Source organism: Nitrosomonas sp. Nm84, assembly GCF_003201565.1.
In the GTDB taxonomy this organism is placed as follows: domain Bacteria; phylum Pseudomonadota; class Gammaproteobacteria; order Burkholderiales; family Nitrosomonadaceae; genus Nitrosomonas.
Genome location: NZ_QJJP01000009.1, coordinates 1 through 111,482, shown reverse-complemented (window position 1 = coordinate 111,482; position 111,482 = coordinate 1). Strand labels below are relative to the sequence as shown.

The following is a 111,482-nucleotide window of genomic DNA, read 5'->3' as shown; positions in this document are numbered from 1 at the left end:
AAATGGGATAGTGTGACCTGTCGTGACTGTCATCAGGACCCGAATCCACCTGGAGCGGATGCTCAGGAAGCGCATAAGAAGTTGAAGACGGAGGGGGCGACCTGTATAGACTGTCATCAGAATCTGGTACATGAAGAGGTAGCGAAGACAGACCTGAATGCGAGTCTGGCGGCGGGCAAGATGGTGCTGCTGAAGGAAGAAGATAGCGATGGTGGAGATGATGAAGAGGAAGACGAAGAAGACGAGGATGAAGGTGGTGAGAGTGGAGCGGTAGAAAACGAAGCTCAAAGCGAAGATGACGATGAAGAAGAGGATGAAGAGTAATCGTTGAAAGCAGATCGTCGCTTGAATTCGCCTCTGAAGTAGTGAAACTAGTCAATCAACATTAATAGGTGAATTCTGGAGATGCAAGTTATTTCCAGAATTCACCATGTAGCAAGAGCATCATAAAAGAGAAAAATCTTTTTCGATAGAATCTGTTTTAAACGTACAACGTTAGCTAGTTCTGATAATGTAAGTGTTTAATGAATTTTTTCTAAAGTAAATCAAAGCTAATTTCAATCTCGTATAATTTGAGACTGGTTTTTTATCCGTAATTAGCAGCTCTCTTACTATAATGCTCCAATTTGTAGAAGGGCTTTCATAGTGGCAGAAGAGTCACACAATAAAATAGCTCATGCTGGGAAACTCGGCTATAGTTTTCGTCGTAATCTGCATGAAAGATTTATAGAAGCACTTTTATTCTTATCAGCAGCACTTTCGGTTGCTATTATGCTGGCGATTATCGTGATGCTGGTGAAGGAATCGATTGTGTTTTTTCAACATGTGTCCATTTGGGAGTTTCTAACGGACACACAATGGACACCACTATTTGATGATGCGCACTATGGGATTTTGCCACTCATAGCGGGTACGATAGTAAGTTCATTCATCGCCTTATTGGTTGCGCTTCCTCTGGGAACTATCATTGCAATCTATCTTTCTGAGTTTGCGCCATTTACAGTGCGAGAAATAGCAAAACCATTCCTTGAACTACTGGGAGGTATTCCAACTGTAGTATATGGTTATTTTGCTTTGTTATTTGTAACTCCTCTACTGCAAATGATTTTTCCTGAACTACCAGGATTTAGTTTGCTATCTGCCGGTCTGGTCATGGGAATCATGATCATACCGTACGTAAGCTCAATGACTGAGGACGCGATGCGGGCAGTTCCGATGAATTTGCGTGAAGGTTCTTATGCGATGGGAGCGACGCGCTTCCAGACAGCAATTCGTGTGGTCATGCCGGCAGCATTTTCTGGAATAGCTGCAGCGTATATTCTGGGTATATCGCGTGCTGTAGGTGAAACAATGGTGGTAGCGATTGCAGCAGGGATGCAGCCGAATTTGACGTGGAATCCAATGGAACCGGCAGCTACAATAACAGCTTATATTGTGCAAGTCAGCTTAGGTGATTTACCTCATGGCAGTATCGGTTATCAAACAATATTTGCTGCTGGCTTAACCTTATTGATACTAACGCTTGTGTTTAATATCATTGGGCATGTATTACGTAAGCGATATCGTGAGATTTACTAAATGGTTTCGGTTTATAAGCTTTGAGAATTTCTAGTCCGCTATCAAATGACCTCTTACGATGAAAAGTGTAAATAATCTAGAAGAAATTAGAAAAATTATTGGCCGGCATAAAAGATGGGATTTGATCTTTATGATTGCCGGTATTTTTGCATTAATGATTGCTGTATTGACTTTCATGGCGTTATTTGCGCACATGCTGATTGACGGTATGCCTCGCTTATCTTGGGATTTCTTCACCTCCTTTCCATCTCGCCGACCAGAATCCGCTGGGATTTTATCAGCCTGGGTGGGAACTACCCTGGTCATGCTGGTGACTGCAGTATCTGCAGTGCCATTAGGTATTGGATCAGGCATTTATCTCGAAGAATATGCACCTAAAAATTTAATAACAGAGATCATTGAAATTAATGTGACTAATTTAGCGGGTGTTCCTTCAATTATTTATGGCTTACTCGCGTTAGGTTTATTTGTATATCAATTAGGTTTTGGGCAAAGCGTTTTGGCGGCTGGTTTAGCTTTGGCATTGTTAATTCTTCCGGTGGTAATTGTTGCGACACGAGAAGCGATACGATCTATTCCTGTCACTATACGCGAAGGTGCTTATGCGCTCGGTGCAACTAAATGGCAAACAGTATCCGATCATTTATTGCCTTACTCATCGGCTGGGATTCTAACTGGCATTATTATTGGTCTCGCGCGAGCAATTGGTGAAACCGCACCAATTATCACGATTGGTGCATTGACATTTATAGCTTTTTTACCGCCATCACCCGTCAAAAATGAGTTCCCCTATGTATCATTTGAGTGGCTAACAGCACCTTTTACGGTAATGCCAATACAAATGTTCAATTGGGTTTCCCGGCCAGAGGAGGCATTTCAATTAAATGCTGCCGCAGCTGGATTGGTGCTGGTTGTTATGACGCTTGCTATGAATGGACTGGCAATTTATTTACGTTATCGCATGCGGAAAAATATTAAGTGGTAAGGAAATAATGCAGATTAATCAAGAGAAAGTTGCAGAGCCAACTCAATATAAATCTGAAGTTAGGAATCTTAATTTTTATTATGGCGAGTTTAATGCACTAAAAAATATCGACATGGTGTTGCATGAAAAGAAGATTACTGCGTTGATAGGGCCATCAGGGTGTGGTAAATCGACATTCTTGCGATGTTTTAATCGTATGCATGATCTTTATCCAGGGAATCGATATGAAGGTGAAATAATTCTTCATCCTGACGATGTGAACATTTTAGCATCCAATGTTGATCCGATTGAGGTGCGGATGCGAATCAGTATGGTGTTTCAAAAACCCAATCCTTTTCCCAAGTCAATTTATGAGAATGTGGCATATGGATTACGTGTGAGAGGAATTAGACAGAGAGCCATTTTAGATGAACGTGTTGAAGTGGCGTTGCGTAATTCGGCTTTATGGGATGAAGTTAAAGATCGTCAACACGACTTGGCTTTTAATCTTTCTGGTGGGCAACAACAAAGGCTTTGCATTGCACGGGCATTGGCAACTGATCCGGAGATATTGTTGTTCGATGAGCCAACTTCCGCGCTTGATCCAATTGCAACAGCTAGTATTGAAGAACTAATAACTGATTTAAAAAGTAAGGTTACTATATTAATAGTAACGCATAATATGCAGCAGGCTGCCAGGGTTTCTGACTATACGGCCTATATGTATTTAGGTGAGCTGATAGAGTTTAATGTAACAGATACAATTTTCATTAAACCAAAGAATAAACAGACAGAAGATTACATTACAGGGCGATTCGGTTAATCTGAGATGGTATTGAGGGATGCAGTTTTCGAAGTTGCGGACCCGGATGCATTGCTGAGAAATATATACGATTGACTAGATAAGTAATCAAGGGTAGCATCGCCCCTTTTAGGAAGCATAGGTTGGAAGTAAAATGCGCGAGAAGCTGGTTGCAGGTAACTGGAAGATGCATGGTAATTTAGCTGAGAATAAACAGTTACTCAGCGCGATTAGTGCAGGTCTCAATGGTTTGAATGGTGCAAAGTTTGCAGTTTGCGTGCCTTATCCCTATCTGTCGTCAGTGCAGAATATGCTACAGGATACAGATATATCTTGGGGAGCCCAGAATGTCAGCCAATACGAAAAGGGTGCATATACCGGAGAGGTATCGGTTTCCATGTTGGATGATTTTGAATGTACTTATGTAATCATAGGACACTCAGAACGAAGAACGTTATTTGGTGAAGATAGTTATGCCGTCGCAGAGAAATATGTGACAGCTCAGAGAGCAGGTCTGACGCCAATTTTGTGCGTGGGAGAAACGCTTGAACACCGTGAAGCAGGAATTACTGAGCAAATTATTCAGGAACAGTTAACGGCAGTTGTTAATGTGGCAGGGATAGAATCATTTAGCAAAGCAGTGATCGCTTATGAGCCAATCTGGGCGATTGGTACAGGCAAAACAGCCTCACCGCAGCAAGCTCAAGATGTGCATGCATTTATAAGAAATGGTATTGCGACACAGGACATCAATATAGCGAAAGAATTAACCATACTTTATGGTGGAAGTGTCAAGGCCAATAACGCAGCCGAGTTATTTGCAATGCCAGATATTGATGGTGGTTTGATAGGTGGCGCATCACTAGTTGCAAATGAATTTATTGCGATTTGCCGTGCATTGAGTAATTAAATTTTTTGGAGTAATACGTTGGAAATTTTAGTTTGGGCAGCGCATGTGTTATTGGCGGTTGTGTTAATAGTTCTAGTATTATTGCAACATGGGAAGGGCGCTGATATGGGAGCTGCGTTTGGTAGCGGTTCGGCGGGTAGCTTGTTTGGAGCGAGTGGTTCAGCTAATTTCTTGAGTCGTGCGACAAGTATAACCGCGGCAATGTTTTTTGCGACAAGTATGGGTTTAACTTATCTTTCGGCAAACCAGACAAAAGATGTCAGTGTGATGAGCATTATGGATCAGATTGAAGAAACTGAAAAAGTATCAACAGATCTGAAAAAGAAACCTACTACACAAGAGGATGCGGATAGTCCTGAAATCCAAGGTAATTCAAAAGCTGGTCAAATACCGGAATAGTTAATAACTTATTGATTGTGAACGCGAATTGCATGGTTTTATCGCCGACGTGGTGGAATTGGTAGACACGCCGTCTTGAGGGGGCGGTGGCGAAAGCTGTGCGAGTTCGAGTCTCGCCGTCGGCACCACTGATGAATTTATAATTATGTTTAATTTGTAACTAAGAAACTCTTTGGAAGTATTTCTGTATATCTACTAATTAAAATGCTCGAAAATTATTTTCCAATTTTATTATTCCTGATAGTTGGCTTTTTAGTTGGCGCAGGAGCAATGCTCGGTGGCTGGCTACTTGCTCCAAATCGTCCGGATAGTGAGAAACTATCACCCTATGAGTGTGGCTTTGAAGCTTTTGAAGATGCACGCATGAAGTTTGATGTGCGCTATTATTTGGTTGCAATTTTGTTCATCTTATTTGACTTGGAAATTGCATTTCTGTTTCCCTGGGCAATTGTACTGGATGAAATTGGGTTGTTTGGATTTATCGCTATGATGGTATTCCTGAGTATCCTGGTGGTAGGTTTTATCTACGAATGGATGAAAGGAGCATTGGAATGGGATTAATGCTATGAGTATCGAGGGAACTCTCGAAAAAGGCTTTATTACTACGAGCTTGGATGCAGTTATTAACTGGGGGCGCACCGGGTCAATGTGGCCAATGACGTTTGGATTGGCTTGTTGTGCTGTTGAAATGATGGAGACAGGTGCATCGCGCTATGATCTTGATCGTTTTGGTATTGTTTTTAGACCAAGCCCACGACAGTCAGATGTGATGATTGTGGCAGGAACACTTTGTAATAAGATGGCACCTGCGTTACGTAAGGTTTATGATCAAATGGCCGAGCCGCGGTGGGTAATATCAATGGGATCGTGTGCTAATGGCGGTGGCTATTATCATTATGCTTATTCAGTAGTGCGTGGGTGTGATCGTATTGTGCCGGTTGATATTTACGTACCAGGCTGCCCGCCTACGGCTGAGGCCCTGTTATATGGCATTATTCAATTACAAAATAAGATTAACCGCACCAACACTATCGCACGTTAAATTTAATAGTATGTCGACTAGTTTTCAACAAGAAAATCTTGCAAAAGCATTATACAGTGTATTGGCCGACAAGCTTAGCAGTTTGCAGGCTCAGAACGGCGAATTAACTATTGTTGTACACGCTGATGATATTTGCACTGTCAGTGAAACGTTACGTGATAATCCCGTACTTGGCTTTGATACGCTGATTGATTTATGTGGAATCGACTATTCGACTTATGGTGACACTTTGTCAGCAAAAAATAGTTTGCGCGGAAAACGTTTTGCAGCAATTTACCATTTGCTTTCAGTGAATTTAAATCACAGGTTACGTGTTCGGGTGCTGGCCGAGAATAATGACATTCCGGTAATTGACTCAGTGACTGAAATATGGCCTGCTGCTAATTGGTTTGAACGTGAAGCATTTGATCTTTATGGTATTGTCTTTAGTGGCCATCCAGATTTGCGCCGCATATTGACTGATTATGGTTTTATAGGTAATCCATTCCGAAAAGATTTTCCACTAACAGGCTATGTTGAAATGCGGTACGATGCGGAGCAGAAGCGTGTTATTTATCAGCCGGTCAGTATTGAGCCGCGGGAAATAACACCGCATGTAATACGGGAAGAGCATTATGGGGATAGTGAGTCGTAATGCTTGCACAATACAAATACATTCTATTTTATTAGATAAGAATTCTTTGAAGTAACTTATGGCTGAAATACGTAATTACACTATGAATTTTGGGCCACAACACCCCGCAGCACACGGTGTACTGCGATTAGTGTTGGAGCTGGATGGGGAGGTTGTGAGACGAGCTGATCCGCATATTGGATTATTGCATCGTGCAACTGAGAAATTGGCGGAAAATAAAACCTATATTCAGTCAGTTCCGTACATGGATCGGCTGGACTATGTTTCGATGATGGTCAACGAACATGCCTATGTAATGGCCATTGAGAAGTTGTTGGAAATTGAGGTACCACTGAGAGCGCAATATATACGTGTGATGTTTGATGAGATTACTCGTATACTGAATCACTTGTTATGGATCGGCGCACATGCACTTGATGTGGGGGCGATGACAATGTTTCTGTATGCTTTCCGTGAAAGAGAAGATTTGATGGATTGCTATGAGGCAGTATCAGGAGCCAGAATGCACGCTGCCTATTACAGACCCGGTGGCGTATATCGTGATTTACCCGATACCATGCCGCAATATCAATCTTCAAAAATTCATAATGAAAAACAAACCCGTATACGGAATGCTAATAGGGAAGGTTCATTATTGGATTTTATTGAGGATTTTACAAATCGCTTTCCAACGTATGTCGATGAATACGAGACGTTGCTGACTGACAATAGAATCTGGAAGCAGCGATTGGTTGACATTGGTATTGTTTCTCCAGAACGCGCTATGGCATTAGGTTTTACAGGTCCAATGCTGCGTGGCTCAGGAGTAGAATGGGATCTAAGGAAAAAACAGCCTTACGAGGTTTATGATCAAATGGATTTTGATATACCGGTGGGTGTTAATGGCGATTGCTATGACCGATATCTGGTGCGTATGGAAGAGTTTCGTCAATCGAATCGTATTATTAAACAATGTGTTGATTGGTTGCGGAAAAATCCTGGGCCAGTCATAACAAACAATCATAAAGTTGCGCCGCCTGCACGAGTGGATATGAAACAAAATATGGAAGAAATGATTCATCATTTCAAGTTATTTACAGAAGGTTTTCATGTGCCTCCAGGCGAAACTTACGCTGCTGTTGAACATCCCAAAGGCGAATTTGGTATTTATTTGGTATCGAATGGGGCCAATAAGCCTTATCGACTGAAGATACGTGCGCCGGGATTTGCGCATTTGGCCGCAATGGATGAAATGTCACGAGGGCATATGATTGCTGACGTGGTTACGATCATAGGCACACAGGATATAGTATTTGGTGAGATAGATAGATAACAATGTTAAGCACTGAATCCCTTAAAAAAATAGATCAAGAGATCGCTAAGTATCCGCTTGAGAAGAAGCAGTCAGCTGTGATGTCAGCACTTGCGATTGCGCAGGATGAGAAAGGTTGGTTGGCTAATGAGACAATCAATTTTGTTGCTGAGTACCTGGATATGCCTCCCATTGCGGTGTACGAAGTAGCTACATTTTATAATATGTATAATTTGGAGCCGCTGGGTAAATACAAAATCACCGTTTGTACCAACTTGCCTTGTGCTCTGTCAGGTAGCAATGAAAGCGCTGTCTATTTAAAGAAGAAACTAGGAATAGAATTCAATCAAACAACGCCCGATGGTAAATTTACACTCAAAGAAGGCGAGTGTTTTGGAGCGTGCGGAGATGCGCCTGTATTGTTAATCAACAATAAGCGAATGTGTAGCTTTATGTCCAATGAGATGATCGATAAATTGTTGGAGGAACTGAATAAATGAATCAGTATCCGCAGACACTAATGAATGGAGTGAATCCGTCTGATTCTGAGAATTGGCGGCTTGGAAGCTATGAAAAGCGAGAAGGCTATGCAGCACTAAGGAAAATACTTGCGAAAAAGATTAAACCAGAAGAAATTATTGAAGAAGTTAAAAAATCAGCGCTGCGTGGGCGAGGTGGTGCCGGTTTCCCTACTGGGCTGAAGTGGAGTTTTATGCCCAAAGGTTATGAAGGGGATAAATATATTGTTTGTAATTCGGATGAAGGGGAACCGGGTACATTTAAAGATCGCGACATTATGCGATTTAATCCGCACCTTCTAATCGAAGGAATGATCATTGCGGCATACGCAATGGGTGTTAAAGCAGGATACAATTATATTCATGGTGAGATATGGGAAACCTATGAGCGCATGGAAGAAGCTGTTGAAGAGGCCCGATCTGCCGGTTACTTAGGGAATAATATTCTAGGGTCGTCATTCAGCTTTCAGCTATATAATCATCATGGATATGGTGCTTATATTTGCGGTGAAGAAACTGCACTGTTGGAGTCTATCGAAGGAAAAAAAGGCCAGCCGCGGTTTAAACCGCCTTTCCCAGCTAATTTTGGTTTGTATGGGAAACCGACAACAATTAATAATACTGAAACTTTTGCTTCGGTTCCATGGATTATTCGCAATGGTGGCGATAAATATCTTCAACTTGGTAAACCCAATAATGGCGGAACAAAAATATTTTCAGTATCGGGTCATGTTAACAAGCCGGGTAATTATGAAATACCACTTGGAACTCCATTTGCCGAATTATTGGAATTGGCGGGTGGGATGCGAGGCGGTCGCAAATTAAAAGGTTGTATTCCAGGCGGGTCGTCAATGCCTGTATTGCCTGGTGATATTATGATGCAAGCTGATATGGACTATGATTCCATAGCCAAAGCTGGATCTATGCTAGGTTCAGGTGCCGTGATCATCATGGATGAAACTACATGTATGGTAAGGGCACTAGAGCGCTTATCCTATTTTTATTTTGAAGAATCTTGTGGCCAATGTACACCGTGCCGCGAAGGAACAGGATGGCTTTATCGTATTGTCAATCGTATTGAGCACGGTAAGGGAAAACCAGAGGACCTTGATTTGTTGGATAACATAGCAGATAACATACAAGGACGAACGATTTGTGCTCTGGGTGATGCGGCCGCCATGCCTGTTCGTGCGATGATTCAGCATTTTCGGGACGAGTTTGTTTACCATATAGAGCATAAGAAATGTATGGTTTAGCTGCTTACATGAGCAGAGCGCGTCAATTTTATAGTTCGTGATTAACCCAAGAATTTTTAGCCGATGGTCAATATAGAAATCGACGGTAAACAGATATCTGTACCGAAAGGCAGCACCATTATGGATGGTGCTAAACAGATTGGTGTCTACATACCACATTTTTGTTATCACAAAAAATTATCTATTGCGGCAAACTGCCGCATGTGTTTAGTGCAAGTGGAAAAAGCGCCCAAACCACTGCCAGCTTGTGCGACACCTGTTATGGATGGAATGAAAGTATATACACATTCGCAGCAGGCAGTGACAGCACAAAAAGGCGTTATGGAATTTTTGCTGATTAATCACCCACTCGATTGTCCTATCTGTGATCAAGGCGGTGAATGTCAGTTGCAAGATCTTGCCGTTGGTTATGGTGCGAGTGGATCACGTTATACTGAAGCAAAACGCGCTGTGGCTAATAAGAATTTGGGGCCACTGATATCAACGGACATGACACGATGTATTCATTGCACGCGTTGTGTGCGCTTTGGTCAGGAAATTGCCGGAATCATGGAATTAGGGATGGTTGGGCGCGGTGAACATTCGGAAATCCTTTCATTCGTTGGCAAAACAGTGGATTCTGAGTTGTCTGGGAATGTCATTGATCTTTGCCCCGTCGGCGCATTGGTCAGTAAACCATTTCGCTATTCGGCACGCACTTGGGAGTTATCACGTAGAAAATCAGTTAGCCCTCACTGTGGTTTAGGTTCAAACTTGGTCGTACAAGTTAAGCAAAATCGCGTAATGCGTGTTTTGCCCAGAGATAATGAGGCCATTAATGAGTGCTGGCTGTCTGACAAGGATCGTTTTTCTTATGAGGGATTGAATTCCGAAGATCGATTGACGCGCCCGATGATTAAACGCGACGACCAATGGTTCGAGTGCGAGTGGCATGAGGCGCTGGAATTTACAGCTAATGCATTACAAGCAATCAAACATAAGTATGGTGCCCAAGGTATTGGTGCGTTAGGGTCGGCGCATAGTACATCTGAGGAGCTTTATTTATTGCAGAAATTGTTGCGAGCGATGGGCAGCGGCAACATTGATCATCGTCTGCGTCAATCAGATTTTCGCGCTGATAAACATCTGCAAGGAATTCCATGGTTGGGTAGCAGCATTGCGGATATGTCGCAATTGAAATCGGTTTTGATTATCGGTAGTACATTGCGTAAAGATCATCCGCTCATTGCACAGCGCTTGCGCCAAGCTGTCAAACATGGCATGCAATTGAATATTGTTAATCCTATCGATGACGATTTGCTGATCAAGGTTACGAATAAAGAAATTGTTACGCCGAATGTGATGGTCAGAGTCCTGGCGGAAATACTAAAAGCAGCAATTGAAATAAAAGGAATAAAACAAGCTGATGAATTACAGAAATTAATTAATTCAATTAATGTTTCGAGTACCGCTAATGCTTTTGCTATTGCTTCCAGTTTGATCGAAAATGTACCGGCAGCGGTTTATCTTGGTAACTTATCTCAGCACCACCCGGATTATTCGAAGATCAATTTGTTGGCTGGTTGGATTGCAAAAGTTACAGGCGCGAGCTTTGGTGTACTGGGTGAGGCTGCAAATAGCGTGGGTGCTTATCTGGTAGGTGCAATACCTGAGATTAGCACATTGTCAATTTCTGCCAAATCGGAACACTCAGGGATCAGCGGATTAAATGCTGCGCAAATGTTAGGATTCAACACTAATACTGATTTAACTGATGAAAAATGCCAAGCATTTATATTGATGAATGTAGAACCGGAGTTCGATACCTATAATTCTCAACAAGCACTGAAAACAATAAAATCGAGCGAATTTGTAGTATCAATGAGCGCTTACAAGGGGAATGCAGGGGAGTATGCCGATGTGTTGCTGCCGATCGCACCATTTACTGAAACCTCAGGTACTTATGTGAATACTGAGGGTCGAGTGCAGAGCTTCAATGGTGTCGTATCTCCATTAGGAGAGGCTCGACCTGCATGGAAGGTATTGCGCGTGCTGGCTAATCTAATGGCGCTTGAAAAATTTGACTATGAAACCCCAGAACAAATTCGTGCAGAAATATTCCCTGATAAACTGGAAACTAGGCAATATTTGAATAATGTTTTGCAAGATTTTTATTTTGAGATTAGTGGGGTAGAAAAACATGATCTGCAGCGTATTGGGGAAGTTCCCATTTATCAGGCTGATCCGGTTGTGCGGCGTGCGGAGTCTCTGCAATCTACACATGATGCATTGTCACCTAAAGTATGGATGGCAGAAGCAACACTCAAAAGCTTGGATATTGTCGCAGGAGTCCAGGTAAAGATTAAGCAGGGAGATGGATCTGTGCAGCTTGAAGCGGCCTGTGATGAAAGATTGCCTGTCGGTTGCGTGCGTATTGCATGTGCTCATCCAAAGACTGCCGCACTAGGCAACTTGTTTGGTGAAATATTGGTGGAAAAACTGTAATGGTAAAGGCTGGAGTGTATTAATGGAGTATATTCAACAGCAGTTTATACAGATGTTTGGGGCAGAGTGGGGAGCTATGCTGTTTTCATTAGCGACAAACATGACATTTATCTTTGCTATTGTCGTTCCATTGTTACTGGGAGTTGCATATCTAACCTTTGCTGAGCGTAAAATAATCGCCTATATGCAGATTCGTGTTGGACCCAATAGAGTAACTTTCTTTGGTATTCCATGGCTACGGGGATGGGGGCAACCGATTGCGGATGCGGTTAAGGCAATTATGAAAGAAATTGTCATTCCGACCGGTGCAAATAAATTTCTATTTATCTTGGCACCAATACTGACAATTATGCCAGCATTAGCGGCATGGGCTGTGATACCGTTTTCACCCGAACTTGTTTTGGCTAATATCAATGCTGGTTTATTGTATATTCTGGCAATGACATCAATGGGTATATACGGCATTATCATTGCTGGGTGGGCATCGAATTCCAAGTATGCATTCTTGGGGGCCATGCGTTCTGCAGCCCAGGTAGTTTCTTATGAATTGGCAATGGGGTTTGCTTTAGTATGTGTATTGATGATGTCGCAAAGTTTAAATCTCGGTGATATAGTAAACGGCCAGCAAGGCGACAGTTTTTTGAATTGGTATTTGATTCCACTGTTTCCCATGTTTTTGGTTTATCTGATTTCAGGTGTTGCTGAAACGAATCGTGCACCTTTTGATGTGGCTGAAGGCGAGTCAGAAATTGTGGCAGGTTTTCATGTTGATTATTCAGGCATGGCCTTTACAGTGTTTTTCTTAGCTGAATACGCCAATATGATTTTGGTAGCAGCTTTAACATCAATAATGTTTTTGGGAGGATGGTTACCGCCCGTTGATATTGCACCATTTACATTGATACCAGGTTTTATCTGGCTGCTGTTAAAAATTGCATTTATCCTGTTCTTTTTTCTTTGGTTTCGCGCAACCTTTCCGCGATACCGCTATGATCAGATCATGAGATTGGGTTGGAAAGTATTTATTCCAATTACACTAATATGGATTGTTTTATTAGGATTAATAATGCAACTACCTGAATCAGTAAGAGAGTTTCCTCCGTTAAATATCTGGTTTTAGGATTGAAAAATACAATGAATCGCATAAAGAAATTTTTTAGTACCTTTTTGTTATTCGAATTGCTAAAAGGTATGGCAGTGACTGGAAAGTATCTGTTTAAACCAAAAATAACGGTACACTATCCAGAAGAGAAGACACCTCAGTCGCCACGTTTTCGCGGTTTGCATGCATTACGTCGCTATCCAAATGGAGAAGAACGTTGTATTGCCTGCAAACTATGTGAAGCGGTTTGCCCCGCGCTGGCTATTACCATAGAATCTGAGCAACGCGCCGATGGTACGCGGCGTACTACACGTTATGATATTGATTTGAGTAAATGTATTTTTTGCGGTTTTTGTGAGGAATCCTGTCCGGTTGATTCAATTGTTGAGACACGCATACTGGAATATCACGGTGAGAAAAGAGGCGATTTAATATACACCAAAGAAATGTTATTGGCTGTTGGAGATCGTTACGAAGAACAGATTGCCAAGGACAGAGAAGCTGATGCGCGTTATCGCTGAGCCTTGCTGGTAAACACACATGAATTTTCAGGACATCATATTTTATATTTTCTCGGCTATCTTGATTGTGTCGGCGCTTGGTGTGATTACAGTTCGTAATCCAGTTTATTCAGCGTTATTGTTGGTGCTGGCATTCGTTACTTGTGCTGGCTTGTGGTTGCTGTTAGAAGCAGAGTTTCTTGCGATCACTCTGGTGCTGGTATATGTCGGCGCTGTGATGGTGTTGTTTTTGTTTGTGGTAATGATGCTGGATATTAATTTAGATCAATTGCGTGAAGGTTTTTGGAAGTGGTTTCCCTTTGGTGCGGTAGTTGCACTGATAATGGTTGGTGAGATGACGATGGTGCTAATGGGTAAATATTTTGGGCTTGAAGAAATGCCGACTCCCAGCGCACAAGATGCTGATTATAGTAATACTAGAGCATTGGGTCGTCTGATTTATACCGAATACGCTTATGCCTTTGAGTTAGCAGCAGTACTTTTGCTGGTTGCAATGGTCGCAGCAATTGCACTGACGCTACGCCATCGCGAGGATAAGCGATCAACCAATTCGTCCAAGCAAGTTCAAGTAAAAAAAGAAGATCGATTACGTATAGTGGCTATGCCATCAGAAAAAAAAGAATAAGTCAGTCATTCAAAAGTTGCTTGGCAATGTATAAAAATACAAAAAGAGGTAATTAGTTTGGTGTCTCTATCCCATTATCTAGTACTTGGTGCAATTTTATTTGCTATCGGTATTGTCGGTATTTTTCTCAATAGAAAAAATGTCATTATTATATTGATGTCTATTGAATTGATGTTATTGGCTGTAAACATGAATTTTGTGGCGTTCTCACACTATTTGCAGGATATATCAGGACAGATTTTTGTATTTTTTATTTTGACTGTTGCCGCCGCGGAATCAGCCATAGGTTTGGCAATACTTGTCGTGTTATTTCGTAATCAACAAACAATTAATGTTGATGATTTGGATAAACTCAAAGGTTAGTACAAAAAAGCAACAAAGCTTAAACACATATAACTAATATAAGAATTATTGACTGAGATGCAAAAACTTTATTTATTGGTGCCACTTGCACCGCTAGTGGGCGCACTCATAGCTGGTTTATTTGGACGTTTTATCGGGCCTTTGTGGAGTCATCGCACAACGATATCGCTTGTGTTTGTTTCCTTGTTAGCATCCGTTGTTATTTTTCTGGATGTGTTGGAAGGTAACAGCTATAACGGCAGCGTATACACATGGTTGGTGACAGGAGATACTCGGTTCGAGATCGGTTTTTTAATCGATCAATTGTCAGCAACCATGATGGTTGTTGTCAGTTTAGTCTCGCTGATGGTGCATATTTATACCATTGGCTATATGCATGGTGATCCAGGTTATCAGCGCTTCTTCAGCTATATTTCGCTATTTACCTTCTCAATGATGATGTTGGTAATGTCGAATAATTTTTTACAGCTATTTTTCGGCTGGGAAGCCGTCGGTCTTGTATCTTATTTGTTGATCGGATTCTGGTATACCCGCCCAACTGCCATCTATGCCAATATGAAGGCATTTTTAGTTAACCGTGTTGGTGATTTTGGTTTTCTCTTGGGCATCGCCATGATATTGATGCATTTTGGCACATTGGATTATGTCTCTGTCTTTGCGCAAGTACCCGAAATAGCCAATGAAAAGATTGAATTAATACCTGGCATATCCTGGTTGGTAATTACATTGATTTGTATCTTATTGTTTATTGGCGCAATGGGCAAATCAGCACAGTTTCCATTACATGTATGGTTACCGGATTCGATGGAAGGCCCTACACCAATTTCTGCATTAATTCATGCGGCCACTATGGTAACGGCAGGTATTTTCATGGTAGCACGAATGTCGCCGCTATTTGAATTATCAGACACGGCATTATCGGTCGTATTGATAATTGGTGGAATTACAACTTTGTTTATGGCTCTTGTTGCAGTAGTTCAAAACGATATCAAACGCGTAGTTGCTTATTCCACACTGTCTCAATTAGGGTATATGACTGTCGCGTTAGGTGCATCTGCCTATTCTGCTGCAATTTTCCATTTGATGACACATGCTTTCTTTAAAGCTGTTTTATTTTTAGGAGCTGGTTCTGTCATTATTGCTATGCACCATGAACAAAACATGCAGAAAATGGGAGGGCTTAAAAATTATATGCCAATAACCTATTGGACGATGTTTATCGCCGCACTAGCGAGCGCTGGTGTACCTGGTTTCTCAGGGTTTTTTTCTAAAGATGCAATTATTGAAGCTGTTCATTTTGCCAATATTCCTGGTGTCGGTTTTGCTTATTTTTGCGTATTGGCGACTGTATTTGTCACAGCACTTTACACGTTCCGCTTGATATTCATGACATTCCACGGGGAACCTCGAATGGATGCACATACTAAAGAGCATCTACATGAATCGCCTTGGGTCGTGACGCTGCCGCTGGTGATTCTGGCTATTCCAACGATTGCTGCCGGGTGGTTTATAGGTCCTGTTGTCTTTGGTGACTATTTTAACAATGTGATTCATGTATTACCGCAACATGATGCTATCGAAAAATTGGGTGCGGAATTTACGGGTATTGGAGGAATGATGGTGCATGCTCTGTCTACCATACCATTCTGGTTATCAATCGCAGGAATTTTTACCGCTTGGTATTTGTATAGTGCCAGAACGGATATACCAGGGAAAATAAAATCCCGTTGTGGCTTTTTATATAACTTGCTGGATCGTAAGTACTATATTGATGAATTTTATTCATGGTTTTTCGCTGGTGGCACGCGAGCTTTAGGTACTGCATTGTGGAAGTATGGTGATATAAAAGTGATTGATGGATTCTTTGTAAATGGCACAGCTCGTGTTGTAGCAATGGCAGCTGCGCTAGTACGACGCTACCAAACTGGTTATATCTATCACTATGCATTTACTATGATTGTCGGCATATTTGTTATCTTGACGTTATGGCTTTATTAGGCTTAATAAAAAACTGTAAAGACAAACGCTTGATATCGATATTGATGAATCAAATACATAAAGATAATAAGTACTAACAAATAAATCGGAATAAGCATGTCGTTTGAATTCCCACTATTAAGTTTAATTATTTGGCTGCCAATTGTTTTTGGTGTTGCCGTATTCGCAACCGGCAGTGACCATAATGCGCAGATTGCCCGCTGGATAGCTCTCGCAGGATCAGCCCTTGGATTGTTGGTAGCAATTCCTCTTTATACTGGCTTTGATTCTGCAACCAGTGCGATGCAGTTTGTCGAGAACTACGTTTGGTTTGAGCGATTTAACGTCAATTATCATGTGGGTGTAGATGGTATATCAATGCCATTGATACTGTTGAATTGTTTCATTACTCCTTTGGTTGTTGTGGCAGGATGGGAAGTTATTAAACAACGGGTATCCCAATATATGGGTGCTTTTTTAGTCATGTCGGGCATTGTCAATGGTGTGTTTTCTTCATTGGATGCAATGCTGTTTTATGTGTTCTGGGAAGCATCATTGATCCCAATGTTCCTGATTATTGGGATATGGGGCGGCCCTAACCGTGTTTATGCGGCTATCAAGTTTTTTCTTTATACATTGCTTGGTTCCTTATTGATGCTGATCGCTTTTATTTATTTATATCAAACATCGGGAGGCAGTTTCTCGATACAAGATTATCATCAATTAGAAATTCCGCTAACACCGCAGATTTTGATTTTTATTGCATTTTTACTGGCGTTTGCAGTGAAAGTACCGATGTGGCCAGTGCATACATGGTTGCCCGATGCGCACGTAGAGGCACCAACGGGCGGTTCGGTTGTTCTAGCAGCTATTTTACTTAAGTTAGGCGGATACGGATTTCTGCGGTTTTCACTGCCCATTGTTCCGGATGCTAGTAACTATCTGGCTGGTATGATGATTGCACTCTCACTGATAGCAGTGGTTTATATTGGACTGATTGCACTCATGCAAGCTGATATGAAAAAACTGATTGCATATTCATCGGTAGCACATATGGGATTTGTTACATTAGGTTTTTTCCTGTTTAACGCCTACGGTGTTGAGGGAGCGATGGTTCAGATGATTTCGCACGGATTTATTTCCGGTGCCATGTTCCTGTGCGTAGGCGTGCTATACGACAGATTACATTCACGTCAAATTGCGGATTATGGTGGGGTGGTAAATAAGATGCCCGTATTTGCTGCTTTCTTTATGTTGTTTGCAATGGCGAATGCTGGGTTGCCGGGTACGAGTGGTTTTGTAGGTGAATTTATGGTCATTATGGGTAGCATGAAAATTAATTTCTGGTATGCATTTTTAGCTGCGACTACGTTAATTTTTGGTGCCGCTTATACACTATGGATGTATAAACGAGTCATATTCGGTGCTGTAGCTAGTCCAGCTGTTGAAGGGCTGGAAGATATATCAAAGCGTGAGTTTGTATTGTTGGCAATTTTGGCGATCGCAGTTTTATGGCTTGGTGTTTATCCATATCCATTAACTGAAGTAATGCATACGACCATAGATCACTTGCTGATACATGTAAGTAGTAGCAAGTTGTAATAGAGTGATTCTGGAATAGTAATATTTCTCGACATGAGGATGAAGGATTAATGAATTTTATACCACCTGATTTTGCGCCGGCTTCTTCCGAGATTTTTATGCTCATTATGGTATGCGTGGTAATGCTGGCTGATCTCACAGCAGGCGAAAACAGACGCTATGTTGCCTACTTGTTAACGCAAGTTACATTGTTGGGGTGTGCACTACTGACTTTCTTATCATTTTCGACAGAAACCAGTCAAACATTTTCCGGTATGTTTGTCGATGATGCGATGGCAGATATCCTTAAGTTGATGGTGTATGGTACGGTATCAGCAGTGTTGATATATTCTCACGCTTATATTAGTGACCGAGGCATGTTGAGAGGTGAGTTTTTTAGCTTAGTATTGTTTGCTACATTAGGAATGATGGTGATGATTTCTGCCAGTCATTTTCTGACGCTTTATATTGGTCTTGAATTACTTTCATTGTCACTTTACGCATTGGTAGCATTACGCCGAGATTCAGTTGTTGCAACCGAAGCAGCCATGAAATTTTTTGTGCTCGGTGCACTGGCGTCAGGATTTTTGCTATACGGCATGTCAATGGTTTATGGCGCAACAGGAACATTACATGTTTCTCAACTTGCTCAAATCATTCAAAGTGAAGCGAGTAGTAGAGAAGTATTGGTTGTAGGGTTAGTATTTATTGTAGCGGGAATCGGCTTCAAGCTAAGTGCAGTGCCTTTTCATATGTGGGCACCAGATGTCTATCAAGGAGCGCCCACTGCAGTTACATTATTTATTGGTTCTGCGCCAAAATTGGCAGCCTTTGGTTTTGTAATGCGCTTGCTGGTTGAAGGGATGGGAGAAATGGTCGCTGATTGGCAAGGTATGCTGGTGATTCTGGCCGTTATGTCGATGGCAGTAGGCAATCTTGCAGCTATTGCGCAAACAAATATCAAGCGTATGTTGGCTTATTCAACCATTTCTCATATGGGATTCCTGTTGCTTGGCTTTATCAGCGCGGATTCAAACGGCTATAGTTCCGCTTTGTTTTATGTCATTGCTTATGTTTTAATGACGTTAGGCACTTTTGCAGTAATCATGTTACTGTGTCGTAATGGATTTGAGGCGGAAAATATCAATGATTTCAAAGGATTGAGTAAAAGAAACTCTTGGTACGCATTTATTACCTTGTTACTGATGTTCTCACTGGCAGGTATCCCACCGATGATCGGTTTTTATGCAAAACTGGCCGTGTTACAGGCAGTTGTCAATGCAGGCTATATTTGGTTAGCGGTTGCAGCGGTACTGTTCTCATTAATTGGCGCTTTTTATTATTTGCGTATCATTAAACTAATGTACTTTGATGAACCAGAAACTGATGAACCGATTCTTCCCAATAGTGATGTAAGGATTCTATTGAGTGCGAATGGTTTTGCAGTACTGGCGCTGGGCATATTTCCTCAAGCGTTAATGGGATTAAGTCTCTACGCGATTCAAAATTCAATGTAGTTATTAAAAGGTTTATCGACAAGGATATTTAAGCAATATCTTTGTCATGATTGTAACGACCAGATATTTGAAACAAGTTATTTACTCAGTGCTTCAATTGCTATTTTTCTAACCCAGATTTTCATTTGAAGTTTCTTTCTGGATTAATAATTATCCATTCTCTAAATTACAGAGGAGCTTAGCTCATCTGTATCTGCGTTTCACGGGCGAATTTTTACGGATTCCGTTAATGATACCAAGGTGCGATGTCATATTCAGCAACTAACCTGTGTTTGCTAATTCTAGTGTCATCAAAATCAGCTTGCTCGCGCGCGTTGATCCGATAAACCCCGGATGCGACATGGATCTTGATATGCCCGTCTGCAACAGCAATATTGCTACTGCCGTCTTTGTGCATTCGGATACTGAAGCGCGTGCCGGTATCCTTTATGAGGACATTGCCTACCTTAACCTCAAGTGTGTTGGTAGCATTTTTCCTAATATCAAAATAAACATTTCCCTTGAGTAATTCGACTTGCAGGGGTTGGCTGTCTTTCACCGCGACAGAACTGTAAGTATCCAATGCCATATCGATATCGGGCGCTATCGCGGTGGTAAGCTGTTCTTCAGACTTGGTTTCATAAAACCGTATGCTATGCGGCTTGGCAAAATACCAAGTCATCAGACCCAATAGCACACAAAAGCCCATGATTGCACAGTGCAGCGAGAAACGCCGCCAACTGAAAACAAAGGTAAAGGGTTGTATAACGGGCGGTTCAGGTTCTTGCATTTGAGCTCAGAAAAATAAAGGATGAAAGTTGAAATTATATACGGATAGTAATAATTTTTTTAGTCTGGAATTTATGGTGGATTTTAATCGATGGCTACTCTATCAATTTTCTATTTTACTCTTCAACCAATTCTCCCGAATGCTCCGTGCCTGAGAAAAAGCTTTTTCCAGCGCCTCACCCTCATTATTTTTCAGCATCTCCTGCAAAGTACTCAATTCATTCTGATACCCCACAATCTGCTCCAACAATGCTTCACGATTCGACAAACAGATATCTCGCCACATTTCCGGAGAACTACTGGCAATGCGGGTGAAGTCGCGCAGGCCGCTGCCGGCGAAACGCAGCATATTCACAAGATCACTGGTGTTGTGATTAATGTGGTTCATCATGGTGAATGCCAGAAGATGCGGCAGGTGGCTGGTAGCGGCGAGAATCTGGTCATGCTCGTCGGCGGACATGATGGAGACTTGCGCGCCACAGGCTTGCCATAATTGGTTGACTTGTTCGACGGCCTCGGTGCTGGTTTCAGGCAGAGGGGTCAGGATGACGTGTTTGTTAGCATACAAATCTGCTTGCGCAGCTTGGGCACCACTTTGTTCAGTGCCGGCGATGGGATGGCCGGGGACAAAATGATGGCGGTTTTGCATGGAGAGATGATGGCGTGCTGCGGCAATGACATCCTGCTTGGTGCTGCCGGCATCGGTGATAATGGTGTTGGCTTGCAGGTGTGGGGCGATCTGCGTCATGATGTAGGTGGTTTGGCCGACTGGCATTGCCAGCAGTACCAAATCGGCGTTGTGCAGAGCGGAAGTCATGTCAGTGGCTATTTCATCAATAACGCCACGTTCTAAGGCGCATTGCATGTTTTGCCGGCTGCGGCCAACGCCCACGATATGCTTAGCTAGCCCAGCGTTACGCAGCGCTAGCGCGAATGATCCACCGATCAAGCCGACGCCGATGATGACCAGTTTATTGAGTGCCGTGATATTCCCCATAAATTGGTTATTACGTGTTACAGGCTGCGTCCAATTACTTCTGCGATGCCTTTTAATGAGCCCATTAAATCTTTGAATTCCTGTGGACTCAGTGCCTGATCGGCATCACACCAGGCTTCGCACGGATTCGGGTGCATTTCCACTAGCAAGCCGTCAGCGCCTGCCGCAATGGCCGCACGCGCTAACGCTGGCACCATCCAGGCTTTACCGCCGGCATGCGAAGGATCGATGATAACCGGCAAGTGGGTTTCGCGTTTGAGTACCGGCACGCAGGTGACATCCATGACGTTGCGGTATGCGGTTTCAAAGGTGCGAATGCCACGCTCACAAAAAATAATGTTGTGATTGCCGCCCGCTGCGATGTATTCAGCTGCCATGAGCCACTCCGAAATGGTGGCGGACAGGCCGCGCTTGAGAATCACCGGTTTGTTGATACGGCCGACTTCTTTCAGTAGATCAAAATTCTGCATGTTGCGCGTGCCGATTTGGATGATATCGACATCATGTTCAAGAAAGGTATCCAGCATGCGTACATCCATCAGCTCGGTGACAATCGGCAAGTTATATTTGTCCGCCGCTTTGCGGAATATGCTCAAGCCATCAACACCCTTGCCCTGAAAAGTGTACGGACTGGTGCGCGGTTTGAAAGCGCCGCCACGCATCAAGCGACAACCGGCTGCTGCGACTTGTTGCGCTGCCAGATCCATTTGTTCCTGTGTTTCGACTGAGCAAGGGCCGCCGATTACTTGTACTTGTTTGCCACCGATGGGAATGCCCCGCACATCGATGATCGAGTCCTGTTTGTGTGATTCGCGCGAAACAATTTTGTATTGTTTGACGATGTGCATCGAGTATTCCACGCCCGGCATGGAATCAAATAATTCCGGGTCGAGTTTGCTCTCATCGCCGATGGCGCCAATGACAGTACGTTTGGTGCCGCGTGAAATATTGACTTCATGGCCAAGATCTTGAATTTTCTTTACGACCGCACCGATTTGCTCTTCGGTGACGTCTTTGTTCATGATGATGATCAAGCTAATTCTCCCATTGCGTATTCAAGTGATTCCAGGAATCGTTTATTTTCGGATTCCAGTCCGATGGTAACTCGAAGGTGGTGCGGCATTTCGTAAATGCCCAGAGGACGTACGATGATGCCTTGTTGCAGAAGGTTTTGATAAACTTTCGAGGTATTGGTCGCATCGCCTTTGACACGGAAACTGATGAAATTGCCATACGAAGGGATGTATTCAATACCTAGCTTGCGGAAGCCATCGGTGAGTTGCAGCATACCTACGCGGTTCAGTGCATACGATTTTTGTACGAACTCGGCATCCTGCAGTGCAGCTAGTGCGCCCACCAGACCAATGCTGCTGACATTGAACGGCTGACGCACACGGTTCATCAGATTCGCCACATCTGGGTGCGCCAATCCAAATCCGATACGCACGCCGGCTAAGCCGTAAATCTTGGAGAAAGTGCGAGTGATCAGCAAATTAGGAAATTGCTTCAGCCATTTAATACTGTCCGGTTTGTTAGCTTCCGGCAAGTATTCATAATACGCTTCATCCATGACGACCAGCACGTCACGCGATACGCGTTCCATAAATTGAAATAACTCATCTTCACTGGATAATGTGCCGGTGGGGTTGTTTGGGCTGGCGATAAATACAATGCGTGTTTCCGGTGTGATGGCATCCAGCATTGCATGTAAATCATGTCCAAAATCCAGCGCAGGAACCGCTATGCCATTGGCGCCGACCATTTGCACTACCAACGGATAAACCGCAAATGCGTGTTGTGAATACACAGCAGCCGCACCCGGCTTCAAAAACACCCGCGCAGCAAGATCCAGCACATCATTGGAGCCATTGCCTAAGATGATTTGCTCTGGTGCTACGGCATAGCGTCTGGATAATGCGGCTTTCAATTCATATCCACTGCCATCCGGATACAGCGCGATATCGTGCAGCGCATGGATCATGGCGTCCAGTGCGAGCGGGCTGGTTCCCAGCGGATTCTCGTTGGAAGCCAGCTTGATGACGGATGCTTCATCCAAACCCATTTCCCGTGCCAGTTCAGAAATGGGTTTGCCGGGTTGATAAGACTGGATGGAGCGGATGTATTCCGGAACAAAGTCACAAAGATTCATAAGATTAGATTTGTTAATGATAGAAAGAATACTGAGGGTTCAAAGAGTTTGATAGGGCGACTATTGAGTGATGGCGGAAAGTTATGTGGCGGGATAAGACCCGAGTATTTTTGAGAAAGATGCTTTTTCACGTAATTCTGTCAGTGCAGCGGCGACATTGGCGTCCTCCTGGTGCCCTTCAATATCCACAAAAAATACATATTGCCACAGCCCGGTACGGGATGGGCGCGACTCCAGGCGGCTCATACTGACGCCGTGGTGCGCCAGCGGTTCTAGTAATTTATAAATTGCTCCGGAACGGTTATTGGTCGACAAGATCAGCGATGTTTTGTCCTTTCCTGAGACACTTACCACTTGCTTGCCAATAACCAGAAACCGCGTGGTATTTTTCGGATCATCCTCAATGTTTTCAGCGCAGATGGAGAGTCCGAACAACTCGGCTGCTCTTTTGCCCGCCACAGCCGCTGCGTGTTTGTCGACTGCTGCCTGCCGGGCTGCATCGGCATTACTGGCGGTATTAATCAGTGCGGCACTGGGGAGGTGCGGTAAATTGGTTTTTAGCCAATGCTGGCACTGTGCCAACGATTGCGGGTGCGAGTAAATCTTGTTGATATGTGCTAATTCTGATTGCTGTGCCATCAGGAATTGATGTACGGGTAACTGAATTTCGCCGCAGATGATGAGCGGTGTTTGTAACAGCAAATCCATGGTCCTGCCGACAGCGCCTTCGGTAGAGTTTTCCACCGGCACCACGCCATAATTTGCCGTTTCGGCTTCCACGGCATGAAACACGTCGTCAATCGAATTACACGCGACTGATGTGATGGCACTGCCAAAACGTTTCAATGCCGCCTCTTCAGAAAAAGTACCGCTTGGGCCTAAATAAGCCACACGCATGGGTTTTTCCAGGGCGCGGCATAGCGACATGATTTCCGTGAATAGCTGCCCGATATGCGCGCTGCTGATGGGACCCGGATTGTGTTCCTGCATACGCATCAATATTTGTGCTTCGCGTTCAGGACGATAGACGATGCCACTTTTCTTGATCTTGCCGATTTGTTGTGCCAGCCCGGCGCGTTTGCTCACGAGTTGAAGCAATTCGTCGTCAATGGCGTCGATCTGATCGCGTAATTGTTTGAGTTCTTCTGACATGGGCGGTAGAAATTCTGGCTTAACGAGTGTTCATCAGGGTTTATCTGGGAAGTGGCAGATAGCGCGCCATCAGTACACCGGCGATTGCGGCAATTTCATCCACGACATGTTGCGGCACTGGGCTGTCGACGTCTACCAACGTGAAGGCCATTTCTCCGCGCGATTTATTGATCATGTTGTGGATGTTCAATCCGGCATTGGCCATGCTGGTGGAAATTTGCCCCAGGATGTTGGGTACGTTGGCATTGGCAACCGCTACCCGATAAGGCGATTCACGCTCCATCTGGATGTCAGGGAAATTGACTGTGTGGGTGATATTGCCGTTTTGCAGATAATCCATGAGTTGATCCACCACCATGACGGCACAATTCTCTTCCGCTTCTTGTGTCGATGCACCAAGGTGTGGCAACGTGATCACGCCCTTTTGATGTTGCAGCTTCTGGCTCGGGAAGTCACTCACATAGGCTTTTATTTTATTGGCGGCGATGCCGGCAAGCACTGCCTCTTCATCAACGATGGCACTACGTGAGAAATTCAATAGCATCACATTGTGTTTCATTAGCCTGATGGTTTTATCATTAATCAGGTGGTGAGTGGAATCCAACAGAGGGACATGTACGCTGATAAACTCACTGTGACGCAGCAAGTCTTCCATGCTGTGCGCTTTTCTGACTTCTGCCGACAGGCTCCAAGCGGATTCAACGGTGATTTTTGGGTCATAGCCAACGACCTTCATGCCCAGTCTGATGGCGGTATTTGCTACTAGCCGGCCGATTTCACCCAACCCGATGATGCCCAGTGTGCGCCCCGGTAATTCGATACCGGAAAAATGCTTCTTGCCATCCTCAGCCTGCTTGTTCAGTGCCGCATCATCACCTTGCAGGGATTCGACAAACTGCAACGCGGGAACCAGATTACGTGCGGCCAAAAACAGGCTGGCGATAACCAGTTCTTTAACCGCATTGGCATTGGCACCGGGTGTGTTAAACACGGGGATGCCCCGGCTACTCATTGCTTGCACCGGAATGTTATTGGTGCCTGCACCGGCGCGTCCGATTGCTTTGACGCTAGCGGGAATTTCTTGGTTCAGCATATTGTGCGAGCGTACCAGGATGGCATCCGGTTCCGTCATATCGTTGCTTACCTGATAGCAATCTATAGGAAAGCGACTCAGGCCGTGCGAAGAGATATGGTTAAGTGTGTGAATCTTGAAGATTCCCTGTTGATTTTCAGGCATGCTGACTGGCGAACTCCTTCATAAATGCTGCCAATTTTGCCACACCCTCAAGCGGCATGGCATTATATATGGAGGCACGCATGCCACCCACTGAGCGATGACCTTTCAGTTGGATCAAACCGTTGCTTGTGGCCTGCTTCAGAAACTCGCCATCCAGCCCAGGATTTTTCAGTGTAAAAGGCACATTCATGCGTGAGCGATCGGGTTTTGCCACCGGACAATGATAAAAATCGGTACTGTCCAGTAAGTCGTACAACACATTGGCTTTGGCAATATTGGTTTTTTCCATCGCAGACAATCCGCCTTTTTGTTTCAGCCAATCAAATACCAGTCCGGTGATGTACATGGCATAAGTGGGCGGGGTGTTGTACATTGAATCATTTTGCGCATGAATCTGATAGTCATACAGCGTTGGCGTGCCTGCCAGCGGCATGCCCAGTAAATCTTCGCGGATAATGACCAGTGTCAGTCCGGCAGGCCCGAGGTTTTTTTGCGCGCCGGCATAGATCAGCCCGAAACGGGTGACATCCAAAGGTCGCGACAAGATATCGGATGACATATCGACGACTAATGGCACATGACTGTTCGGATCGATGTGCGGAATCCAATGAAACTCGACACCGCCAATGGTTTCGTTGCTAGTGTAATGAATATAGGCCGATTCGGGATTCAGATGCCATTTGTCTTGTATGGGCGCATAGGTAAAATTAGCATCCGCGGAGGAAGCGGCGACATTGACGGTGCAATATCGACTGGCTTCTTCGATGGCTTTTGTAGACCATTGACCGGTATTGATATAATCCGCTTTCTTTCTGCCGCGCAGCAAATTCATCGGTACCATGGAAAATTGGCTGGAAGCGCCGCCTTGCAGAAATAACACCTTATAGTTTTGCGGGATGCCTACCAATTCGCGCAAATCATTTTCGGTTTTTTCCGCAATCGACATGAATTCCTTGCCGCGATGACTCATTTCCATCACCGACATGCCGCTGCCGTGCCAATCGAGCATTTCGTCGCGCGCTTGTTGAAGCACTTCTTTGGGTAGAACCGCAGGTCCTGCACTGAAGTTATAGATTTGATCCATGGTATCTTTCTCGCTTAGCTGATCTCAGTTAACTGTCACTCTCGACATCGCCATCTTCGCTTTCCACTACCCGTTCTAGGCCGGCGAGTTTTTCACCCGCATCCAGGTTGATTAAGGTAACACCTTGCGTGGCACGGCTCATCTCGCGTACTTCGTTGACGCGGGTGCGGATCAGTACGCCGCCGGAAGTAATCAGCATGATTTCATCATCCGGTTTCACCAGTTTTGCGGTGACAACCTTGCCGTTACGTGCACTGGTGATGATCGCAATCATACCTTGTGTGCCGCGGTTATGGCGCGTGTATTCACTGATTGGAGTACGTTTGCCATAGCCGTTCTCTGTGGCCGTTAATACCGCCAACTCTTCATTTTCAGCTACCAGCATCGAGATGACTTTGTGTCCGGAACCGAGCTTCATACCTCGAACACCACGGGCGGTACGCCCCATCGGACGTACGTCATTTTCACTGAAACGCATGGCTTTGCCGTTGTCTGAGAATAGCATGACGTCATGCTTGCCTTCGGTCAGCTCGACGCCAATCAAGTAATCACCTGCATCCAATCCGATGGCGATAATGCCATTGTTACGCGGACGGGAAAATTCGGATAACGGTGTTTTCTTAACCGTGCCCAATGTCGTTGCCATAAATACAAAGCGGTTTTCATCGAAAGTTTTGACCGGTAGAATGGCGTTGATTTTCTCGCCTTCTTCCAGTTGCACCCAATTTATAATGGGCTTGCCGCGGGATTGTCGGCCACCTTGCGGTACTTCATAGACCTTGATCCAGTACACACGTCCCAGACTTGAGAAGCACAAAATATAATCATGCGTATTGGCAATGAATAATTTGTCAATGAAATCATCTTCCTTGGTGCTGGTTGCCAACTTGCCGCGTCCACCACGTTTTTGCGCGCGATAGTCATCAAGCAATTGCGATTTGATATAACCGCTGTGCGATAGCGTGACGACGACATCTGCCGGCGTGATCAAATCTTCCATACTCAAATCCTGCGTATCGACAATGATCTCACTGCGGCGTTTGTCACCAAATTGCTGTTTAATGGCATCCAACTCTTCGGTAATGATGAGGGTGATGCGCTCCGGATTCGCCAGAATGTCGAGATAATCAATGATTTTATCGATGACATCCTTGTATTCTTCGACGATTTTTTCCTGTTCCAGGCCGGTCAGGCGTTGCAAACGTAATTCCAGAATCGCCTGCGCTTGAGCGTCGGACAAATAATAACCTTGCGCTTGCAAGCCGAATGTTTGATCCAAGCCATCCGGACGCAATGCGTTGGCATCCGCCATGGCACGAGACAGCATTTCCTCAACCAACTGGGAATGCCAGGTTCTTGCCATGAGCCCTTCCTTGGCATCCGCTGGCGTCGGCGCAGCTTTTATCAACGCGATAATTTCGTCGACATTGGACAGCGCAACCGCTAAACCTTCCAGTAAATGACCGCGTTCACGGGCTTTTTTCAGTTCAAAAACGATGCGGCGCGTGACGACTTCACGGCGATGACGCAGGAATGCATCCAGAATCTGCTTCAAATTCAGCAAACGTGGTTGACCGTCCAGCAAGGCCACCATGTTCATGCCGAAGGTATCCTGCATTTGTGTTTCTTTATACAAGTTGTTCAGAATGACTTCAGGCACTTCGCCGCGTTTGAGTTCAATGACGACGCGCATGCCCGATTTATCGGATTCGTCACGCAGATCGGAAATCCCTTCAATTTTCTTGTCGCGGACCAGTTCCCCGATGCGTATCAATAAATTGGCTTTGTTAACCTGGTAGGGCAACTCATCGACGACGATGCATTGGCGGCTGCCTTTTTCCATGTCTTCAAAATGCGTACGAGCGCGCATGACGACACGGCCACGGCCGGTGCGATAACCGTCTTTTACGCCGGAAACACCATAAATGATGCCGGCAGTGGGAAAGTCCGGTGCCGGAATGATCTCGATAAGTTCATCGATACTGATATCCGGATTTCTGAGTAGTGTGAGGCAGGCTTCCACCACTTCATTCAGATTGTGTGGCGGAATGTTGGTCGCCATACCGACCGCAATGCCTGATGAACCGTTGATGAGTAAATTGGGGATTTTGGCCGGAAGTATCAGCGGCTCTTTTTCAGAGTCATCATAGTTGGGACCGAAATCCACCGTTTCTTTGTCAAGATCCACCAACAATTCATGCGCGATACGCGACATGCGGATCTCGGTGTAACGCATTGCCGCGGCATTATCGCCATCCACAGAACCGAAGTTACCCTGCCCATCGATCAGCATATAGCGTAGCGAAAAATCCTGCGCCATGCGAACAATCGTGTCATAGACGGCGGTGTCGCCGTGCGGATGGTATTTACCGATCACATCGCCGACGATACGTGCGGATTTTTTGTATGGCCGGTTCCAATCGTTGGAGAGTTCGTGCATGGCAAATAATACACGGCGATGTACCGGCTTCAGGCCGTCACGAACGTCCGGCAGTGCGCGGCCTACAATGACGCTCATCGCGTAATCAAGATAGGAACGCCGCATCTCCTCTTCAAGACTGACCGGCAGGGTTTCCTTGGCAAATTGGTTCATATCTTATGATTTTATGAAAAACAACAGGTTATGGTGCAGATGCGTGTTTTCTTAACATTGAGTATAAGAAATCTGTAAATCCGCCCATTCTAACATGTTGCGATCGTTTCTCAGCTAACTTTGCGATAACGAGGATGGCTGCCGCTCGTTTAACAGTCAATCGCGAGAAAGCATCTGGGCAAACTCATCCTGCGAGTCATCCTAAAAGACCGCGCGCCTCGAAATAGGTGTTAAACGCAGAGTAATTATATTCAGCTTCTGTTCAGATTTGTAGGATAGAATGTGCTGTAATAAGCTGTATTTGGTATTTTGATTGAGTTAATTAAGGGGATTAGCATCGTGATAATAAAGAACTATCTTCCTAATTCATTAGAGTATACAAATCAATACTCTTTAACAAAATTTCCTGATATTGATTTCAATCTGAGATTACCTGAAACTATAAACACCTCATTTTTACCAAGCCTACCGGGTAGATTACCGGACTTTCCCATAGTTCGAACCTGGCCGGATTTGCCGGAAAGTATCAAACCATTGCCATCGGTTTTACCTACTTATCCAGGATATACCAGAGACTGGGAATTTGATCCAACTGAAAACACTTTAATCAGAATTATTATTGATCCCATTCATAACTGGTTAGAGGGTACAACGAAAGAGGATGTCCTTAGATTTGTATTCGACAAGGCTCAGGATATTTATGAATCTATTACCGACACTCTTGATCTGCTGAAAGCACAGGACGAAAGTATCAATCCCAACCAGACTTTCTACAATACTACCGCCGCTTCAGATGATTTTAACGGCGGTTTAGGCCTTGATACCGTGGTTTATGCAGGTAGCCGTGATGATTATCGAGTGTACGCCACACAAGATATTTTAGGAAAAAATACAGGTTACGAAGTGATTGAAAACAATGGAAATGCGACCGATACGTTAGTGGATATTGAACGACTAGAATTTGCTGATGGGTATAGCCAATTGAATGTGATTGGTTCCTATGAAACCTTTCACCCTTTGGTTTAAGTCAAACTAAAAAATATAGAATCAGCAAAAATAGAATAGCGTATTGGCACGCTGAAGATGTTTTTCTAGTATGCCTATAAGCGTAGCACGGGAACAAAGCGCAGCACGGGACAGGTCTGAATATTGCAAAATGCATTAAACATGATTCTTTGTGATCGCCTGATCGGCCAATCGGACACACCAGCCCCAAATATTGGGGCTATTATGCCGTCGGCAAGCTCTCAACAACCGTCAAAAACGCCAAACGCACACGTATAAAACCAACGGCCTGAATCAACGCACCAGCAAAAAGGCCCGTTGAGTTCAAAGTTTTCTTTTTCTATGATCCCGCCGGGCAATTGATCGGTGAATACAGAGATAATTCCAGTACCGCCACACCGACGGATGACTGGTTAGTCCGGCAAGAAACTATCTGGTTAGAGAATATCCCGATCGCTATCATCAGAAAACCCACCTCCACCAGCCCGATCCAGATTTACTTCATCCATGCCGACCACCTCAACACGCCGAGAGTGATCGTCAATCAAGGCAACATCCCGGTGTGGCGCTGGGAAAACATCCATGCATTTGGTGCCAATCTGCCTGATGAAGATCCGGACGGAAACAGTCAATTATTTGAATACCATCCAAGATTCCTGGGACAGTATTTTGATAAGGAGACTGGCCTTCACTACAATTACTTCAGATATTATGAGCCGAAAACGGGAAGATATCTGACTCCTGATTCGACTGGACTGACGGGGGGATTGAATACTTATGGATATGTAAGTGGAAATCCAATGAGTTTTACTGACCCGACGGGCGAAGCTATTCCAGCCATTATTGCTGCCTGTGCAGGCAATCCAGCTTGTGCGGCTGCTGTAAGTGCTAGTGTTGGCGCAATCTCCGGTGCAGCAATTGATATTCCATCACAATTATTGAGTAATGGCGGTAATCTGCAGTGTGTTGATACAGGTAATGTTGCGATTTCTGCTGGAATGGATGCTCTATCCCTAGGGGCTATTGGGGCCGTTGGTGGTAAGCTTCTTGGAAATCTTGCTACAAAGAGCGCTATGGAAACCAAGTGGATTCTTGGTACATTCAAATCAGAAGCAAAATGGGCTGGTCAACTTCAGAAACGTGGTTGTACCCCTGCGCAAATAACAGAGGCGATCCAGAAAGGCAAGAGTTTTTCTGCTGAAAACCTCATTAACAAAGGAAATCAAGCAATTCGCTACGTGCATCCTGAGACGGGGCAATCTGTCGTTCTTGATAACGTAATCAAAGAGGTTATTCATGTCGGTGGCCTCAAATTCAAATATTGAGGCCAATATGAATATTATCCTCTATGTTCGATTGCTGAATGAAGGAGTAGAGGTTTTTCGACCAGTTTCTGCTACTCAAGTTGCTCCAAACGTTTTTGTTCTTGATGGTGCAGATTCTTATGATCCTGAAGATGAAGAATGGGAGTTTCCACCAGGATCGCGAATTTCTACAGTAGAAAGAATGATGGAAGGGAATCGTGTCTTAATAGCCCGTAGGTTGGAATGAGTTTGCGAATTCCAACATGGCAGTTGATCAGCAAAAGCAAGAACGACACTACATCCGCTACGCGCTCAGCTTATTACACGGCTTGGATTGAGCAGGATTAGCACTTATCCGACTGTCCGAATTTGCGAAGCCACTTCTTAGTGCAAGTTTATTCATTTTCTAGCAACCCTAAAAAACCACCCGATTGATGATTCCATAGCTGTGCATACAGCTGATTATTGGCGATCAGTTTGGCGTGGCTGCCCTGCTCAACAATGCGGCCTTTATCAAATACGATCAGTCGATCCATTGCTGCAATCGTAGATAGTCGATGTGCGATGGCTATGACCGTTTTACCTTTCATTAGCTGATACAAGCTTTGCTGAATACTGGCTTCCACTTCGGAATCCAATGCCGAGGTGGCTTCATCCAGCACCAGGATAGGTGCATTCTTTAACAGCACCCGGGCAATGGCGATACGTTGTCGTTGTCCACCGGATAGCGTAACGCCACGTTCTCCCACGTGCGCATCATAAGCGGTTCGACCTTTGATATCTCGCAATGTCTGGATGAACTCATGTGCTTGGGCTTGCCTGGCTACCGCAATCATTTGTGCATCGGTAGCATCCGGTTTGCCAAACAGAATGTTGTCACGCACTGAACGATGCAGTAGCGAAGTGTCTTGTGTCACCATGGCGATATTGGCACGCAGGCTATCCTGGGTTACAGTGCGAATATCTTGTCCATCGATGGTGATACTGCCTTGTTGGATATCATAAAACCTGAGCAACAGGTTAACGAAGGTTGATTTTCCTGCGCCTGAACGGCCAACGATTCCCACTTTTTCACCGGCAGCGATATGTAAACTCAGATCGTCAAAAATGCCATGAGATTCCTGTTGACTCGAGTGATAAGAAAAGCCAACATGGTTAAAATGGATTGCGCCATGATGAACGTGTAGACTATCTGCATTCGGTGCATCGGTGACATTTTGGGGTTTTGAGATTGTATTGATACCATCTTGTACCGTACCGATGTTTTCAAACAGTGCGTTGACTTCCCACATGACCCAATGTGACATGCCAGTCAGCCGGATCGCCAGACTCATAACAATCGCGATAGCGCCCGGGCCGATGGCACCTTGTTGCCACAAATGAATCCCAAACGCCCCTGTTACGAATACCAGCAGCATATTGATAATCCACACGCAGGCATTAAGTCCGGTCGAAAGTCGCATCTGCGGATGTACCGTGGACATGAATTCTTCCATACCGGCCTTGGCATAAGCAAATTCCCGCTGGCTTCCGGAAAATAGCTTGAGTGTCAGGATGTTGGTATAACTGTCGACAATACGCCCTGTCATCAGAGAGCGTGCATCGGCCTGCAGAGTGGAGACGCGTTTTAGTTGCGGCACAAAATGGCACAGAATGCCAATGTACAAAAACAACCATGCCAGCAACGGCAAACACAAACGCGGATCGGCATTAAGCACCAACATGAACGTCGTCGTGAGATACACGGTGACAAACAGCATGACATCGAGCAGTTTCATCACTGTTTCTCGTACCGACAGCGCGGTTTGCATCACTTTGGTGGCAATCCGGCCACTGAATTCATGCTGAAAGAATGAGTAACTTTGATTGAGCAGGTATCGGTGTGATAACCACCTGATCCGCATCGGTAAATTTCCCATCAGTGTCTGGTGGATCACTAACGAATGCAGCAGCACCAGCATTGGAATCACTATCAGGATGAATATCGACATGACCAGCAAAGTTGGCCATTCCTCTTCCAGGAAATGCGCGGGCTCTTTTTCCGCCAGCCAGTCGACCATTTGCCCCAGTACGCCATACAGCATGGCTTCGCTGATTGCCAGGCAAGTGGTCAATATCGCCAGCAAGACCAAGTAGAGCTCAATCCCCTGAATATAGTGGCGACAAAACTGATAGAGCCCTTGTGGCGGCTCAGCAGGATGCTCCGGCGGATAAGGGTTTATTAGGCGCTCGAAGAAATCGAACATGTTCAGGGTACCCCTAGAAATTCAAACAAAGTAAGGCATAAAGAATGTTGACGCAGCATAGGATCGATATGTAGGGGAACATTTCTTATGAGTAACGAAACATTGTAACGAAGTTTGGATTATGAGGGTCGCCCTTTATTTAACTGCTGCTAAGTTGCTCGAATATCCTGAATCCGGCCACATAAGTGCCAATAGCCGAACCCAACGTGGAGAGTATAAAAACCAGTAAAATTCGTGTCACCTGATTACTCCACCAACCTTTCAGATTAGTTGTGTCAGCTCTGAGCCGGTTAAAATCACTTACTTTCGGTTTGCGTAAATAAGTTTCTACGGCAGCGACCACCATACCTGCACCTATGGTTGGATTTAAAGATGTCAGCGGAGCTGCCAGAAAAGCAGTCAGAATAGACAGTGGGTGGGCAAAAGCTATCGCTGCTCCCAGTGCTGAAAGTCCACCATTGATTACAATCCAATCAACCACCATGGCAGTACCGATTTCCGGGCTGCGCATAAAACCAATGGCAAAACCTGTCAGAATGAGCGCAACAATTATCCAAGGAATCAACTTGAGCCATCGCGATGGCGGCGGAATGGTATCCAGTTGTGCAATTTTCTCCTCTGGATTGGTAATGCTTTGTGTTTCAAATTGTTGTGCCATGCCGTTCAGATGACCGGCGCCGATTACTACCAGAATGTGCTGATAGTTATTTTCCTTACATTCTTTAATGAGGCGGGCTGACATATATTCGTCCCGTTCACTGATAAGCGGTCGGAATAAGTCTTTCTCGTTTTCGGCAAACTGCGAGAAAGAACTTTCCAGCACATCGCCTTCTTTTAATTTCTCAATTTCGGCGGCACTGAATTTCTCTTTGCTAACGACACTGGCGATCAAGCCGGCAAACAAATGAATACGTTTCCACCATGGTACATTGTGATAAATCCGTTTCATGGTCGTGCCGATTTCACGGTCAATCAACAAAACCGGTAATTTTGCTATTTTCGCGTCTTTAATCGCAACACGCATCTCGGCGCCTGGCTCAATACCGAATTGCTCCGCCATGCGTTGCTGGAAGGCACCTAATGCAAGACTGGCAGCAACCATGCTGGCTTGGCCGTTTTTGATCACCTGAAACAAATCCATCTGAGCCATCGTATCCGGGTTGATGATCACTTTATGACGACTCGGACACAATTCAACGGCCACAGCATCGTATCTTCCTGTCGCAATCAACTCCTGTACTTTATCCGCGCTGGCTTTTGAAACATGCGCAGTTCCCAGTAATGTGATAGCACAATTATTCACCGTCACAGTTTTAATAGGCTCGGTTTTATCCTCATTTTCTTTCGGTAATTCTATGACGCATTCTTCTAATTTGTTCATCAGTTAGTATTTAAGAATCTTAGAAGTTGAAGTGGGTTTATACATACTAATTTAAGTGCTGCAAAGCAAAGATTATCACGCCGATACTTAAAACAAAATTCGATCCCTCTCAGATATAAATAAATTTTATTTCTCTTAGTAGATCCGACAGCTTTGGTAAGCAAGCCATACTTATTTGTCATCTATGCATTATGGGGGAACATTATAGAGTCGGCCATTAAATAGTGCGATTTATCATGGCGGAGAAGGCCAGAATATGGAGATACTAGTCAATCTTTTTAATGGCCGGATCAATAACATCGAAATCTCTTCTATTAGCGTGCAAATTATTTGCATGCTCCGCATATCGATACTTAGTACGGATGTACTGCCATGTGGTGTACTAGTGTACTAATAAAAGGGGAGTGATTTCCTATGGTTACCTTCAATGAACGAACTTACAATGCGGCTGTGTGTAATTGCAAGCTATAAATAATTACTGGCTACCGCTTAATTCAAGCGAGTTATTTATACACTAATTGTAATTGATGCTTCCCTAATGATTCATAAACTCACCCTGGAGATTTTAAAATGAAAAACAGTCTTAAACTAAAATTAGTAGCAGCAGCTGTCCTGATGGCAAGTGGTGTTGCACATGCTGGTTTTGCTAACGTAAGCGGCGATGGTTCAGTAGGCAATGCCTATGATATGGGTGTCATTGGTGCATCACCCAGTGTACTTGCTGCAACTTTGACAGGTAGCCCAAATTCATTCTTCGAAGAATATGCAAATTTCACTATCCCAACACTGTCAAGCACATCGGGTTCTGCTCACAGTGCTGTATTGAATATTTGGGGTATCAATGTATCTGAAATCACGGGCCTGATAGTTGAAGTATGGAGCGATGTTCATCCAAGCGGCAGCACTTTATACGCCACATTTGCTGGTAATAACGCAACAAACCTTATCGGTAATTTAGCGGCTGGTCAGTATCATCTTGATATCAGTGGTAACTTAGGAAGTTCCGCCCATGTTGGACAATATCAAGTTGCTTTGCAAGCCTTACCTGTTCCAGAACCAGAAACATATGCCATGTTACTGGCTGGCTTAGGATTGATTGGTTTTTCCGTACGTCGCCGTAAAACAGCCTAATTCAAGCTGGATAGTTCAGTTTCTATGAGCCACAGACAAGCAGCCTTGCCCTGTGGCTTTTTTACTTATAGATGAGCTGTATCGAGTAGTGCTCTACTGCTTAAGGCATTGGACTAAGCTTACTCAGTGAAGCCATGAGTCGTGTAAAGCGAGGTTCACCCGGCAACAATTCATTTGCGGCAAAAAGGCTATCGCGAGCTTCTTTAATCAGTTCTGGTGTCGATCCGTTTTTTTGGATATATGTAATAATCACATGAGCCAAATTGAGTAACACGCGCATGTTTGTCGGCATTGCTGCACGTGCATTGCGCATGGCGACAACTGCCTCTTCATATTGCCCCTTGCTGATCAGCAGTACGCCGCGATTCATGATGAGCATAGCTTCGCTACGGAAGGTTTCAATCAATTGGTTACCTTCTTCGCCCATGTCGGCTTTGTCAAAAATTTCTGCGATATCATTGAGTAAGCTATTATTTTCAGGATTGTTTTTAATTTCTTTTTTTAATACTGCAATGGCTTTTTCTTTATCACCGGTAGTCATTAATAAACGGGCTATTTCCAAAGCCCCATCGCTATCCGGATGAAGGTTATTCTGAGTAAGAAATTGATCGAGCTCAATAACAATTTGATTAGCCTTCTCAATATTACCGCTCTGATGATAAATCATCCCTTCAACGGCTAGTGCTTTCAGACGTATTTCGTCAGCTGTGAAATGCTTATTTAGCTGACCCAGCACCTTTATTGCTTCATTAGGGTTTTGGTTGGCGCTGCATATTTTGACCAAGCCCAGATAAGCATCTGCGGTTTTTAATATTGAGTTTTCTCCTAACGCGATGCTCTTGCGAAAAGCCCGCTCAGCAAGCTTCAACTTGCCTGTTTTCATTGTGATATTGCCGAGATTTTTTTGTCGTATCACTGAATTAGGAGACAATTTTGTTGCCTGCTCGAGTATATGCTGTGCGCCTTCGAGATCACTCATGGCTTGCAGCGTTTGAGCCAACAGATCGTATGCTTCAAGAAATGAAGGATTTGCTTGGATAGTTTCTTCGAGTAAGGTTTTGGCTGCAACCATATCGTTTTTTTTAAGAGAAATTTTAGCTAGCGCGGTCTTGGCCCAAGGAAAATCACGTTCAACTAGAATGGTTTCCAGCAAATTTTGAGCACGATCGTACTCGCCGGTCAGCAGAAATAAATCGCTCTTGATTCTTAGTAAATCAGTCTTGTGAGTTATGTCTGAGTTCAAACATTGATCACATAAGTTGATGGCTTTGAGGTAATCGGATTGCTGTATTGCTTGATGGATTTTTGCGAATGCTGCCTTTTTTTTCCAAAGCTTGGTGAGCCGCAAGCGTAAGCTCATTTCAGTAACAGGTTTAATTAAATAAGCGTCGGGTTGATATTCTGCCGCACCTGTCACTGCTTCAGAGGTTTTTTCTGCAGAAACCATAACCCACAGACAGGCAAGTCCAACCAGTGAACGATATTTTGCTTCTTCAAGTACTTGTTGTCCGTTTTTTCCAGATCCCAAATAGAGATCACACAGCACAATATCAAACTGCACTTTCTTTAATAGGGCAATGGCCTCACTGCCATCTGCCGCCGTGTATATTGTCTTGATATCAGCACCACAATTACGCAAGAATTCACGAAGAATACTGCGCATTTCTTGATAATCATCGATTATCAACACAGTTTTTCCTGCAAGATCCAGATGAGGTAGTGAAAGGTTAAGTGGACCGGTAATAGTCATGATTTCGGGAAGTAAAAATTAATCACGGCAAACGTAATATAAAACAAGCGCCTTTAAGAGAATTGCCATTTTCTAACTTTAGTTCTCCTACATGTCCTTGATTATTGTGCATATGTGCAACCATTGCCGAAAAGGTGAAACCCAATCCTGTACTACATTCTTGAAAATTAACACGGTGCATATGGTCACTGTTTTTTTGAAGTATCTGAGCCGGATAGCCATTGCCATTGTCTGCGATGCGTAGCTCCAGTACTCCGTTATTTTTGATGGCCGTGATTTGGATATGATCGCGTGTGAAGCGCATCGCGTTGTTTAATGCGTTACCGATGACACCGTTGATCAAATCTTCATCAAAATACCCATACAGTTCCGGGCTAACGTTAACTTCCAGATTGATTCCATGGAGCTTAAGTAATTTTCCATATGGTGCAACTATCGCGCACAGGAAATCATTCAAGTGAATAGACTGCGGATCAAAGGGATAAGTGTTATGGCCGAGTCTGTAGAGTGTGAGTAGCTGAACCAGGTTATTGTTAATGCGTCTTGCTTCATGATTCATCTGTGCCAATTCAGCATGGGCTGCAAGTTGCGTTGTTTCGATTGAAGCCAGCGCTTTATCCAGGCCAACAATCAGCATATTCATTGAATTCTTCATGTCATGTACAGAAGAAGCCAGAAAGTTTGCCATGTTGTGCGTAGCGGGGATGATGTGGGTACTATCGTCTTTCATGCCAGGTATCTCTATTGTTTGATTTTTTTGCATCTGCTATCTATTGATGAGCAGTTTAACGGCAAAAACCCTCAGGGCTATAGAGATACCATGCAATATTAATTTTAAAAACAAGTACCTAAAATTACTCTGCGTTTTCTAAGATTGTTCAATATCTCCGTGCCACCATGGACAACGATATTGGGTTCGGGATGATTAAGCTCCGTGGCAATTTGTTGCAGCAAAGCTCGCCCGGTTTGGTTGGTATTGTCAGAAATCAGTCGCATCAGCCGTGCCGTTACTGGATTGATGTCGATAAAATGCACATCAAAATCAGCATCGCGGTAAACCACCAGATGAGTTGGCGTTTCGCCGGTATCTTTGGGTTGGAAAACCGGGCTTATTTTGTGAACGGGAAAACGATAGCTCAGTGACCAGGCTAGCGGCGACATTACAGGTATGCCATCAAGCAGATCACCATAACTGTCTATTTTTGTTTCATCAACTTTCTCGTCCAGGATGGAAAGTGCTAGTTCAACCCACTCATAATGAGCGAGTTCCAGCAGGAAGGGCGGGTCGTCAGCATGCGGTCGGCGCTCGTGTTCCAGATATTTTAGAAATTCGCGCGGCATTTCCGGAAACAAAGGAGTATGCGACAGGTGATTGGCAAAATAATCGCGGATCATCGCATGCCAACGTTCGTCGGATGTGATTTGACGTAATACTGGATAGGTGCTGGCTATAAAATCTTCGATATTGTTATAAAACAGTTCGCAATAGATTTTCATGCGCCGCTCCTCGATAGCTTCGGGGCATGGATTTCTCTCTGGATTACGGATATGTGCCGCAAAAGCATATTGCTGCTGCACAAAACCAGGGTGGTCAGCTGTGTTGTATGTGGTCACCGGCTTGATCCAGCCATTTCGACTGCAATGAACGAATGGTCTCCACTTCTTGCAACAACTCTACTATCGGTGGCAGATTAAAATCACGTTCCAGCAAAGTGGGGATGACACCAAATTGCTGATAGGTTTTTTCGAGTAATTGCCAGACGGGGTCTATCACATTCGCGCCATGTGTATCCACAAGTAAATCTTGCGCTTCTTGATAATGCCCGGCAATATGAATATAACGGATGCGTTTGGCGGGTAGTTGCCGAAGAAATGTCTCGGCATCGTATCGATGGTTGATACTGTTCACGTAAATATTATTAACGTCCAGCAGTAGATCGCAATCAGCTTCCTGCAGCACGGCGTTGAGAAAATCAATCTCTTCCATTCTCTTGCCAGGCGCTGCGTAGTAAGAGACATTTTCCATCGCAATACGTTGTTCCAGGATATCCTGTACACGCCGAATACGGCCCGCCACGTAATGTACAGCTTCTACTGTGAAGGGAATTGGCAGCAGGTCATACAAATGGCCGTCATCGCTGCAATAACTCAGATGTTCGCTATAGTACCGGATATGGTGCTCTTTCAGAAAGCGTTTTAGCCGCTGTAGAAACGCTTCATCTAATGGCGCCGGCCCGCCGATTGAAAGGGACAGACCGTGGCAAATAAAAGGAAATTTCTCGGTGAGTTCACGAAACTTCTTGCCATAATAGCCACCCACCCCTAGCCAGTTTTCCGGTGCTACTTCCCAGAAGTTTACCGCGTTGATGGGCTGATCCGGGAGTGTGCGCATGAGCGCTCTCCGCAGACCAAGACCTGCGCCATGAACAGGATAATGTCTGTGACTGTGCATGGCTAAATGTTGCGTGAATTACTTTTTAGTATCTTCTTTGTCAGATTTGTTTGCGTCGCCTTTATCTTCCATATCCTTTTTCATTTTACCGCCGCACTTGCCTTCGCCACATTTACCTTCTTTCTCCGATTTTTTTCCATCAGGCTTTTCTTCTTGGCCAGATTTACTGGCATTGCCCGCATCGGCAAGCTGCATGTAACCGCCGGATAACTCATTCATAGCAAAGGGACTGGTGCCCGTGTTAGCCGAGAGATGACCGGTAGCAAGACTGGTTACGAATGCAGTACCTACAACTAGTGAAACAGGTTTCATTGATTTTTTTGACATATCATTTTCTCCATGAAATTTGATCAATTGGTAACAAAGAATAATAACTTCAAATTGGCATGATGTCTTACATTTCTTTATCGCGTTGCGGAAATTGCAGGACTGATTTTAAGCCTGTCAATTGCAGGCTTTCGCTGACGCCAAAGTCGCTAGCACGTTAATTCCTGTGGAAAAAGTATTTATTTCTGATCGATCGAGTAATACACACAGTTTGCCGAAGCATTGACAGTAATATTTAACCATTAAAAAAGCCTCATGATTAACGCAATCAACCGGGCAGATGATCATATCAACCTGTTCCAACAATGGGGGAAGATTACTCAGTTGATCATTGCGATCACCATGGAATGTCACTAAACTGCCGCCGGAGTTTTCAATGAGTTGATTGTATTCCGGATAAAGTGTAGCACGGCCGCCTACACACAAAACTGAGCGACCTGCTAAAAGATGACAGTCGCTACAATCTTTAGCCGAATTGCTAGTCGTAGCATTTTTGATAGCAGCATTGTTTTTAATCAACGGTGCCCAGTCGATAATGTGGGAATTATTGATGGGAGCCGATGAGGCATCAAGAATCTTCTGCTGAAAGCGCGTAAACTTCCATTCAAGATGCGCTTTCTTGCGAATCACGAAGTATTTGTTTATCCGGTGGGTTAATTTCTCTAAGTTGCATAAACAAAAGGATAAAAAAGTATCCGTGTATGCAAGATCGGAAGAGAATGTGATTGGCGAGACAGCATTAGCTACTACCAGTTTCTTCAGAAATTTCATAATCGAATCTCCCACAAATCATCAGCAAGTAAAAAAACGGCTGGCTGACCTGAAAGGAGCAGGCTGGCTGGCTAAATGCGCCGCTGAAGAAGGAGGAGAACTCCAGCGGCAATGGAAAAACTATACCTGGCTTTGCAACCAGTTATGAATACCGATTTTTTGCATAACATTGAGCTGAGTTTCCAGCCAATCAATGTGTTCTTCAGTATCTTCAAGAATGCGTTCAAAAATTTCTCGTGAGACATAATCTTGTGCTATTTCGCACGCGGCTATAGCAGCAAGCAAAGTATCCCGTGAGACAAACTCAAGTTTTAAGTCGCAAGCAACACACTCTTCGGCGGTCTCTCCAATCATGAGTTTGCCGAGATCTTGTAAGTTGGGCAGGCCTTCCAGTAACAAGATACGTTCAATGAGTGCATCGGCGTGCTTCATTTCTTCACAGGATTCTTCAAGTTCGTGCTTTCCAAGACTGCTGAATCCCCAGTTTTTATACATGCGTGCATGCAGAAAATACTGATTGATGGCGGTTAATTCGTGTTGTAACTGCTGATTCAGCCAACGGATAATATCTGCATTACCTTTCATTTTCGTCTCCTAATAAGTATTGCGTATACGCAATTGAGTTCGGAAGGGAAGATATCGTTTGGCATTTTTATGCGCTCGATTAATGTTATTGATAGTAGTTTCATGCGTGATATTACGCACTAACAGCTCACATTTATAAATATACACGATATACGCCCTTCATCCACTACTTATTCAGAATCAACTTGCCGTTGCGTGTTCGACGTAAAGAATATTGCTCGCCTTTGTGTAGTATATGTATTACATCACCATTTTTAAATAAAGTGGCACTGTCGATAGATGTTTTTAGATCCGATATATCCGATTGATGCAGATTTCTAATCGGTGTGTGTGGGAAAATTAAGGTATCCATAGTTAAAAGGTCAGGGTTGTTTATGAGAATGATTCTCATTATATATGTCTTTTAATGAAACGCAAGCCATCCGTGAAAAAACTTACAGTTAAATGTGTTAATGAAAGAAGGTTGTTTTATAAGATATTGAAGTAAAATATTTTTATTGTTGATGAGTCTATCTGAATCATATTATGTATACTACTTATCGGGAGTATTTTCCGGGGGCAGGAATGCGCAGTGCAAACAAATATGAGTAAACCAGTCTGAATATTAAGCGTGTTTGTTGGCTTGGATTGAATATGAGAGGCGCGCCTATTTGTCCAAATAAACACGGGAAGCGTCATTTGGGTTCTCATAAGTTGTATTGATAAAAAATTTCAAGTTTCCAGCTACCATGATCGAACGGCGTAATTATTATCGAATATTGCAAGTTCAACCCGATGCTTCAATGACAGTTATAAGAGAAAACTACCGGGTATTGATGCAAAAACTTAAGATGTGTCCTGGTTTAGGTGATGCGAATTGGAATGAGGATTTGCTGGATGCTGCTTATGACACACTGCGGGATCCGTTGAAGCGGGCAGCTTATGATCATGAATTACTGCAACGCTATCATATCAAAGCGCTCAGTCAGGGTGCGTTTGGTTCGAATACGGATTTTGAGATCAACCAGCAGAAAAGTGAACGATCTGCAAACCTGAATCAACGCAATTATTATCGAATACTGCAAGTACAACCGGATGCGTCGATCACTGTGATTGCAGCAAGTTATCAAGCATTAAAGAAAAGCTCGTCGCAACACATTGCATTACTGGATGAAGCCTATCAAACGCTCTCTGATCCTAGAGCGCGTGAACAGTACGATATGTTATTCGCTGCCAGCAATGTTTCTTATGCTGCGGAGGGATCCACGCAAGCCAGTACCGATCTGGTAAAGCACGTGGATGCTGCAAGCTCATTCCGGTCCACTGTTGAATCTTACCAGGCAGCGATTACTCACTATTGTTCTTTTTGTAAGACACCCTATATGCCGCATACTCATGTGTATCAGGGGGGGAATTGTTTGGAGTGCGCAAGCCCATTGTTTGTTTTGCAACAAGAAAACTTTGAATCATCGCGCCGTACAATGATGCGAACTGCGATTAGCGGTAGGTTTATATTTTATCTGTTTTGGCCGGGTATGGCGCATCAGGGCTTATTTCAGGATTTGTCGCCTATGGGAATACGGTTTCTTACTGAGCAATCAATTGATTTGCATGACATTATAAAAATCGATGCACCCAACCTCCAGGCAGTGGCTGAAGTGACGCATCAGCGGAGTGAAGGCGGTGAGACCTCTGTGGGGACCCGTTTTATTGCCGTGAAATTTGATCAGCAGCGTGGAAATTTCATTACGGTACACGCATAAGTACCTGCTTTCTCCTGATGAGATAACGTGTTCAGATAGTTCAGATCAGGTTTATCGGTATCTTAAGATATGCAACACCGTTTTGCTCAGCGGGCGGTAGCTTCCCGGCTCTGATGTTGACTTGTATCGATGGCAGCAACAAGTTAGGCATTTCTAACGTGGCATCGCGTTTATTACGCATGGTTACAAACTCATTTTCACTGATGCCATTACGTACATGAATGTTATGAGCGCGCTGCTGCGCAACCGTGCATTCCCATGCTGGAGCGCGACCGGCAGGCGGATAATCATGACACATAAACAACTTTGTAGTCGGGGATAGAGCCAGCAATTTTTGAATCGACCTGAATAATTGATGCGCATTGCCGCCCGGAAAATCGGCACGGGCGCTACCGATATCGGGCATGAAAAGTGTATCACCTACAAAAACAGCATCGCCAAATTGATAGGCCATGTCCGCAGGCGTGTGACCCGAGACGGAAATGGCGCTTGCAGTTAATTTACCAACCTGAAATAACTCACCGTCAGTAAATAAGTGATCAAACTGCCGGCCATTCGGTGCAAACTCATCACCTAAGTTAAAAATTTTCTTAAAAGTTTCTTGAACTGCTGGAATATTATCGCCAATGGCGGTTTTACCTCCCAATTGACTTTTCAGATAATCAGCGGACGAGAGATGATCCGCATGTGCGTGTGTTTCCAGTATCCATGCCACTGTTAACTGCTGTGCATGTATAAATTCAATCAGTTGATTGGCTGAGTGGATACTTGTTCTGCTTGATTTGGAGTCGTAATCCAACACTGGATCGATAATGGCGCAACTGCCTTTGATTTCATCGAAAACAACATAACTCACGGTCCAGGTTGCCGGATCAAAGAATGCTTTAATTTGAGGTGTCATTTTATTTTCCTGTTATTGGGGTAAGTTTCCTACAGACAGCTTGAAAAATAGGCATTACAATATAATTATATATACTGTATCAATCTCGATGTGAGTTTAATGATGAATGCGAGTTGGGATTTCATACCATGGCATGCAGCAGCAGGTGGTTTAGTGATAGGTGGCGCGGTTACCCTGCTACTGCTGTTTAATGGGCGCATCGCAGGCATTTCAGGCATTATGGGTGGATTATATCGTATGCAAAAAGGCGATATGAGTTGGCGTATCGCATTTATTGCCGGACTTGTTCTATCCGCAGTTATTTGGCAGTTCTTTTTTGTTTTGCCTGAAATACAAATTCGGACGCATTATGTGCTGCTTGCGTTGGCAGGGTTGCTGGTCGGCTATGGTACGCGCCTGGGTTCCGGATGTACCAGTGGTCACGGGATTTGCGGGTTATCACGATTATCGCCGCGATCGCTGGTGGCAACCGCAATATTTATGATGACGGGCTTTATTACAGTCTATGTGGTGCGTCATGTACTTATGATTTAACCAAACTGTTGCGAAGCATTTTCGAGGCAACACAGATAGTTTCTCAACGGCCTGCTAGTTTGTGTCAACTCAACGATAAGAGGCAATAAATGATTAATTTTGTGGCATTGTTGTCAGGAATTGTGTTCGGCTTAGGTATCATCCTGTCCGGTATGGTGAATCCGGCAATCGTGTTAGCATTCCTTGACATAGCGGGTAGCTGGGATGCTGCTTTGCTATGGGTCATGGGAGGCGCAGTAACTGTCGGGATGATTGCTTTTGCGTTGGCAAGAAAACGGACACATAGCTATTTGGGAACACCCATACATATTCCAGCTATTACAAAAATTGATCGCAATCTGTTGGCGGGAAGTTTTATATTTGGTATTGGTTGGGGAATAGCTGGCATGTGTCCTGGGCCAGCAGTGGTACTGGTTGGGGCGGGCAGTGCCGAGGCTTCTATATTCCTTATTGCGATGTTACTGGGAATGGGGATTTACGAAACACTGCAAGCGCGAAGATAGATTACTTACAGATTCGTATGAAAATAAATTAGAATTTAAGCTATTACCGATAATGATAAATTTATATAGACACACTCTAATGTTGAATAAGATAGATAAATTATGAAAACAGACTCAGTTGTGCACGATATCGCGGTATTACGTTCATCGGCTTCCGCTGCTTGTACGCTTTTGAAAATACTGGCCAATGAAGATCGACTGCTCATTTTATGCGAGCTTAGCCAAGGTACTCGAAATGTTGGGGAACTGGAGGAATTGCTGGGTATTCATCAGCCTACGCTTTCTCAACAACTGACGGTATTACGTGAAGAGAATCTGGTGGCAACAGAACGTAAGGGTAAATATATTTATTATAGTTTGGCAAGCCTGGAAGCCACTAAGATTATGGAAACTTTATTCAGCATTTATTGTAAAGATCATCCCTCCTGCTAGTGTAACCGTGCAACAGCAGTAGGCGCGAAAGTAGCGCGATACATCTTCTGTTGGGATTCGGTGCTACCTACGATAAAGTGACTGATTGATAAGGAGAAGGATATGTCCATTGATATTACCAAGCTGGATCACAAATTATCAGTAGCGGGTCAGGTCAGTATTGATGATCTCACTGAGGTTGCCGCGGCCGGTTACAAATCGATCATTTGTAACCGGCCGGATTTTGAAGGCGGTGAAGCTCAACCGACTAGCGAAGAGCTGGAAGGGATGGCCAAATCACTCGGTATTACATTCGCTTACTTGCCAGTCAAGATCGGTGCAATATCTGCCGAACGTGCCATGGCTTTTCAAAAACTCATGGATGAGTTACCCAAACCGATTCTCGCATTCTGCGGCTCGGGCAGACGTGCCACTGCTTTACATCAAATGGCTATGCAGCATGATGTCGAAGATACGGAAGAACGGGAATCCGTGGTGGCGGCCTGTAACTGGGACAATGCTTTTGATGTCGTCGTCATCGGTGGTGGATCGGCCGGTGTCGGTGTCACTGCCAGTCTGCTTAAGCGGCGACCGGCCTTGCGCATTGCTATTATCGAACCGAGCGATAAGCATTATTATCAGCCTGCTTGGACGTTGGTGGGAGGAGGGGCCTATGACATCGCAGCAACGGTAAAACCGATGGCTGAAGTTATTCCCAGAAACGCTGAGTGGATTCAGACGGCTGCTGTCGGATTTGATCCGCAGTATGATCGGGTGCATTTGGCGGATGGCCGTGTGATGGGATACCGGCAATTGATTGTGTGTCCGGGTATCCGCACCGCATGGGAGAAGATTGAAGGGTTGGAAGAAACGCTGGGTAAAAATGGTGTTACTTCAAACTATCGCTATGACTTGGCGCCGTATACCTGGGAATTGGTGCAGAATCTCAAATCCGGAAAAGCGCTCTTTACGCAGCCGCCAATGCCTATCAAATGTGCCGGCGCACCGCAAAAAGCCATGTATCTTTCCTGCGATTACTGGATGCGCGCACAATGTTTGAATCAAATTGAAGTTGAATTTGATACGGCAACCGCCGTGCTATTCGGTGTGGCTGATTTTGTTCCGCCGCTGATGGAATATGTCAAACGCTACGACGCCAAATTGGTATTCAATTCCAATCTGGTCAAAGTGGATGGGGCGCAGAAGATCGCTTATTTTGAAATCAAAGGCAATGACGGAAATGTAACGCACGTGGCAAAGCCCTTTGACATGCTGCATGTGACACCACCGCAAGTGGCGCCGGATTTTCTACGCAATAGTTCTTTGGCGGATGCTGGCGGCTTTTGTAAAGTGAATGAAAAAACACTGCAACATACCGACTATCCTAATATATTTTCGCTGGGAGATGCCTGCTCATCGCCCAATACAAAAACCGCCGCGGCAGCCAGAAAACAAATTGTTGTGGTAGCTGAGAATCTTCTGGCAGCAAAAGAAGATCGGGAACTGACAACGGTGTATGACGGCTATGGTGCATGCCCGCTCACGGTGGAAAACGGCAAGGTAATACTGGCCGAATTTGGTTTTGGTGGAAAATTGCTGCCTACGTTTTCGCTTAACCCAACGATACCGAGCAAGATCTACTGGTTCTTCAAAACCACCGTTTTTCCATGGATCTACTGGAATGGTATGTTAAAAGGCAAGGAATGGCTTGCCCGATGCGGTAAATCCCGTTGAGCCTGTGGAAATTCTGTTAACCAGTGTCGCGCTGGGTTTTCTTTCAGGTACTGTCCTGGCATTGACTGGCGCTGGTGGTACCATCATTGCCGTGCCTTTGCTGGTGTTTGGATTGCATCTCGCGATTGCTGAAGCCGCCCCCATTGCTTTATTAGCCGTGTGTTTATCGTCAACTGTGGGGGCAGTCATTGCACATCGACAGGGAAAAGTGCGTTATCGGGCGGCAGGGTTTATCGCGATTACGGGGATAAGTACCGCACCCATGGGTATTTGGCTGGCGCAAAAGCTACCCAATGCGCCTTTGACGGTATTATTCGCACTGGTGTTGTGCTATGTGGCAGTGGATATGCTACGTCAAGGTAGTATGCCGCATGTCGAAGCGGCAAAAGTAACCTCAGATTGCCAAGCGCAAGTGTCTGCTATTCCTTGTCAGCTTGAGTATAGCGGCGGTCGCTTGATGTGGACTTGGCCATGCGCTCGTGTACTGGCATTTTCAGGAGTTATCACCGGATTCTTGTCGGGATTGCTGGGGGTGGGAGGCGGCTTTGTCGTTGTGCCCGCGTTGAAGAAGGCAACCAATCTTCCCATGCACTCCATTCTGGCAACATCATTAGCAGTCATTGCACTGGTTTCCGCAGTGGGCGTGGTGTCCGCAACTGTTATGGAGGGAATCAACGGATTTGTTGCTGTGCCTTTTGCGGCCGGCGCATTGGCAGGTATGCTGATCGGGCGCATGTTTGCCCATTATCTTGTTGGCCCAAGACTACAGCAAGTCTTTGCTGTAGTGGCTATGGGCGTGTCAGTCGGGATGATTGTCCGCTTGTTTTTAACCTAGACACCATGTCGTTGCGCTTTGCCTTGCATCCTGAAAACCACAAGCATTTCGCTCAGCTCAATTGAGGTTCCCAGGTTTAATCGCTTGATGCGATATCGCAGAAAACCAATGTTGGTATGATTGCTTATTTGATAAAAGTAGCTCTGACTTTTTCTTCCATCGGTGGGCGCATACCCGCTTTACGACCGGCCGCAAGCGCTATTTCCGGATCAACTCCCTTACTGATTTGATAGCTGGCCCACATGGCGCCGGCGCGATTACCTGATCCGCAGTGGATAAGGACAGGTGCCTGAGCTGTTTCGATGGCTTTGGTAAAAGCAGCCAATTGCTCGTCGCTGATGCCGGCAACGGTCATCGGTATGTTGATATAATTCATGCCATTGAGATCAATCAGTGCCTTTTCGTCAGCCGTTCCTTCGGTTGAAGTACGCAAGTCAATAACCGTTTTGAAACCATGCGCTGCCAATGCTTGCGCGCCGCCGTCGCCAATGAGACCTGATATCGCGATTTGCTCGGTAGCACGGCTATAATTTTGAACCGGAACAATCTGATGCCCAAACGGCACCCGTCCGGTAGCTTGTACCGTCGCTGCAAACACAACGATCACTAGTGTCAACAGAGTGAAAAGATATTTCATATAAACTCCATTTGCTATGTTGAGTGAAAAAATGATATTCATTGTAGCTGTACTAAATCACTAAATACAAATTATTCAGATCAATTTCGGTCTATTGGATATACACAACCTATTCTATAAGTTTCATCAAGGAATTCATGCCTGATAAACAGACTTCGTTATCCGATGAAATGTCCATGTGGCATAGCTGCCCATCACAACAGGTGTTGGAAACGCTTAAAACTGCGCATACCGGTTTATCGCAAACGGAAGCGCAATTGCGACTTAAGCAGTATGGCGCCAACCGATTGCAATCCCAAAAGCCAAAAAGCATTGTGATTCGATTTTTGCTGCAATTTCATAATGTGTTGATTTATATCCTGTTAGCTGCATCTGTGATGACAGCTTTTTTGGGGCACTGGGTCGATAGCGGCGTGATTCTTGGTGTTGTGGTGATCAATGCCGTCATCGGCTTTGTTCAAGAAGGTAAAGCTGAAAAAGCACTCAACGCCATCCGGCGCATGCTATCGCTCAACGCGACCGTTTTGCGCGCGGATCAACGGGCGCAGATTCCGGCTGAGCAGCTGGTGCCCGGGGATATCGTGTTGTTGCAATCTGGCGACAAGGTACCTGCCGACCTGCGGTTGCTCAGTTGCAAGAACCTGCGTATCGAAGAAGCGGCTTTGACCGGAGAATCCGCGGCTGTGGAAAAATCCATTCACGCAGTCGAGGCCGTGACAGCAATCGGCGACCGGTTTTGTATGGCGTATTCGGGCACGTTGGTGGTTTATGGTCAGGGAATGGGCGTGGTGGTTGCCACCGGTCAGCATACCGAGATAGGGCGTATCAGCCAGATGATCGCGCAAGTCGATAAGCTGACTTCACCGTTGTTGCGGCAAATGTCGATCTTTGGTCGTTGGCTGACTGCTGTGATTTTGTTACTGGCCGTTGCAATTTTTGTGTATGGGCTGCTATTGCGCGATTATCCCATTGATGAACTATTCATGGCGGCAATCAGCATGGCTATCGCAGCGATTCCGGAAGGGTTGCCCGCCATCATGACAATCACGTTGGCGCTCGGTGTGCAGAATATGGCGCGGCGCAGTGCCATTGTGCGCAGACTGCCAGCGGTGGAAACACTGGGTGGCGTGACGGTCATTTGTACCGACAAAACCGGAACGCTGACGCGTAATGAAATGACCGTGCAGAATGTGATGACGGCGGATGTTCAATTACAAGTCAGCGGTGTCGGCTATGTACCAACGGGCGGTTTTAGTCGAGACGGAAAGGAAATTCTGACGACTGATTACGCCGATATGCTGGATATGTTGCGAGCAGGATTATTGTGCAATGATGCGATACTGCATGAGCAGAACGGCGTATGGGTTGTACAGGGTGATCCGACAGAAGGCGCATTGATTACCTTGGCAATGAAGGCCGCACTGGATCCGGTTTTTGAGCATGAAACATTGCCTCGTACCGATGTGATTCCTTTCGAATCGGAACATCGTTTTATGGCAACGCTGCATCATGATCACGCCGGGCATAGCCTGATTTATGTCAAGGGTGCACCGGAAGAAGTATTAACCATGTGTAGCCATCAGCGCAGCTTGGGGGAAGATCGCCTGATTCAGCTTAATTTCTGGCACGCCGGAATCCGCGAAGCAAGTGCAACCGGACAGCGCATCCTGGCCATGGCCAGTCGAGTGGTACAAACCAAACAACAGACACTGGAATTTTCAGATATCGAAACGGGGTTTACCTTGCTTGGACTGGTTGGAATTATTGATCCGCCGCGCGAAGAAGCCATTGCCGCGGTGCAACAATGCCATGCGGCGGGCATTCGCGTCAAAATGATTACCGGCGATCACCGGGCTACTGCTTGTGTGATTGGTGCAAAATTAGGCATTGGCGATGGTCAGCGTGCTGTTACCGGTATTGAGCTGGACGATCTGAATGATGAACAATTGCGCAAAATGGTTGCGGAAGTCGATATTTTCGCTCGCGCAAGTCCTGAACATAAGCTTCGACTAGTGACTGCCTTGCAGGATAATGGTGAAATCGTAGCGATGACGGGTGATGGCGTGAATGACGCACCGGCATTAAAACGCGCTGATATCGGCGTAGCTATGGGACAGAAGGGTACTGAAGTGGCGAAGGAGGCCGCCGAAATGGTGCTGATGGACGATAATTTTGCTTCGATTACGCACGCCGTGGAAGAAGGCCGCGCGGTCTACGACAATATCCGCAAAACAGTGGTATTTATTATCCCAACCAGCAGTGGTGGCGCCGGCATTTTGATGCTTGCGATTATTTTGGGAATGGCTTTGCCGATCACTCCAGTACAGATTTTATGGATCAATATGGTAACTACGGTAACACTGGCGATTGCGCTTGCGTTTGAACGCCCTGAAATGGATGTGATGTCACGTTCTCCTCATGATCCCAATGCCTCGATATTGTCCGGTTTTCTGGTGTGGCGCATTGTTTTTGTTACATTGCTGATGATGGGAGGCGGTTTTGCGTTATATTTCTTGGAAATCAGGCAAGGGACTAGTATCGAATTGAGCCGGACGGTGGTTGTCAATGCGCTGGTCATGGGGCAAATCGTTTATTTGTTCAATTGCCGTTACCTGCTCGCTTCTGTCCTGTCGCGCGAAGGATTGTTGGGCAATCACAATATCCTGGTTGCAGTCGCCATATTACTCCTATTCCAACTCGCATTGACTTACTTGCCCGTGATGCAGCAGCTATTTGGTACAGCCGCGCTGGATATGACAGATTGGGGACGCATTATCGTGTTCAGTCTAATATTATTTCTGCTCATTGAATTTGAAAAATACCTGCTGAGGCGTAGAGGAATGAAAGACTCGTAATTAATCGGATCTGATCTGTTGGTGTAAATTATCCCAACAAATTCTACAAGGATGATGTTTAAATACTGTAAGTGCTATCTCGTCTAACGCCGTCCATCATACCAAATCGGAAGTTTTTTCTTATTCTGCAAAGTCTTTCGCGGACTGAACAGGACACTGATTATCTGACCGGCGATTTCGCGGCCGGTATACAGTTGCACTTTACGGGGTGAAGTGACGAGCGGGTGGCGGGTGAGGATGGTGAATTTCAAGCCGCGCTTCCGACCCCACTGTTTGAGCAATTGACTGAGGTCGATTTCATCAGCGGCGAACAATTCCTGATTAAATCCGCCCACGTCACGAAACGCATCGGTGCGGCACACCACCAGCGCGCCCGATGCCCAGTGGAACGTTACCGAAAACATCGTCCATAGCTGCATCGCGGCATTACCCCACCACGGTAGATCAGGCATGTGCATGACGCTGCCACAACCCACGTATTTGCCCGTTTCAATCATCTGTAGAATATCGGCGACCATGCCGGGATTGAGCAAGCTGTCGGCATCCACAAACAACAACCAATCACCCGTTGCAACTGCTGCACCGGCGTTGCGGGCACGGCCGATCTGATTGATGGGTTCGAATACCACGCTGGCACCGGCTTGTTTGGCCAATTCTGCGGTTTTATCGGTTGAGTTATTGTCTACAACGATGACTTCGTACGTAAAGCCAGGCTTCTGATTGGCGGCCATTGATTCGGAAATGGAATCCAGGCAATGCGCAATCAAGCGCTCTTCATTGAAGGCGGGAATGACGACTGAAAGATGCATAAGTGATGTAGATTTTTGATGGAAAAAGCTATTATCCCGTAAAACTGCATAAAAGCGAAAAACACGATGATGCAAAATAATAAGAAAGCAGAATTGCCATTGCCGCCGGGGCCGCCGTTGTGGGCGGGAATACAGGACTATTGGCGCGGGCCGCCGCAGTATTTTGAGAAGCTGACGCAAACCTATGGCAATGTGGTGCGTTGGCGCGGTATGTTCACGCTCTACATCATCAATAATCCGGATGATGTGCGGCAAATCCTGACGCAGGATTATCCCAGGTTCATCAAGAATACCATCGATTATCGCGTACTTGCCCAATCGCTGGGTCAGGGGCTGGTGACCAGCGAAGGTGCGTTTTGGCAGCAGCAACGCAAGCTGATGCAACCGATGTTTACCAATCGTACTGTGAACGGCTTTGACACGATCATCAATGCCATGACTGCGCAAATGCTGCAACGCTGGAAACAGCGATCTCCCAATGAAACAGTTCAGCTGGATCGGGAAATGGGGCATGTGGCATTCCAGATTGTGAGCCGCGCGTTATTGGGTGCGGATATTGATCAATACTCGCAGCAGATCGTTGAAATACTCAAAATCATCAACACCAATCCCCAGACGCTGCGTGCGATGCTGACACTGCTTCCGTGGTTGCCGGTGCCGAGCAATCGTCATTTCCTGTGCATGAAAAAACAGCTCGACCAGATCGTGCATGAGCTGATAGCGCGGCGGCGCAAGCAGGGAGTGGTGGGAGATAACGACATGCTGGATCGCTTGCTGGCAGTGCGGGATGCCAAAACAGGGGAGGGAATGAGTGAAACGCAACTGCGCGATGAAATTGTGACCTTGTTGCTGGCCGGTCATGAAACCACGGGTACCGCCATTGCCTGGACATTGTATTTGCTCTCGCAACACCCGCAAGTCGAAGCGCAACTGGTGGCAGAACTGAACAGCGTGTTATGCGGTGCACCAGCAACCAGCAGTAACTTGGCGCAGTTGCCTTACCTGAAGCAAGTCATGCAGGAATCCTTGCGCCTGTATCCACCCATTTGGGCAATCGCGCGGCAAAATACCGAATCCATTGTGTTGGGCGGCTATTGCATTCCAGCTAAAAGCTACCTCGTCATTCCCATTTATTCCCTGCACCGCCATCGAGATCATTGGTCCGATCCGGAAAAATTCGATCCAGACCGTTTCGCTCCGCAACCCGAAGTCTCGCGTCACTCGTATTGCTATTTGCCGTTCTCCGCCGGTCCCCGCACCTGCATTGGTGCCAACATGGCGATGCTCGAAATCCAGTTGGTACTCGCGCAAGTGTTGCAGCGCTTTCGTGTCATACCGGTAGCGGAGCATCCGGTGGAACCGGTGGCGGAGATTACGTTTAAGCCGCGTTATGGGTTGGTGGTGAGGGTTAATGCACGTTAAAATCTCGTTCTCTATTTGTTATTCTTGTCTTATTATTATTTATTTCGGGTACAGCTATTTGGGGTTACGGTGGCTTATCATTTTAAAAGTGGGTCGCATTAATTTGATCCAGAGTACTCTCCGTTTATCAAAGGAATAAAAATGTCAGAATTCGTCGTTTGTGCATTGTATAAATTTGTATATCTGCCTCAATATAAAGAAATACAACGTCCGTTGCAGGCGAAGATGATTGAGAATCAGGTAAAAGGGACGCTGTTGCTGGCGGAAGAAGGCGTCAATGGCACCATTTCTGGCAACCGAGCAGGTATCGATTCTGTTTTAGGGTGGATGGAGACAATACCTGAGTTTGCTGGCATAACGGTCAAGGAATCTATGACGGATGAAATGCCATTCAAACGCAGCAAAGTGAAACTGAAGAAAGAGATTGTCACCATGGGGGTTGAAGGAATTGATCCTAAGCAATCGGTTGGAACCTACGTGGCGCCACGTGATTGGAATGATTTAATTAATGACCCTGATGTTTTGTTGATCGACACACGCAATCGGTATGAGGTCGCGGTCGGTGCTTTTGTTCGTGCGGTAAATCCACACACCATAACTTTTCGTGAGTTTCCACACTATGTGTCCCAGCACTTGGATCCATCAGTGCATAAGAAAGTGGCGATGTATTGTACTGGCGGAATTCGTTGTGAGAAATCCACAGCGTATTTAAAGCAGCAGGGTTTTGAAGAGGTTTATCATTTGCAGGGGGGTATTCTGAAATACCTTGAAGAAATTCCAGAAGCGGAGTCTTTATGGCAGGGCGAGTGTTTTGTGTTTGATGAACGAGTTACCGTGAATCATCAGCTTGAGAAAGGCAGCTATGACCAGTGTCATGCCTGTCGTCTGCCCATTTCAGAAGAAGATAAATTAAGTGAGTATTATCAGCGGGGAATCAGTTGCCCGGCTTGCTATCATGATCGTTCGGATGAAGATAGAGCCAGATATCGAGAACGAGAAAAACAGGTGCAGTTAGCTGAAACCAGAGGTGAGATACATATTGGAGAGGTGAGCTGCAAAAGTAAGTGATCGTTGCGGTTGCTTTAGTAGGTTGTTAAAGCGATTGCGTTGTATTGTCGGTCAACGAATTAAAAAGCTGAAGTTCTGTGCTTGCGGTGATGGACTTTACTCTGTCTTTAGATTTCCTTTGATTTTCTAAAACCCTATTAACTTATGGTAGCGAGTAATGAGTAAAAATATTCTTACAGCAAAGGATTCATTTCATCAGATTTTTACACCGACCAATTATTTTGATTTAACCAATGTGGAGCAGGGTAGGATTCTCCAGTTTCAGCAGGAGGTTCTTGAGTTAGTGGTATTGGGAAATAACTATAAAGAGATTTGTGAAGAAGTTTGCCTGTTGATGGAGCAGTTGCTGGATAATGCGGTGGCAACCGTCATGCTGCTGGACAAGGAAAAACAATGCATGAACGTATTTGCCGCACCAAGCGTTCCTGAGGAATGTATTGTGCAACTGAATGGTTTGCGCCCCGGTCCTGGCGCTGGGTCTTGCGGGAATGCGGTATTTCGTCAAGAAGCGGTTTTTGTGGAAAACACGCTTGACGATCCACGCTGGCAGAGTATTCGGCAATTAGCTATTGATTTTAATATCCTCTCTTGTTGGTCAATACCAATACGCAGTAAGGGTGGTGAGAGTATTGGATCGTTCGCGCTGTCCAGTTTTGAGCATCGTTTACCCAGTATATTCCACCGCAAATTGCTCGAAATCGGATCGTTCATTATCGGGATTGCGCTGGAGCAACAGAAAGTGAATGAGCAATTGAATCTTTCCAGCAAGGTTTTTGAGAATAGTACGGAAGCGATTATGATTGCCGATGCGAGTAAGGTAATCATTGCTATCAATAAAGCATTTAATAAGTTGACTGGTTATACGGAAGAAGAGGTGATTGGTAAACCCGTGTCAATTGTGGTGTCGAAGCGACACAGCGCTAAGTTTTTTCAGAAAATCTGGCTGAGTGTTCAGCAATATAACCATTGGCAAGGCGAAATTTGGAATAGAAATGAGAGCAAACAGGAGTATCCGGCGTGGTTTAGCATTATCCCGGTGCGTAGCAAGGATGGGCTCATCAGTTATTATCTGATCAATTTTTCTGATATCACCGATAAGAAAAAATCGGATGAAATTATATGGCAGCAAGCGAATTATGATTCTTTGACCGGTTTGCCGAATCGTAATATGTTTTACGATCGATTGAGTCACGATATCAAAAATGCCTCCCGCCTTGGGACGCAATTGGCAGTGTTGTTTATTGACCTGGATCGCTTCAAAGAAGTAAATGATTCATTCGGGCACAGTGTCGGCGATGCGTTGTTGGTGGAAGCGGCAAAACGGCTTAGTAGCTGTGTTCGTGAAACGGATACCGTAGCGCGTTTAGGCGGCGATGAGTTTACGATTATTCTAAACGGTATCAATGATCAACGTTGCGCTGAGATGATCATTCAGAAAATCCTGCTGGAATTGGTAAAGCCATTTCGTTTGAATACCAAGTCGGCGTACGTTTCCGCGAGTATTGGCGTGACGTTTTTTCCCGATGATGCTAGCAGCGCGGATATGTTGATGAAGAATGCCGATCAAGCGATGTATGCGGCTAAAAATAATGGGCGCAATTGCTGGCAATGCTTTACATCGAATATGCGAATGGCCAAGGAAATTCGTTCGAAAATCGCATACGAATTGCGTCATGCACTTGCAGATGGTCAGTTCTTTTTAATGTATCAACCAATTGTGGAACTGGTAACCGGCAATGTATACAAAGCCGAGGCACTGATTCGTTGGCAGCATCCGGAACGAGGGACGATTGGTCCGGCAGAATTTGTCAGTATTGCAGAAGAAACCAATCTGATTGCAGAGATTGGTGATTGGGTATTCAAACAGGCAATCGATCAGGTTGCTTTGTGGCAAGCAAATTTCAATACGAATTTTCAAATCAGCATCAATAAATCACCCAAACAATTCATTAGCAAAAGAAGTGATTGGATGAATCATTTAGGTGAACTCGGACTCAGTGGGCAGAGCGTCATTGTAGAGATTACCGAGAACCTGCTGTTGGATGTCCACGAACTGGTGGTCAAACGACTATTAAATTTCCGAGATGCCGGTGTGCAGGTGGCGATTGATGATTTTGGTACGGGTTATTCGTCGCTATCCTATCTGAAGAAATTTGATATTGATTATCTTAAAATTGACCAGTCATTTGTTTCCAATCTGGACAGCAAATCCAACGACAGAATTTTATGTGAGGCAATTATCACCATGGCCCATCGTCTGGGCATGAAAGTCATTGCGGAGGGTGTGGAGACAGATTCGCAGAAACAGCTATTGATGACCATGGGTTGCGATTACGGTCAAGGTTATTTTTTCAGCAAGCCGCTGACAGTCGATAAATTTGAAGTTTTTATTCAAAGTAAAGCATAAATGAACTCATAAATTATTCTTCATTAGCAGTTCTGGAATTTATGTAAAGGGAGTCTGAAAATTTTTTCCCTTTAACAATTCTTCAGAAATCAGTATGCTATTCGTTCAGTAGCATTGTTCAGAGTATTACAGTTGTTAAAATTTTTGGAGGTTATATGAAAATATTTTTGTTTCTGGGGCTTATGTTAAGTTCTTATAGTTATGCTCAAAGTGGTCCTGATCATAAAGGTGGCATGCACGATGGCGATCATCACGGCGGCATGATGCATGGTGGTGGCCATCATATGCTGGATAAAGCCAGCTTAAAATTGTTTTTTGAGCCTTTGCCTGCATCGATTATTGATGAGAAAAAAAATGCAGCTTTGATTGCACTGGGAAAAAAGCTTTATTTGGATCCCCGACTTTCAGTCAACGATCGGATTGCTTGCAGTTCGTGCCATCAACTGGATAATTTTGGTGTAGATAGTCAACCGACGTCACCAGGCCATGAAGGAAAGCGTGGCGGTAGAAATTCACCGACTACGATGAATGCGGCACTGCATATTGCCCAATTCTGGGATGGACGCGCGAAAGATGTTGAAGAACAGGCGCTGGGTCCAATTTTGAATCCAGTCGAAATGGGCATGCCGAATGAAGCTGCCGTGGTCGATAAATTGAAAAAAATCGATGAATATAAGAGTATGTTTGCGGAAGCATTTAAGGATGAAAAAGATCCATTCCAATACAAAAATGTTGGTAAGGCAATCGGTGCTTTTGAGCGCACGCTGTTAACGCCTTCACGGTTTGATGATTATCTCAAAGGCGATGAAAAAGCTTTGAATGACACTGAAAAAAGAGGTTTGCAGAAATTTATCAATATGGGTTGCGCAACTTGTCACAATGGCGTGGCAATTGGCGGAAATTCATATAAAAAAATGGGCATTGTCGAGCCCTATGACACAGCTGATTTGGGAAGATTTGATGTAACCGGAATTGAAGCTGACAAGAAAGTATTCAAAGTACCAAGTCTGAGAAATATTACTAAAACAGGCCCCTATTTTCATGATGGTTCGATTGCAACACTCGATGAAGCAATTCGCGAAATGGCAGAGCATCAACTTGGTCGTAAAGTCGGCCCTGAATTTATTAACGATGTAAAAGCATTCTTGAGTACTTTAACCAGTAAAGGTAAAGAATAACTGGAATTACGAGAAAAGCTCTGGGTTTTTTATAAATCCAATCTGGAAAACGCTACTGCAATAGTAGCGTTTTTCACATGATTCTAGACAAATTATCACGTGGTGCGCGCTTTTTTCCGGTATGGCCGGCACCAACATATCGTCGCAGAATGATCGATGCAATTTTTCCTTCATGGTTGTGATTATTCTCACAATACTTTCTGGCGTATTTATTTAATAATTCTGCTTATCTATCAGATAATTTATTTCCCAAACAGAGCATTGCAGAAATATTCCGGTTATACTGATTTAGTGAGGAATGTTTTTGAAAAGAAGGGAACCTTATGAAATTATTGTTGATATTGATGGCGGGGTTAATCGTGCTTGGGGTTTCGGCGTGTTCCAGCACAAAACCGATCTTATATCCCAATTCTCATTTTCAGTCTGTGGGGAGAGAAGCTGCAGAACAGGATATTGAAGCTTGCAAGCAAATGGCAGCATCATCAGGCGCTCAGGAAGGTAGTGGAAGGGGCGGTAATGTTGCGACCAGTACAGCTATGGGTGCCGGTGTCGGTGCCGCGAGCGGTGCAGTGGGGGGAGCCATTTACGGTTCGGCCGCTCATGGCTCCATAATAGGAGCGACAAGTGGTGCTGTGGCAGGGTTACTGAGGGGGATTTTTTATTCGGCAAGGCCTGCGCAACCCAATCAAGCTTACGCAAACTTCGTATCGCGATGCTTGCAAGAGAAAGGCTACGAGATTACTGGCTGGCAGTAGTGGCAGTAGTGTGTAACAGCTGGTAAACGCCAAAGCGCTAAATGTACCTGGGAGTCTAGGTGCTGCTTGCTATCTCGGCTATGAGCAATGTTAAATAATAGTGATTTTGTTTCTTCGTCCATGCTGCTGCTCATCCATTGTTGATGGGGTCAATATATCGAAAATGGCTCGATCAAAGTATGGTTTTGTGTGATTGAACAAATTTTAGGGTGCGGGGTGCGATTCGTTTGATCAGCATTTTGTTTGTTTCCTTAATGATTTTTATACAAATTTTAGAATTGCTGGGGAAAACTGTGTGTAATCTTTAATTCTTGAGTCATGGTGACGTGATATCAATAGGTTTTATTAAAAATGTTACATGGAGGTTGATTCTAATGAATAAAGAGCTTTTCTTTGATGATGAAGATAGTGTCTATTCCGCTGATGATGAGAATTATGAGGATGATGCTCTGATGGATAGCAAGATTCCGGTGGGTCGGTTTGCGAAAATAATCGATGAATTCGAAGCAACCAAGGATGATTTCGGTGATGATGACGCAGATGATGTCGACCTTGACTCGCTAGGATTTCACTAATCTTTCAAGTGTATGGTTTTTATATCTTTACTAGAGCATCGGGAATCGCGTTAATATTAAGTTGCTTGATTCTGAGGGATTGAAAGTGACCAATGCTGATGTGGAGATTTTCGAAAAAACAATCTGTTTTGAGGGGTTTTTTCGTCTGGAACGTTATTGTTTGCGTCATCGATTATTCAGCGGTGAATGGAGTCACCCGCTGATGCGGGAGATATTCGAGCGAGGTCATGCGGCGGCAGTTTTACCGTATGATCCTATCCGCGATGAAGTAATATTGATTGAGCAATTTCGTGTCGGTGCACTTACTGCGCCAGATGGACCGTGGTTGCTGGAAATCGTAGCCGGTATGATTGACGCCGATGAAACAGCGCAAGCAGTGGTGATACGCGAAAGTTTGGAAGAAGCCGGTTGTGTCATGACTGATTTGATCCCGCTGTATGATTTTTTAGTGAGCCCCGGTGGTACCACAGAACGTATTGCTTTATTTTGTGGCCGGGTTGATGTGACACATGCGGGCGGCGTGCATGGTGTAAGTGAAGAAGGTGAGGATATCAAAGTGCATGTCATCAAATTAGATGCAGCACTCGCATTATTGCAATCAGGCAAAATCAATTCGGCCAGCGCGATTATTGCGCTGCAGTGGCTGGCTTTAAAACGGCATCACGTACAATCTCTGTGGTTACCTGAACAATAAAAGACAGCAAGTAAATATTCAGATTTAGAGTTTAAGGACTATTTACTTTTGCTTTAATAAATTATCGTTATAAATCATTTTGTTAGATTAATTTTTTCTGGAATTCTCTGAGGGGAATTACCAAACTCTCAAATTATTAGTAGAAACTGTTTCTAATCTTTAATTTAACCTTGACAACAATGTGTTCTACTGAGTACTACACAACCAATGTCGCAAGGAGGTTTGCCATGGTGATGAAAAAATGCTCTGTTGAACGTGCGAATGTTATCAGTCCTGTTGATGTCGATATTGATGATGAGAGTGTTTTAGCGGATGGTATGATTCCAGATAGTCGGATTGTTAAGCTCATTGATGAACTGGTGACCAATGATGATTTTGATGATGATGGAGATCTTGAAAATACGCTCGAGTTTCTAGGATTGCATTAACAGTCGGAGATTTTTGTTTGATCAACGATTGCAAGTAAACGGCGGGGTGTACACCTTTCACATTGATCTCGATGTGTTATTTTGTTGATATACCCTACCAATCAGAATAGATTTGCGCACACGTAATTACATTCTTGCTTTTTTTCACTGTAAAGTTGTTGATCAGCCAGACAAATTAACTCGTCGAGTGATATGTTGATATCATTGGTGTGAGCTATACCAAAGCGTGCGGTGAACGAGAGTCTCTCGCCTTGAGCGGTTGCAATCCGGATTGCTGAAATTTTTTTGCGCAGCCGGTTTGCTAGGGTCACGGCATCTGCTAATTTGGTTTTAGGTAAGAAAATCAGAAATTTTTCACCCCCAGCGTGCCAGAATATCTCCGCTGCGCGCTTCTCTTTGCAGAAACTCTAGCCAAGTGGACCAGAGCCTGATCTCCCAGGGCATGAACATAATTGTCATTGTGAGTAGTTTGAGATTGTCGATATCGATCATCATGATTGATGTATGGCTGTTATTTCGTAGGCCCAATGCCCGGATCGGTTTAACAAATTTATAAAATGACTGGCGGTTATTCAGATTGTGAAGTGATAGGATTATATTTCTGTTTAATTTATTTCGTTACTTAGAGTGATATCGACTATGAATAAGCCATTTGATTTTACCGGTTGGAGTTTCAAGCTTTCACTGTTTGCCGCCTTCATGTCAGCTTTAGCTGTGCTGAGTTATCGATTGAGTATCGTTGATTTTCAACCGGCTTTATTGGGGCTTGCGGGTGGTGCAGCTATCGGGTTGCTGGCCATTGTTTTGGGATTGATCGGGACGATGCGTGCCATCAAGGCAAAAAAGCCAAGCATTGCTTCAACGACGGCAGGATCAACATTGAGTTTTTTAGTCGTGATGCCAATACTGATGACTGTATTTGCGGGCGTGAGGGCGCCGCTCATTCATGATATTACAACGGATCTGCAACATCCTCCTGAATTTGTGGCGATAAAGGCACTTCGAACAGCGTCGGATAACTCATTGGATCGCCTCAAGCCGGAGAATCTGGTCGCTTTGCAGGAAGCCGGTTATCCTGACATTGGTCCATTATTGGTTGATCGCCCATTCGATCAGGTGTTCGAACAAGCGGCTGCATTGGTAAGAAAGCGAGGTTGGGAAGTTTCCATTATTTCTGTTGCAAATGGCAGGATTGAAGCCACTGATGCTACGCCTATTATGGGTTTTAAGGATGATGTGGTGATTCGGGTACAAACGATGGGGAACCAAACGCGCGTCGATATGCGCTCGGTCTCTCGCGTCGGAAAAGGTGATTTGGGTGTAAATGCCGAGCGCATCCGGCGGTTTATGGTTGATTTGGGAAATTTATGAAGTATGAACAAAAGGCCGTACGGTATCACTCACGAGTAATGTTATGATTGTCAGGTTTTAAATATTTACTTTTATATCGTTAATGACAATCATGATGAATCCAACGTCCGTTCAGTTGATTGCTGCCATATTATTTGCATTGGCAGTGATCCATACATTTTCAACCAAGTATTTCGAACATCTCGCGCACATTCAGCCGCGCCATGCAGGTATTTGGCATCTATTAGGCGAAGTGGAGGTGGTGTTCGGTTTATGGGCTATGATTTTGATACTGTTTATATTTGCCGTGAGTGGCAAACATGAAGCAATTACTTACCTGGAGTCGCGCGATTTTACTGAACCGATGTTCGTATTTGTGATCATGGTCATTGCCGGGACACGTCCGATCCTGGATTTTACCGCCGCGACTGTTCATCGTGTAGCAATTCTATTGCCAATCAATACTGGCATGGTGATGTATTTTTTATTGCTGGCATTCGTTCCGTTGCTGGGTTCATTTATTACGGAGCCGGCTGCAATGACGCTTGCGGCACTGATGTTGCGCGATACATTATTCAGCAAAGAGATATCCACGCGTCTGAAATACGCCACGATCGGTGTGCTGTTTGTCAATATTTCCATCGGTGGCACGTTGACACCTTATGCCGCACCGCCGGTGTTGATGGTGGCAGCAACATGGAATTGGGATATCGGATTTATGTTGGCAAATTTTGGTTGGAAAGCTGCACTGGCGGTCGCGGTGAATGCGCTGGCGGTCACGTGGTTGTTTCGTCGTGAATTGGGGCATGTCGGCCAGAAGAATGATGCCGCCGTGTCAAAAATTCCACTGCTTGTGGTATTGATTCACCTCATATTCCTGACATTGGTTGTGCTATCTGCGCATCATCCCGTAGTGTTTATGGGGATATTCTTGTTCTTTCTTGGTTTTACCGCTGCTTACCAACAATATCAGAATCCACTGATTTTACGCGAAGCGCTGCTGGTGGCATTCTTTCTGGCGGGGTTGGTGGTACTGGGCGGGCAGCAGCAATGGTGGTTGCAACCGCTATTAATGGATATGGATGATAACGCAGTCTTTTTTGGCGCCACCCTTTTAACTGCGATTACAGATAATGCGGCACTAACCTATCTGGGTTCATTGGTCGAAGGACTGAGTGAGGAATTCAAAGTGGCGCTGGTTGCAGGTGCGGTTACAGGAGGAGGTTTGACGGTCATTGCCAATGCACCTAATCCTGCGGGCATCTCTATTTTGAAGGGCAAGTTTGATGAACAATCCATTCATCCATTGGGTTTATTGATTGCGGCACTACCTCCGACACTGGTGGCGATTATCGCGTTTCGCGTGCTATAACGTATGTGAATGTGATAGTGCTGGTTATTCTGAAACAGAACTGGAGTTTTATAAATTTCCAGTTCTGTTTTCTGGCTACTTGCGGTTCTAAATTTGTTTTCGAAGAAGAGAATCAAGCATCTTTGATAGAGTTCTGAGCAATACTCTGTGGTAAAGGCAGTGACTCTGCTGGCTGTGTCGTTGGAGTTGTTTTTTCAGGCACATCATCAAACCAGCGGTATAGCATGGGCATGACAACCATGGTCATCATGGTTGCTGTCGTTAGTCCACAAATAACCACGATAGCAAGCGGTTTTTGCACTTCGGAACCAAGACCCGTGGCAACCAGGAATGGTGCCAGACCCAGCACGGTTGTGGCTGCTGTCATCATGACCGGCCTAAAGCGCTGTGCGCAGGCGCTTCTGACGGATTCTTCAATACTCATACCCTTCTCGCGTAATTCTCGAACAAAGGAAATGAGTACCACACCATTCAATATTGAAGTCCCCCATACTGCAATGAAACCTACCGATGCCGGCACGGATAGGTATTCGCCCGTGACAAAAAGTCCGACGATACCCCCCACCGATGCAAACGGTAATACCAGATAAATGAGTATAGCCATCTTGACCGAATTAAACAGCATGAACAGCAAGAAGAAAATGGCTGCCAAGGTAACGGGCACAATCAAAGAAAGGGTTGCCATAGCGCGTTCCATGTTCTCAAACTGTCCACCCCAGACGAAATAATAACCGGGAGGTAATTTGATTTCTTTTGCAGTGCGTTCTTGAAGTTCCGCCACGAACCCCCCCATGTCGCGTTCATGTACATTGGCGCCCACAACCACACGCCGCCTGGCGAATTCACGCGAAATGATGGCTGGACCATCGACGACCTGAATATCCGCTACCGCACTGAGAGGTACGAGCACACCGCCTGTTGCCACACCACCCGGTGCAACATTACTGGTCGCCGGTCTTAATAAGAGCTCCTTGATGGCTTCAACATCGTGGCGAAAGCCTTCTGGAAATCTCAAAAGCAACGTAAAGCGCCGTTCACCTTCAAAAACTTGTGTGACTGCTTTGCCACCAACTGCAGTAGCAATCAATTCGTTGACATCAGAAACATTGATGCCATGACGAGCGATCGCACGGCGATCAATATTAATGGTTAGCTCCTGCTGACCGGATAAACGTTCAATACGAATATCTCTGGCGCCGCGCGTCGACTTGACAATACGCGCTACCTGTTCGGATAATTTGCGCAATTCTTCCAGGTTATCCCCAAAAATCTTGATGGCCACTTGCGAACGTACCCCAGTTACCATTTCGTCCACGCGTTGTGCAATCGGTTGGGATATGACGATGTTGACACCCGGCAGCACCGTGAGTGCCTTACGAATATCCTCCTCAATTTCATGCTGGGTACGACCTGATCCGACCAAGTCCAAGTCCGCAATCGGATCGGATTCATTCTGTGATGCAGGATCCGCGGGTGATTCTCCTCGGCCCAGCTTGGAAACCACAGATTTCACACCAGGTATCGCGGCGATCAATTGCATTGCCTCTGTTTCCAACTTGATGGCTTCTTCCAGGGAAATAGAAGGTGCGCGAATGATAACGGGTGTTGCTGCACCTTCTTTCATGATGGGAATAAAAGACTTGCCCAGGAGTGGAAATAAGACGAAGGCAACCATGAGCAAGCTAATTGCAATGATCATCGTCTTCTTCTGATTTCCCAGTGCCAGATTTAGAATGTATAAGTAGCCCGACTTAAGAACAGCAATCACTTTCGTATCTTGCTCGCTGCCTCCTTTTAGAAGGTAGGCGCTCAGCACGGGCGATAATAATATCGATACAAATAATGCTACAAACAGTGAAATCGCAATGGTGACGGCAAGCGGACTAAATGTTTTTCCTTCCATGCCTTCCAGTGTCATTAATGGCAGGAAAACAAGCACCGTGACAATTACACCAAAAATAACCGGTGTTCCAACTTCCGCTGTTGCTTTAATAATAATATCGAATTTGGATTGGTTGGTATCGCGGGCTTCACCCAAACGTTGATAAATATTCTCGACCACAACGACTGTCGGATCCACCATCATGCCCAGTGCAATCGTCAACCCCCCTAGAGACATTAAATTAGCGGGCATGCCGTAATAGTTCATCACCATAAAAGTAATCAGTGGCGTGATGATGAGGGTGAAACATACAACGATACTGGTTCGAATATTACCCAGGAAGATGGATAGGACTACGATGACCAGAATCAACGATTCGATCAGCGTAGTTTGCACTGTCGATAGTGCGCCATCTACCAAATCCGTCCGATCATAAAACGGCACGATTTGCAGACCGTCCGGCAATATCCCGCGTTCATTGATTTCAGCGACCTTTTCCTTGATTCGACCGACAATTTCCTTGGCATTGCCGCCACGCAACATCATTACAATACCGGCAACTGATTCGGTGTAACCATTCTTGATACTGGCACCCTGGCGGACTTCACCACCAAAAGTCACTTCAGCGACATCACGCACATAAACCGGGACACCATTCATTTCCCTGAGCACAATGTTGCGAATATCTTCCAATGAGGCAATTAAGCCTACGCCACGGACCAGGTACTGCTCATACTGCAACGCCAGTATATTACCGCTGGCGTTGGCATTATTACTGGCCAATGCACGATCAACTTCCGCCAGTGTTAGATCGTAATGCCGCAACTTATTCGGGTCGACGTAGACTTGATATTCTTTGACGTGCCCACCAATGGAATTGATTTCCGCCACACCCCGAATCGAGCGCAGCATGGGACGCACCACCCAATCCTGCACTGTGCGTCGCTCCATGAGTTCTTCAACTGACAGGGCACGTTTGCCATCATCTGGATGCTCGATTGTATATTGATAAACTTCACCCAAGCCTGTTGAAACCGGTCCAAGCACTGGTGTGATGCCAGGTATCAATCGGGGGGTCACATCAATGATGCGTTCCATCACCAGTTGGCGAGCAAAGAACACATCGGTTTTGTCAGTAAAAACCAATGTAATGAGCGACAATCCGCTTTTATTCATCGAACGCATTTCTACCAATCCCGGCAGGCCAGTCATGGCAATTTCAACCGGTACGGTAACCAGTCGCTCCATTTCTTCCGGGCTGCGGCCAATGGCAACCGTGGCCACTTGTACTTGAATATTGGTCACATCGGGAAACGCATCCACAGAAAGATTTTTTGCGGCAAATCCTCCTGCGATGCATAACGCCAGCCCGATTACCAAGACCAGCAGGCGTTGATTAATCATTGCACGAACTATCGCGGTCATGATGGGCTACTCCAGTTCAGCAAGCTTACGCTCGCTATCTAAATGAAAAGCACCTTCCATCACGATCTGCTGATCAATCTTAAGTCCACTCAGTACGGGACGAAAGCCAGCTACTTCGGGACCCAATTCAACAGGCACTCGCTGGAAACGATCAGGGCTGATTACTATGAAGAGATAGTCCTTGTTTAATTCACGCACCACAGCGCTTTCCGGAACGACCATCACTTTATGCTGCGGGTCGGTAATATGCATATTAGCCAGCATGTCAGGTTTAAGCTTGCGATCCGGATTCTCCACCATGACCCGGGTCATCACGGTACGAGTTAAGCGATTGACTGTGTCTGAGACAAATATGATTATGCCATCAAGACTAACATCCCCCATCGCTGGTATATTAATTTCCACGTGCTGTCCAAGTCGGACATCGCGGGCAATTTGCTCGGGTACATCCCCTACTACCCAGACATGAGAGAGATCCACGACTTGAAAGAGTGGATCAGCAGGTTGCACAACCTGCCCCACGATTACGTTACGTGCGATAACGTATCCCTCGCGGGTTGCTCTGATGTCAAGCCACGGTAGAATTTTTCCTCTTTTAGAGAGCTCCACCAATTCAGCATTGCTCATTCCAAGCAACCTTAATTGGTCTGCTGCTGCACTTAACTCAGCTTGGGCAATTTCCAATTCGGACTGTCGCCGTTCCACCTCTGCAACCGGTATGGCATCAGCAGTCAACAAGTGCCGTGCACGTTCGGATGCCTTCTGGGTTACCACAACACGGGATGATGCGCGTAAATAGGCGAGTTGTGCTTGCGTTAAATCTGGACTGGTAATGCGAGCCAACGGAGCTCCTACTTTAACGTAATCACCCAATATGACAAACATATTCATGATGCGTCCCGTTACGTAAGAACCGATTTGTGCGGTTCTTTCTTCATCCACTTGAACTCGGCTGGGTACTTGTATTTTATCAGCAAGGTCAACCAGAGATGGTCGTCCAATTTTCAACCGATCCACTAGATCTGGTCGAATTGTAATGCTGTTAAAGTCTCTTTCGTTTTCAGATGCTTGTGGCGCAGCTTCTTTTTGAGGACTATCAGTGGGTTCGCTCTTATCACATCCGCCCAGCAATAATGTAAGAAAAGCGAAGCTTACGAAAGGCAATTTAATATTCATTCTGCAATTAACTCCTTGGGATAATGTGCGCGCAGGCGGTCGATTTCGGCAGCAGCCGATTGCAGATCAAAACGTGCTAGCAAGGAATCGCCCAGGATTCCTCGAAGTATACGTTGCGTGTCCAGGAACTCGATCAAACCCCGCTCACCAAACTTGTAAGCGGCTTCAGCAACTTTTACCGCATTTTCCGCTTCTTTGATCAGGCCGCCTTCGAACATGTCTACCCGGCGTTGTGCAATCTGCAACATCTGCCATGCTGCTTCAAACAGTTGAGCGATTTCGTAGCGGCGATATTCGAGTGACTCTTTTATTCGTGCAGAATCATAGATAGCCGTGTCAATTTCACCACGACGACGGTAAAAAATTGGAACCCTGACGCTCATGCCAGCCGTATTGGATGAAAATTGTTGATCCTGGTAATGGGTGTATAACACATTCAGTGATGGCAAAACGGAAGCGCGCTCTTGGCTGATCCGTTTATTGGCACGCTCTTGCTCGGCCTCCAAGCGAACGACATCCGGATTGATGGTAGGTACTTGCTGGCGCAATTCTTCCAAGGATGGAAAGTTAGCTGGATCTTTTAGCGAGGCGATAATTTGAAAATTTGCTGGTAATGTTCCTGCCGTGAGTTGCATCAAAAAAACTTTGGCTCGCTCCGCAGTTAGTATGGCAGCTTCCTTGCGGTTGGCTGCGCTTTGCATTTCAGTATCTGCGCGGATGAGTTCAAAACGTGCTAATTCACCTTTTTCAACATTGGCCGCAATGCGTCGGCGCACATTGCTCAGCAAATCGTAAATTCCTTGTTCCATGGCCGCTTGTTCCTGCCGCAGCAATAACTCATAAGCGCGAACCCGGAGTTGCGCCGCCAAATCGGCACTTACCTGATCAAGACTGGCACGGCTGGCATTAACGATGGCTTCCGATGCACCGATACGCGCACTCCGCATAAAAGGATTTTCAATCGGTTGAATGACTGTCACCGAGTGCTGGTCGTTTGCTGGTCCTGTAAGCTGTACCGGAAGCCGCCTATCCATCGGGCCTATCATGAACATGACTTCAGGGTTGAGATATGCCGAAGCGGCAACCACTCCCCCCTTAGCCATACCGACTTGCGAACGTGCGGCGAGAACGAGACCATTTGCCTGTAAGCCCAATCGTTGCAATTCTTCAATCGTAAATGGTACTGTTGGTCCCAATGATTCCGCTGATGGCGAAGGTGGTCGGGGCTGCGGCAACTCGTTCATTCTAAGTGGTGCTGTGGCTGGTGCTAATTCACGCGCAGGTGGTGATGAGAGTGCCGGAGGTTGTAGTCCATCCGCTCCGATTGGAAGCGGGACTGTGGGTTGTGCTAATACGGTAACTGATAGGAATAATAAGCTAAACAATAAATATCGAGAATAGAGAATCTGCATAGAGCCTTTTAAGTTATTTCAGAGATGTGTTGTTTTCACAAATTGTTCACAAGTTTTTCACATGAAATTGATCGCTAATAATAAACGAATTTTAAGATTCAGTAATATTAATAACACGAGTAATCAGGTTTTAATTGTGGCTTTTGGTAATATCAGTATTATTCAAGCTACCATTGAGGAGCAGTTTGAGAATGTAATGGAGGCATCCTGAATGATTGCTGAACGATGGTATTAATATTGGGAAGTACCTATGGCCTTTTATTATTGTTTTGCAGCGATTTCGAAGTGAATCATTAGTGATAGTGAACAGGATGAATGAACGGCGGATCATCTTTATTCCGGGGAAGAATCCTAAGCCTCCGGCTGATCAGCATCAGAAACTATTATGGCGCATCCTTTTGGAAGGTGTGCGCCGCGCTGATCCTGAAATTGTTGATAAGTTGGGTCAACATGCGGAGAGCTTTAGACTGATCGCATGGAATTATCTTTATTACTGTGAAAATAAAGATATGAGTAGTGAGCTAACGTGGATTGATGTATTAATCAATCAACACGGTCCTACTGAACAGGATATTCGAGAAGCAGATGCATGGCATCGCAAGTTAGACCGTGTTCTTTATACGATTGTTGATCATTTTCCCTTTTTACTTCGTTTGACACCAAAGCCTATTCAGTCGACTGCCGAAGAGATAACACGTTATTTTCAGAACAGAAATAATATCGCTTGCGAGATTCGTGAATTATTGAAACAGGCGTTGCGCCCGATGTTGGCGAATAATGGCAAAGTATTATTGATCGGCCATAGCTTGGGTTCAGTCATTGCTTACGATGCGTTGTGGGAGCTGTCGCATCTGGAACACCTGCCGGGTAAGATCGATGTATTTTTAACCATCGGGAGCCCGCTGGGTATGAACTATATACAGCGCCGATTAATGGGTAATCATCGGACAGGAAAGAAAAGATATCCCACCAATATCCGACGCTGGGTGAATATTTCTTCCGTGGGCGATATCACTGCATTGGATAGAGTTTTTGCAGATGATTTTGCACCGATGTTATCTCTGGGGATTATTGAAGCCATCGAAGATCATTGTGATGGCATCTACAATTTTTATCGTAACGAGAAAGGATTGAATTGCCATCGTTCGTATGGATATCTGGTTAATCCTGCGGTGGGTAAAGTCATCGCGGATTGGTGGCAGCAATCCCCATGAGTCTCCGGAATTCAAATCGTTATCTGTGTTGGGTCAAGAGACTGACACTGGTTTTCTTAGGGGTCGTGGCGATCTGGATAGCTGTTGGTGTGTTTTCCCGGATGTATGAATTTCGTGACGATGATCCCGATCGTGGTGCCGTCATAATGAATTCCAATAAATTTGGTGATCATTTTTCCCAAATTACCTATTTGTCACAGGGCTGGTCTCCTTCCGATAGTCTGTGGTTCTACAATACGACGCAAGGCTCTAATCTATTGCCGTACAGTTTTTTTCTGGTATTGGAACAAGCGGATTCGACTGCTTTATTTCGCAATGATCAGAACATTGATCGTTATGGCTACTTGCCGCAACGTCCGACGGTGAGTAATCCGGACGGTTTGCCTGTGGGCATGGTACGTGACGAGTATCAAGGTAAGGCATATATGGGGTTTACCTGTGCCGCTTGCCACACGACTCAGATCAATTACAACGATATCGGGATTCGTATCGATGGTGGTCCGGCGTATTCAGATATGGAAACATTCATGATTGATTTGGCACAGGCGCTCTATGTTACCTTAGAGAATCCCGAAAAACGCAATCGCTTTATTGTCAATGTATTGAAACAAGGTCACTATAAAAACACTGATGATGTATTAACTGACCTGAAGAAATATGCTCAGCGTATCAAGACGTATACCATCATCAATACGCCACGGGACACCAAACGTCCGCTGACTCATTACGGTTACGCGCGGTTAGACGCATTTGGACGAATTTATAACCGTGTGTTTGAACATATTATGAATGCACAGCAAATACGTGAGTTGCTAGCGGAAATACTGTCCCCGGTTGAATTGGCTGAAGTGATGACAAACGTGGAGTCGGTTCTGAGTAGCGATAATCGTGACCATATTGTTGAGCGAATACAGGAATACCTGACTGACAGGCAGATGATCAAGTTGCGAAATAGAATCTATAATCCGGCGGATGCGCCAGTGAGTTATCCATTCCTGTGGGATGTACCCCGGCATGATTATGTGCAGTGGAACGGCAGGGTCGATAACAGTGGGCTGGGACCTATGGCGCGTAATGCGGGGCAATTGATTGGCGTGTTCGGCACGCTGGATTGGCAGGAAAAAGATGGTTTCACGCTATCTTCGGTTCTGGGGGGGCAAGGTTTTAGTAGCAAGCATATTGATTTCCGATCTTCAATTGATATTCGGAATTTGCGTCGGGTGGAGAAGCATTTGCGCAAATTAACATCGCCATCTTGGCCTGAGCATATTCTGCCCAGTCTCGATAAGACGCGATTGGCCAGCGGCGCAGAACTATACGAACAATATTGTGCATCATGCCATGGACACATCAATCATACCGATCCTGATCGCCGGGTCGTGGCTAAGATGATTGCCGTTTCTTCTGTAGGGACGGATGCTAAAATGGCCGAAAACAGCGTCACGTTCATGGGCTACAGCGGTATTTTGCGCGGTCAATATGTCAATGTCGGTGTAGGCAATATCTTATTAGATCATCAAGCGCCGGCGGTTGCTCTTCTGGCATCTGCTACACGTAATGTGGTTTTGACACCCGATTGGAATAAATGGTTGGTGCGGCGGTGGGTCGAACGATCGCTTGATTTTGCGTACACATTTTTTGATAACGAAGTGCAATCCTCCATTAAAAATGGCAATTACACGCCTGATACGACGGCTAAACCTTTTGCTTCGATCATGGCTTATAAAGCCCGTCCGCTCAATGGTATCTGGGCAACTGCACCATATTTACATAACGGCTCGGTGCCTACATTATATGATTTGTTGCTGCCTAAAAGACAAGCGAGTGATCCACCAGAGGGTGAGTATCGGCCGGATGATTTTATGGTGGGTTCACGTGAATTTGATCTGGAAAGGATTGGTTTTAAATCGAGTGGTTATGATGGTTTTTTATTTCGTACCAGTATTTGGGGTAACGGCAATGGCGGTCATGAATACGCTGCTGGCCGGACACCGCAACTTGATGGAACATTTCTTCCCGCACTGACCAGAGAGCAGCGCTTGGATCTGCTGGAGTATCTTAAGTCTTTGTGAAAGACGGCGCTAGCAGTTTAAAGCCCAAAGTATTTAAATGGAAATCGTATTTTCCATTGGTGTATTAATAACGCAAGTGTTAGTTTTTGCACAGATTGGGTAATTTCTGTCGCTGCGGCTGATTCATCCTGGTGTATGGTTTCTTCGAACACGATTTTGAGTTGATTGCGGTAGGCAAAATTCATAATGAACTCGTAGGTGTCCGGATTGATGGTTTGCAGTGCCGTTTTTACCTTTACTCCGATTTGGCCCTCATGTATGACAGGTTGGGCATAATCCGAATATATCCAACGTCTCTTGCTATCATAACCGGCAAGTACTCCGCAGAGCCGCTCTGCCCAGTCGCTTGGCCGAAATGATCGGCCCTCTGCGGTAATGCCGAGAATTAAGCACTCATCAGATTTGATTTTCATGGGCGCGATAGCCGTGAGAGAGCAAGTGGAATTTCCAGAAGCAGCATGGAGCAAGGCTGCTATTTTTTTGTGGTCATTTATCATAAAGTATTCTTTCCTTACAGATTCATAGCCTTGTATCGGCAAAACTTGAGAAAAATGGAGAAGGTCGATTTGAAATAAGGTGTATGAGTGGCGACCTGAATTAATCAGGAAAAATAGAATCTTATAAAAACAATTTATTTTGAGTCAGGCTTGATAGAACTAAATCTATTGAAAGAAATAAAAAAAGATGAGTATGATGCTTAGGTCATCGCAAGTGATTTTCCTATCTCAGTGTTTATCGCTATCAGGAGTCAGGGTGGTTTTACAAATATCGCGCGCTTTCAGATTTGCCATGATTGTGGGGCAGGTGACGTGGCTCAGTGCCTGCGCTAATCTGCCTTATTATGTGCAAGCTGTAGGTGGACACTTCGAAGTTGTGCATCGTGCGCAACCGATTAGCAGGATTGTTGCCAATCCTGCTATCGATTCAAAATTAAAGCACTCCCTGAGCAAGATTGTGCAAATGCGCGAATTTGCTAGTCGTGAGCTTAAGCTGCCGGATAACCTGAGTTACACAAGTTACGCAGACTTGGAGCGCCCTTATGTGGTATGGAATGTTTTTGCCTCGCCAGAGCTCTCTCTCAAGCTCAAGAAGTGGTGTTTTGTGCAAGTCGGTTGCGTTAATTACCGGGGATTCTTTTCTCAGGCTGATGCAGAGCGTCATGCAGAAGAACTCAAACAGGAGGGTTATGATGTGTATGTCGGCGGTATCCGCGCCTATTCTACGCTAGGCTGGTTTAGTGATCCGGTATTGAATACCTTTATCGGCTACTCGGAGATGAACCTTGCGCGTCTGATATTTCATGAACTGGCGCATCAGGTGGTGTATGTGCCTGGAGACAGTGTTTTCAATGAATCGTTTGCTACCGCTGTCGAGCAGGAAGGTGTGCGACGTTGGTTTGAAAGTAATGGCAGTGCTTTGGAACAAGCTGCATTGACTGCGCGACAGGAGAGAGAAGCTATTTTTGTCGAGCTGATATTCAGTCATCGCAAGCGTTTACAAGCATTGTTTCAGTCAGATATCAGTGACACTGAGAAGCGTATCCGGAAAGCACGTATTTTTGAGGAATTGCGTGAGGAATTCTCGCATTTGAAAACTGAGAGAGCCGAATTCAGCAGTTATGATCGATGGTTTGCACAACCTTTAAACAATGCGTTGCTGGCGACCGTTTCGATCTATACACAATTGGTGCCTGCATTCCAGGCAATACTCCAGCAACATGACAGAGATATGGCGCGCTTCTTCGATACCGTTGCAAGAATAAGTAAGCTGCCAAAACATGAGCGTAACTTAATACTGCAGAAGGCGGTGGAAGGTGACCAGCAATGGATGATGGTTGAGCGTTAACAATGATCAATAAAGCTGAAATTAAGTAGTTAAGCGAGCCGGAAGCCCATAACTATTCGGCAGTTTTGTCATATCTGGCGGTATCTCTTCCGGGTTGCTAATTTCCCTAGCGTTGCATGATATCGCCATCAGCATAAAACCATAGTTCATGTTCTTGGATAAACCGACTGATTTCATGTAAGCGATAAGCGCGTCCATTGATTTTGTAGCGCGCGACAAATTCGACAATCGCACGATCTGCGGATAATCGTTCGTGGCGTTTCACTGTCAGACCCAGCCATTGGCTCGGTGGCTGGCGTGCCAATTCGAGTGAGATCGGGCGGGTGCTGGAATGCCAAGTTGCCAGCAAATAGTCTTCGCGGTTCAGTGTGTACGCCGTGTAACGTGAGCGCATCAGTATTTCTGCCGTAGCGGCAGTTTCGCCGTGATCCAAATAACGGCCGCAGCAGTTGATGTAGTGTGTGTTGCTACATGGACAGTGGGTCATTCTGATGCCTGCCATGCTGTATGTATTATATTCATGCGATATTGTGCATTTTTCTCAAAACATGTGCTTGGATTCGATCGTCGAGTTGGTTGTGTACCAGCGTAAGGATTTCCATGAGTATATTTCAAGATATCGGCTATTCAATACATTCTTTTCCGACTTTTGCAAGGAATCTTTTTCTTTACACTGATGAATGCAGCGGGATCAATCGCACTGCGATATCAAATACAGCAAGTAGTACCATCGTAATACAAATAACTTGAGAGATAACAGTTATGATGTTTGATCGTGATAATGTCTATCGTATTGCACCTTTCGGTGCATATGTTTTTTTTATGCTGTTGGAAGATGTATTGTTGAAGTTTGGCTGGGATGCCAATGAGCTGCGCTTGCTTTATGTGGTAAAGATTACTGTTGTTGTCGGCTTGCTGTGGTTGATGCGGCGTGCTTATAGTGAGTTGCGATGGCCTGCGGGGGTGAGTTCTCGCACCTGGATTGTGGCGATTGTTGCGGGCATCGTGGTGTTCGTTGCTTGGATTAATCTGACGGCAGATTGGATGGTGATGGGCGAGTCCGTTGGTTTCGATCCACGTGATGATGCTGAAATTGATTGGTTCCTAGTGACGGTGCGGTTGGCTGGTGCGGCACTGGTGGTTCCTATCATGGAAGAATTATTCTGGCGATCATTTCTGATGCGCTGGATCACTCACCCAGATTTTTTGACTGTCAGCCCGGCACAAATCGGATTCAAAGCATTTTGCATTACAGCCATACTTTTTGCAGTTGCGCATAGTCTATGGTTGGCTGGGCTTTTCGCTGGGATTATTTATAACCTTCTGTATATGCGTAGCGGTACGTTGTGGTCGCCGATTCTTGCGCATGCGATAACCAATGGCATTCTGGGTATATGGATAGTATCGACAGGTAATTGGGGCTTTTGGTAGGATTAAATCGCATGATACGGATTCTCGACTATTTCCTGATAGATAAAGCTTCGCAGGGAGAAAGTTTGGCTCGATTCTAATTCGTTGAATTCAATGCCGAAACATGATGTTTCCTGGCCATTTTCGTTGATCTGTTTAACAGATCTGATGGTACTTTTTATGGATAGCGGTACCTCTTTGTCCAAAATCTGAATGGCAAAGGATAGCATGATAGTTGTACCCGGTTCTCCTAAGAGGGAGGTGGCCTTAATTTCTGCACCCGTAGCACTGATGTCGGTGATGGTTAGTGGTATGGGATTGTCAGCAACTGAAGCTGGAATATTGCACTTAACTCGCCGGGATTTTCGAATAGTCTGACCTAGTATGTATTTAGGAAATGACAAATGGAGATATTTGAATGGTATTTTAATGATCTTATCGACATAAGCTGTGAAACTGTATACACATTTTCCACTAAACAAACGTACTAGAATCTGGTCCCCTTCTAGAAAGGATTCATTTGATGCGGGCATACTGACGATTAATGTGATGTCTTGTACATAACCGATAAGAGTTGTTCTGTAAAAGCTATTGTTTGTTTCACCGGATATTTCTTTTGCCGGAGAAGATAATTTAAGTTGTAGCTTATGGCCAACTTTGAGTTGCATGCTCTCAAAGTTGAGTCCGATTTTACCGGAGTGAGCTTGTTTCGCTGCCGATTCTTTGCGGAACAGCGGAGACTCTTCCAGCTTATTTAATTCATCAGTCGTTTTAATGACATGTCCACGTTTGAGTATCGGTCTGTGTTCTTGGTCAAATAAGTCCCATGGTAATGATTGGCCGACTATCAAATCTGATTTCTGTATTTGTATCAAATTCATGATTAACTATTTTGCGTAAGAAATGTAATAAGCTGTGTAACGGGGAATAGGCTTCTAATTAATTCTATTGCATATCAATATATTATGTATTAAGTCATAGTGCTTTTTAAACGGTACGGATGATTCAAAACTTTAACAAACTATATCGATACTTCTTCCGGTTCAGTGACTGTAAGAATTTCTAGCGTTGCTTGCAGTATTCCGGTGCGCCTTGACTGACTCGAATCGCAACACTTGCACTATTTTTGGATTATTGAACAACTGTTTGCGTTGACCCTTGCGGTGATTCAATGTTAGAGTCTATCCATATAAGAACTAGGGTTTTTGTGACCTTTAGTATTGGTATCTTTTTTGTAATTTTATTAGGGGGAGTAATGGAATATAAATCATTATCTAAGAACCAGATGATGCATGCTGTGACAGGTGGGTTGCTACTGATCGGCATGAGTGCATCCAATGTTCTTGCAAACACCGTGATGAATGCTGGCAGTAACTTTGCAAAGATATTGAAAGAAAGTGGCATTAGAGCAGGCGGGTGGATTCATGGTGGTGCGACTTTTAATCCAAGCCAGACCGATGGCTTTAATGGCCCGGTCACGTTTGCAGATCAGGCAAATAGAGTTCAAATGAATCAATTGAACTTTTTTATAGAGCGCGCGGTTAAAACGGAAGGTAAAGGCTGGGATTTCGGTTTTCGTGGTGATTTTATGTTCGGTACCGATGCTATTTTTACCCAAGCTTATGGTAATCCAGCATTTGATCCCAACAACGGCAGAGCCTTGTCTGATCGAGGTAACTGGGATCTTGGAATATGCTGTAACTCCAGCCGTACCTATGGCATCGCAGTTCCGCAGGCTTTTGCAGAGATCTATGCGCCGGTTGGCAATGGTTTGAATATCAAAGTGGGGCATTTTTATACCCCGATTGGTTTTGAATCAGTACCGGCACCCAACAATTTCTTCTATACCCATGCATATACTATGCAATACGGTGAGCCTTTTACCCATACTGGTGTGTTAAGTAATTATACGATTAATAAGAACTTTGTCGCTATGGCTGGTGCAATCGGTGGTAGTGGAACGGGGGGATGGGATGGTAATTTTGATCGGCAAATGGGAAATTGGGGAGGGATCGGCGGTATTACCTGGACCAGTGATGATAAGAAAAGCTCGCTGAACATCAGTGGTACTGGTAGTACAACTTCTACACGTAGTAATAATTTCTGGGGTATGTATAGCATCGTTCTTAAACATATGTTTACAGATAAGACGCATTTTATTTTGCAACATGATCATGGTTTTGCGGATGGCGTTTTGACATCGAGAGGATTAACGAATGCGACATGGTATGGTATTAATTCGCATGCGTATTATGATCTGACACCGGCTTTATCGATCGGTGTGCGTGCCGAGTGGTTTCGTGATCGGGATGGTTTCCGTGTTTTCTCACCAGGTAGGGTAAGTGCAGCCACAAATCACCTTGGCAGCAGTTATGCGCTGGGTGGTGCAACAGCGCTTGCCACCAGTACGCCTGCAGATTATTATGCAGTTACTATTGGCGCAAACTGGAAAGCGGCCAGAACATTAAACCTTGGTTGGAAGGGATTGAAACAGCTGAATATTCGTCCCAATATTCGTTATGATAGAGCGGATGCGATTGATGTCGCCGCTTATCGGCCGTTTGGCGGCAATAAGGATCAGGTTCTGTTCTCGCTGGATGCTATCCTTCCGTTCTGAGTTTAGTATTTGATATATGAATTTGTTTATGAAATATGAAGATAAAAATGCGCCTGCGGGCGCATTTTTATTTTTAAGAGTATATAAATCAGGCTACCAGAGAGCCTTATGGTTCTTCTTTGCTGTGGTATCTCAGTTTCTGCAGTAAATTTTCCATATCATCGGGTACGCTGGTTTCCCATGTCTGGATTTGTTCGGTGTGCGGGTGAGTCAGCGCAAGCCTTTGCGCATGTAATGCTTGCCTAGGAAAATTAATTAATAGCTCTCCAATGACCTGCCTGGTATTCCTGGGTTTGCCGCTATAGACAGGATCGCCTGCTAAGGGATGTCCGATAGCGCTCATATGTACACGTATTTGATGTGTACGACCTGTTTCAAGACTACATTGTAACAGCGTACAACCTTCAAGAATCTCGATAACTCGATAGTGTGTACGCGCAGATTTACCATTTGTAGTAACAGCCATTTTCGTACGATGAATGGGATGTCGGCCTATCGGCGCATCGACACTGCCACTTTGTTCGACTTCTCCTAAAACTAATGCGAGATAATCACGCTTAACGGTGTGTTGTTGCAATTGGCGCACCAGGTTTGTTTGTGCCTCTATGGTTTTTGCAACAACCAACAAACCACTGGTGTCCTTATCCAACCGGTGGACGATACCGGCACGCGGTACGTTCTCTAATTGCGGTGCATGGTGCAGTAATGCATTGAGCAGAGTGCCTTGCCAATTGCCATTGCCGGGATGAGTGACTAAGCCAGCAGGCTTATTGACAACAATCAGCGATTCGTCTTCGTGGATAATGTTTAGATGGATATTTTCAGCTGTGTACACAGATTCAGCGACAGTGTCCTGGGGGAAAATCCGGACATGCTCATTGCCCCATACTTTTTGCTTCACAGTAGCGATCCGGCTATCCACCGTAACTCGGTTTTCAGCAATCCAGGACTGCAGTCGGCTGCGTGACCAATGAGGTAAGAGTTTTGCTAAAGCTTGATCAAGGCGCAGGCCTGCATAATCAGAAGGAACTGTTAAATCGATATCGGTTTGCGCCGGCTCGTTACACACTTGGGACGGTGGCTTTACGCTATAATCAGCAGTTGTACTCTTGTTTTTTACGGAATCTGTCATGTTACGTAGTTTAGCTTTAATTCTGGTGTTATGGCTATCAGCCTGCAACTTGTTGCCGGATCGTACAGAGGATCAGCAGGATTGGTCTGCCAATAAATTTTATTCTGAAGCGAAAGAAAAATTGAATGATGGCAATTATGCGGCAGCTGTCAAGCTGTATGAGTCATTAGAAGCGCGTTATCCTTATGGTCGCATAACGCAACAAGCACAACTTGAGACGGCTTACGCACATTATAAAAATGAAGAGCCGGCTTCAGCAATTATCGCAGCAGACCGGTTTATCAAATTACACCCCAATCATGTCAATGTAGATTACGCATACTATATCAAGGGATTATCAAGTTTTAATGATAATTGGGGAATGATGGGATTCTTGCTGAAGGGCCCATTCAAGCAAGATATGAGCGAGCGTGATTCAAAAGCATCGCGCGAATCATTCGAAAACTTTAAGGAATTAGCGACGCGCTTTCCGGATAGCAAGTATGCAGCGGATGCCAGGCAGCGGATGGCCTACTTGATCAATGCGGTTGCCATGAGCGAGATTCATACCGCACGCTATTATATGAAACGCAAGGCGTATGTTGCTGCAGCCAATCGGGCTCAGAATGCGATCGCAGAATATCCTCGTACACCCGCGACCGAAGAAGCGCTGTATATCATGATTAAGGCTTATGAAGAGCTGGAGATGTATGATCTGCGCGATGATGCGGAACGTGTCATGCGAATTAACTTTCCAAACAGTCATTTCCTTGCGGAATTACCGGAAGTCGGTGCCAAAACATGGTGGGAATTTTGGCGGTAACATTTCCTAATGTTCTTTTAAGTGGATAGCTAGCACGTCACAATCAGCGTGATACAAAACTCCCTTGGCGGTTGAGCCCATCAACACAGCAAGTCCATGGCGTCCGTGTGAACCCACGACGATGAGATCGATATGCTGTTGTGTCGCAAGCTGGGTAATTTCCTGTTGTGGTTCACCCCAAACCATCCAGCGGCGTGTTGGTGCAATATCCAATTGATCACTGATCTGTTTTAATTTGTTTTTTTCCGCTTCCAATAAATCGTAGGATGAATCTTCATCCAGTGGGATGACCAAGCCATACGGCGTGTCAGGCATAGGAATATTATCTAGCACGTGGATGATGTGAAGATGTGCGCTGAATTGATCGACCAGCTGTTTTGCTCTCTGCGCAACATAGTGACCATAATCGGAGAAATCGATGGCGAGTAGAATGTTCTGATAGTGATTCATGGTGAATTCCTTGATGGTAAATCGGCGAAAACGAATATGAGTTCTACGATAAAGCCAAACTTTATCATATTTGCATCATCGTACTGTCGGTGATGATTGGCTTAGTCAATGGGTTGTGATTTGTCGTCAATGCGGCGTAGATAATCAGATAAGAAGGCGGTAATACGTTGTTCATATTCTTTACCGGCATACGAATGCATATTGAAATGCCGGGCGCCGGGAACAATCCATAATTCTTTGGGTGTTCGAGCGGCAGCATAGAGACGTTCGGTTTCTGATTGCGTTGTATGAGCATCGTCTGTGCCGGAAATGAACAATATCGGAGAATTCAAGTCATTGATTCGATTGATTGGACTCAATTTATCCATGGAAGTATCTAAATAAAAGGATAATTGCGACAGCATGACGGGTAAAAGCACAGATCCATAGCTGCCGAAGTGTAATTTTAAGCGATTATCGACAGCTTCTTCGATGGTCGGGTGCAAGGATTCAAGAATAACCGCATCCAGTTTTAAACCCTGTTTGGCAAGCACAATGGCTGCGGCACCCAATGAGACACCGATGGCACCGATTCGCTCATGCGGAAAGGTGTTGCGAAGAAAAGCTACCGATGTTGTTACACTTTCGGATTCCTGCAAGCCAAAAGTGATTCTTTCTCCAGTAGTTTCGCCATGTGCATGCAGATCAATGGACAGCACGTTGTAACCTTGATTTCTCAGGAATCTGGCCCGACTCAGCATCTCCAGTCGATTGCTACGCATTGAATGCACCAATAGCACGACACTGCCGCCAGGTTTTCCATAAGATAACCAGCCGTGTACGACAGACCCGTTTGTACCAGGAATTTGTATGGATTTCACTGGAAAATCTGCTGACAGTGTACCGACTGCGCTGGGCGCCGGTCCGGTCAACAACGCACCGATTGCAAAGATGCCAAGCGTGATGACAATGATCAGAGTCAGAATCTGAACAGTTATCTTATGCAACATAGTTTCTATCCGATCTGAGGAAGCGATGGAATGGAAAACAGCTACTTACAAAATAGCTGACGGCAATAAAATATATAGCAAATGCGTAATTAACAGGCACTGTCGTGATAATTTTTGTGCCATAGTTCCAACGTTACAGGCCATAATGGAAAATTTCATCAGCAAATCGGTTAAATAATCGATTTTTAAGTCTTAAATTATCAGATTGAGTGGCTATTTTTTTTATACAATGGCTATATGCGAAAGAAAATAGGTTGGGAGAAGCATACAACCGTATTCATATTTTCGCTATGGCTGCTACTGTACAACCAAATGAAATTGCGTCATGCATAATTTTGGAATGACGGCGGGCTTATCACAAAACTTCGATCTCGTGCGACTAACCGCTGAGATTGCACAGAATCGGGCACACTATTATGCATATTAAAGAGCACAAAGAATTTCGGGAAAGAATGCGTTTGTTGCTGGCTTCATTTGCACAAGAGCTACCGGACAGAATCACTGAAATTGAAGCCTTATGGAATAAATTGCAAAAAGAATGGGACAGTAAGGTACTACAGGAACTGCATCGCTCTGTGCACAATTTGGTCGGTAATGGTAAAACGTTTGGCTACCCGCAACTGAGTATTGAGGCTCGTGCATTGGAACAAGCTCTCAAGAGCCTGATGCACAGAGAAGCTGCTATAGATACGTTGCAATCTGCCAGAATTTCTCAGCAAGTGCTTGAGCTAAAGCGGATCTCCGCTGAGCAAGCTGCTGCATCGTCAAAAAATACGATTGCGGGAGGGGGCGATGAACATGCGCTTCTGCAAAATCCTCACGCATCTAATCTGATATTTGTGGTGGAAGATGATGCCGAGGCGGCGCAGGAGCTTGCGCTGCAGTTGCGCTACTACGGTTATGAAGTCGAGGTATTCAATCATTTAGATAAATTCCGCGCCGCTGTTGAGCATAAACCTCATGCGATCATCCTCATGGATGTTGAGTTTCCTGAAGATGAAATGGGTGGTATTCAGATCATGGAGGAAATTCAGCAAGACTTGATTTGTCCGGCGCGGGTGATTTTTATTTCGGTTCACGATGAGATGGCTTTTCGACTGGGGGCGGTGCGTGCCGGTAGTGTTGCCTACTTCACAAAACCTATTAATTCTACGGAACTGATCGATCAACTTGACTTGATTACCGCGTCGCAAATTCAAGAGCCATTTCGTGTATTGATTGTCGATGATAGTCCAATGGTGCTGGCTTACCATACGGCGATATTGGAACAGGCTGAAATGACCGTGAAGGCAATCTCAGAGCCGATGCAGTTGTTGGAAGTATTGAGCGACTTTAATCCTGATCTCATTCTGATGGATTTGTATATGCCCGAATGCAACGGAATTGAATTGGCCAAAGTCGTTCGCCAAACGGATGGTTTTCTGAGTACTCCGATCGTTTATCTTTCTACTGAAAACGATTTTAATACGCAGCCTGAGGCGATGAATTTGCGTGGCGACGATTTTCTGGTTAAACCGATTGATCCTGCGCACTTGGTTTCAGCCATTACATCGCGTGTGACGCGAGCGCGTGCTTTACGTTCTCTGGTGATTCATGACGGTTTGACCGGCTTGTTGAATCATACTGCGATAAAAGAAGAACTGGCACGTGAAGTGGTGCGTTCCAGCCGGCTGAGTACACCGTTATCGCTCGCCATGGTGGATATCGATTTCTTTAAGAAAGTCAACGACACCTATGGCCATGCCGCAGGTGATCGTGTGCTTAAGAGCTTGGCGCGGCTGCTCAAACAACGTTTGCGGGAAACGGACATTGTCGGACGTTATGGCGGGGAAGAGTTTGCTGTCATCATGAACGATACTGACGCAACCTCTGCGGCAAAAGTCATTGATGAGATACGCACAGTTTTCTCACGTTTGCTACACCTGAGTCATGATGAAGAGTTTTATGTCAATTTCAGTTGCGGTATCGCGGATCTTGCACATTTCTCGGATGCCGCCAGCCTCAGTGAAGCTGCTGATAAAGCACTGTATCAAGCCAAACAGAGGGGACGCAATAAAGTAGTGGTTAATTCAGGTGATTAGATGAGGCCTTTGAGCGGACAGTGGGTACGGAAGTTTTAACAGGTCGCTCAAAACGTTTCCGAGATAGTCGATGCAAAGCAAAAATGGGCGAATATGCGCAGTTTATGTGCGATCAATGAGTGCTTCTGGCCTGTTTTTGACACCCATAGCGGCAACGCAGATAGTTTTTAAACCTGCCTAAGGACCGGCATCACCGGAGCGCGTATGCTGCTCGCGAGGCGTATGGTTATTTGTTGAAAAATCGACCGAGAATTGTTTTTTGCTGAATGCTGCGCGTATTTGGGGATCCAGATCTACAGTTTTGAGTGCTTCTATGACGGCAACCCGCGGTGCCAGGCCGGCGTAATTGGCCACTTGAATGGAGAGTCCGGGGCGCGCATTGAGCTCAATGATCATTGGACCTTGATCTCTGTCCAACACCAAATCCGCGCCCAAATATCCCAGACCGGTCATCTCATAGCAGGCAGCAGCTAATTGTAATAATTTATCCCAATGCGGAATGACTAATTCCGAGAAAGTTTTTCGCGTATCCGGGTGGTGCAGAACCGTTTCACCGTACTGTACAGCATGTAACGCGCTGCCTGTTCCGATATCGATGCCGACACCTACCGCGCCTTGATGCAAATTGGCTTTGCCATCGGAAGCATGCGTTGTAAGTCGCAACATTGCCATGATGGGGTAGCCACGAAAAACGATAATGCGGATATCGGGAATGCCTTCATAACTATAGTTGGAGAAAACTGGATCCAGCTGTATCAGCGACTCAATCATAACGGTGTCGGGCTTGCCGCCCAAACTGTGGAGGCCGCTTAAGATATTGGAAACATGCCGCTCGATATCTGCCAGTTGTATGGCATCGCCGCTGGGTTTGAAGTAGAGATTGTGATCATGTTCGGTAATCACCAAAATGCCTTTGCCGCCACTGCCCTTGACCGGTTTTATGACAAACTGGTCATACGGGTGAAGTATTTCTTTCAGCAGCTTGACATCATGCTGATATTGCACCGTACCGAGCAGTTTGGGTACCGTGATCCCGGCCTGTTGTGCCAGTATTTTGGTTTTTAGTTTGTCATCGACGAGTGGGTATAAATGGCGCGGGTTATAGCGAGAGATTAAACCAAAGTTTCTTTGATTCATCCCGATGATGCCTAGGCTTCTGAGTTTCTTAGCGCTTGTCAGAAACATTGCGTCTTTCCAGAGAGTGGAAACGATACAGCTCGGATAACCGGTAACCGGTATATTGTCCGAGGATCAGAATGAACGCTAGATTAACCAACATCAATTCAGGGAAATTAAACGACAAGTACTCAATCGTCCGATTGGTCATGAACAAATAGGCGATTATCGCCGTCAACAGGCTACCGCCGCCCTGGATAAAAACCTCTCTGGGACCGTCTTCTTCCCACAGCACCGACATGCGCTCAATGGTCCATGACAGAATGATCATGGGGAAGAAAGTCACCGTCATTGCTTGATCGAGTCCCAGTTTGTTACTGATGATGCTAATACCTGCCATGATCGCAATTACCACAATGATCACGGCTGAAATACGCGCGACAAATAGTAAGTTGAGGCGTGATAAGTAAGATCGAATCAATAACCCTGTTCCAACGACAGTCAGAAAAATGACGATGCCGGTTAACAAAGTGGTTTGTATCAGTGCTAAGGCAATCAGAATGGGCATGAACGTACCGGAAGTTCGTAGGCCGACCAGCAGGCGCATGATGACCACAATCAATGCACCGATCGGTAATAACAAAATCATTTTGAAAGCACTCTGCTGCTCAATCGGAAGACTGTAGATAGAAAAATCGATGATACCGGCCTGTTTGTTCATACTGTCGCGCACTACCAGATTTCTTGTCGACTGGAAATTCTTGATGATGGAGAACGATATCTGCGATTTTTTACCGCCGACCACATCCAGTAACGATTGGTCGCCACGCTGCCACAACAGGAAGTCGTCGGGTTTCCCGCTCACTCCGGAGTTTTGGTTAAATAAGCGCCATTGACCGCCCAGATAGACTTCCACAAAATTGGTCAACGACTGTCTGCGTCGACCATCTTCCAGGTACAAGCCGCGAACAATGCGTGCGCTGATCCCTTCCAATGCCAGTAAATTGATAATCAAATGGGTTTTGTAGTCTTCGCTGGACTGCTCACTGAGCAACAGGCTTTGACTCTGACTGGGTGCGCTGGAATTCAATGTCGTGATCAATTCACGCGTAAATATCTCAGTATTGGATGATTTGCTGCGGACTTGATCAAGCAATGCTGTTGCGGCAGTTTTTAGAACTTCGTCAAATTCAGGTTTTTCCGGTTCTGCCGGAAGATCTGCGGCGGATGGTGAAGGAGTGATCGTGTCTGTTTCATAAATACGCGCGCGATAATAGGCTGTCTGTGGACCGGTTGCGGAGCGTTTACTCCACTGCGCACGGCGTCCTGTCTGGGATGGTAATTCACTGAATCCATAATCAGGCGACGCAAAATCTTCTTCGATGAGAACGATATTGGGAGTTTGTGGAGGTAGCGCAAAAGAGACAGTAACAGGTTCACCCTTTGCGACAAAATCAATCTTGGCTTCGATGGTCCAGACCGGCTTTTTGTCATCCGGCAATAATGGAAATCCCAACGCGAAGTGCTTGTATAAAATTAAACCTATTCCAAGTCCCATGATCAGGATGACTAGAAAATAGAATCTAAGTTTTGCATGCATTATTTTTTACCGGCTGTTTCCGAATGATCAGTTTTGACGGTTGTATATTTTTTACTCACATCCACGGTGGCGAGATCTTGTAGCAAGTTGCGGCCTATCAGCACTTGATGCTTGAATCGACTGCGATTTTCCAGCGTGAAATTTATTTGCTCATCAAGATCAGCAAGTACAACTCGCATGCGCACGACCGGCCGCCGTTTCGATTCCTTGTTGCCAAGTTCTTTGACACGAACATAGCGGCGTAAGCGCCGAGTCAATTCGATTTTTTCCTTCGTTTCCGGGTGAATCATACTAAATCTCACGAATGGTTTGCCATCGCGTTCAAATTCAACAACATCCAGAGCATTCAACGATGAGGTTTGCGCTCCGGTATCAATGCGTGCACTGAATTCCAGGCCAGGCGGGTCAAGGTATACAGACTCTACTCCACCTAATAGTGTTTTGGTATTCGTTTTTGCGGACGTTCCCCCTTGCTTAGGTGTGCTAGTACTGCCAGCGTCACATGAACAGGCATTGCGTTTGTCTGCATTTGAATTCTCTTGCGTCCCGGGGAATTTATCAGATGCATGCTTTTCCAAGGATTTTCTTTGCTCAACCAGTTCGGCAAACAAGGTAACCAGTTCGGATTCCCTGGCATTGATACGCGCTTCACGTTCGGACAAATTGTCTGCCTGCGGATTGCATGCCGACAGCATAAGCAGCGCAAATGTGATGATCGGATAGTTGCGGCAAATTTTAGTAAACGATGAATGAGCAATTCTCATGTTGGTTTTATTGTTGTGATATCACTGCAATGTTACATGGATACGGTTTGCGTGACTCAGTGATTGCAAGTTGTTCAACAATCCCATGCATTCATAGTCATGCTAGGGATTATTTAGGTGTATGGGTAGTGTTTGATTTTTGTAAGTGCAGGCGTACCGATGAATTTCCAAGCAATGCGACGTAATGGTGGCTTGATAGCTACCTGGTTTTTCATGTTGGGTATCAAACTTGAAGTCAAAACGGCCATTGGCATCACTCGAGTAAAACTGATCAACAGCGACGGTTCCATCCGGGCGGGTCAGTTTAAAATTGAGCAGAACATCGGGGGCCGGCTGGGCATTGTATTCGACCCATCCCTGCAGCACGATGGCTTCCCCAACGGGATAGTGTGTTTTAGGATTTTCAACAATAGGCTGTGAAATATGTGTTGCCAACGCATCACTGATGAAGCCGACTGAAGCTATTAACCATATGAATGCGAGCAAATAGGTTTTTTGGAAGGTTGTCATGGGTTCTGTCAAAAATGAGTCATTGTTCTATCTGAAATGGATAAGTTATTTCTTGGGTAGAAAAAGATCGGTAATAGTTCCTTCGGCCATTTCGGCAGCAAATAAAACCGTTTCCGATAACGTCGGATGCGGGTGGATAGTTAGACTGATATCTTCCATATCCGCACCCATCTCCAGTGCCAGTACCGTTTCGGCTATCAGCTCACCAGCGTTTATACCCACTATGCCGGCGCCCAGTATACGACGGGTATTTTTATCCAGCAGCAATTGTGTCATGCCTTCTTCACGTGTCATGGATATCGCTCGGCCGCTGGCAGCCCAAGGGAAGCTGGCTTTCTCAAAATCGATGCCTTGCTTGATCGCTTCTTTCTCGGTTAATCCCATCCAGGCGATTTCAGGGTCGGTGTAAGCGACTGAAGGAATGGTGCGTGCATCGAAAATGGCTTTGTGCCCGGCAATAACCTCGGCGGCCAATTTGCCTTCATACGTGGCTTTATGCGCCAACATTGGTTCACCCACGATATCGCCGATCGCAAAAATATGCGATAAGTTGGTGCGCATCTGCTGATCTACCGAAATAAAACCGCGTTCGTTGACTTGGATACCGATTTCCTCGGCTCCGATCGTGTGTCCATTCGGGCGACGCCCAACGGCCATCAAAATGCGATCGTAAGTCTGCGGTTGCGGCGCATTATCGCCCTCAAACGTCACGGTAAGTCCGGATTTTCCGGCTTTAATTCGAGTCACCTTGGTTTTTAGATAAATCGCTTGGTAGCGTTTCTTGATGCGACGATGTAATGGTTTGACCAGATCCGCGTCAGCGCCGGGGATCAACTGATTCATCCATTCCACCACGCTGATTTTGCTGCCCAGTGCCGAGTAAACCGTCGCCATTTCCAGGCCGATAATGCCGCCGCCGATAATCAGCATATGCTGCGGCACATCCTGCAGTTCAAGTGCTCCGGTGGAGTCGATCAAACGCGGATCATCATACGGAAAACCGGGAATGCGGGTGACACTGGAGCCGGCTGCGATGATGCAGTTGTCAAAGGAGATCGTTTTGGCCCCCGTGGCTGTTTCCACCTGAATCAGATGCGGCGTGAGAAATTTTCCGGTACCGTGAATAACTTCCACTTTGCGCTGTTTGGCCAGCGCCTTTAGTCCCTTGGTCAGCTTGCTGATCACGGATTCCTTCCAGGTGCGCAGCTTGTCGATATCGACCTGCGGTTTGCCGAAAACGATGCCTTGTGCTTCAACCTCGTCCGCTTCCGTGATGACTTTGGCCGCATGCAATAGTGCCTTGGATGGAATACAGCCAACATTCAGACATACACCGCCAAGCGTGGCATAGCGCTCGATTAAGATCACTTTTTTACCCAGATCAGCGGCACGGAAAGCCGCGGTATATCCTCCGGGTCCCGCGCCGAGCACCACCACATCGGCGTGAATATCGCCTGGAGCAGCGGATTGCGATGGTGTTGGCGCTGGCGCTGGCGCTGGCGTTGATGGTGGAACGGCGGTCGTTGCGGTCGTTGTTTTCTCATCGGCTCCAGTCGTTATCTCAGTGCTTGCCGGCGCTGCAGATTGTTCGGTCAGTGCCAAAGTCAGAACGACTGAGCCCTCGGAGACCTTATCACCCACTTTGACTTTGATTGCTTTGATTACCCCGGCTTGTGGCGAAGGTACCTCTATCGAAGCTTTGTCAGTTTCCAGCGTGATGAGCGAAGTTTCCTTTGCAACGGTATCGCCGGGAGCAACCAGTACTTCGATGACAGGAACATCTTTGAAATCACCGATATCGGGAATTGTTATTTCAATTACTTGTGTCATAGCAGCCTTCTCGGCGGATAAAGTGTCGAACACTCATTCATATCAATAAAATGTGCAGCTTATTGTCTTAATTGGCCATCGCCCAGCACGATGAATTTCTGGCTGGTCAATCCTTCCAGGCCGACCGGGCCGCGTGCATGGATTTTATCTGTGGAAATGCCGATTTCAGCACCCAGCCCATATTCAAATCCATCCGCAAAACGGGTGGTGGTATTGACCATGACTGAGCTAGAATCCACTTCGCGAAGAAAACGACGGGCACGTGAGTAGTTTTCGGTGACAATCGCATCAGTGTGTTGCGAGCCGTATTGGGTAATGTGATCGATCGCCTGATCCAGTCCATCAACAATGCGAATGCTTAGAACCGGGGCCAGATATTCTTCATACCAATCCTGTTCAGTGGCTTCATGCATCTGCGGAATGATGCTACGGGCTACCGCATCTCCACGTAATTCAACGCCTTTATCGAAATAAATCTTGCAAAGCGGGGGCAGAATCCTTTGAGCAATACCTTCATGGATGAGCAAGGTTTCCATTGTGTTACAGGTGCCGTAACGCTGAGTTTTGGCGTTGTCGGCAATTTTGACGGCCTTGTCGAAATCCGCCTGGTCGTCAATGTATACATGGCATACGCCGTCCAGATGCTTAATCACCGGAATGCGCGCTTCATTGGCGATGCGCTCAATCAGACCCTTACCGCCGCGGGGCACAATCACATCGACGAAATCCTTCATTGTGATCAATTCACCGACTGCCGCGCGATCGGTGGTTTCAATCACCTGTACCGCTGTTTCCGGCAATCCGGCCAGCCGCAACCCCTCTTTCACACACGCGGCAATCGCCTGATTACTGTGAATCGCTTCCGAGCCACCGCGCAAAATGGCCGCATTACCCGCTTTCAAGCACAAACCAGCGGCATCGGCCGTCACATTCGGGCGCGCTTCATAAATAATGCCAATGACACCCAAAGGTACGCGCATTTTTCCCACCTGAATGCCGGATGGACGATAACTCAATCCACTGATCTTGCCCACCGGATCCGCTAGTGCCGCGATCTGCAACAAACCTTCCACCATCGTCACTATACCTTTCGCCGACAATGTCAGACGGTCGATCATCGAAGCCTCCAAGCCTTTGGCACGCGCATTCTCCAGATCTTTGGCGTTGGCGGCTAACAATAATAATTCATCGCGCCGGATAGCATTTGCCATCGCAGTCAGTGCATGGTTCTTGGCTGCCGTATCTGCTTTTGCAACCAAACGCGATGCCGTACGCGCTTCCTGGCCGACGGATTGCATATAACTTTTAATATCTGTGATATCCATAGACTGAGTTTTATTTGAGAATCGATATTAATCTGAGAGTAGGCTGGAATTATAGTACATGATAAGAAGTTTTATTGCATGCAGCAGCAGGTATGATGAATGACAAGATTTTTTATGGTTTGATTCCGCGCAGTATACATTTTCTCAAAGAGAGATTTTTTAGTACAACGATGCTGCATAAAAAAACAAGATGGGCAGGGCAAGAAATAGCTGTTATTACTTGCTTTGATTTTTAAATGATAGCCGATGCCATTAGCGTAACCTGGAAGCTGTGGATGTGAGCTCGATTTGGGTTAAATCAAGTGAAGGGGGATATTATGGAGAAGAGTGCGCTGCTAAGTGTCCTGGCTGACGAAGTGGAGCAAGGGAGATTGGTTTTTCCTACTTCGATCAAGGCAGCAATCAATATCAAAGAGAGATTAGACGATCCCGATTGCAATCTCGATTTCGTGATTCTACTGATTCAAGACGAACCGCTGTTGTCGAAAAAGGTAGTAGCAGTAGCTAATTCCGTTGTGTTTAATCGCTCAGGAAGGAAAGTCACCAATGTGCGCGCAGCGGTTACGCTGATCGGCATGCAAACAGTGCGCAATTTAGCCGCAGCCATGGTGTCACAACAACTGACAAAGTTACAATCAAAAAGCGAGCGAGTTGCTCAATCATAAAGGCATTCCGCATATGTGACCATACTTGTGCGAAACGGCGGGAAGTTTTGAGTTACGCAGCATGCTGCGTCTTTCGAGAAACAATATTCATCTAACCTCGTAGTTTGATCCCAGAGCTGGTGTTGGATGTTGAGATCAGCCTAATAGACTGGCCAGTTCTTTTGAATTTCACTTTCAGTGCGATAGCGTAGTGAATAACGCCTTGATCACTGTCCATCTCATTCAGTCCCGATTCATATAGACCTGTGTACATTGATCCCATCAGGAATCTATTCGGAATTGGCAATTGAGAGGAGAAGCAAAATGGATACCACAAAAAACAAGCCATTCTTCTGCAAGATAAGGGGTATTTGTTCAGGAATATATCCATTGCGGGGATCTTTCTCTTTAAATTTATGTGGCAATAAATTATGGTTGCTACCGTTTCTTCTAACAGTTTTGTTTCTGAATGGTTGTAAAACAGTGCCGATTCAGGATAGGAATTTTTCTCAAAGGGGCGGTTTCTGGGAACAAGATGAAAATACAAGTTTTCGTTTTCATCACAACGCCGGTACTGACAATGCAGTTGTCGGATCCATGTACACATCGGGAAAAAGTGCTTTACTCAATGATTCTCCCGTAAAAATTTCTTCAAAGGTAAAGAATAATTCATTCGTGAGCACGGGTCCTCAAAGCAGTGCGCGTATTGAGTTCAAGGCATCCGATTCAACATGCTTGATTCGTGTCAGTGAATTTAACTTTGGTAATGCTTACGCGGATACATCGAATTGCCAGCAAACGATTGAGACCATGCATGCAACGATACAAGCCAAGGACGCCATCCTTCATCTTAATGTTTCGCAGCATCAAACAGAAATCACTGTACTCAGTGGCGTGATAAAGGTTATGTTGCGGGAAAATACAACGCAATCCATTAACGTCAGGGCAGATAGGGAAATTATCATTACGCATGATGTGATCGGCCGCTCTTATCCGGTTACTCCGGACGAAATCTGGCAGCGCATTCGCTGGAGAGATGATTTCCAACTCTATAAAACAGTCGTTGACTGGGAAACCATCATAGCCGGCGTTGTCGTAGGTGCTGTGACCATTGGAATCATAGCTGCCGTGATATTACTCAGTAAAGGCCATGGCGGTAGAGGTCATGGCAGTGGGTTCCCTAGACATCATTAATTGCGATAATAGAATGTTTGTTTTCAGATAAGCGCGCCCAGGGTCGCGGGCGGTGAATTCAATCATTGTGGTGTAAATTGAAAAGCTTGATCCAAGTGTGATCACGCTAGCGTCATTGAGACCTGAAATTCGCATTTTGTTGATCCAGATCAATGAACATGACACCGATTGGGTTCACAATTTCTCCTGTTACATCATAAAGGAGAAAACATGGATATGAGTTCATCAGACAAGACACATGATTCTGGAATACTTAAAAATATGGGTATCAACATCATAGTCATATTCGGCGTGTTGGTGGGTTTGATTATTATATCGTCACACTTTGCTGGCTGATATTAGAGAAGGATCTACGGTCGATGGGTTCGGAGGCATATTTGATTCTGAAAAAATGCTCCCATGGCAGGGCCAGCAAGAGTAACTTTACCTGCAGAAAGGATCAATCGACTGTAGACAATTATTGGGTTCAACTACTGCTTCATACTACCCCTCCACATTGAGAATTAACCCTCGTCGTAACAAGCTTTGTTAGATCTGTAATGCGTGTTTTACGCATTTCGACTTAAAATGGGTATTCAGAAAACCATCACATGGTCAACCCAATATTTGCCGTTCTGGTGCACCAGAACCATTTCTGCAACAAATTCCCCAGACGCTTTTGTGAACGATTGTTTCCACACCATGGCCACTGAGTTCGGACGCTTGAAAACAGCGACAGGAACACGGTGAGAGAAATAGCCTTTTTCGGATTGGTACTGCTGGCAGACGCGCTGAAGATATGCCGGAGTAACAATGGCCTTCATTCGGTCAGTAAAATCCCGGACATGCCGTGCGTGATCGAGCTGGGTGGAAGCATCCATCAGATTATCCATGATGGGATTCGCGATGCCCCAAATTTGCTGATCGCTCATGCTTTCAAAGCTGACGGTGGCTGTCATTTCTGCTCGTTTCCGGAGGTGGATTGCTTTTTGTATGACTCATACGAAGTGCTTGTATTCGATAGGCAGCGTTCACGTTCTAACTGATCCATCAATCGGTTACATTCATTGCGCTGCCACGATTGCCCGGTATTGTAGAGTTGCTGGGTTGAGCAGCCTGACTGACCTGTTACCGATACAATCAACAGGATTCCTATGGTCGTAATGCGATGTGACTCACTGAAATTTATATTACGCATGGATACGAACCGGTTAAGCCACGACATTGATCATCCAGCTGATGCCAAAACGGTCGGTGAGCATGCCGAAGCGCGGCGACCAGAATATTTTTTCTAATGGCATCTGCACCTGGCTATCGTTGGAAGATCGGAGCATACCTGGCGGCAGTGGTTCTGGGCTATCTTTGTGGCGCATCATCATGTCAATTTGCGCGCCGAGTGCGGTGCGATAAAATTCCAGCGTTTCTTCGTAGCGCCCGTCGAACATTAAGTAAGGTTGAGTCAGTGTTTCTGCCATGTTGGCTCTCTAAACTTAGGCTGAGCTTGTACTATTGTTCAGTGTTTTTATTGTGATCGAATGACGGAATCAATCCATGATCCTGTGACGGCAAGGAAATTTATCACGAGCAGCACATGATTATAAAGTTTTCAAATACTCAATAATTGCGAACGCACCCTGACTGTCATCGGACCAGTTAAGGCGGTAAGTTTTTTTACCTGCCACGATATCCTTGTCGTGACCTTTATTGCTCAAAGCTGCAATCGTGTTGGTCTGGAACAAATAACCTTCGTTCTGTTCGGTAGTTGGCTGTGGATTCCAGGAAAAGCCGAGATATTTCTGGTCGTAATCCAGGCGGCTTTTGATGAAGCTGGCCGGGCGTTCATTGGGTACTAACAAGTGATAAACGGTCGGTACGGTACCGTTGTGCAAATACGGTGCTTGTGCCCACACGCCGCTTAACGGACGAGCGTTGTAGCCGTGATGTTCAGCGTTGGGCGACATGAGCAGGTCTTTTTTGCCGGTTAATGAAACGCTGTCAAATGTAGCGCAGGGTTTGACGTCTTTTCCGTACAGTTGAATGGTGGTATCTGGCGAACAATTTTCATACAGCTCTTTGCGCGCGGCATAATTTAACAGTGTACCCACTACGTAAGCGCGTTTCATGCTGGTACCGAGATTGTCGTACACTTTACCGTTCTTGGGTTGATGACAATCGGCGCAATGTTCGGCAAATAATGTCTGCCCCTGTTTCGCCAGTGCGATATCGACCGCGAAAGGATAAGGGCTAGCGGGTAAGCCATCGAGCAATTCCTCGGCAAAGGCGGCCACGCGCACATCGGTTTTTTCCAGTCCTAAGGTCAGCATGGCAATCAAGTTGCGGTAGATGGGCATCGGCACATTGCCGTTCCATTGACCGCCGCCGTTGATGAGTCTTTGATGCTTCTCATCCCAACTGGCGCGGCGCTTGTCTTGCTCCCATACCGACATAAAATCAGTGATGCCCGGTTCTGGCGGCAAAATAATACCGGCGAACCACTTAACGACAGGGATATTGCGTGCACCGATATAGCCGTTGATGGCACTCAACCCGGTGGCATCAGCCATACCGGGAAAACCGGCGATCATGGCGGATTCCAGTCCTTGATAGTTTTTTGCGACCAAAGCGCCGAAACCGTCATATTCGGCTTCCGCGCGTTGCGCGAATTGTTTAATGGTTTGTTCGGCGTTTTTCTTGAACAATGTGATTTGCGCGGCTTCGTAATCAGCACCAAAGCTTCTGCCGGCAAATTGGAAATTGTTATAAAAGTAATTGGGGTTTTGTTGATGGGTTGCATCCAAAGCGCTGAGTAATTTCTGCGTCAACAACTTGTATTTGTTGTCACCGGCTTCACTCGCATAAGCTTTTTGCAAGGTTTGATACAGTTTGACGCGAAATTGTACAAGGTTGAACGTGGTATTCACGCCGCCATCCAGGTAATCCATGGTGCCGTTTTCCAGCCGCACGCGGCCGATGTGACAAGCACCGCAGGTAAAGGAAGCGTAGTCGATACTGCTGTTCGTTTCAGCTCGGGACAAACCGCTAAAACCGATACCACGTGCGATCGGATATGATTTCTGCCGCTCATCGATAAACAAACCGACAGCATCAAGGAAGTTTTCCTCGCTGCCCCACAGTTCCGGCGCCAGCTTTGGCAATAGTTTCAACGCAATATAAGGGATGCCATCCACTTCACTGAAGGCAAAATTGGCAAACCAGTCATAAGCTGTTTGGTGTGATTGAATATAGTCAGTTTTTTGTTGGGATTTTTGGAGTTGCGCTGCCGGCCAATTGTCCGGTACTGGGTTGACAAAAGCCGGTGGTAGTGGTGCTTCCAGCGGATGGGATTGACAGGCTATGAGAGTGACGGTGAACAAAGCAGCAATATAGATTTTCATAGATATTCCTTACGGTTGTTTTAGCCTGCAATTTCCAATGCGGTAGCGCTCTCGAGAGTTTGTTAATACGGTGATTGATTTGCCTGATCCGAAGTCAGTATGCCTTGAATTGCCGAGACATGGTATTCGCTACCATCCGAACCCAACCATGACCAGAGATCGAAGGTTCCTGAGGTCGCGGCATTAATGCGGTACACACCGATATTCTCATACGTGAGCGGACTTCCCATTGCGCAAACTTCCGGTGCTCCGGGTGCTTGTAGAAAATAGGCGTTGCCAGTACCCACGATTGTACTAGTCCCATACGCATCAATAAGTAAGGCTGCTGCTTCATCGACTGAAATACCACGGGGTTGATCGGACCATCCATTGGCGTAGATGCGGCACAAGAAAGCGATGTTGCGCCCCATGCGGTCACGGGTGGCGATATGTGCGTCTCCAATGGCACCTGCGAGCACTGGCAAGTTCACGACGAAATCGCGATCAAGCGTAATGTATTTGTGGAAAGGATCAGCCAGCGCCTGCTCGGATGTCACGCCTTTGTTGGCAAGCGCAGAGTATATAAATTGCGTCAGTACATCCAAGCCGGCGCTGGTTCCTCCGATCGGAACGCCTTGCACAATGCGCTCGTTGAGTGCTGCTTGCAGTGGCGTATTTTTCCAGAAATTGATGTAATCGGATTGATCGCCCCCGGCAATCCAGATTGCCTCTGCCTTATTAATCATGCTGATTACGAATTCATGGTTCGCTGCTTCTCTTGTCGGAATGATGAGTGTCGCTACCGAATTGCCGTTGGGGCAGAGTTGACGTATGTAAGGATTATAGGCGTCGGTACCGGTTGCGCGGATTACCAGAAAATCGCCGTTGTTACTCAATGTACACATCCACGTGAAAGCTTCGTCCACATCGGTGCCGCCACCCATCAACACCGTACCAGGCTGCGTTAAATGACTCACATCGCTGGTATTTCCGACACGGAAATAATCATAGGGAAGCTTTTGTTGCTTGGCTGCAAACCCAGGAACGGAAAATGTTAACAGCAGTAAAATAATCAAGTAGCGTTTCATCGGTTGCCCTTTTTAATAAAACTACGAAAGTAAGCGTACCCCATTTTTCCCATCTCATTGTATTTTATTTCTGAATTGCCAATTTTCATGGATAGTAAAGCGCAAACCCAGTTGCAACAACTCCCCCCAAGCGTCGCCCTGATCGACGCCTTTGATAATCCGGTCTATTCTTGCAGCATGTGATAATCCTTGCATCAGCGATGGTGAATGGATGCGATTGGCTGCGGCTATGATGGATTTTTGCCGATCGCCCCAGATTCTGGCTGCTTGCAGTAATTGTGCGGGTGGTTGACCACTGTTGAGTCCTTTGCGAATGACGATTAGTTGGCGGATTTGCTCGGCCAGTGTGGCAAGGATCAATAGCGGAGCGGTGCCTTCGCCTTGCAATCCGCTCAGGATACGGGTGTAGCGAATGGTGTCGGCTGTGATCATAGCGTCTGATAATTGATAGATGTCGTAACGTGCTACATTTAGCACCACGTCCTTTACTTGATCGAATGTCAGGTTGCCGGCGGGATAAAGCAGTGCGAGTTTTTGGATTTCCTGGTGCGCGGCGAGCAGATTGCCTTCCACTTGGTCTGCGAGAAATTGCAGCGTGGCGGAATCGGCTTTTTGTTGCTGCTGAGCAAGGCGCTGACCGATCCAGCCGGGCAATTGATTACGCTCGATAGGATAGACCGGAATGAGAGTGCCGGTGGTTTCAAGTGTTTTGAACCATTTGGTTGCTTGCCCCTGCTTATCTATGCGTGGCAGGGTGATGAGCGTAAGCGTGTCGGGCGGTAACGCATTGCAATAGCTTTCAATGGTTTTGCTGCCTTCTTTGCCGGGTTTGCCGGAAGGAATGCGGATATCGATGATTTTGCGATCACCAAACAAAGATAAATTATTGCCTACAGTGAGCAGATCCGACCAGTCGAAGTGCTGATCAACGGTGAACAACTCACGTTCCGTATAGCCTTGTTGGCGTGCATGCGTGCGGATTAAATCCGCTGCTTCCAGAGTCAGCAGCGGTTCGTTACCCAATAACGTGTAGAGTGGAGCCGTCTGTTTTTGCAGGTACTGGGGAAGTTGCTCGAGTTTTATCCGCATGCTGACGAGTGATTTCTTGAGGAAATAGCCAGACCAGTGCGGGTTCTAAGTGGGTATTTTAATTGCAGACAAACGCCAGAGTATTTGCTGAATCGCGTCGGCTTGCATATCTTTTTTCAACAATTGTTCCTCTGCTTCCTTGGCCAGGATTTGCGCGTCCAGGAAGGGCAGAACGCGTGTAATAGCGATTTCAGTGTTTGGCACGATTTCAATGCCCTGTGTGTCGATCACGCGATACACGACTCGATAGATCAAATTAAAGTCACGTACCCGGCCACCTCCGGATAGAGACAGAATGGCTCTTTCATTGATAGCGCTGACTATTTCCAAAGTCGCTTCAGCCTCTGCTGCACTGGCAGCCACTTTGGTAGTGGATGAAGAGCCTACCGCACGCTCAAGATCCATGCCGATAGTTTGTCCGTCCGGCGCAGAGATATAGAGAGACTTGAACGGCAATGAGGAAATCTGTCCGCGCAGCTTAAATCCACAGGCTGCTAGTAGGAACACGACTACCAGGATAAGAATTGTTTGTTTATTCAGTTTCATCGCTTGAGTAGAATCATCTATTTTTATACCACAATATTAACCAACTTGCCGGGAACGACAATGATCTTTTTGATCGTTTGTCCTTCAATAAATTTCTGTATATGTTCATTGGTCAAGGCGGCATTCTCAATGACCTCTTTTCCGGCATCTTTGGCGATATTAATCTGTCCACGTAGTTTACCATTGACCTGCACAATCAGTTTGATTTCATCCTGTACCATCGCGGCGGTATCGGCCTGCGGCCAAGGTTGGTCAAAAAGCTCGGTGCCCGGTTTGAGTTCACGCCATAGTTCATGGCAGATATGCGGAACGATCGGGGAAAGTAACAGTACGATATTTTCCAGCGCTTCCTGCATCAGATTGCGACTGGCTGGGTCGGTGGTCTGAATTTTCGCCAAACCGTTCATTAGTTCCATTACCGCCGCGATGGCGGTATTGAATGTATGGCGTCGTTCCAGGTCGTCGCTGACTTTGGCAACGGTTTGGTGTAATTGCATGCGCAGAGTTTTTAGCTCCGGCAACAATGTCTGATGCAATGTCGGATCAATCCTGACAACGCCATGCTGCAGGTGAGTATACGCCTGTTTCCATAGGCGTTTGAGAAAGCGATAGGCGCCATCGACACCGGCATCCGCCCATTCCAGCGTTTGCGTCGGTGGACTGGCAAACATCATGAACAGGCGTGCGGTATCGGCGCCGTATTCTTCCACCAGTTTTTGCGGGTCAACGCCATTATTTTTGGATTTCGACATGGTGCCGATGCCGCCGGATTCCACCGGCTGATTGTCGCTTTGCAGGACTGCGCCGCAACGCTTGCCTTGTTCGTCGTATTGAATGCTGACTTCCGACGGATTGAAATAGATGATGCGTCCGCTGTCTGGTTTGCGATAAAAAATTTCATTCAGCACCATGCCCTGCGTTAGCAGGTTGGTAAACGGTTCATCCAGAGTCAGCAAGCCAAGATCGCGCATGATCTTGCTCCAGAAGCGTGAATATAACAAATGCAGGATGGCATGTTCGATACCGCCGATGTATTGGTCGGCTGGCAGCCAATAATTAGCGCGTTCATCGGTCATGGCCTGGGTCTGATCCGGGCAGGCGTAGCGGGCGTAATACCACGACGAATCGACAAAGGTATCCATGGTATCGGTTTCCCGACGCGCAGCTTTGCCGCATTTCGGGCAGGAACATTCATAAAAGGATGGTGTTTTTGCCAACGGATTGCCCGATCCATCGGGCACCAGATCCTGCGGCAGTACCACCGGCAATTGATCATCCGGCACCGGCACTATGCCGCAGTCGGCGCAATGAATCAACGGAATCGGACAGCCCCAATAACGTTGGCGCGAAATGCCCCAGTCGCGTAGGCGGTATTGCACGCGTTTGTTGCCGAAGTTTTTTTGTTCCAGCGCTGCCGCAATGGCATTCACCGTAGCTTGAAATTCCAGTCCGGAGAATTCATCGGAATCGAAGGTTACGCCATGTTCTACATAGGCTTGCGTCAGTGGCAATTCCAGTGCACCATCCAATGGCTTGATAACCGCTTTGATTGGCAGTGAATATTTAGTGGCAAATTCAAAATCGCGTTCGTCATGCGCTGGTACTGCCATAACAGCCCCTTCGCCATAACCCATCAACACATAATTGGCGACCCATACCGGCAGTTTGTTACCATTCAATGGATGAATCACGAATAAACCGGTGTCCATGCCTTTTTTCTCTTGCGTGGCCAGATCGGCTTCTTTGGCGGATCCCAGTTTGCACTCCTGGATAAAGGCTTGCAACGCAGGGTTATTTTTGGCGGCATGCAATGCGAGCGGATGCTCAGCGGCAACAGCGACATACGTGGCGCCCATCAGCGTGTCTGCGCGGGTGGTGAATACTTTCAGGTTTTGTGGTGTACCGGATTCGGTGTCGGCAGGGAAAGTGATGTCGACGCCATAACTCTTGCCGATCCAGTTGGCCTGCATGGTTCTCACTCGTTCCGGCCAGCCGTCCAGCGTATCCAGTGCGCTCAACAATTCATCGGCGTATTGCGTGATTTTCATGTAGTACATCGGGATTTCGCGTTTTTCCACCGGTGCGCCGGTGCGCCAGCCGCAGCCGTCAATCACCTGTTCGTTGGCCAGTACCGTTTGATCAATCGGATCCCAATTCACCGTGCCGGTGGTTTGATACGCCAATCCTTTTTCCAGCATGCGCAGAAACAGCCATTGGTTCCAATGGTAATAACTCGGATCGCAGGTGGCGATCTCGCGCTCCCAGTCGATACTCAGTCCCAGGCTCTTGAGTTGCTTACGCATGTAGGCGATATTGTCGTACGTCCATTTGGCTGGGGAAACATTGTTTTGCATCGCAGCATTTTCAGCCGGCAAGCCGAATGCATCCCAGCCCATCGGCTGCAGTACGTTATAGCCCTGCATGCGGCGGTAACGCGATAACACATCGCCGATGGTGTAATTGCGTACATGTCCCATGTGCAGTTTGCCGGAGGGATACGGAAACATCGACAAGCAGTAGTATTTCGGTTTATCGGGGATTTCTATCGCTTTGAATGCCGCGGTGTGTTCCCAATAGTGCTGGGCGTTTTTCTCGATTTCCTGGGGATGATATTTCTCTTGCATGGAATTTAGCTATTTACTTTAAATAGCTAATTATACCGCGAAGTATTTGGGGGGATTATGCCGATTGTCGGGTGGATTTTGATTTGCGTCACCCGAAACGGTATTTGCTTCGTATCAGGCTGATTAATCTAGACGAAAGCCGATTTTCAGCTTTACTTGATAATGTGCAACTTTGGCATCAGCGATATGCCCGCGCATTTCCACCACTTCAAACCAATCCAAGTTACGCAGGGTCTCACCGGCTTTGGCAACTGCTTGTTGGATTGCATCATCGCTGCTTTTGGTGGATGAGCCGACGATTTCAATAATTTTATAGATATGATCACCCATTCTGAAAATCCCCTTTATTTTGTTGAAAAAAGCGTTATATCATACTTCAAGCCATTCGCAATACTAACCCTTTGTTGTGGTAACCTTGAACGAATATATGTTTATTCAATTGATTGATAGCACTGCAATAAATCAATCAAATGTGAATGGCGATGGAAAAATTTCAGTGATTGTTTTTAACGGAGTTGTTCACCATGAAGCCCAGATTGATACTTGCCTTGTTGATGATAATTTTTCTTGCTGCTTGTGCGACTACGCCAACGGGTAGAAGTCAGTTGGTTTTTATGCCGGATAGTGAGCTTGATGCCATGGGGTTGCAAGCTTTTTCAAGCATGAAAAATGAAAAGGAGATCAGCCAGAATGCGCGTGAAAGCCAGTTTGTACGTTGTGTCGCAAATGCCATTACGCACGAAGTCGGTGGAAACTGGGAAGTTGTTGTTTTTGAAGACAGTACGTTGAATGCATTCGCTTTGCCGGGCAGCAAAATCGGTGTGCATACCGGATTGGTTGATCTGGTGGATAATCAGGATCAATTGGCTTCTGTCATTGGCCATGAAGTCGGTCATGTGTTGGCCAGGCACAGTAATGAACGAATGTCGCAGAAACTGGGTGCACAAATGGGCATTTCACTCATCGCGGCGGTAGCTGCGCCGCAAACACCCATGGGCCAAACTGCGCTTAGTCTATTGGGTGTTGGCACGCAATATGGTTTGATCATGCCATTCAGCCGCTTGCATGAAAGCGAGGCGGATACCATTGGCCTCGAGTTAATGGCAAAAGCCGGATTCAATCCTGCTGAAAGCATTACGTTATGGCAGAAAATGGCGCAAGCCAGTCAGGGTGAGCAACCCGCAGAATTCTTGTCGACTCACCCATCTCATGAGACCCGTATTGACGACTTGCGGAAACACTTGCCAAAAGCGACAAAACTGATGCAACAGGCGCATGCTGCTGGCAAGAAACCGAATTGTTCGAAGTAGTTATTATTCGCTGGGTTTCGGTTCATCCGCCGGAAAATCCAATTCGACTTTTGCGCCGTCTGGGTCGTGAAAAAATAACTGCCAAATTTCCAGATCCTTCAGACGGTGTAATTCATAGTGGATACCTTGCTGTTTTAAGGTGTTGACCACTGCTTGTAAATTGGATGCGGTAAAAGCCATATGATCGATTACACCCGCTGCGTTTTTCGGCATTGGTTTGCCCGCCATAATATGCAATATCGCCTGATTCCCGACATACAGCCATGCACCCGGGAAAGTAAAAGGCGGACGATAGCCCTCTGTTAGTCCAAGCACATTGATATAAAAAGCCTTGCTTCTTTCAAGATCACTGCTTAATACAGTGAAATGGTTCATACCTGCGATCGCCATTTTGCTGTTTTCCTGCTGAAAAATAGTTTATAGCATGATTTTTTGATTATGCAGTAGTTTTCCTCGCGATAAACAAAAGCATTCACAATTGGGTGTAGAAAGATGACGACATGGTTGAATGAGGATTGGTTAAGAATAGACTGCCAAGAGTAATCAAATTCCTATATGGCGCTATTGGATGTTTGCCACACAGACCGTATTTGCAATATGAAGAAGTGAATTTAAAAACAGGTTGACTGGATTTGATTGATAAAGTTATTGGTTGCTGTTTGCTTGCAAGAACGATTAATTATATTCGCATATATAGTTTGTTGGTTGTTTTTTTTATCGCTGACTAATAATTTCATTAAAATTTTAAAATCTGCTAAAGAAAATATTTTCATTTGTCGTAAGAAAAAACCTACTTTCTATGTGGGCGAAACAGATTATAAGTGTAAATCAATTAGTGATCTGCTAGCGATGGATATAGATACCGAGGTGTCGGTTCGATCAATTCTTTAATGCGCGAATAAGCGCTTTGCCAGGTTGCCATAATTAGGTGATAACACAGATAACTGGGCTTTGATAGCAAAAATAGGGATGCAAAAACTATGTTACAGAAGCATGCAGCACATAAGATTACTGAGAAGGTTACCGAATCATCCAGCTCAGTAATCAGTCGTATGGCCAACGAATTTTTAACTTTTCGTCTAGGCGAAGAAGAATATGGAATCGAAATACTTAAAGTACAAGAGATCCGTGGTTATGACTCCATTACTCAAATTGCCAATGCACCGGAATTTATTAAGGGGGTTATGAATTTGCGGGGAATCATCGTGCCGATTATTGATATGAGGATCAAATTCAATCTGGGTAACGTGGATTACGATCAATTTACCGTGATAATTATTTTAAATGTAGCTGGGCGAGTCATGGGGATAGTGGTGGATGGCGTATCTGATGTGATCAGTCTGGAAGCGGAACAAATTCGTCCTGCGCCGGAATTTGGGTCAGTCACTGATATGCAATACATCATGGGGCTTGGGACAGCCGATGAGAGGATGCTGATATTAATCAATATCGAAAAGCTGATGAGCGGTAACGATATGGGGTTCATTGATCAAGGGATGAGTTAACGAGCAGTTGTTTCTAGATAAGAAATATTAAAGGAGATTCTAATGTTTAATAATTTATCAATAAAATCTAGATTGGTGTTTGTAATTGGTTTTTTATCTGTATTGTTGATAGGTATTGGTAGCTTAGGGTTATATGGTATTCATCAATCTAATGCTGGATTAAAGTCAATTTATGAAGATCGCCTGGTTCCATCGGTGCAACTGGGATTGATTTTGGATGTTTGGTACCAAGTTCGAGAGAACGCGAGAAATGGAGCTGAATCGAACAATACTGCGACTGCAAGAGCATTGGGAGAGGTAACGCATAAGCTAGTTAAGCAGAATGAAGGTGTTTGGGCGAAATATTTGGCAACCCAATTGACGCCTGAAGAAGAAAAACTGAGTAAAATTAAAGGCGAACAGCACGTACAGTATGTAAGCTCCATGAATCGAACCTTTCAATTAGCATCAGCGGGGGAATTTGAAGCTGCCCTGCAGAATCTCTCGACAGATACCGTGCCAAAATTTAATGTACTGCGCGATACTGTATTCGCCTTATTAGATTTGCAAGGAGCAATTGCGGCTAAGGAAAACACTAATGCCCAGAGTCATTACGAAAGTATTTTTATGATTTCAATGATCATCATGACGCTGGGTGTTTTACTGGCAGTCGTTGTTGGATTTTTACTAGTGCGAGCGATTGTTGCACCGCTGAACGAAGCAATTGTTGTGGCCAACGCAGTAGCATCGGGTGATTTGACTAGTCGGATTGAAATCAATTCAACCAATGAAACAGGGCGTTTGCTTCAAGCGTTGAAAACAATGAACGATAATCTGGTGGATCTGGTGGGTAAAGTGCGTATGGGTACAGACTCTATCACAACCGCGTCGAGCGAAATCGCTTCAGGCAATACCGATCTGAGTCAACGGACTGAAGAGCAGGCATCCAGCCTGGAAGAAACAGCTTCTTCCATGGAAGAACTGACTTCTACAGTGAAGCAAAATGCGGATAACGCTCGTCAAGCTAATCAGTTGGCAGCGGGCGCTTCTGAAGTTGCAGTGAGAGGTGGCGCGGTGGTTGGTCAAGTGGTGCAAACCATGAGTTCCATCAACGAAAGCTCCAAGAAGATTGTTGATATTATCAGTGTCATTGACGGAATTGCATTCCAGACCAATATCCTGGCATTAAATGCAGCTGTAGAAGCTGCACGCGCAGGTGAGCAGGGGCGCGGCTTTGCGGTAGTAGCAACCGAAGTTCGTACATTGGCACAACGCTCTGCAGCGGCAGCGAAAGAGATCAAAGAACTGATCAGTGACTCCGTGAGCAAAGTGGAAGATGGTACGAAACTGGTTGATGAAGCGGGTGCTACCATGAATGAAATTGTCAGTGCTGTGAAACGCGTGACAGACATTATGAGTGAAATATCTGCAGCTTCACAAGAACAACGCTCAGGTATCGAACAGGTTAATCAGGCCGTGACACAGATGGATGAAGCTACTCAACAAAATGCAACGCTGATGGAAGAAGCGGCAGCGGCAGCCGAATCCATGCAGGAACAAGCACAGGCGTTAACTCACGCAGTGAGTGCATTTAGGCTGTCGGGTGGCAGCAGCAATATCACCTCAACGCCCATTAAAAGAAGCAATCGTTCTGCAACAGTTGCCAAGTTACCTATTCGTAGATCTGCCACTAAGAAGGTTTTGGTGACTGCAAATCAGGATTCTCCATCTGTACCAGTGCAATCACGAAAAATTGTCGCTGGCGGCGGTGACTGGGAAGAATTTTAAGTTATTGCATACTCAAACCAAACAGTTTCCGGAAAACCCGAGGCGGTTCAAACTGGGTTGTCCGGTCTTATTTGATCAGGTCGGTTAGTCGTACTGGACTGATTGTGACCGTGCAAGGCTCTATTTTAATATAATTCCTACTACTTGAAGTCTAAATCTCCTAATGAAAAATAGGAATGAGACGACGCGATATATTTTCTTGTGTTCCGTAGAAACACACCTCACTTCAGCACAATTTTAGAAGTATAGCGTATGAAATAAATCAGTCATTAAGATGGTTCTCATAAAGATGAATATTGATGTTGAAATCACCTCAACTATACATCTCTAAGACATAGCACGATAACTCAATGTTTTTATCAGATTCCAGTAAAGAAAAATTGATAGTGCATGGGGTATACAGTTGATTGGGGTTTTATATAACAAACAAGAGGAGCATGAATCATGTTGCAGGAGCAGACAACAAATATGACCACAGAGCCATCTGGTTCAATGGCCAATGAGTTTCTGACCTTTCGTTTAGGAGAGGAGGAATATGGAATCGAGATACTCAAAGTACAAGAGATTCGTGGTTATGACTCGATCACCCAAATTGCCAATGCACCGGAGTTTATCAAGGGTGTTGTGAATCTGCGTGGGATTATCGTACCGATTATTGATTTGAGGATCAAATTCAGGCTGGGAGATGCGAGTTATGATCAGTTTACGGTGGTGATTATTTTAAATGTAGCTGGTCGGGTGATGGGGATCGTGGTGGACGGTGTATCGGATGTGATCAGTCTTGAAGCGGATCAGATGCATCCGACGCCGGGATTTGGCTCGGTGATTGATACGGAATATATCATGGGATTGGGAACGGTGGATGAGCGGATGTTGATATTGATTGATATCGAGAAGCTGATAGGTAGCAGTGATATGGGTTTGATTGATCAGAGTATTAATTGACGAGAACGGTTTTTTGAATAAAAAGGTTTAAAGGAGATTCTAATGTTTAATAATGTATCGATAAAATCGCGATTGGTGTTGGTAATTGGTTTGTTATCTGTACTGTTGATAGGCATTGGTGGTTTAGGACTGTATGGTATTAATCAATCCAATAAGGGATTAAAGTCACTCTATGAAGATCGTTTGATTCCATCAGTACAACTGGGATCGATCCTGGATGTTTGGTACCAGATTCGAGAAAACGCGAGAAATGCGACTGAAGCAAAGAATGTTGCTACTGCAAAAGCACTGGGAGAGGAGGCGAATAAATTAGTTAAGCAGAATGAAGGAGTTTGGGCGAAATATTTGGCGACTTACTTGACGCCTGAAGAAATAGTACTTACCAAGACTAAAGGTGAGCAGTACGTACAATATGTGAATTCAATGAATCGAACCATTCAATTAGCATCAATGGGAGGATTTGAAGCTGCGGCGCAAAGTCTTGCGACAGATACCGTGCCGAAGTTTAATGTACTGCGTGATACCTTATTCGCTTTACTTGATTTGCAAAGAGCTGTTTCTGAGAAGGAAAATGCCATCGCCCAAAGTCATTATGAGAGTATTTTGATGATTTCAGTAATCACAATAGCCCTGGGTGTTCTGCTGGCGGCTATAGCTGGCTTCTTACTGATACGGGCAATTGTTGCTCCGCTAAATGAAGCAATTGCGGTTGCTAATGCGGTGGCATCCGGTGATCTGACTAGCCGTATCGACGTGAATTCAACCAATGAAACCGGTTGCTTGTTGCAAGCACTGAAACTTATGAATGATAACCTAGTTGATTTGGTGAGTAAAGTGCGTATGAGTACAGATCAAATTGCAACGGCTTCAGGTGAAATTGCTTCGGGTAATTTAGATCTAAGTCAACGTACTGAAGAGCAAGCCTCCAACCTGGAAGAAACCGCATCTTCCATGGAAGAGCTTACTTCAACAGTACGACAAAATGCAGATAATGCTCGTCAAGCCACCCAGCTGGCGGCCGGTGCATCTGAGGTTGCGGTAAAAGGCGGTGCAGTGGTTGGGCAAGTAGTACAGACCATGAGCTCTATTAACGAGAGCTCGAAGAAGATTGTTGATATTATTAGCGTTATTGATGGTATTGCATTCCAGACCAATATTCTGGCATTAAATGCGGCTGTAGAAGCTGCACGAGCAGGTGAGCAAGGGCGTGGTTTCGCAGTAGTTGCAACAGAGGTACGTACACTGGCGCAGCGTTCTGCAGCTGCTGCCAAAGAAATCAAAGAGTTGATTAGTGATTCTGTCAGTAAAGTTGAAGACGGTACTCGATTGGTTGATGAAGCTGGTGCAACTATGGATGAGATTGTCAGTGCTGTTAAACGAGTAACCGATATTATGAGTGAGATTTCTGCAGCCTCACAGGAGCAGAGTTCAGGTATTGAACAGGTTAATCAGGCCGTGACACAGATGGATGAAGTGACACAACAAAATGCAGCACTAGTGGAAGAAGCTGCGGCAGCGGCTGAATCTATGCAGGATCAAGCGCAGGCGCTCACGCAAGCGGTAACGATTTTTAAATTGTCTAACAGCAACCATTCCGCCGCGACTCCGCTTAAACGAAGTAATCGTTCCTCTTCTGTAGCTAAACTACCAAATCGTGGTTCCGCAACTAAGAAGCTTGTGGTGAATTCAGCTGCAAGTTCTGCATCTGCATCGGTACAACCGCGTAAAGTTGCAACAGGTGGCGGGGGAGATGAGTGGGAGGAATTTTAATTAGTCGGTCCTGCAAAATTCACTTAACTCTGGAGGGAGCTTGTATACAAACAAACTTTGCAGATATATGGTTGTTTTTCCCGAAAGAGGTTAGTCAGTCGAAGCATAACAAAGGCAATAAAATGTATTAGTTCCGATTTGATCTGACACATCACTTGCAAAAGTGAGAGTTACCGGTTCCGATAAAGGTATCGAATCTTAAGAACGACTAACCCGGTTGAATCTGTGTTTGCCACTGCCAGATTGAGAACAGCCAAGACTAAAAATTGCGGCAGCCGGACAACAACGCTGGCTATGGCGTTCAAGTTTGGGGGGTAGATATACCCGGGGTAGGATGTGCTAGGAAAAAATGTCACAATTCTTGTAGCGTATACTTTGCGGGGTATGCTAACTTCTCCCAAAACGCCGTACACTTTTTGGAAGAGCCTTAAATTTAGTGGGATTAACTACCTTATCACAGCCAATCTGCCGTTACCCAATCGCTTGAGTAAACTCACATAAGCATTGATTTCTTTACGAATAACATTATTAGGCAGCATTGCTTTAGTGACCACGACACAACCCAACTGTGGATGCATTCTAATTACACCTTTCCGATCAATCACAAAATCTGCCTGTCGCCATCGCTATATCGTCGCCCAACTAAAAATGACTTGATCGACAATTGGTCTATTCAGTTAGGTACGACACAAATAAAATGATATTGCTTTAAGTTTTTTTCTTTCTCGATTAAAAGCTTATTAAAGCCCTTGAGGATTCATCCGTATTAATTGAGTGTTATTTCGGAAGATTCCTGAAGGAAATTGGATGAGCAAAATTGTTGATCTGGAAAAATTATTTCATCGCAATAAAGATCGTATCAAAGACTTAGGCGAAGTTTTTACACCTATATCTTGTGTAGAGAGCATGTTAAACCTGCTCGCCAAAGATAATCGGAGTCTGTGGTCGGACGAAGAAATTTCTTTTTTTGAACCCTGCGCAGGCCACGGGAATATCGTCATTCCAATTTACAAAAGACGGCTTGAAGGAATTTATAAAAAAGCGGCGGATCAAGGTTTGAGCGGCAAAACCTCAGGGGCTCCATTCTATGCCGTTACCAATGCTCTTAATACATTGATATTGATCCTAAAAATGTTGAGTGTACGTCGTCAAAGCAATGTGGACTAATGGGTGACTGAATTAAGAGACGCATTATGTTGACACCGATCGAAACTTGACACTAAAAGCCTAGTTGTACCGGTTGAAAACTGACCAGGTAATTCACGTATCTTGCCTAAATTTTAGGCGGG

General features: G+C 45.4%; 105 protein-coding genes and 1 tRNA gene. 58 read left to right on the top strand and 48 right to left on the bottom strand.

Annotated features, from left to right (window positions below):
* The 21 genes from C8R34_RS06670 to nuoN form a co-directional block, all read left to right on the top strand.
* Positions 1-324, top strand: a 324-nt coding sequence (locus tag C8R34_RS06670) for a NapC/NirT family cytochrome c (RefSeq protein WP_181415481.1), incomplete at its 5' end; no start/stop codon positions are given.
* Between the two features lie 321 nt (positions 325-645).
* Complete coding sequence (gene pstC / locus C8R34_RS06665) at positions 646-1,578, top strand: phosphate ABC transporter permease subunit PstC (protein WP_110339061.1); 933 nt, start codon at positions 646-648, stop codon at positions 1,576-1,578.
* Positions 1,579-1,636: 58 nt separating this feature from the next.
* Complete coding sequence (gene pstA / locus C8R34_RS06660) at positions 1,637-2,563, top strand: phosphate ABC transporter permease PstA (protein ID WP_110339059.1); 927 nt, start codon at positions 1,637-1,639, stop codon at positions 2,561-2,563.
* A gap of 7 nt (positions 2,564-2,570) precedes the next feature.
* Entirely contained in the window at positions 2,571-3,365 is a 795-nt protein-coding gene (pstB, locus tag C8R34_RS06655) for a phosphate ABC transporter ATP-binding protein PstB (protein ID WP_110339057.1), read from the top strand.
* A 133-nt stretch (positions 3,366-3,498) separates the two neighbouring features.
* Entirely contained in the window at positions 3,499-4,254 is a 756-nt protein-coding gene (gene tpiA / locus C8R34_RS06650) for a triose-phosphate isomerase (RefSeq protein WP_110339055.1), read from the top strand.
* An 18-nt stretch (positions 4,255-4,272) separates the two neighbouring features.
* The gene (gene secG / locus C8R34_RS06645) at positions 4,273-4,653 is read left to right on the top strand and encodes a preprotein translocase subunit SecG (RefSeq protein WP_110339053.1); all 381 of its coding nucleotides are present in this window, start codon (positions 4,273-4,275) and stop codon (positions 4,651-4,653) included.
* Positions 4,654-4,696: 43 nt separating this feature from the next.
* Positions 4,697-4,781, top strand: a tRNA-Leu gene (locus C8R34_RS06640).
* Between the two features lie 76 nt (positions 4,782-4,857).
* Positions 4,858-5,214 (top strand): NADH-quinone oxidoreductase subunit A, encoded by a 357-nt coding sequence (locus C8R34_RS06635; RefSeq protein WP_110339051.1) that lies wholly within the window; start codon positions 4,858-4,860, stop codon positions 5,212-5,214.
* Positions 5,215-5,218: 4 nt separating this feature from the next.
* Positions 5,219-5,695 (top strand): NADH-quinone oxidoreductase subunit B family protein, encoded by a 477-nt coding sequence (locus tag C8R34_RS06630; RefSeq protein WP_110339049.1) that lies wholly within the window; start codon positions 5,219-5,221, stop codon positions 5,693-5,695.
* A gap of 10 nt (positions 5,696-5,705) precedes the next feature.
* The gene (locus C8R34_RS06625) at positions 5,706-6,329 is read left to right on the top strand and encodes an NADH-quinone oxidoreductase subunit C (protein ID WP_110339047.1); all 624 of its coding nucleotides are present in this window, start codon (positions 5,706-5,708) and stop codon (positions 6,327-6,329) included.
* 58 nt (positions 6,330-6,387) lie between these two features.
* Complete coding sequence (locus tag C8R34_RS06620; RefSeq protein WP_110339045.1) at positions 6,388-7,641, top strand: NADH-quinone oxidoreductase subunit D; 1,254 nt, start codon at positions 6,388-6,390, stop codon at positions 7,639-7,641.
* Between the two features lie 2 nt (positions 7,642-7,643).
* Positions 7,644-8,120: an NADH-quinone oxidoreductase subunit NuoE gene (gene nuoE / locus C8R34_RS06615; RefSeq protein WP_110339043.1), complete on the top strand. Its 477-nt coding sequence runs from the start codon at positions 7,644-7,646 to the stop codon at positions 8,118-8,120.
* Complete coding sequence (gene nuoF / locus C8R34_RS06610; RefSeq protein ID WP_110339041.1) at positions 8,117-9,394, top strand: NADH-quinone oxidoreductase subunit NuoF; 1,278 nt, start codon at positions 8,117-8,119, stop codon at positions 9,392-9,394. Before nuoE ends, nuoF begins: the two co-directional genes overlap by 4 nt.
* Positions 9,395-9,457: 63 nt before the next feature.
* Entirely contained in the window at positions 9,458-11,878 is a 2,421-nt protein-coding gene (gene nuoG, locus C8R34_RS06605) for an NADH-quinone oxidoreductase subunit NuoG (protein WP_110339039.1), read from the top strand.
* Positions 11,879-11,900: 22 nt separating this feature from the next.
* A complete protein-coding gene (nuoH, locus tag C8R34_RS06600) occupies positions 11,901-12,998 on the top strand; it encodes an NADH-quinone oxidoreductase subunit NuoH (protein ID WP_110339037.1) in 1,098 nt (365 codons plus the stop codon).
* A gap of 14 nt (positions 12,999-13,012) precedes the next feature.
* Positions 13,013-13,501 carry an NADH-quinone oxidoreductase subunit NuoI gene (gene nuoI / locus C8R34_RS06595; RefSeq protein ID WP_110339035.1) on the top strand — a complete coding sequence of 163 codons (489 nt, stop codon included), beginning with the start codon at positions 13,013-13,015 and terminating at the stop codon, positions 13,499-13,501.
* 19 nt (positions 13,502-13,520) lie between these two features.
* Positions 13,521-14,126 carry an NADH-quinone oxidoreductase subunit J gene (locus tag C8R34_RS06590; RefSeq protein ID WP_110339033.1) on the top strand — a complete coding sequence of 202 codons (606 nt, stop codon included), beginning with the start codon at positions 13,521-13,523 and terminating at the stop codon, positions 14,124-14,126.
* Positions 14,127-14,183: 57 nt separating this feature from the next.
* The gene (gene nuoK / locus C8R34_RS06585) at positions 14,184-14,489 is read left to right on the top strand and encodes an NADH-quinone oxidoreductase subunit NuoK (RefSeq protein ID WP_110339031.1); all 306 of its coding nucleotides are present in this window, start codon (positions 14,184-14,186) and stop codon (positions 14,487-14,489) included.
* A gap of 57 nt (positions 14,490-14,546) precedes the next feature.
* Positions 14,547-16,487 carry an NADH-quinone oxidoreductase subunit L gene (gene nuoL / locus C8R34_RS06580; RefSeq protein WP_110339029.1) on the top strand — a complete coding sequence of 647 codons (1,941 nt, stop codon included), beginning with the start codon at positions 14,547-14,549 and terminating at the stop codon, positions 16,485-16,487.
* 96 nt (positions 16,488-16,583) lie between these two features.
* Positions 16,584-18,068, top strand: coding sequence for an NADH-quinone oxidoreductase subunit M (locus C8R34_RS06575; protein ID WP_110339027.1), 1,485 nt, complete (start codon positions 16,584-16,586; stop codon positions 18,066-18,068).
* A 50-nt stretch (positions 18,069-18,118) separates the two neighbouring features.
* Complete coding sequence (gene nuoN, locus C8R34_RS06570) at positions 18,119-19,564, top strand: NADH-quinone oxidoreductase subunit NuoN (protein ID WP_110339025.1); 1,446 nt, start codon at positions 18,119-18,121, stop codon at positions 19,562-19,564.
* A 226-nt stretch (positions 19,565-19,790) separates the two neighbouring features.
* On the opposite strand, the gene C8R34_RS06565 is transcribed toward nuoN, so the two are convergent.
* From C8R34_RS06565 to gyrA, 8 genes are all read right to left on the bottom strand, one after another.
* Positions 19,791-20,333 carry a FecR domain-containing protein gene (locus C8R34_RS06565; protein ID WP_110339023.1) on the bottom strand — a complete coding sequence of 181 codons (543 nt, stop codon included), beginning with the start codon at positions 20,331-20,333 and terminating at the stop codon, positions 19,791-19,793.
* A gap of 102 nt (positions 20,334-20,435) precedes the next feature.
* Positions 20,436-21,386, bottom strand: a complete 951-nt coding sequence (locus C8R34_RS06560) for a prephenate dehydrogenase/arogenate dehydrogenase family protein (RefSeq protein ID WP_258364398.1) — start codon at positions 21,384-21,386, stop codon at positions 20,436-20,438.
* Positions 21,347-22,363 carry a 3-deoxy-7-phosphoheptulonate synthase gene (gene aroF / locus C8R34_RS06555; protein WP_110339019.1) on the bottom strand — a complete coding sequence of 339 codons (1,017 nt, stop codon included), beginning with the start codon at positions 22,361-22,363 and terminating at the stop codon, positions 21,347-21,349. Before aroF ends, C8R34_RS06560 begins: the two co-directional genes overlap by 40 nt.
* Positions 22,360-23,478, bottom strand: a complete 1,119-nt coding sequence (gene hisC / locus C8R34_RS06550) for a histidinol-phosphate transaminase (RefSeq protein WP_110339017.1) — start codon at positions 23,476-23,478, stop codon at positions 22,360-22,362. Before hisC ends, aroF begins: the two co-directional genes overlap by 4 nt.
* An 81-nt stretch (positions 23,479-23,559) precedes the next feature.
* A complete protein-coding gene (gene pheA / locus C8R34_RS06545; protein ID WP_110339015.1) occupies positions 23,560-24,630 on the bottom strand; it encodes a prephenate dehydratase in 1,071 nt (356 codons plus the stop codon).
* 40 nt (positions 24,631-24,670) lie between these two features.
* Positions 24,671-25,867 carry a 3-phosphoglycerate dehydrogenase family protein gene (locus C8R34_RS06540; RefSeq protein WP_110339013.1) on the bottom strand — a complete coding sequence of 399 codons (1,197 nt, stop codon included), beginning with the start codon at positions 25,865-25,867 and terminating at the stop codon, positions 24,671-24,673.
* The gene (serC, locus tag C8R34_RS06535; protein WP_110339011.1) at positions 25,860-26,951 is read right to left on the bottom strand and encodes a 3-phosphoserine/phosphohydroxythreonine transaminase; all 1,092 of its coding nucleotides are present in this window, start codon (positions 26,949-26,951) and stop codon (positions 25,860-25,862) included. Before serC ends, C8R34_RS06540 begins: the two co-directional genes overlap by 8 nt.
* A gap of 28 nt (positions 26,952-26,979) precedes the next feature.
* Positions 26,980-29,544 carry a DNA gyrase subunit A gene (gene gyrA / locus C8R34_RS06530; protein WP_110339009.1) on the bottom strand — a complete coding sequence of 855 codons (2,565 nt, stop codon included), beginning with the start codon at positions 29,542-29,544 and terminating at the stop codon, positions 26,980-26,982.
* A gap of 339 nt (positions 29,545-29,883) precedes the next feature.
* Between gyrA and C8R34_RS06525 the strand changes: the two genes are divergently transcribed.
* The 3 genes from C8R34_RS06525 to C8R34_RS06515 all read left to right on the top strand — a co-directional run bounded on the left by C8R34_RS06525 (position 29,884) and on the right by C8R34_RS06515 (position 32,100).
* Positions 29,884-30,570, top strand: a complete 687-nt coding sequence (locus C8R34_RS06525; protein WP_110339007.1) for a hypothetical protein — start codon at positions 29,884-29,886, stop codon at positions 30,568-30,570.
* A gap of 338 nt (positions 30,571-30,908) precedes the next feature.
* Complete coding sequence (locus tag C8R34_RS06520; RefSeq protein ID WP_165872538.1) at positions 30,909-31,874, top strand: RHS repeat-associated core domain-containing protein; 966 nt, start codon at positions 30,909-30,911, stop codon at positions 31,872-31,874.
* A gap of 7 nt (positions 31,875-31,881) precedes the next feature.
* Positions 31,882-32,100, top strand: a complete 219-nt coding sequence (locus tag C8R34_RS06515) for a hypothetical protein (RefSeq protein ID WP_110339003.1) — start codon at positions 31,882-31,884, stop codon at positions 32,098-32,100.
* A 148-nt stretch (positions 32,101-32,248) separates the two neighbouring features.
* Here C8R34_RS06515 and C8R34_RS06510 read toward each other — a convergent pair whose 3' ends face one another.
* Entirely contained in the window at positions 32,249-34,099 is a 1,851-nt protein-coding gene (locus tag C8R34_RS06510; RefSeq protein WP_110339001.1) for an ABC transporter ATP-binding protein, read from the bottom strand.
* Between the two features lie 139 nt (positions 34,100-34,238).
* Positions 34,239-35,480 (bottom strand): TraB/GumN family protein, encoded by a 1,242-nt coding sequence (locus C8R34_RS06505; RefSeq protein WP_110338999.1) that lies wholly within the window; start codon positions 35,478-35,480, stop codon positions 34,239-34,241.
* Positions 35,481-36,050: 570 nt separating this feature from the next.
* On the opposite strand from C8R34_RS06505, the gene C8R34_RS06500 reads away from it, so the two are divergent.
* A complete protein-coding gene (locus C8R34_RS06500) occupies positions 36,051-36,611 on the top strand; it encodes an FxDxF family PEP-CTERM protein (protein WP_110338997.1) in 561 nt (186 codons plus the stop codon).
* Positions 36,612-36,711: 100 nt separating this feature from the next.
* Here C8R34_RS06500 and C8R34_RS06495 read toward each other — a convergent pair whose 3' ends face one another.
* The 8 genes from C8R34_RS06495 to hemP all read right to left on the bottom strand — a co-directional run bounded on the left by C8R34_RS06495 (position 36,712) and on the right by hemP (position 42,848).
* Positions 36,712-38,361 carry a tetratricopeptide repeat protein gene (locus C8R34_RS06495; protein ID WP_110338995.1) on the bottom strand — a complete coding sequence of 550 codons (1,650 nt, stop codon included), beginning with the start codon at positions 38,359-38,361 and terminating at the stop codon, positions 36,712-36,714.
* A 22-nt stretch (positions 38,362-38,383) separates the two neighbouring features.
* Positions 38,384-39,124, bottom strand: coding sequence for a sensor histidine kinase KdpD (locus tag C8R34_RS06490; RefSeq protein WP_258364394.1), 741 nt, complete (start codon positions 39,122-39,124; stop codon positions 38,384-38,386).
* 71 nt (positions 39,125-39,195) lie between these two features.
* Complete coding sequence (locus C8R34_RS06485) at positions 39,196-39,975, bottom strand: DUF2063 domain-containing protein (protein WP_110338993.1); 780 nt, start codon at positions 39,973-39,975, stop codon at positions 39,196-39,198.
* Positions 39,953-40,813 (bottom strand): DUF692 domain-containing protein, encoded by an 861-nt coding sequence (locus C8R34_RS06480; RefSeq protein WP_110338991.1) that lies wholly within the window; start codon positions 40,811-40,813, stop codon positions 39,953-39,955. The genes C8R34_RS06485 and C8R34_RS06480 overlap by 23 nt, the downstream gene beginning before the upstream one ends.
* Before the next feature lie 18 nt (positions 40,814-40,831).
* Entirely contained in the window at positions 40,832-41,140 is a 309-nt protein-coding gene (locus C8R34_RS06475; RefSeq protein ID WP_110338989.1) for a hypothetical protein, read from the bottom strand.
* Between the two features lie 117 nt (positions 41,141-41,257).
* Entirely contained in the window at positions 41,258-41,911 is a 654-nt protein-coding gene (locus C8R34_RS06470; RefSeq protein ID WP_110338987.1) for a DUF2325 domain-containing protein, read from the bottom strand.
* 120 nt (positions 41,912-42,031) lie between these two features.
* On the bottom strand, positions 42,032-42,496 hold the full coding sequence (gene bfr / locus C8R34_RS06465; RefSeq protein ID WP_110338985.1) for a bacterioferritin: 465 nt from the start codon (positions 42,494-42,496) through the stop codon (positions 42,032-42,034).
* A gap of 166 nt (positions 42,497-42,662) precedes the next feature.
* The gene (hemP, locus tag C8R34_RS06460) at positions 42,663-42,848 is read right to left on the bottom strand and encodes a hemin uptake protein HemP (RefSeq protein WP_110338983.1); all 186 of its coding nucleotides are present in this window, start codon (positions 42,846-42,848) and stop codon (positions 42,663-42,665) included.
* Between the two features lie 376 nt (positions 42,849-43,224).
* On the opposite strand from hemP, the gene C8R34_RS06455 reads away from it, so the two are divergent.
* Positions 43,225-44,238 (top strand): DnaJ domain-containing protein, encoded by a 1,014-nt coding sequence (locus C8R34_RS06455; RefSeq protein ID WP_110338981.1) that lies wholly within the window; start codon positions 43,225-43,227, stop codon positions 44,236-44,238.
* A gap of 40 nt (positions 44,239-44,278) precedes the next feature.
* Here the strand turns inward: C8R34_RS06455 and C8R34_RS06450 are convergent, their stop codons facing one another.
* Positions 44,279-45,139, bottom strand: coding sequence for an MBL fold metallo-hydrolase (locus tag C8R34_RS06450; protein WP_110338979.1), 861 nt, complete (start codon positions 45,137-45,139; stop codon positions 44,279-44,281).
* A gap of 102 nt (positions 45,140-45,241) precedes the next feature.
* On the opposite strand from C8R34_RS06450, the gene C8R34_RS06445 reads away from it, so the two are divergent.
* The 5 genes from C8R34_RS06445 to C8R34_RS06425 all read left to right on the top strand — a co-directional run bounded on the left by C8R34_RS06445 (position 45,242) and on the right by C8R34_RS06425 (position 49,156).
* Complete coding sequence (locus C8R34_RS06445; protein WP_110338977.1) at positions 45,242-45,673, top strand: YeeE/YedE family protein; 432 nt, start codon at positions 45,242-45,244, stop codon at positions 45,671-45,673.
* 89 nt (positions 45,674-45,762) lie between these two features.
* Positions 45,763-46,176 carry a DUF6691 family protein gene (locus C8R34_RS06440; RefSeq protein ID WP_110338975.1) on the top strand — a complete coding sequence of 138 codons (414 nt, stop codon included), beginning with the start codon at positions 45,763-45,765 and terminating at the stop codon, positions 46,174-46,176.
* A 102-nt stretch (positions 46,177-46,278) separates the two neighbouring features.
* Positions 46,279-46,608 (top strand): helix-turn-helix transcriptional regulator, encoded by a 330-nt coding sequence (locus C8R34_RS06435; RefSeq protein ID WP_110338973.1) that lies wholly within the window; start codon positions 46,279-46,281, stop codon positions 46,606-46,608.
* Positions 46,609-46,710: 102 nt separating this feature from the next.
* Positions 46,711-48,321, top strand: a complete 1,611-nt coding sequence (locus C8R34_RS06430; RefSeq protein ID WP_110338971.1) for a bifunctional protein tyrosine phosphatase family protein/NAD(P)/FAD-dependent oxidoreductase — start codon at positions 46,711-46,713, stop codon at positions 48,319-48,321.
* On the top strand, positions 48,296-49,156 hold the full coding sequence (locus C8R34_RS06425; protein ID WP_258364393.1) for a sulfite exporter TauE/SafE family protein: 861 nt from the start codon (positions 48,296-48,298) through the stop codon (positions 49,154-49,156). The genes C8R34_RS06430 and C8R34_RS06425 overlap by 26 nt, the downstream gene beginning before the upstream one ends.
* A gap of 124 nt (positions 49,157-49,280) precedes the next feature.
* Here C8R34_RS06425 and C8R34_RS06420 read toward each other — a convergent pair whose 3' ends face one another.
* Positions 49,281-49,793, bottom strand: coding sequence for a beta-lactamase hydrolase domain-containing protein (locus tag C8R34_RS06420; protein WP_110339073.1), 513 nt, complete (start codon positions 49,791-49,793; stop codon positions 49,281-49,283).
* 137 nt (positions 49,794-49,930) lie between these two features.
* Between C8R34_RS06420 and C8R34_RS06415 the strand changes: the two genes are divergently transcribed.
* Positions 49,931-52,648 carry a cation-transporting P-type ATPase gene (locus C8R34_RS06415; RefSeq protein ID WP_110338969.1) on the top strand — a complete coding sequence of 906 codons (2,718 nt, stop codon included), beginning with the start codon at positions 49,931-49,933 and terminating at the stop codon, positions 52,646-52,648.
* A gap of 83 nt (positions 52,649-52,731) precedes the next feature.
* Here the strand turns inward: C8R34_RS06415 and C8R34_RS06410 are convergent, their stop codons facing one another.
* Complete coding sequence (locus tag C8R34_RS06410; protein ID WP_110338967.1) at positions 52,732-53,457, bottom strand: glycosyltransferase; 726 nt, start codon at positions 53,455-53,457, stop codon at positions 52,732-52,734.
* Between the two features lie 66 nt (positions 53,458-53,523).
* On the opposite strand from C8R34_RS06410, the gene C8R34_RS06405 reads away from it, so the two are divergent.
* From C8R34_RS06405 to C8R34_RS06370, 8 genes are all read left to right on the top strand, one after another.
* The gene (locus C8R34_RS06405; RefSeq protein ID WP_110338965.1) at positions 53,524-54,879 is read left to right on the top strand and encodes a cytochrome P450; all 1,356 of its coding nucleotides are present in this window, start codon (positions 53,524-53,526) and stop codon (positions 54,877-54,879) included.
* A gap of 141 nt (positions 54,880-55,020) precedes the next feature.
* A complete protein-coding gene (locus tag C8R34_RS06400) occupies positions 55,021-55,947 on the top strand; it encodes a rhodanese-related sulfurtransferase (protein WP_110338963.1) in 927 nt (308 codons plus the stop codon).
* Positions 55,948-56,104: 157 nt separating this feature from the next.
* Positions 56,105-58,354, top strand: coding sequence for an EAL domain-containing protein (locus C8R34_RS06395; RefSeq protein WP_110338961.1), 2,250 nt, complete (start codon positions 56,105-56,107; stop codon positions 58,352-58,354).
* Between the two features lie 155 nt (positions 58,355-58,509).
* The gene (locus tag C8R34_RS06390; protein WP_110338959.1) at positions 58,510-59,532 is read left to right on the top strand and encodes a cytochrome-c peroxidase; all 1,023 of its coding nucleotides are present in this window, start codon (positions 58,510-58,512) and stop codon (positions 59,530-59,532) included.
* 323 nt (positions 59,533-59,855) lie between these two features.
* Positions 59,856-60,287: a glycine zipper family protein gene (locus C8R34_RS06385; protein WP_110338957.1), complete on the top strand. Its 432-nt coding sequence runs from the start codon at positions 59,856-59,858 to the stop codon at positions 60,285-60,287.
* 374 nt (positions 60,288-60,661) lie between these two features.
* Positions 60,662-60,862, top strand: coding sequence for a hypothetical protein (locus tag C8R34_RS06380; RefSeq protein ID WP_110338955.1), 201 nt, complete (start codon positions 60,662-60,664; stop codon positions 60,860-60,862).
* 85 nt (positions 60,863-60,947) lie between these two features.
* Positions 60,948-61,556: an NUDIX domain-containing protein gene (locus C8R34_RS06375; protein WP_258364392.1), complete on the top strand. Its 609-nt coding sequence runs from the start codon at positions 60,948-60,950 to the stop codon at positions 61,554-61,556.
* Positions 61,557-61,783: 227 nt separating this feature from the next.
* On the top strand, positions 61,784-61,984 hold the full coding sequence (locus tag C8R34_RS06370) for a hypothetical protein (protein ID WP_110338951.1): 201 nt from the start codon (positions 61,784-61,786) through the stop codon (positions 61,982-61,984).
* A gap of 101 nt (positions 61,985-62,085) precedes the next feature.
* Here the strand turns inward: C8R34_RS06370 and C8R34_RS16925 are convergent, their stop codons facing one another.
* A complete protein-coding gene (locus C8R34_RS16925; protein ID WP_258364397.1) occupies positions 62,086-62,328 on the bottom strand; it encodes a diguanylate cyclase in 243 nt (80 codons plus the stop codon).
* Positions 62,329-62,623: 295 nt separating this feature from the next.
* On the opposite strand from C8R34_RS16925, the gene C8R34_RS06360 reads away from it, so the two are divergent.
* On the top strand, positions 62,624-63,355 hold the full coding sequence (locus C8R34_RS06360) for a DUF1499 domain-containing protein (RefSeq protein ID WP_110338949.1): 732 nt from the start codon (positions 62,624-62,626) through the stop codon (positions 63,353-63,355).
* A 94-nt stretch (positions 63,356-63,449) separates the two neighbouring features.
* Entirely contained in the window at positions 63,450-64,706 is a 1,257-nt protein-coding gene (locus C8R34_RS06355; protein WP_165872539.1) for a putative Na+/H+ antiporter, read from the top strand.
* 112 nt (positions 64,707-64,818) lie between these two features.
* Here the strand turns inward: C8R34_RS06355 and C8R34_RS06350 are convergent, their stop codons facing one another.
* From C8R34_RS06350 to C8R34_RS06340, 3 genes are read right to left on the bottom strand one after another with little or no spacing between them, the layout of a single operon-like run.
* Positions 64,819-68,016: an efflux RND transporter permease subunit gene (locus tag C8R34_RS06350; protein WP_110338947.1), complete on the bottom strand. Its 3,198-nt coding sequence runs from the start codon at positions 68,014-68,016 to the stop codon at positions 64,819-64,821.
* Between the two features lie 3 nt (positions 68,017-68,019).
* A complete protein-coding gene (locus tag C8R34_RS06345) occupies positions 68,020-69,189 on the bottom strand; it encodes an efflux RND transporter periplasmic adaptor subunit (RefSeq protein WP_110338945.1) in 1,170 nt (389 codons plus the stop codon).
* Positions 69,186-70,574, bottom strand: a complete 1,389-nt coding sequence (locus C8R34_RS06340) for a TolC family protein (RefSeq protein ID WP_309146176.1) — start codon at positions 70,572-70,574, stop codon at positions 69,186-69,188. The genes C8R34_RS06345 and C8R34_RS06340 overlap by 4 nt, the downstream gene beginning before the upstream one ends.
* 338 nt (positions 70,575-70,912) lie before the next feature.
* On the opposite strand from C8R34_RS06340, the gene C8R34_RS06335 reads away from it, so the two are divergent.
* A complete protein-coding gene (locus C8R34_RS06335; RefSeq protein WP_110338940.1) occupies positions 70,913-71,815 on the top strand; it encodes a hypothetical protein in 903 nt (300 codons plus the stop codon).
* Positions 71,812-73,887 carry a cytochrome c gene (locus C8R34_RS06330; protein ID WP_110338938.1) on the top strand — a complete coding sequence of 692 codons (2,076 nt, stop codon included), beginning with the start codon at positions 71,812-71,814 and terminating at the stop codon, positions 73,885-73,887. The genes C8R34_RS06335 and C8R34_RS06330 overlap by 4 nt, the downstream gene beginning before the upstream one ends.
* 17 nt (positions 73,888-73,904) lie before the next feature.
* Here the strand turns inward: C8R34_RS06330 and C8R34_RS06325 are convergent, their stop codons facing one another.
* A complete protein-coding gene (locus C8R34_RS06325) occupies positions 73,905-74,384 on the bottom strand; it encodes a DUF3579 domain-containing protein (RefSeq protein ID WP_258364391.1) in 480 nt (159 codons plus the stop codon).
* Between the two features lie 256 nt (positions 74,385-74,640).
* Here C8R34_RS06325 and C8R34_RS06320 point away from each other — a divergent pair, with 256 nt between their 5' ends.
* Positions 74,641-75,732: an aminopeptidase gene (locus C8R34_RS06320; RefSeq protein WP_258364390.1), complete on the top strand. Its 1,092-nt coding sequence runs from the start codon at positions 74,641-74,643 to the stop codon at positions 75,730-75,732.
* Positions 75,733-75,838: 106 nt separating this feature from the next.
* Here C8R34_RS06320 and C8R34_RS06315 read toward each other — a convergent pair whose 3' ends face one another.
* The gene (locus tag C8R34_RS06315; protein WP_110338936.1) at positions 75,839-76,234 is read right to left on the bottom strand and encodes a YchJ family protein; all 396 of its coding nucleotides are present in this window, start codon (positions 76,232-76,234) and stop codon (positions 75,839-75,841) included.
* Positions 76,235-76,494: 260 nt separating this feature from the next.
* Between C8R34_RS06315 and C8R34_RS06310 the strand changes: the two genes are divergently transcribed.
* Positions 76,495-77,163 (top strand): CAAX prenyl protease-related protein, encoded by a 669-nt coding sequence (locus C8R34_RS06310; RefSeq protein WP_258364389.1) that lies wholly within the window; start codon positions 76,495-76,497, stop codon positions 77,161-77,163.
* A gap of 2 nt (positions 77,164-77,165) precedes the next feature.
* On the opposite strand, the gene C8R34_RS06305 is transcribed toward C8R34_RS06310, so the two are convergent.
* Positions 77,166-78,023: a flagellar brake protein gene (locus tag C8R34_RS06305; RefSeq protein WP_110338934.1), complete on the bottom strand. Its 858-nt coding sequence runs from the start codon at positions 78,021-78,023 to the stop codon at positions 77,166-77,168.
* Positions 78,024-78,397: 374 nt separating this feature from the next.
* On the opposite strand from C8R34_RS06305, the gene C8R34_RS06300 reads away from it, so the two are divergent.
* Positions 78,398-79,759: a porin gene (locus C8R34_RS06300; RefSeq protein WP_110338932.1), complete on the top strand. Its 1,362-nt coding sequence runs from the start codon at positions 78,398-78,400 to the stop codon at positions 79,757-79,759.
* A gap of 106 nt (positions 79,760-79,865) precedes the next feature.
* Here the strand turns inward: C8R34_RS06300 and rluD are convergent, their stop codons facing one another.
* A complete protein-coding gene (gene rluD / locus C8R34_RS06295) occupies positions 79,866-80,891 on the bottom strand; it encodes a 23S rRNA pseudouridine(1911/1915/1917) synthase RluD (protein WP_110338930.1) in 1,026 nt (341 codons plus the stop codon).
* Between rluD and C8R34_RS06290 the strand changes: the two genes are divergently transcribed.
* Entirely contained in the window at positions 80,890-81,693 is an 804-nt protein-coding gene (locus tag C8R34_RS06290; protein WP_110338928.1) for an outer membrane protein assembly factor BamD, read from the top strand. The genes rluD and C8R34_RS06290 overlap by 2 nt on opposite strands.
* A gap of 6 nt (positions 81,694-81,699) precedes the next feature.
* On the opposite strand, the gene C8R34_RS06285 is transcribed toward C8R34_RS06290, so the two are convergent.
* The gene (locus C8R34_RS06285) at positions 81,700-82,143 is read right to left on the bottom strand and encodes a universal stress protein (RefSeq protein ID WP_110338926.1); all 444 of its coding nucleotides are present in this window, start codon (positions 82,141-82,143) and stop codon (positions 81,700-81,702) included.
* Between the two features lie 101 nt (positions 82,144-82,244).
* Positions 82,245-83,132: an alpha/beta hydrolase gene (locus C8R34_RS06280; RefSeq protein ID WP_110338924.1), complete on the bottom strand. Its 888-nt coding sequence runs from the start codon at positions 83,130-83,132 to the stop codon at positions 82,245-82,247.
* 416 nt (positions 83,133-83,548) lie between these two features.
* On the opposite strand from C8R34_RS06280, the gene C8R34_RS06275 reads away from it, so the two are divergent.
* A complete protein-coding gene (locus tag C8R34_RS06275) occupies positions 83,549-85,213 on the top strand; it encodes a diguanylate cyclase (protein WP_110338922.1) in 1,665 nt (554 codons plus the stop codon).
* A gap of 177 nt (positions 85,214-85,390) precedes the next feature.
* On the opposite strand, the gene C8R34_RS06270 is transcribed toward C8R34_RS06275, so the two are convergent.
* The 6 genes from C8R34_RS06270 to C8R34_RS06245 form a co-directional block, all read right to left on the bottom strand.
* Positions 85,391-86,398: an alpha-L-glutamate ligase-like protein gene (locus C8R34_RS06270; protein ID WP_110338920.1), complete on the bottom strand. Its 1,008-nt coding sequence runs from the start codon at positions 86,396-86,398 to the stop codon at positions 85,391-85,393.
* A complete protein-coding gene (locus C8R34_RS06265) occupies positions 86,379-87,929 on the bottom strand; it encodes an inactive transglutaminase family protein (protein WP_110338918.1) in 1,551 nt (516 codons plus the stop codon). Before C8R34_RS06265 ends, C8R34_RS06270 begins: the two co-directional genes overlap by 20 nt.
* On the bottom strand, positions 87,929-88,693 hold the full coding sequence (locus C8R34_RS06260) for a RimK/LysX family protein (protein ID WP_110338916.1): 765 nt from the start codon (positions 88,691-88,693) through the stop codon (positions 87,929-87,931). The genes C8R34_RS06265 and C8R34_RS06260 overlap by 1 nt, the downstream gene beginning before the upstream one ends.
* A 102-nt stretch (positions 88,694-88,795) precedes the next feature.
* Positions 88,796-89,203, bottom strand: coding sequence for a hypothetical protein (locus C8R34_RS06255; protein ID WP_110338914.1), 408 nt, complete (start codon positions 89,201-89,203; stop codon positions 88,796-88,798).
* A 45-nt stretch (positions 89,204-89,248) separates the two neighbouring features.
* Positions 89,249-91,033 (bottom strand): dihydrolipoyl dehydrogenase, encoded by a 1,785-nt coding sequence (lpdA, locus tag C8R34_RS06250; protein ID WP_110338912.1) that lies wholly within the window; start codon positions 91,031-91,033, stop codon positions 89,249-89,251.
* 59 nt (positions 91,034-91,092) lie between these two features.
* Entirely contained in the window at positions 91,093-92,358 is a 1,266-nt protein-coding gene (locus C8R34_RS06245; RefSeq protein ID WP_110338910.1) for a glutamate-5-semialdehyde dehydrogenase, read from the bottom strand.
* Between the two features lie 317 nt (positions 92,359-92,675).
* Here C8R34_RS06245 and C8R34_RS06240 point away from each other — a divergent pair, with 317 nt between their 5' ends.
* The 3 genes from C8R34_RS06240 to C8R34_RS16920 all read left to right on the top strand — a co-directional run bounded on the left by C8R34_RS06240 (position 92,676) and on the right by C8R34_RS16920 (position 94,532).
* Positions 92,676-93,023, top strand: a complete 348-nt coding sequence (locus tag C8R34_RS06240; protein WP_110338908.1) for an HDOD domain-containing protein — start codon at positions 92,676-92,678, stop codon at positions 93,021-93,023.
* A gap of 303 nt (positions 93,024-93,326) precedes the next feature.
* The gene (locus tag C8R34_RS06235) at positions 93,327-94,196 is read left to right on the top strand and encodes a hypothetical protein (protein ID WP_110338906.1); all 870 of its coding nucleotides are present in this window, start codon (positions 93,327-93,329) and stop codon (positions 94,194-94,196) included.
* A gap of 210 nt (positions 94,197-94,406) precedes the next feature.
* Positions 94,407-94,532: a hypothetical protein gene (locus tag C8R34_RS16920; RefSeq protein ID WP_258364388.1), complete on the top strand. Its 126-nt coding sequence runs from the start codon at positions 94,407-94,409 to the stop codon at positions 94,530-94,532.
* Positions 94,533-94,771: 239 nt separating this feature from the next.
* Here C8R34_RS16920 and C8R34_RS06230 read toward each other — a convergent pair whose 3' ends face one another.
* From C8R34_RS06230 to C8R34_RS06190, 9 genes are all read right to left on the bottom strand, one after another.
* The gene (locus tag C8R34_RS06230; RefSeq protein ID WP_110338904.1) at positions 94,772-95,134 is read right to left on the bottom strand and encodes a hypothetical protein; all 363 of its coding nucleotides are present in this window, start codon (positions 95,132-95,134) and stop codon (positions 94,772-94,774) included.
* The gene (locus C8R34_RS06225; RefSeq protein ID WP_258364387.1) at positions 95,131-95,373 is read right to left on the bottom strand and encodes a hypothetical protein; all 243 of its coding nucleotides are present in this window, start codon (positions 95,371-95,373) and stop codon (positions 95,131-95,133) included. The genes C8R34_RS06230 and C8R34_RS06225 overlap by 4 nt, the downstream gene beginning before the upstream one ends.
* Before the next feature lie 13 nt (positions 95,374-95,386).
* Positions 95,387-95,650, bottom strand: coding sequence for a hypothetical protein (locus C8R34_RS06220; RefSeq protein WP_110338902.1), 264 nt, complete (start codon positions 95,648-95,650; stop codon positions 95,387-95,389).
* A 120-nt stretch (positions 95,651-95,770) separates the two neighbouring features.
* Positions 95,771-97,570, bottom strand: a complete 1,800-nt coding sequence (locus C8R34_RS06215) for a cytochrome C (protein ID WP_110338900.1) — start codon at positions 97,568-97,570, stop codon at positions 95,771-95,773.
* A 62-nt stretch (positions 97,571-97,632) separates the two neighbouring features.
* Positions 97,633-98,637 (bottom strand): cyanophycinase, encoded by a 1,005-nt coding sequence (locus tag C8R34_RS06210; RefSeq protein WP_110338898.1) that lies wholly within the window; start codon positions 98,635-98,637, stop codon positions 97,633-97,635.
* A 54-nt stretch (positions 98,638-98,691) separates the two neighbouring features.
* Positions 98,692-99,726 carry a DNA polymerase III subunit delta gene (gene holA, locus C8R34_RS06205; protein WP_110338895.1) on the bottom strand — a complete coding sequence of 345 codons (1,035 nt, stop codon included), beginning with the start codon at positions 99,724-99,726 and terminating at the stop codon, positions 98,692-98,694.
* 45 nt (positions 99,727-99,771) lie between these two features.
* Positions 99,772-100,272: an LPS assembly lipoprotein LptE gene (gene lptE / locus C8R34_RS06200; RefSeq protein ID WP_110338893.1), complete on the bottom strand. Its 501-nt coding sequence runs from the start codon at positions 100,270-100,272 to the stop codon at positions 99,772-99,774.
* 23 nt (positions 100,273-100,295) lie between these two features.
* The gene (leuS, locus tag C8R34_RS06195) at positions 100,296-102,896 is read right to left on the bottom strand and encodes a leucine--tRNA ligase (RefSeq protein ID WP_110338891.1); all 2,601 of its coding nucleotides are present in this window, start codon (positions 102,894-102,896) and stop codon (positions 100,296-100,298) included.
* A 123-nt stretch (positions 102,897-103,019) separates the two neighbouring features.
* Entirely contained in the window at positions 103,020-103,226 is a 207-nt protein-coding gene (locus C8R34_RS06190) for a dodecin (protein WP_110338889.1), read from the bottom strand.
* Positions 103,227-103,420: 194 nt separating this feature from the next.
* Between C8R34_RS06190 and C8R34_RS06185 the strand changes: the two genes are divergently transcribed.
* Positions 103,421-104,206: a M48 family metallopeptidase gene (locus C8R34_RS06185; RefSeq protein ID WP_110338887.1), complete on the top strand. Its 786-nt coding sequence runs from the start codon at positions 103,421-103,423 to the stop codon at positions 104,204-104,206.
* A 3-nt stretch (positions 104,207-104,209) separates the two neighbouring features.
* Here the strand turns inward: C8R34_RS06185 and C8R34_RS06180 are convergent, their stop codons facing one another.
* The gene (locus C8R34_RS06180; RefSeq protein ID WP_258364386.1) at positions 104,210-104,581 is read right to left on the bottom strand and encodes a VOC family protein; all 372 of its coding nucleotides are present in this window, start codon (positions 104,579-104,581) and stop codon (positions 104,210-104,212) included.
* 605 nt (positions 104,582-105,186) lie between these two features.
* Between C8R34_RS06180 and C8R34_RS06175 the strand changes: the two genes are divergently transcribed.
* The 4 genes from C8R34_RS06175 to C8R34_RS06160 all read left to right on the top strand — a co-directional run bounded on the left by C8R34_RS06175 (position 105,187) and on the right by C8R34_RS06160 (position 110,193).
* The gene (locus C8R34_RS06175) at positions 105,187-105,711 is read left to right on the top strand and encodes a chemotaxis protein CheW (protein ID WP_110338883.1); all 525 of its coding nucleotides are present in this window, start codon (positions 105,187-105,189) and stop codon (positions 105,709-105,711) included.
* A gap of 42 nt (positions 105,712-105,753) precedes the next feature.
* Entirely contained in the window at positions 105,754-107,478 is a 1,725-nt protein-coding gene (locus C8R34_RS06170; protein ID WP_110338881.1) for a methyl-accepting chemotaxis protein, read from the top strand.
* A 444-nt stretch (positions 107,479-107,922) separates the two neighbouring features.
* Entirely contained in the window at positions 107,923-108,423 is a 501-nt protein-coding gene (locus C8R34_RS06165) for a chemotaxis protein CheW (RefSeq protein WP_110338879.1), read from the top strand.
* Between the two features lie 42 nt (positions 108,424-108,465).
* Entirely contained in the window at positions 108,466-110,193 is a 1,728-nt protein-coding gene (locus C8R34_RS06160) for a methyl-accepting chemotaxis protein (RefSeq protein ID WP_110338877.1), read from the top strand.
* Between the two features lie 446 nt (positions 110,194-110,639).
* Here C8R34_RS06160 and C8R34_RS16915 read toward each other — a convergent pair whose 3' ends face one another.
* Positions 110,640-110,771: a hypothetical protein gene (locus tag C8R34_RS16915; protein WP_258364385.1), complete on the bottom strand. Its 132-nt coding sequence runs from the start codon at positions 110,769-110,771 to the stop codon at positions 110,640-110,642.
* Between the two features lie 229 nt (positions 110,772-111,000).
* Here C8R34_RS16915 and C8R34_RS06155 point away from each other — a divergent pair, with 229 nt between their 5' ends.
* On the top strand, positions 111,001-111,360 hold the full coding sequence (locus tag C8R34_RS06155; RefSeq protein ID WP_110338875.1) for a hypothetical protein: 360 nt from the start codon (positions 111,001-111,003) through the stop codon (positions 111,358-111,360).
* The last annotated feature ends 122 nt before the right edge of the window (positions 111,361-111,482 follow it).

What these genes read in the sequence shown, in the direction of transcription:
- C8R34_RS06325 (WP_258364391.1), bottom strand. Translation starts at nt 74,384, where the DNA reads ATGATAAATGACCACAAAAAAATAGCAGCCTTGCTCCATGCTGCTTCT.
- C8R34_RS06300 (WP_110338932.1), top strand. Translation starts at nt 78,398, where the DNA reads ATGGAATATAAATCATTATCTAAGAACCAGATGATGCATGCTGTGACA.
- C8R34_RS06370 (WP_110338951.1), top strand. Translation starts at nt 61,784, where the DNA reads ATGGTGATGAAAAAATGCTCTGTTGAACGTGCGAATGTTATCAGTCCT.
- rluD (WP_110338930.1), bottom strand. Translation starts at nt 80,891, where the DNA reads ATGACAGATTCCGTAAAAAACAAGAGTACAACTGCTGATTATAGCGTA.
- nuoF (WP_110339041.1), top strand. Translation starts at nt 8,117, where the DNA reads ATGAATCAGTATCCGCAGACACTAATGAATGGAGTGAATCCGTCTGAT.
- nuoI (WP_110339035.1), top strand. Translation starts at nt 13,013, where the DNA reads ATGAATCGCATAAAGAAATTTTTTAGTACCTTTTTGTTATTCGAATTG.
- C8R34_RS16920 (WP_258364388.1), top strand. Translation starts at nt 94,407, where the DNA reads ATGGATATGAGTTCATCAGACAAGACACATGATTCTGGAATACTTAAA.
- C8R34_RS06155 (WP_110338875.1), top strand. Translation starts at nt 111,001, where the DNA reads ATGAGCAAAATTGTTGATCTGGAAAAATTATTTCATCGCAATAAAGAT.
- C8R34_RS06335 (WP_110338940.1), top strand. Translation starts at nt 70,913, where the DNA reads ATGAATGAACGGCGGATCATCTTTATTCCGGGGAAGAATCCTAAGCCT.
- C8R34_RS06470 (WP_110338987.1), bottom strand. Translation starts at nt 41,911, where the DNA reads ATGAAATTTCTGAAGAAACTGGTAGTAGCTAATGCTGTCTCGCCAATC.
- C8R34_RS06275 (WP_110338922.1), top strand. Translation starts at nt 83,549, where the DNA reads ATGCATATTAAAGAGCACAAAGAATTTCGGGAAAGAATGCGTTTGTTG.
- C8R34_RS06175 (WP_110338883.1), top strand. Translation starts at nt 105,187, where the DNA reads ATGTTACAGAAGCATGCAGCACATAAGATTACTGAGAAGGTTACCGAA.
- C8R34_RS06315 (WP_110338936.1), bottom strand. Translation starts at nt 76,234, where the DNA reads ATGGCAGGCATCAGAATGACCCACTGTCCATGTAGCAACACACACTAC.
- C8R34_RS06355 (WP_165872539.1), top strand. Translation starts at nt 63,450, where the DNA reads ATGAATCCAACGTCCGTTCAGTTGATTGCTGCCATATTATTTGCATTG.
- nuoE (WP_110339043.1), top strand. Translation starts at nt 7,644, where the DNA reads ATGTTAAGCACTGAATCCCTTAAAAAAATAGATCAAGAGATCGCTAAG.
- C8R34_RS06190 (WP_110338889.1), bottom strand. Translation starts at nt 103,226, where the DNA reads ATGGGTGATCATATCTATAAAATTATTGAAATCGTCGGCTCATCCACC.
- C8R34_RS06510 (WP_110339001.1), bottom strand. Translation starts at nt 34,099, where the DNA reads ATGTTCGATTTCTTCGAGCGCCTAATAAACCCTTATCCGCCGGAGCAT.
- C8R34_RS06430 (WP_110338971.1), top strand. Translation starts at nt 46,711, where the DNA reads ATGTCCATTGATATTACCAAGCTGGATCACAAATTATCAGTAGCGGGT.
- C8R34_RS06435 (WP_110338973.1), top strand. Translation starts at nt 46,279, where the DNA reads ATGAAAACAGACTCAGTTGTGCACGATATCGCGGTATTACGTTCATCG.
- C8R34_RS06620 (WP_110339045.1), top strand. Translation starts at nt 6,388, where the DNA reads ATGGCTGAAATACGTAATTACACTATGAATTTTGGGCCACAACACCCC.
- C8R34_RS06215 (WP_110338900.1), bottom strand. Translation starts at nt 97,570, where the DNA reads ATGAAAATCTATATTGCTGCTTTGTTCACCGTCACTCTCATAGCCTGT.
- C8R34_RS06240 (WP_110338908.1), top strand. Translation starts at nt 92,676, where the DNA reads ATGGAGAAGAGTGCGCTGCTAAGTGTCCTGGCTGACGAAGTGGAGCAA.
- C8R34_RS06245 (WP_110338910.1), bottom strand. Translation starts at nt 92,358, where the DNA reads ATGGATATCACAGATATTAAAAGTTATATGCAATCCGTCGGCCAGGAA.
- C8R34_RS06630 (WP_110339049.1), top strand. Translation starts at nt 5,219, where the DNA reads ATGAGTATCGAGGGAACTCTCGAAAAAGGCTTTATTACTACGAGCTTG.
- C8R34_RS06165 (WP_110338879.1), top strand. Translation starts at nt 107,923, where the DNA reads ATGTTGCAGGAGCAGACAACAAATATGACCACAGAGCCATCTGGTTCA.
- C8R34_RS06380 (WP_110338955.1), top strand. Translation starts at nt 60,662, where the DNA reads ATGAATAAAGAGCTTTTCTTTGATGATGAAGATAGTGTCTATTCCGCT.
- C8R34_RS06565 (WP_110339023.1), bottom strand. Translation starts at nt 20,333, where the DNA reads ATGCAAGAACCTGAACCGCCCGTTATACAACCCTTTACCTTTGTTTTC.
- hemP (WP_110338983.1), bottom strand. Translation starts at nt 42,848, where the DNA reads ATGGATACCTTAATTTTCCCACACACACCGATTAGAAATCTGCATCAA.
- C8R34_RS06185 (WP_110338887.1), top strand. Translation starts at nt 103,421, where the DNA reads ATGAAGCCCAGATTGATACTTGCCTTGTTGATGATAATTTTTCTTGCT.
- bfr (WP_110338985.1), bottom strand. Translation starts at nt 42,496, where the DNA reads ATGAAAGGTAATGCAGATATTATCCGTTGGCTGAATCAGCAGTTACAA.
- C8R34_RS06310 (WP_258364389.1), top strand. Translation starts at nt 76,495, where the DNA reads ATGATGTTTGATCGTGATAATGTCTATCGTATTGCACCTTTCGGTGCA.
- C8R34_RS06445 (WP_110338977.1), top strand. Translation starts at nt 45,242, where the DNA reads ATGAATGCGAGTTGGGATTTCATACCATGGCATGCAGCAGCAGGTGGT.
- C8R34_RS06495 (WP_110338995.1), bottom strand. Translation starts at nt 38,361, where the DNA reads ATGACTATTACCGGTCCACTTAACCTTTCACTACCTCATCTGGATCTT.
- C8R34_RS06400 (WP_110338963.1), top strand. Translation starts at nt 55,021, where the DNA reads ATGTCAGAATTCGTCGTTTGTGCATTGTATAAATTTGTATATCTGCCT.
- lpdA (WP_110338912.1), bottom strand. Translation starts at nt 91,033, where the DNA reads ATGACACAAGTAATTGAAATAACAATTCCCGATATCGGTGATTTCAAA.
- C8R34_RS06540 (WP_110339013.1), bottom strand. Translation starts at nt 25,867, where the DNA reads ATGCCTGAAAATCAACAGGGAATCTTCAAGATTCACACACTTAACCAT.
- serC (WP_110339011.1), bottom strand. Translation starts at nt 26,951, where the DNA reads ATGGATCAAATCTATAACTTCAGTGCAGGACCTGCGGTTCTACCCAAA.
- C8R34_RS06455 (WP_110338981.1), top strand. Translation starts at nt 43,225, where the DNA reads ATGATCGAACGGCGTAATTATTATCGAATATTGCAAGTTCAACCCGAT.
- C8R34_RS06405 (WP_110338965.1), top strand. Translation starts at nt 53,524, where the DNA reads ATGATGCAAAATAATAAGAAAGCAGAATTGCCATTGCCGCCGGGGCCG.
- C8R34_RS06265 (WP_110338918.1), bottom strand. Translation starts at nt 87,929, where the DNA reads ATGCATGCAAAACTTAGATTCTATTTTCTAGTCATCCTGATCATGGGA.
- nuoN (WP_110339025.1), top strand. Translation starts at nt 18,119, where the DNA reads ATGAATTTTATACCACCTGATTTTGCGCCGGCTTCTTCCGAGATTTTT.
- C8R34_RS06225 (WP_258364387.1), bottom strand. Translation starts at nt 95,373, where the DNA reads ATGCGTAATATAAATTTCAGTGAGTCACATCGCATTACGACCATAGGA.
- C8R34_RS06450 (WP_110338979.1), bottom strand. Translation starts at nt 45,139, where the DNA reads ATGACACCTCAAATTAAAGCATTCTTTGATCCGGCAACCTGGACCGTG.
- C8R34_RS06500 (WP_110338997.1), top strand. Translation starts at nt 36,051, where the DNA reads ATGAAAAACAGTCTTAAACTAAAATTAGTAGCAGCAGCTGTCCTGATG.
- nuoG (WP_110339039.1), top strand. Translation starts at nt 9,458, where the DNA reads ATGGTCAATATAGAAATCGACGGTAAACAGATATCTGTACCGAAAGGC.
- C8R34_RS06160 (WP_110338877.1), top strand. Translation starts at nt 108,466, where the DNA reads ATGTTTAATAATGTATCGATAAAATCGCGATTGGTGTTGGTAATTGGT.
- C8R34_RS06285 (WP_110338926.1), bottom strand. Translation starts at nt 82,143, where the DNA reads ATGAATCACTATCAGAACATTCTACTCGCCATCGATTTCTCCGATTAT.
- C8R34_RS06410 (WP_110338967.1), bottom strand. Translation starts at nt 53,457, where the DNA reads ATGCATCTTTCAGTCGTCATTCCCGCCTTCAATGAAGAGCGCTTGATT.
- C8R34_RS06235 (WP_110338906.1), top strand. Translation starts at nt 93,327, where the DNA reads ATGGATACCACAAAAAACAAGCCATTCTTCTGCAAGATAAGGGGTATT.
- C8R34_RS06170 (WP_110338881.1), top strand. Translation starts at nt 105,754, where the DNA reads ATGTTTAATAATTTATCAATAAAATCTAGATTGGTGTTTGTAATTGGT.
- C8R34_RS16915 (WP_258364385.1), bottom strand. Translation starts at nt 110,771, where the DNA reads ATGCATCCACAGTTGGGTTGTGTCGTGGTCACTAAAGCAATGCTGCCT.
- lptE (WP_110338893.1), bottom strand. Translation starts at nt 100,272, where the DNA reads ATGAAACTGAATAAACAAACAATTCTTATCCTGGTAGTCGTGTTCCTA.
- C8R34_RS06345 (WP_110338945.1), bottom strand. Translation starts at nt 69,189, where the DNA reads ATGAATATTAAATTGCCTTTCGTAAGCTTCGCTTTTCTTACATTATTG.
- C8R34_RS06255 (WP_110338914.1), bottom strand. Translation starts at nt 89,203, where the DNA reads ATGACAACCTTCCAAAAAACCTATTTGCTCGCATTCATATGGTTAATA.
- C8R34_RS06390 (WP_110338959.1), top strand. Translation starts at nt 58,510, where the DNA reads ATGAAAATATTTTTGTTTCTGGGGCTTATGTTAAGTTCTTATAGTTAT.
- C8R34_RS06515 (WP_110339003.1), top strand. Translation starts at nt 31,882, where the DNA reads ATGAATATTATCCTCTATGTTCGATTGCTGAATGAAGGAGTAGAGGTT.
- C8R34_RS06360 (WP_110338949.1), top strand. Translation starts at nt 62,624, where the DNA reads ATGAATAAGCCATTTGATTTTACCGGTTGGAGTTTCAAGCTTTCACTG.
- C8R34_RS06395 (WP_110338961.1), top strand. Translation starts at nt 56,105, where the DNA reads ATGAGTAAAAATATTCTTACAGCAAAGGATTCATTTCATCAGATTTTT.
- pstB (WP_110339057.1), top strand. Translation starts at nt 2,571, where the DNA reads ATGCAGATTAATCAAGAGAAAGTTGCAGAGCCAACTCAATATAAATCT.
- C8R34_RS06440 (WP_110338975.1), top strand. Translation starts at nt 45,763, where the DNA reads ATGATTAATTTTGTGGCATTGTTGTCAGGAATTGTGTTCGGCTTAGGT.
- pheA (WP_110339015.1), bottom strand. Translation starts at nt 24,630, where the DNA reads ATGTCAGAAGAACTCAAACAATTACGCGATCAGATCGACGCCATTGAC.
- C8R34_RS06260 (WP_110338916.1), bottom strand. Translation starts at nt 88,693, where the DNA reads ATGAGAATTGCTCATTCATCGTTTACTAAAATTTGCCGCAACTATCCG.
- holA (WP_110338895.1), bottom strand. Translation starts at nt 99,726, where the DNA reads ATGCGGATAAAACTCGAGCAACTTCCCCAGTACCTGCAAAAACAGACG.
- gyrA (WP_110339009.1), bottom strand. Translation starts at nt 29,544, where the DNA reads ATGAACCAATTTGCCAAGGAAACCCTGCCGGTCAGTCTTGAAGAGGAG.
- hisC (WP_110339017.1), bottom strand. Translation starts at nt 23,478, where the DNA reads ATGAATCTTTGTGACTTTGTTCCGGAATACATCCGCTCCATCCAGTCT.
- C8R34_RS06635 (WP_110339051.1), top strand. Translation starts at nt 4,858, where the DNA reads ATGCTCGAAAATTATTTTCCAATTTTATTATTCCTGATAGTTGGCTTT.
- C8R34_RS06490 (WP_258364394.1), bottom strand. Translation starts at nt 39,124, where the DNA reads ATGCAAAAAAATCAAACAATAGAGATACCTGGCATGAAAGACGATAGT.
- tpiA (WP_110339055.1), top strand. Translation starts at nt 3,499, where the DNA reads ATGCGCGAGAAGCTGGTTGCAGGTAACTGGAAGATGCATGGTAATTTA.
- C8R34_RS06180 (WP_258364386.1), bottom strand. Translation starts at nt 104,581, where the DNA reads ATGAACCATTTCACTGTATTAAGCAGTGATCTTGAAAGAAGCAAGGCT.
- C8R34_RS06220 (WP_110338902.1), bottom strand. Translation starts at nt 95,650, where the DNA reads ATGGCAGAAACACTGACTCAACCTTACTTAATGTTCGACGGGCGCTAC.
- nuoL (WP_110339029.1), top strand. Translation starts at nt 14,547, where the DNA reads ATGCAAAAACTTTATTTATTGGTGCCACTTGCACCGCTAGTGGGCGCA.
- C8R34_RS06280 (WP_110338924.1), bottom strand. Translation starts at nt 83,132, where the DNA reads ATGTTGCATAAGATAACTGTTCAGATTCTGACTCTGATCATTGTCATC.
- C8R34_RS06480 (WP_110338991.1), bottom strand. Translation starts at nt 40,813, where the DNA reads ATGCACAGTCACAGACATTATCCTGTTCATGGCGCAGGTCTTGGTCTG.
- C8R34_RS06625 (WP_110339047.1), top strand. Translation starts at nt 5,706, where the DNA reads ATGTCGACTAGTTTTCAACAAGAAAATCTTGCAAAAGCATTATACAGT.
- nuoH (WP_110339037.1), top strand. Translation starts at nt 11,901, where the DNA reads ATGGAGTATATTCAACAGCAGTTTATACAGATGTTTGGGGCAGAGTGG.
- C8R34_RS06415 (WP_110338969.1), top strand. Translation starts at nt 49,931, where the DNA reads ATGCCTGATAAACAGACTTCGTTATCCGATGAAATGTCCATGTGGCAT.
- C8R34_RS06590 (WP_110339033.1), top strand. Translation starts at nt 13,521, where the DNA reads ATGAATTTTCAGGACATCATATTTTATATTTTCTCGGCTATCTTGATT.
- pstA (WP_110339059.1), top strand. Translation starts at nt 1,637, where the DNA reads ATGAAAAGTGTAAATAATCTAGAAGAAATTAGAAAAATTATTGGCCGG.
- C8R34_RS06305 (WP_110338934.1), bottom strand. Translation starts at nt 78,023, where the DNA reads ATGAATTTGATACAAATACAGAAATCAGATTTGATAGTCGGCCAATCA.
- leuS (WP_110338891.1), bottom strand. Translation starts at nt 102,896, where the DNA reads ATGCAAGAGAAATATCATCCCCAGGAAATCGAGAAAAACGCCCAGCAC.
- C8R34_RS06575 (WP_110339027.1), top strand. Translation starts at nt 16,584, where the DNA reads ATGTCGTTTGAATTCCCACTATTAAGTTTAATTATTTGGCTGCCAATT.
- C8R34_RS06210 (WP_110338898.1), bottom strand. Translation starts at nt 98,637, where the DNA reads ATGAAACGCTACTTGATTATTTTACTGCTGTTAACATTTTCCGTTCCT.
- C8R34_RS06290 (WP_110338928.1), top strand. Translation starts at nt 80,890, where the DNA reads ATGTTACGTAGTTTAGCTTTAATTCTGGTGTTATGGCTATCAGCCTGC.
- C8R34_RS06505 (WP_110338999.1), bottom strand. Translation starts at nt 35,480, where the DNA reads ATGAACAAATTAGAAGAATGCGTCATAGAATTACCGAAAGAAAATGAG.
- C8R34_RS06230 (WP_110338904.1), bottom strand. Translation starts at nt 95,134, where the DNA reads ATGACAGCCACCGTCAGCTTTGAAAGCATGAGCGATCAGCAAATTTGG.
- C8R34_RS06475 (WP_110338989.1), bottom strand. Translation starts at nt 41,140, where the DNA reads ATGTCAAAAAAATCAATGAAACCTGTTTCACTAGTTGTAGGTACTGCA.
- C8R34_RS06270 (WP_110338920.1), bottom strand. Translation starts at nt 86,398, where the DNA reads ATGTTTCTGACAAGCGCTAAGAAACTCAGAAGCCTAGGCATCATCGGG.
- C8R34_RS06385 (WP_110338957.1), top strand. Translation starts at nt 59,856, where the DNA reads ATGAAATTATTGTTGATATTGATGGCGGGGTTAATCGTGCTTGGGGTT.
- C8R34_RS06330 (WP_110338938.1), top strand. Translation starts at nt 71,812, where the DNA reads ATGAGTCTCCGGAATTCAAATCGTTATCTGTGTTGGGTCAAGAGACTG.
- C8R34_RS06420 (WP_110339073.1), bottom strand. Translation starts at nt 49,793, where the DNA reads ATGAAATATCTTTTCACTCTGTTGACACTAGTGATCGTTGTGTTTGCA.